Annotated in this window: 82 protein-coding genes, 5 tRNA genes and 1 riboswitch (2 of these 88 cut by a window edge); of the genes, 39 read left to right on the top strand and 48 right to left on the bottom strand. The window is 39.6% G+C overall.

What is annotated here, in order from left to right:
• Positions 1–3136 carry the 3' portion of a hypothetical protein gene (locus ACZ5L8_RS03110; RefSeq protein ID WP_464439685.1) on the top strand. The gene continues 536 nt to the left of window position 1, outside the view, so the window shows 3136 of its 3672 coding nt (coding positions 537–3672); its start codon lies beyond the left edge, outside the window; it ends in the stop codon at positions 3134–3136.
• Here ACZ5L8_RS03110 and ACZ5L8_RS03105 read toward each other — a convergent pair.
• Complete coding sequence (locus ACZ5L8_RS03105) at positions 3133–4770, bottom strand: amidohydrolase (protein WP_464439683.1); 1638 nt, start codon at positions 4768–4770, stop codon at positions 3133–3135. The genes ACZ5L8_RS03110 and ACZ5L8_RS03105 overlap by 4 nt on opposite strands.
• A 220-nt stretch (positions 4771–4990) precedes the next feature.
• Here ACZ5L8_RS03105 and ACZ5L8_RS03100 point away from each other — a divergent pair, with 220 nt between their 5' ends.
• Positions 4991–5383 carry a DUF3140 domain-containing protein gene (locus tag ACZ5L8_RS03100; RefSeq protein ID WP_464439682.1) on the top strand — a complete coding sequence of 131 codons (393 nt, stop codon included), beginning with the start codon at positions 4991–4993 and terminating at the stop codon, positions 5381–5383.
• Positions 5384–5418: 35 nt separating this feature from the next.
• On the opposite strand, the gene ACZ5L8_RS03095 is transcribed toward ACZ5L8_RS03100, so the two are convergent.
• Complete coding sequence (locus tag ACZ5L8_RS03095) at positions 5419–6735, bottom strand: ABC1 kinase family protein (RefSeq protein WP_464439681.1); 1317 nt, start codon at positions 6733–6735, stop codon at positions 5419–5421.
• Positions 6735–7403, bottom strand: coding sequence for a TetR/AcrR family transcriptional regulator (locus ACZ5L8_RS03090; protein ID WP_464439680.1), 669 nt, complete (start codon positions 7401–7403; stop codon positions 6735–6737). The genes ACZ5L8_RS03095 and ACZ5L8_RS03090 overlap by 1 nt, the downstream gene beginning before the upstream one ends.
• A 205-nt stretch (positions 7404–7608) precedes the next feature.
• Here ACZ5L8_RS03090 and htpG point away from each other — a divergent pair, with 205 nt between their 5' ends.
• The 3 genes from htpG to ACZ5L8_RS03075 all read left to right on the top strand — a co-directional run bounded on the left by htpG (position 7609) and on the right by ACZ5L8_RS03075 (position 11450).
• On the top strand, positions 7609–9495 hold the full coding sequence (gene htpG, locus ACZ5L8_RS03085) for a molecular chaperone HtpG (protein ID WP_464439679.1): 1887 nt from the start codon (positions 7609–7611) through the stop codon (positions 9493–9495).
• Between the two features lie 130 nt (positions 9496–9625).
• The gene (locus ACZ5L8_RS03080) at positions 9626–10627 is read left to right on the top strand and encodes a zinc-dependent alcohol dehydrogenase family protein (RefSeq protein WP_464439677.1); all 1002 of its coding nucleotides are present in this window, start codon (positions 9626–9628) and stop codon (positions 10625–10627) included.
• Positions 10628–10637: 10 nt separating this feature from the next.
• A complete protein-coding gene (locus ACZ5L8_RS03075; protein WP_464439676.1) occupies positions 10638–11450 on the top strand; it encodes a hypothetical protein in 813 nt (270 codons plus the stop codon).
• Here ACZ5L8_RS03075 and ACZ5L8_RS03070 read toward each other — a convergent pair.
• Together ACZ5L8_RS03070 and ACZ5L8_RS03065 are read right to left on the bottom strand one after the other, a co-directional pair.
• On the bottom strand, positions 11440–11865 hold the full coding sequence (locus ACZ5L8_RS03070) for a hypothetical protein (protein WP_464439675.1): 426 nt from the start codon (positions 11863–11865) through the stop codon (positions 11440–11442). The two genes, ACZ5L8_RS03075 and ACZ5L8_RS03070, sit on opposite strands and share 11 nt — an antisense overlap.
• Positions 11862–12437 (bottom strand): RNA polymerase sigma factor, encoded by a 576-nt coding sequence (locus tag ACZ5L8_RS03065; RefSeq protein WP_464439674.1) that lies wholly within the window; start codon positions 12435–12437, stop codon positions 11862–11864. The genes ACZ5L8_RS03070 and ACZ5L8_RS03065 overlap by 4 nt, the downstream gene beginning before the upstream one ends.
• 157 nt (positions 12438–12594) lie before the next feature.
• Between ACZ5L8_RS03065 and ACZ5L8_RS03060 the strand changes: the two genes are divergently transcribed.
• Together ACZ5L8_RS03060 and ACZ5L8_RS03055 are read left to right on the top strand one after the other, a co-directional pair.
• A complete protein-coding gene (locus ACZ5L8_RS03060) occupies positions 12595–12942 on the top strand; it encodes a DUF6249 domain-containing protein (protein ID WP_464439673.1) in 348 nt (115 codons plus the stop codon).
• Between the two features lie 75 nt (positions 12943–13017).
• Complete coding sequence (locus ACZ5L8_RS03055; protein ID WP_464439671.1) at positions 13018–13377, top strand: DoxX family protein; 360 nt, start codon at positions 13018–13020, stop codon at positions 13375–13377.
• A 55-nt stretch (positions 13378–13432) separates the two neighbouring features.
• Here ACZ5L8_RS03055 and ACZ5L8_RS03050 read toward each other — a convergent pair whose 3' ends face one another.
• On the bottom strand, positions 13433–14008 hold the full coding sequence (locus ACZ5L8_RS03050) for a hypothetical protein (protein ID WP_464439670.1): 576 nt from the start codon (positions 14006–14008) through the stop codon (positions 13433–13435).
• 233 nt (positions 14009–14241) lie between these two features.
• Here ACZ5L8_RS03050 and ACZ5L8_RS03045 point away from each other — a divergent pair, with 233 nt between their 5' ends.
• The 3 genes from ACZ5L8_RS03045 to ACZ5L8_RS03035 all read left to right on the top strand — a co-directional run bounded on the left by ACZ5L8_RS03045 (position 14242) and on the right by ACZ5L8_RS03035 (position 16784).
• Positions 14242–15120, top strand: coding sequence for an AraC family transcriptional regulator (locus tag ACZ5L8_RS03045; RefSeq protein ID WP_464439669.1), 879 nt, complete (start codon positions 14242–14244; stop codon positions 15118–15120).
• On the top strand, positions 15121–15738 hold the full coding sequence (locus tag ACZ5L8_RS03040; RefSeq protein WP_464439668.1) for an alpha-ketoglutarate-dependent dioxygenase AlkB family protein: 618 nt from the start codon (positions 15121–15123) through the stop codon (positions 15736–15738).
• A gap of 170 nt (positions 15739–15908) precedes the next feature.
• On the top strand, positions 15909–16784 hold the full coding sequence (locus tag ACZ5L8_RS03035) for a helix-turn-helix domain-containing protein (RefSeq protein WP_464439666.1): 876 nt from the start codon (positions 15909–15911) through the stop codon (positions 16782–16784).
• Between the two features lie 8 nt (positions 16785–16792).
• Here ACZ5L8_RS03035 and ACZ5L8_RS03030 read toward each other — a convergent pair whose 3' ends face one another.
• Positions 16793–17557, bottom strand: coding sequence for a S1/P1 nuclease (locus ACZ5L8_RS03030; RefSeq protein WP_464439664.1), 765 nt, complete (start codon positions 17555–17557; stop codon positions 16793–16795).
• An 83-nt stretch (positions 17558–17640) separates the two neighbouring features.
• Here ACZ5L8_RS03030 and ACZ5L8_RS03025 point away from each other — a divergent pair, with 83 nt between their 5' ends.
• The 4 genes from ACZ5L8_RS03025 to ACZ5L8_RS03010 are packed head-to-tail and all read left to right on the top strand — an operon-like array spanning position 17641 to position 21163.
• The gene (locus tag ACZ5L8_RS03025; RefSeq protein WP_464439662.1) at positions 17641–18126 is read left to right on the top strand and encodes a hypothetical protein; all 486 of its coding nucleotides are present in this window, start codon (positions 17641–17643) and stop codon (positions 18124–18126) included.
• Between the two features lie 3 nt (positions 18127–18129).
• Positions 18130–19062: an alpha/beta hydrolase gene (locus ACZ5L8_RS03020; protein ID WP_464439660.1), complete on the top strand. Its 933-nt coding sequence runs from the start codon at positions 18130–18132 to the stop codon at positions 19060–19062.
• Positions 19063–19099: 37 nt separating this feature from the next.
• The gene (locus ACZ5L8_RS03015; protein ID WP_464439658.1) at positions 19100–20365 is read left to right on the top strand and encodes a DUF819 family protein; all 1266 of its coding nucleotides are present in this window, start codon (positions 19100–19102) and stop codon (positions 20363–20365) included.
• Between the two features lie 51 nt (positions 20366–20416).
• On the top strand, positions 20417–21163 hold the full coding sequence (locus tag ACZ5L8_RS03010) for a DUF4369 domain-containing protein (RefSeq protein ID WP_464439657.1): 747 nt from the start codon (positions 20417–20419) through the stop codon (positions 21161–21163).
• A gap of 73 nt (positions 21164–21236) precedes the next feature.
• Here ACZ5L8_RS03010 and ACZ5L8_RS03005 read toward each other — a convergent pair whose 3' ends face one another.
• The 7 genes from ACZ5L8_RS03005 to ACZ5L8_RS02975 form a co-directional block, all read right to left on the bottom strand.
• A complete protein-coding gene (locus tag ACZ5L8_RS03005) occupies positions 21237–22196 on the bottom strand; it encodes a type I phosphomannose isomerase catalytic subunit (protein WP_464439655.1) in 960 nt (319 codons plus the stop codon).
• 19 nt (positions 22197–22215) lie between these two features.
• Positions 22216–22626: a 6-pyruvoyl trahydropterin synthase family protein gene (locus ACZ5L8_RS03000; RefSeq protein ID WP_464439654.1), complete on the bottom strand. Its 411-nt coding sequence runs from the start codon at positions 22624–22626 to the stop codon at positions 22216–22218.
• Positions 22623–23141: an isopentenyl-diphosphate Delta-isomerase gene (gene idi, locus ACZ5L8_RS02995; RefSeq protein WP_464439652.1), complete on the bottom strand. Its 519-nt coding sequence runs from the start codon at positions 23139–23141 to the stop codon at positions 22623–22625. Before idi ends, ACZ5L8_RS03000 begins: the two co-directional genes overlap by 4 nt.
• Before the next feature lie 110 nt (positions 23142–23251).
• Positions 23252–25168 carry an OmpA family protein gene (locus ACZ5L8_RS02990; protein WP_464439651.1) on the bottom strand — a complete coding sequence of 639 codons (1917 nt, stop codon included), beginning with the start codon at positions 25166–25168 and terminating at the stop codon, positions 23252–23254.
• 18 nt (positions 25169–25186) lie between these two features.
• Positions 25187–26131 (bottom strand): PorP/SprF family type IX secretion system membrane protein, encoded by a 945-nt coding sequence (locus tag ACZ5L8_RS02985; protein WP_464439649.1) that lies wholly within the window; start codon positions 26129–26131, stop codon positions 25187–25189.
• Positions 26132–26172: 41 nt separating this feature from the next.
• Positions 26173–47586, bottom strand: a complete 21414-nt coding sequence (locus tag ACZ5L8_RS02980) for a DUF7507 domain-containing protein (protein ID WP_464439647.1) — start codon at positions 47584–47586, stop codon at positions 26173–26175.
• A 43-nt stretch (positions 47587–47629) separates the two neighbouring features.
• Positions 47630–48151, bottom strand: coding sequence for an Fn3-like domain-containing protein (locus tag ACZ5L8_RS02975; RefSeq protein WP_464439645.1), 522 nt, complete (start codon positions 48149–48151; stop codon positions 47630–47632).
• A gap of 392 nt (positions 48152–48543) precedes the next feature.
• Between ACZ5L8_RS02975 and ACZ5L8_RS02970 the strand changes: the two genes are divergently transcribed.
• Positions 48544–50133, top strand: coding sequence for a peptide chain release factor 3 (locus ACZ5L8_RS02970; RefSeq protein WP_464439643.1), 1590 nt, complete (start codon positions 48544–48546; stop codon positions 50131–50133).
• Positions 50134–50350: 217 nt separating this feature from the next.
• On the opposite strand, the gene ACZ5L8_RS02965 is transcribed toward ACZ5L8_RS02970, so the two are convergent.
• The 24 genes from ACZ5L8_RS02965 to ACZ5L8_RS02850 all read right to left on the bottom strand — a co-directional run bounded on the left by ACZ5L8_RS02965 (position 50351) and on the right by ACZ5L8_RS02850 (position 72304).
• A complete protein-coding gene (locus ACZ5L8_RS02965) occupies positions 50351–50665 on the bottom strand; it encodes a DUF3467 domain-containing protein (protein WP_462598934.1) in 315 nt (104 codons plus the stop codon).
• A gap of 50 nt (positions 50666–50715) precedes the next feature.
• Positions 50716–55017 carry a DNA-directed RNA polymerase subunit beta' gene (gene rpoC / locus ACZ5L8_RS02960; RefSeq protein ID WP_464439641.1) on the bottom strand — a complete coding sequence of 1434 codons (4302 nt, stop codon included), beginning with the start codon at positions 55015–55017 and terminating at the stop codon, positions 50716–50718.
• Positions 55018–55090: 73 nt separating this feature from the next.
• Entirely contained in the window at positions 55091–58903 is a 3813-nt protein-coding gene (rpoB, locus tag ACZ5L8_RS02955) for a DNA-directed RNA polymerase subunit beta (protein WP_464439640.1), read from the bottom strand.
• 197 nt (positions 58904–59100) lie between these two features.
• Complete coding sequence (gene rplL, locus ACZ5L8_RS02950) at positions 59101–59475, bottom strand: 50S ribosomal protein L7/L12 (RefSeq protein ID WP_462598937.1); 375 nt, start codon at positions 59473–59475, stop codon at positions 59101–59103.
• Between the two features lie 56 nt (positions 59476–59531).
• A complete protein-coding gene (rplJ, locus tag ACZ5L8_RS02945; protein ID WP_464439638.1) occupies positions 59532–60053 on the bottom strand; it encodes a 50S ribosomal protein L10 in 522 nt (173 codons plus the stop codon).
• Between the two features lie 12 nt (positions 60054–60065).
• On the bottom strand, positions 60066–60764 hold the full coding sequence (gene rplA / locus ACZ5L8_RS02940) for a 50S ribosomal protein L1 (protein ID WP_464439637.1): 699 nt from the start codon (positions 60762–60764) through the stop codon (positions 60066–60068).
• Between the two features lie 18 nt (positions 60765–60782).
• Positions 60783–61220: a 50S ribosomal protein L11 gene (rplK, locus tag ACZ5L8_RS02935; RefSeq protein ID WP_462598940.1), complete on the bottom strand. Its 438-nt coding sequence runs from the start codon at positions 61218–61220 to the stop codon at positions 60783–60785.
• Positions 61221–61292: 72 nt separating this feature from the next.
• Positions 61293–61847: a transcription termination/antitermination protein NusG gene (gene nusG / locus ACZ5L8_RS02930; protein WP_462598941.1), complete on the bottom strand. Its 555-nt coding sequence runs from the start codon at positions 61845–61847 to the stop codon at positions 61293–61295.
• 9 nt (positions 61848–61856) lie between these two features.
• Positions 61857–62054, bottom strand: coding sequence for a preprotein translocase subunit SecE (gene secE, locus ACZ5L8_RS02925; protein WP_462598942.1), 198 nt, complete (start codon positions 62052–62054; stop codon positions 61857–61859).
• A gap of 82 nt (positions 62055–62136) precedes the next feature.
• Positions 62137–62209: transfer RNA gene (locus tag ACZ5L8_RS02920), tRNA-Trp, on the bottom strand.
• Between the two features lie 96 nt (positions 62210–62305).
• Entirely contained in the window at positions 62306–63493 is a 1188-nt protein-coding gene (tuf, locus tag ACZ5L8_RS02915; RefSeq protein ID WP_464439636.1) for an elongation factor Tu, read from the bottom strand.
• A gap of 136 nt (positions 63494–63629) precedes the next feature.
• Positions 63630–63701 (bottom strand) — tRNA-Thr (locus ACZ5L8_RS02910).
• Positions 63702–63780: 79 nt separating this feature from the next.
• Positions 63781–63853: transfer RNA gene (locus ACZ5L8_RS02905), tRNA-Gly, on the bottom strand.
• Positions 63854–63931: 78 nt separating this feature from the next.
• Positions 63932–64014: transfer RNA gene (locus ACZ5L8_RS02900), tRNA-Tyr, on the bottom strand.
• A 74-nt stretch (positions 64015–64088) separates the two neighbouring features.
• Positions 64089–64162, bottom strand: a tRNA-Thr gene (locus ACZ5L8_RS02895).
• Between the two features lie 109 nt (positions 64163–64271).
• Positions 64272–64568 carry an HPF/RaiA family ribosome-associated protein gene (locus tag ACZ5L8_RS02890; RefSeq protein WP_462598944.1) on the bottom strand — a complete coding sequence of 99 codons (297 nt, stop codon included), beginning with the start codon at positions 64566–64568 and terminating at the stop codon, positions 64272–64274.
• Between the two features lie 25 nt (positions 64569–64593).
• On the bottom strand, positions 64594–65487 hold the full coding sequence (locus ACZ5L8_RS02885) for a tyrosine-type recombinase/integrase (protein ID WP_464439633.1): 894 nt from the start codon (positions 65485–65487) through the stop codon (positions 64594–64596).
• Between the two features lie 123 nt (positions 65488–65610).
• Entirely contained in the window at positions 65611–65805 is a 195-nt protein-coding gene (rpsU, locus tag ACZ5L8_RS02880) for a 30S ribosomal protein S21 (protein ID WP_462598946.1), read from the bottom strand.
• A gap of 97 nt (positions 65806–65902) precedes the next feature.
• Positions 65903–67075, bottom strand: a complete 1173-nt coding sequence (locus tag ACZ5L8_RS02875) for an acyl-CoA dehydrogenase family protein (protein WP_464439632.1) — start codon at positions 67073–67075, stop codon at positions 65903–65905.
• Positions 67076–67130: 55 nt separating this feature from the next.
• The gene (locus ACZ5L8_RS02870) at positions 67131–67970 is read right to left on the bottom strand and encodes a ComEA family DNA-binding protein (protein WP_464439630.1); all 840 of its coding nucleotides are present in this window, start codon (positions 67968–67970) and stop codon (positions 67131–67133) included.
• Positions 67971–68008: 38 nt separating this feature from the next.
• Positions 68009–69634: an alanine/glycine:cation symporter family protein gene (locus ACZ5L8_RS02865; protein WP_464439629.1), complete on the bottom strand. Its 1626-nt coding sequence runs from the start codon at positions 69632–69634 to the stop codon at positions 68009–68011.
• A 127-nt stretch (positions 69635–69761) separates the two neighbouring features.
• Positions 69762–70769 (bottom strand): potassium channel family protein, encoded by a 1008-nt coding sequence (locus ACZ5L8_RS02860; RefSeq protein WP_462598950.1) that lies wholly within the window; start codon positions 70767–70769, stop codon positions 69762–69764.
• A 2-nt stretch (positions 70770–70771) separates the two neighbouring features.
• The gene (locus ACZ5L8_RS02855) at positions 70772–70990 is read right to left on the bottom strand and encodes a PspC domain-containing protein (RefSeq protein WP_462600445.1); all 219 of its coding nucleotides are present in this window, start codon (positions 70988–70990) and stop codon (positions 70772–70774) included.
• Positions 70991–71017: 27 nt separating this feature from the next.
• Positions 71018–72304: a DUF2851 family protein gene (locus tag ACZ5L8_RS02850; RefSeq protein ID WP_464439627.1), complete on the bottom strand. Its 1287-nt coding sequence runs from the start codon at positions 72302–72304 to the stop codon at positions 71018–71020.
• An 82-nt stretch (positions 72305–72386) separates the two neighbouring features.
• On the opposite strand from ACZ5L8_RS02850, the gene ACZ5L8_RS02845 reads away from it, so the two are divergent.
• Entirely contained in the window at positions 72387–72902 is a 516-nt protein-coding gene (locus tag ACZ5L8_RS02845) for a hypothetical protein (protein WP_464439625.1), read from the top strand.
• 87 nt (positions 72903–72989) lie between these two features.
• Here ACZ5L8_RS02845 and ACZ5L8_RS02840 read toward each other — a convergent pair whose 3' ends face one another.
• Positions 72990–73970: a PLP-dependent cysteine synthase family protein gene (locus tag ACZ5L8_RS02840; protein ID WP_464439624.1), complete on the bottom strand. Its 981-nt coding sequence runs from the start codon at positions 73968–73970 to the stop codon at positions 72990–72992.
• A 118-nt stretch (positions 73971–74088) separates the two neighbouring features.
• The gene (locus tag ACZ5L8_RS02835; protein ID WP_464440909.1) at positions 74089–75321 is read right to left on the bottom strand and encodes an ABC transporter permease; all 1233 of its coding nucleotides are present in this window, start codon (positions 75319–75321) and stop codon (positions 74089–74091) included.
• Between the two features lie 7 nt (positions 75322–75328).
• Here ACZ5L8_RS02835 and ACZ5L8_RS02830 point away from each other — a divergent pair, with 7 nt between their 5' ends.
• From ACZ5L8_RS02830 to ACZ5L8_RS02775, 12 genes are all read left to right on the top strand, one after another.
• Complete coding sequence (locus ACZ5L8_RS02830) at positions 75329–76609, top strand: exo-beta-N-acetylmuramidase NamZ family protein (RefSeq protein WP_464439623.1); 1281 nt, start codon at positions 75329–75331, stop codon at positions 76607–76609.
• Positions 76602–76913 carry a hypothetical protein gene (locus tag ACZ5L8_RS02825; RefSeq protein WP_464439622.1) on the top strand — a complete coding sequence of 104 codons (312 nt, stop codon included), beginning with the start codon at positions 76602–76604 and terminating at the stop codon, positions 76911–76913. Before ACZ5L8_RS02830 ends, ACZ5L8_RS02825 begins: the two co-directional genes overlap by 8 nt.
• Before the next feature lie 175 nt (positions 76914–77088).
• The gene (locus ACZ5L8_RS02820; protein WP_464439621.1) at positions 77089–77670 is read left to right on the top strand and encodes a hypothetical protein; all 582 of its coding nucleotides are present in this window, start codon (positions 77089–77091) and stop codon (positions 77668–77670) included.
• A 161-nt stretch (positions 77671–77831) separates the two neighbouring features.
• Positions 77832–78572 carry a 23S rRNA pseudouridine(2604) synthase RluF gene (gene rluF / locus ACZ5L8_RS02815; RefSeq protein WP_464440907.1) on the top strand — a complete coding sequence of 247 codons (741 nt, stop codon included), beginning with the start codon at positions 77832–77834 and terminating at the stop codon, positions 78570–78572.
• A gap of 150 nt (positions 78573–78722) precedes the next feature.
• Positions 78723–79739, top strand: coding sequence for a hypothetical protein (locus ACZ5L8_RS02810; protein WP_464439620.1), 1017 nt, complete (start codon positions 78723–78725; stop codon positions 79737–79739).
• A gap of 132 nt (positions 79740–79871) precedes the next feature.
• Complete coding sequence (locus ACZ5L8_RS02805; RefSeq protein WP_464439619.1) at positions 79872–82088, top strand: TonB-dependent receptor; 2217 nt, start codon at positions 79872–79874, stop codon at positions 82086–82088.
• An 86-nt stretch (positions 82089–82174) separates the two neighbouring features.
• The gene (locus ACZ5L8_RS02800) at positions 82175–82540 is read left to right on the top strand and encodes a hypothetical protein (RefSeq protein WP_464439618.1); all 366 of its coding nucleotides are present in this window, start codon (positions 82175–82177) and stop codon (positions 82538–82540) included.
• A 22-nt stretch (positions 82541–82562) separates the two neighbouring features.
• Positions 82563–83003, top strand: coding sequence for a hypothetical protein (locus tag ACZ5L8_RS02795; protein WP_464439615.1), 441 nt, complete (start codon positions 82563–82565; stop codon positions 83001–83003).
• A 9-nt stretch (positions 83004–83012) separates the two neighbouring features.
• Complete coding sequence (locus ACZ5L8_RS02790; RefSeq protein WP_464439612.1) at positions 83013–83384, top strand: hypothetical protein; 372 nt, start codon at positions 83013–83015, stop codon at positions 83382–83384.
• Positions 83385–83464: 80 nt separating this feature from the next.
• On the top strand, positions 83465–84268 hold the full coding sequence (locus ACZ5L8_RS02785) for an MbnP family protein (RefSeq protein ID WP_464439610.1): 804 nt from the start codon (positions 83465–83467) through the stop codon (positions 84266–84268).
• Positions 84269–84319: 51 nt separating this feature from the next.
• Positions 84320–85360 carry a cytochrome-c peroxidase gene (locus tag ACZ5L8_RS02780; RefSeq protein WP_464439608.1) on the top strand — a complete coding sequence of 347 codons (1041 nt, stop codon included), beginning with the start codon at positions 84320–84322 and terminating at the stop codon, positions 85358–85360.
• Positions 85335–86345: a transporter gene (locus tag ACZ5L8_RS02775; RefSeq protein ID WP_464439606.1), complete on the top strand. Its 1011-nt coding sequence runs from the start codon at positions 85335–85337 to the stop codon at positions 86343–86345. Before ACZ5L8_RS02780 ends, ACZ5L8_RS02775 begins: the two co-directional genes overlap by 26 nt.
• An 85-nt stretch (positions 86346–86430) precedes the next feature.
• Here ACZ5L8_RS02775 and ACZ5L8_RS02770 read toward each other — a convergent pair whose 3' ends face one another.
• From ACZ5L8_RS02770 to ACZ5L8_RS02760, 3 genes are all read right to left on the bottom strand, one after another.
• Positions 86431–91638 (bottom strand): RICIN domain-containing protein, encoded by a 5208-nt coding sequence (locus tag ACZ5L8_RS02770; RefSeq protein ID WP_464439604.1) that lies wholly within the window; start codon positions 91636–91638, stop codon positions 86431–86433.
• A gap of 650 nt (positions 91639–92288) precedes the next feature.
• Positions 92289–93731: an alpha/beta hydrolase family protein gene (locus ACZ5L8_RS02765; protein WP_464439603.1), complete on the bottom strand. Its 1443-nt coding sequence runs from the start codon at positions 93729–93731 to the stop codon at positions 92289–92291.
• Between the two features lie 155 nt (positions 93732–93886).
• Positions 93887–94648, bottom strand: coding sequence for a LytR/AlgR family response regulator transcription factor (locus ACZ5L8_RS02760; RefSeq protein WP_464439601.1), 762 nt, complete (start codon positions 94646–94648; stop codon positions 93887–93889).
• A gap of 83 nt (positions 94649–94731) precedes the next feature.
• Between ACZ5L8_RS02760 and ACZ5L8_RS02755 the strand changes: the two genes are divergently transcribed.
• Positions 94732–95133: a MotA/TolQ/ExbB proton channel family protein gene (locus ACZ5L8_RS02755; RefSeq protein WP_464439599.1), complete on the top strand. Its 402-nt coding sequence runs from the start codon at positions 94732–94734 to the stop codon at positions 95131–95133.
• 240 nt (positions 95134–95373) lie between these two features.
• On the opposite strand, the gene ACZ5L8_RS02750 is transcribed toward ACZ5L8_RS02755, so the two are convergent.
• The 5 genes from ACZ5L8_RS02750 to ACZ5L8_RS02730 form a co-directional block, all read right to left on the bottom strand.
• A complete protein-coding gene (locus tag ACZ5L8_RS02750; protein ID WP_464439598.1) occupies positions 95374–95886 on the bottom strand; it encodes a YqjF family protein in 513 nt (170 codons plus the stop codon).
• A 99-nt stretch (positions 95887–95985) separates the two neighbouring features.
• Entirely contained in the window at positions 95986–97359 is a 1374-nt protein-coding gene (locus ACZ5L8_RS02745) for a sulfatase family protein (protein ID WP_464439596.1), read from the bottom strand.
• A 266-nt stretch (positions 97360–97625) separates the two neighbouring features.
• Positions 97626–99932: a 5-methyltetrahydropteroyltriglutamate--homocysteine S-methyltransferase gene (metE, locus tag ACZ5L8_RS02740; protein WP_464439595.1), complete on the bottom strand. Its 2307-nt coding sequence runs from the start codon at positions 99930–99932 to the stop codon at positions 97626–97628.
• Positions 99933–100114: 182 nt separating this feature from the next.
• Positions 100115–100305: riboswitch (cobalamin riboswitch) on the bottom strand.
• A gap of 451 nt (positions 100306–100756) precedes the next feature.
• The gene (locus tag ACZ5L8_RS02735; RefSeq protein ID WP_464439594.1) at positions 100757–102655 is read right to left on the bottom strand and encodes a glycoside hydrolase family 172 protein; all 1899 of its coding nucleotides are present in this window, start codon (positions 102653–102655) and stop codon (positions 100757–100759) included.
• A 707-nt stretch (positions 102656–103362) separates the two neighbouring features.
• Positions 103363–104931 (bottom strand): sulfatase family protein, encoded by a 1569-nt coding sequence (locus tag ACZ5L8_RS02730; RefSeq protein ID WP_464439593.1) that lies wholly within the window; start codon positions 104929–104931, stop codon positions 103363–103365.
• 713 nt (positions 104932–105644) lie between these two features.
• Between ACZ5L8_RS02730 and ACZ5L8_RS02725 the strand changes: the two genes are divergently transcribed.
• From ACZ5L8_RS02725 to ACZ5L8_RS02680, 10 genes are all read left to right on the top strand, one after another.
• Positions 105645–106574, top strand: a complete 930-nt coding sequence (locus ACZ5L8_RS02725) for a hypothetical protein (RefSeq protein WP_464439592.1) — start codon at positions 105645–105647, stop codon at positions 106572–106574.
• 1205 nt (positions 106575–107779) lie between these two features.
• Positions 107780–108952 (top strand): ImmA/IrrE family metallo-endopeptidase, encoded by a 1173-nt coding sequence (locus ACZ5L8_RS02720; protein ID WP_464439591.1) that lies wholly within the window; start codon positions 107780–107782, stop codon positions 108950–108952.
• Positions 108952–109461 (top strand): DUF4411 family protein, encoded by a 510-nt coding sequence (locus ACZ5L8_RS02715; protein WP_464439590.1) that lies wholly within the window; start codon positions 108952–108954, stop codon positions 109459–109461. The genes ACZ5L8_RS02720 and ACZ5L8_RS02715 overlap by 1 nt, the downstream gene beginning before the upstream one ends.
• Positions 109462–109610: 149 nt before the next feature.
• Positions 109611–110042, top strand: a complete 432-nt coding sequence (locus ACZ5L8_RS02710) for a hypothetical protein (RefSeq protein WP_464439588.1) — start codon at positions 109611–109613, stop codon at positions 110040–110042.
• A gap of 139 nt (positions 110043–110181) precedes the next feature.
• Positions 110182–110556: a hypothetical protein gene (locus tag ACZ5L8_RS02705; protein WP_464439586.1), complete on the top strand. Its 375-nt coding sequence runs from the start codon at positions 110182–110184 to the stop codon at positions 110554–110556.
• A gap of 219 nt (positions 110557–110775) precedes the next feature.
• Entirely contained in the window at positions 110776–111405 is a 630-nt protein-coding gene (locus ACZ5L8_RS02700; RefSeq protein WP_464439584.1) for an FEKKY domain-containing protein, read from the top strand.
• Positions 111406–111826: 421 nt separating this feature from the next.
• A complete protein-coding gene (locus tag ACZ5L8_RS02695) occupies positions 111827–112261 on the top strand; it encodes a hypothetical protein (protein WP_464439583.1) in 435 nt (144 codons plus the stop codon).
• Between the two features lie 284 nt (positions 112262–112545).
• On the top strand, positions 112546–113841 hold the full coding sequence (locus ACZ5L8_RS02690) for a hypothetical protein (RefSeq protein WP_464439581.1): 1296 nt from the start codon (positions 112546–112548) through the stop codon (positions 113839–113841).
• Positions 113842–113944: 103 nt separating this feature from the next.
• Positions 113945–115182, top strand: a protein-coding gene (locus tag ACZ5L8_RS02685; protein ID WP_464438539.1) for an IS3 family transposase whose coding sequence is annotated in 2 segments (ribosomal slippage) — positions 113945–114287 and positions 114287–115182 — 1239 coding nt in all. Because the reading frame shifts where the segments join, the coding sequence is not laid out codon by codon here.
• Between the two features lie 128 nt (positions 115183–115310).
• On the top strand, positions 115311–115343 hold the 5' end (the start) of the coding sequence (locus tag ACZ5L8_RS02680; protein WP_464439579.1) for a hypothetical protein. 549 nt of this gene lie beyond the right edge of the window; 33 of the gene's 582 nt are visible here — the first part of the coding sequence; it begins with the start codon at positions 115311–115313; the stop codon falls past the right edge of the window.

Below are 115343 nucleotides of genomic sequence, written 5' to 3'. Positions count from 1 at the left end.
TCTTGAGGATTGGAACAAAAAGAAAAAACTGAACGATAAATGCCAGATCAAAACCAGAGAGCAGTTTTTGTTCAGGCTTAAAGATGCGGTGCGCAAGGCTCGTCACAAGAATATTTTACTTCTAATGCATCACCCGTTATACTCAAACGGAATTTACGGCGGCGAGATCGCTGGCGATGCGATCTACAAACCTTCGGCGCAGAATCTTTATCTGCCTGGCCCCGGATTTTTATATTCTTTCATTAGATCACAAGGCGGTATTTCTAAACAAGATCAGTTCAACCCACGGATGAATGCCCTGATGCAAGAAATTAAAAGCATCACAGATCAAGCGCCGCGTGTATTTGTACTTTCGGCACATGAGCAATCTTTGCAGTATATAGAGCATGATGGCTTGCGCCAAATTATCTCTGGTACAGCCGGTGATACTGAAGCTGCAAGATTAGGTAAGGATGGTTTTTTCCTTTCGGGGAAACCAGGTTTTGTAGAACTACGTCTCTTTGATGATGAATCTTCTGAAGTGATCTATCACCTTCTAGAAAACGGAAAACTAAAAACCGCATACAAACATCAAAGCTTTAAAAAACCTGAAGCGTACAATATAGATAGTCTGCCGGTTGCTTTTAAAGCTAAATACAAATCGTCTGTTTATCCACCAGAAGACGTGAAAGTGAAAAAATCTTACGAGAAACTCTGGGGGAAACATTATCGTTATTTATACGGTCTTGAAGTAGAAGCTCCGGCGGTAATTCTAGATACGCTTTATGGCGGACTCAAAGTGGAACGTGCCGGTGGCGGTCATCAAACGCAATCTTTAAGATTAGTTGATAAAAATGACAAAGAGTATAATATGCGTGCCATCGCAAAAGATCCTTATGCGCTGCTGCATTCTGCCGGTTATGACGATCTAGATGCTAAGAAATACTTTAGCGCAACGCTACCAGAAGAACTTATTGAAGATTTTTATACCGCTGCAAATCCGTATGGTGCTTTTGCAATACCAAGATTAGCCGGTGCCACAGGTCTTAATCACACGCACCCTAAATTATTCTCTATCCCGAAGCAAAAGGCATTAGGAGATTTTAATGAGCTGCACGGCGACAGATTATACATGATCGTTGAGAAACCAGACTCAGACTTCAATGATACTCATATGTTCGGGTTTAATGAAGATGTAGAAAGTACAGCAGATCTCTTTGAAAAAATAAGAGAAGATGAAGAGAATTACGTTGACGAACCTAGTTACATACGAGCGAGGATATTTGATATGCTTGTGGGCGATTGGGATCGTCATGAAGATCAATGGCGATGGGCCGAGCTAGAGAATGAAGATGAAGAAGGAGACAACACCATTTTTGTTGCCATTCCACGGGATCGCGATCAGGTTTTTGCAAACTTTGACGGTAAATTTCTTGAGACCGCTCAGAAGATGATAGGCAGCACAAGACAGTTTGGTAAATACGGCCCGGATATAGAATATATTGAAGGTTTCAGTAAAAGTGCCATTAACCTGGATCGCGCACTATTACAGAAGTCGACTAAAGAAGAATGGCTTGCACAGGTAGACTCTATTCAAAAGAATATAACTCCAGAGGTTGTGCGTAAGGCTTTCGCCGAAATGCCTAAAGAAACACAGGATGAAGTATGGAGCAAGATCCAAGAAGATTTGCTTTCGCGAAAGCAAAACCTAAAAGATATCGTAAAAAGATATTATGACCATTTTATAAAGTTTCAAACGCTTACAGGAACTGATAAAGATGACGCTTTCACCATTGAAAGATTACCTGGCGGTGACACGAGAATCACAGCAAAACGCATCAAAGATGATGATGAAGATAAGGTGATATTTGATCGTACTTTTCACGGAAGTGAAACCGAGGAAATATGGATCTATGGTCTGGATGATGACGATACATTTACCGCAACTGGCGATGGTGACGCAAAGATCAAGATCATAATTTCTGGTGGTTTAGGCGATGACAAATATGATATTAAGAACGGTGATGGCTTGACCATTTATGATCAGAAGTCTGGTGAGAATGAGATCGTAGAGCGCGGCGGCGCTAGGTTTAGAATGAACGATGTGTATGAAAATCACATTTATGACACAGAGCGCGAACCAGATGTGACTAAAGAATTTGAGATCGATCTATCCTATAATCCTGATCTGGGATTTATTCCACGATTGCTTGTTGGGAAGAAAAAAATGGGATATGAGCGCAATCCGTTTACAAGTTTATATACGGTTGAGGCAAAATATCACTCGCTTACTCGCGCCGTTGATCTTAATGCAGAATTGCATTTTGCGCACGTGATCCCAAACTGGAATCTCAAATTTTCTGGACGCTTGACCAGCAATAATTACACTGAGAATTTCTTTGGTTTTGGTAACGAAACGCAAGAACTCAACGATTTTAATGCAAACAGAATTTTAATGCAACGCTACAATGCGGGCGCCAGCATTTATCATCATGGTGATTATGGCAGCAGTTTTGAAGCCGGAGTTTTGTATCAAGGCGTTGAAGCAGAGAATTCGCCAGCGCTTGATTTTCCTGCAGAGAACACAGTGGCTCGTTATGGTGTGGCGCATGCAAAATACTGGTATCATAGCGTAGACGACGAGCTTTACCCTACCCGCGGGATGCATTTTAGCGCAAGAGGTTTTTATGCAGATAATTTGGCTTTAAGCCAAAATACCTTAGGCGCAGACCAGCGGCTTACCTTCTGGAATGCGATAGATAATCATAGGGATCTTGTGATCAAAACATCTGCGGAAGCGCAATTGCGTTTTGGAGACGATATTCCATTTTTTCAAGCGGCAAGATTGGGCAGTGACAACGGCCTTAGAGGATACAGAATGTATCGCTTTACTGGGCAGAATTCTCTTGTGGGAAATGTAGACCTCAGCTATAAATTTAAGCCATTAAAAACCCGAATATTCCCATTGAGAATTTCGGGTTATGTGGGTTATGATGTGGGACGCGTATGGCTTAAAAACGATACCTCATCTATGTGGCACAATAGCTATGGTGGTGGTGTGAACTTTGGTATGAGCGGCATCTTCAACTCTGGCGTTAATTACTTTACCAGCGATGAAGGCGGCCGACTCACATTTAGGTTTCAAGTAGGTTTTTAACCTTTTACTTTTTTACCACCTAAGTACACTTTATCAACTTCTAGCGAAGGCACTTGATCAAGATTTATCGTCATGATATCTTTATCCATCATAATGAAGTCGGCAAACTTGCCGGCTTCTATGCTACCTTTTTCATTTTCTTCAAAGTTTGAATAGGCAGCCCAGATAGTCATACCCCTCAAGGCTTCTTCCCTACTCAAAGCACCACTTTTTTGAAATCCTTCTTCTGGAGTTCCTTCTAGATCTTTTCGCGCTACAGCGGCATAAAATGTAAAAAATGGATTGATCGCCTCAACAGGAAAATCTGTTCCTAATGCGATAACACCGGCTTGATCTAGCAGTTTCTTGTAATCATAAGCGCCGTGCATACGCTCTTCTCCTAATCTTTCTTCGGCCCAATACATATCGCTTGTGGCATGCGTAGGCTGTACAGATGGCAAAATATTATCATTAAAAAACTTAAAATCTTCTGGAGAGATCACTTGCGCATGCTCTACCTTCCAGCGACGATCTGATTTACCGCTCAGCGCTTCTTTATACGTGGAAAGCACAACATGATTTGCACTATCGCCAATGGCGTGCGTATTCATCTGAAAATCTGTTGCGGCTAATTTCTTCGCTAAAGACTTAATGCTATCTACAGGCGTAACCATCGCACCAAAGTGATTCTCACGATCAGAATATGGTTTTCTAAGAGCTGCTCCTCTACTTCCTAAAGCGCCGTCGCCATACACTTTAACTGATCGAACGTCGAGTTTTCCAGTTTTGTAAACTCCGTTTTTAATGTAATGATCTACGTCTGCAGCTGTGTTACTGATCATCGCATAAATACGCATGTCTAGCGCATCAGCTTTTTGTAAACTATCAATCAGCTCAATGGTTTCTCGGCTTATTCCCGCATCATTTACTGTGGTTAAACCAAATTCAAAACAAGCGTGCTGCGCATCCATAAGCGCTTTTACTTGTTGTTTTTTATCCATTTCTGGAAGAATGTCTAGCACAGGTTGCATTGCATTATCAATTAGAACGCCGGTGATCTTGCCGTCTTTTTTTACAACCTCGCCGCCTTCTATTGACGTGCTGTTGTTCACTTTTGCAAGATCTAGCGCATATTGATTTGCCAAGATCGCATGACCGTCAATTCGCTGAAGTACAACAGGAACATTTTTAAACAGTTCGTCAAGTCTGTCTTTTGTAGGGAATTCTTTTGTTTCCCAATCGTTCTGATCCCAACCGCGACCGTAAATAAAATTACTAGGATTGCGCGCCTGAAACTGCATCACACGCTCCTGAACTTCTTCATAACTGCGTGTTCCTTGCAAATTCACGCTTTGCATCGTGATACCCATTCTATAAAAATGACAATGCGCATCGATCAATCCTGGTAAAATAGTTTTACCGCTGGCGTCGATCACGCTATCTGCATCATATTTATCGCGGATCTCTTTATTAGTTCCTACGGCAACGAATTTCCCGTCTTTTATGGCAAAAGCAGTCGCATTAGAGAATGTGCTGTCTACCGTGTAGATCTTACCGTTTACAAGCATTAGATCTACTAATTCTTGTTTTACTGGTTCTTTTTTGCAAGCATACAATGAGAGTACGGCCGCAAGAGATAACACTATTTTTTTCATGGTTAGTTTTATTTTTTTGCAAAAATAGGCGCAGACAGACGAGAAATCATCCTTTTTAAGCTGCTTTTATGAATTGTTATCGTGTGTGAGTCGCTTTCGCGAAAGCGATAAAAACCAGATTACCAGCGTTATTAATTTCTTGATAAACTTTACCTAAACTTAATATAATGGTAGTTGTGTATTTCTGAATCTCTTTTAGATTTACATCAAAAATTGACCTTTGATTGCAAAAGACCGCGTATATAAGGAATTGCACCAAGCGATAAATATGTCTCCCACAGAGTTGGGCGCATGGTTGCGCACGGATATTGCGCCTATTGCTGTGGCAAATTATAAGGATTCACCAAGTCTTGAACAAAGCAAAAAAATGCTGCGTTTGCTGATGAAACCTCTTGCTGACGTGAATAGCGCAGATTGCCAGTTTTTGCAGATCATGTTACAACGCTTGCGTTATCTTAAGCGCAGTCGCAATCGCGAACCTAATCAAAAGCTAGACTGGGAAAATAGTTTGAGAAACTTGGGCTATGACATCAGGAAAGAAGGCGGCCAGAACTCTAGCCATTTTTTTGACTCTAGGTCTACAAAAAATGAAAGGCGCAACTCAAGATTTTGAGCACGCCTTTCAAAACAACCTAACCAATAATCGTCTCAGACTACGTCTGAATATTTTTTAAAGTTATTGACCTCAACTTTTGCACCTATATCGTGCATTAGATTATAAAGGCCAAAGAACGTTCTATTTATATACAAGAAGTGTTTACTACCTCTGTTACCATTCATTTTTCTTAACTGTGTGTCTTTGCTATACTTATCGCTTAAAGCAGCGATCTCATCAAAGAAGCGCTTATCGCCAAAGTTGAACTCTTCATGATGAAATGGTTTTGTAAAAGTACTCAACATCTCATGAAATAATTCTGAAAAAAACTTTAATTCTTCAGGAGAATCTTCATCTTTTAAGATCTCGAGCTCAAACATCTTTTCCATAAAAACATCAGGATCATTAATGTTCTCTGGTTTAGCGAGTTCAAAATATGGGTCGTAAAATTCTTGCGGAACTTTCTTAATACATCCAAAATCTATTGCAATTAAATTACCTTCTTTATCTACAAGAAAATTTCCTGGATGTGGATCTGCATGCACTTGTTTTAAAACATGCATTTGATACATGTAGAAATCCCAAAGCGTCTGCCCTACTCTATCTGCAACATTGTGATCTGTATTCTCTTTTACAAACTCACTAAGGTGAACACCATCCATCCAGTCCATCGTGATAATGCGCTCACTAGAAAGTTCTGGATAATATTTAGGGAATCTTAAATTTGGTATCACGCTACACGCTTTTGTAATAGCGATACTTTGCTCTACTTCTAGATTATAATTTGTTTCTTCTAGAAGTTTAGCTTCAACTTCTTTAAAGTATTTTTCTTTGTCCTTTCCACGTAAGTTAAACATACGCGTTGCGATGGGTTTCACTAAAGCAAGATCACTGCTAATGCTATCTGCCACACCAGGATATTGGATTTTCACGGCTAATTTTTTGCCATCTTTATAAGCTCTGTGCACTTGGCCAATGCTCGCAGCATTTATGCTCTCTGGCTCAAACTCATCATAAATATCTTCTGGGTTTTTACCCAAATATTTTTTAAAAGTCTTTTTAACTAGCGGCCCAGAAAGCGGTGGAACTGAAAATTGTGATAAACTGAATTTCTCAACATATTGCTTAGGCATGATGTGTTTTTCCATGCTGAGCATTTGTGCCACTTTAAGCGCGCTACCTTTAAGACTTTTTAGACTGTCGTAAATATCCTCGGCGTTGTCTTCGTTTAACTCATCGCGAGTAAGATCACGGTCAAATACTTTTTTACCGTAATACTTGGCATAATTCCCGCCTATCTTCACACCGGTTTTTACCAGTTCGCTAGCCCGCTGAATCTTATTTGTTGGTATGTGATCTATCGTTTTCACTACAGTCTTTCTTTAAATAAGAACTTCCCAAAATCTAACACGCTCTCTAGCGGAGTAGTATCAAACACATCAAAGATCACATTAACAGATTTCTCTATCGCAACATCTGTTTTCTCAAATTTTGGACTGTTATCTTCCATCCAATATTTTAATAAGAATAACATTTGCACCCATGCACCTTCACTAAAGATTGAAACAGGATTTTTAGCTACTTTGTATGACTTTTCTTCATTAGAAGTCTCGATCAATGTTGAAGCGAATTCACGCATTTTTGTGCGCAGAGGTTTTAACTGTTTTAAATTCTTCAAACTGTTTTTATCCTCTTGCAGTGTAAAAAGCACATAGCTTCTATTTGCTGTCAACATTTCAAAAAAGGTGTAGAAAAAAGACAACATTTTTTCGCGATTAGCATATTGCTCATACTGCTTATCTTTTTCAAGAACCTTGTGCGTATGCGCAAAAAGATTGATCCAGATTTGCTCTCGTATCCCTTCAAATGATCCAAAATGCTCGTAAAATTCATTTTCCTGCAAATCGTATTTTTTACAAAAAGCATACACAGTTGCAGGTCGCTCACCATGCTCTAGCACATGATCCATATAAAGGTTGATGATAAGCTCATCTGTCACTTTTACTTTTGACTTTGTTGCTGTTTTTGTCTTTGCCATAGCTATTTACAGTTTTAGTAAAATTACTTCTGTTTAACTTATTCTAAAAACTATTAAACAAAATTTTGAGTTAAAGTTCTTTCAGAATAAATGAAATTCATGCCAGTTTGTCACTCAGTTTTAGATGGTATTTATTTTGATTGGCTTACGCCAAAAGAACGAAGTATAATTTCGCCGCAAGGCACATAAAATTTAATACAACAACATGTCTACAGGAAAGATTAATGTTTCAGTTGAGAATATTTTTCCGCTGATCAAAAAGTTTCTTTACAGTGATCACGAAATATTCTTAAGAGAGTTGATCTCTAATGCAACTGATGCAACGCTTAAATTAAAGCACCTTACTAACATTGGTGAAGCATCAGTAGAATATGGTAATCCCGTGATCGAGGTTAAGATCAACAAAGAGAATAATACGCTTCACGTGATCGATCAAGGTCTAGGTATGACCGCTGATGAAGTACAGAAATACATCAACGAAGTTGCATTTTCTGGCGCTGAAGAGTTTTTAGATAAATACAAGGATTCTGCTAAAGATAGCGGTATCATTGGGCATTTTGGTCTTGGTTTCTATTCTGCATTTATGGTTGCAGATAAAGTAGAGATCATCACAAAATCATTTAAAGATGAGCCTGCCGCACATTGGGTTTGCGATGGTTCTCCAGAGTTTGAACTTACTGAGGCAGACAAGCAAGATCGCGGTACAGAGATCATCTTACACATCAGCAATGATGAGAAAGAATTTCTTGAAGAAGGACGCATTAGCGAACTACTTGTTAAGTACAACAAGTTTATGCCAGTGCCTATAAAATTTGGTACTAAAGAAGAAGAATTGCCACTTCCTGAGGATGCTGCCGAAGATGCTAAGCCAGAGACTACAACCGTTGATAATATCATCAACAATCCCACACCGGCATGGACAAAGCAACCTACAGAACTTGAGGAAAAAGATTATAACGAGTTTTACCGCGAACTGTATCCTATGCAGTTTGAAGAGCCGTTATTCCACATTCACCTTAATGTAGATTATCCTTTTAACCTTACGGGTATTCTTTATTTCCCTAAGCTAAGCCAGGATATCGCGATGCAAAAAGACAAGATCCAGCTGTATCAAAACCAGGTTTTTGTAACTGATAACGTTGAGGGTATCGTTCCTGAGTTCTTAACCATGCTTCGTGGAGTGATAGACTCTCCAGACATTCCGCTTAACGTAAGTAGAAGTTACTTGCAAGCAGATGGCGCTGTGAAGAAAATAAGCAGCTACATCACGCGTAAGGTTGCAGATAAGCTTAAATCGCTATTTAATGATGATCGTGCAGACTTTGAACAAAAGTGGAATGACATCAAAGTTGTGATCGAGTACGGTATGCTTACTGAAGATAAATTCTTTGAGAAAGCTGACAAATTCGCATTGTATCCTACCGTTGATGGACAGTTCTTCACCTACGACGAATTAGTTGAGAAGATCAAAGAAAATCAAACCGACAAAGACAATAAACTCATCGTGCTTTATGCTTCTAATCAAGAAGCGCAGCATCAGTATATCGAGGCGGCTAAAGCCAAAGGTTATGAAGTGTTGTTACTAGATTCTCCGATTATTTCTCACTTGATCCAGAAATTAGAGTCAAGCAAAGAGAACATTAGCTTTGTACGCGTAGATTCTGACAACGTGGATAATCTTATCAATAAAGATGAAGAGCAGATCTCAAAACTTTCAGATGAAGAAAAAGAGAGCTTAAAAACCACGCTTGAAGAGACAATAAGCGATAGCAACTACACGGTGAAACTTGAAGCGATGGATAGCAACGCTGCTCCATTTATGATCACACAACCAGAGTTTATGCGTCGTATGAAAGAGATGCAACAATCTGGCGGTGGCGGTATGTTTGGTATGGGTAACATGCCAGATATGTACAACATTGTTGTGAATGTAAACCACGAACTCGTAAACGAGATCCTCAACACGAAGACTAAGAAAAAACAAGAAAGATTGATCAATCAATCGCTAGATCTTGCAAAACTTTCTCAAGGACTTCTTAAGGGTGAAGCGCTTACAAACTTTGTAAAACGCTCTTACGAGATGATAAAGTAGTTTTGGCTTAAAGCCAAAAAAATAAAACCAGAAGGATCGCTACACAGCGGTCCTTTTTTTATTGTAAAAACTTTGTTAGTACGCTAGGTCGTCCATCTTGTAATGGGTATTTTTAAAGAAAAAGAAAGCCATGTCTACACATAAAACCAGAGTTGTACGTTTTCATGAAACGGGTTCCGCAGAAGTATTGAAACTTGAAGAAATAGAGTTGCCATTACCTCAACGTGGCGAAGTATTGATCAATGTAAAAGCCATAGGGTTAAACCGTGCCGAAGTTGCCTTTAGAAACGGTAATTACCTAGAAAGACCAGAACTTCCATCAGGTATAGGTTATGAATGTAGCGGAACAATAGAAGCGCTAGGCGAAGATGTAGAAGGTTTTAAAATTGGCGATAAGGTAAGTACCATCCCGGCGTTTAGCATGAAGAGTTATGGCGTTTATGGCGAGCATGCTCTTGTACCTGTGCAAGCGGTAAGTCATTTTCCAGATCGCTTGTCTTATGAAGAAGCTACAAGCATCTGGATGCAATATCTCACGTCATATGGCGCGCTGGTAGATTATGGCAAGATGAACGAAAATTCTACCGTGATCATTACTGCAGCAAGTAGTAGTGTGGGCCACGCATCTATTGAAATTGCAAAAGCCCTTGGCGCAACAGCGATCGCAACAACACGAACACAAGAAAAAAAACAGCATCTGCTAGACGCTGGCGCTGATCATGTGATCGTTACAGATGATGAAGACATTCAAGAACGGGTAAAGCAGATTACAAATGGCAAAGGTGCTGACCTAGCTTTTGATCCCGTTGCGGGAAGCATAGTAAAAGATCTTGCTGGCTCGCTGGCCAAAGGTGGAAAACTCATCATCTACGGCAAACTTTCTCCTGAAGAAACGCCTTTTCCTCTATTCAACCTTCTTAAAAACGGATTGACTTTTAAAGGATACACACTATTTGAACTTACCATGGATCCTCACCGACTTAAAGAAGCGAGAGATTGGATTTATAGCGCTTTGGCGAATGCCAAATTAAATCCCACAATCGACACCACCTTCCCGCTTGAAAACATCGTGGAAGCCCACAAATACATGGAAAGTAACCAGCAAAAAGGAAAGATCGTAGTTACCGTTTAAAACAATCCACATGAGAAAATACATTTTTAGCTTACTGATACTCGCGATCTTGACCAGCTGTAAAAACGATACGAAGAATCAAGATATGATGCCGGTTGAACCTAATGGTGGCATTGGCGATGGCGCACCATCTATAGAAAATGCGATCGTAGCTGGTATTGAGAAAGCACATCACAAGCAAGATTTCACAGATCATGAGATGGTTTCTTTTGATCTCAAGCTCGATTTTGGAGGCAAGACCAGATTTAACGGCAAAGTATCCATGTTGACAAACAGCGGTAAAATAAAGGTTGAAAAACAAGATGGAACTATCTTGCTTTATAACGGTGATAAAATGTTTTCAACGCAGGCTGACAATCTTACAAATGATCGTTTTGACCTGTTTACATGGCCCTATTTTTTCGCTTTTCCATACAAGCTAAGTGATCCGGGAGCTGTTTTCGCTTTAAGCGAAAAAGACTCACTCATGAGTAAATCCTACGAAACATTCACGCTAAAATTTGAGGATGGTACTGGCGATTCTCCTGATGATTGGTATGTGGGATATGTGAATAACGATCAGCTTGTGAGAGCTACGGCTTATATCGTGACTTTTAATAAAACGCAGGAAAAAGCAGAAGAAGCTCCGCATGCCATTGTATATTCTGGGTACAAAGATGTTGACGAAATCCCAATCGCGCACCACTGGGAATTCTACAATTGGAGCAAAGAAAACGGTGTAACTGGCGCTCCCATTGGGATGGCATCGCTAGATAATGTAACCTTTTCTGAAGCTGAAGATGACTTTTTCCAAACGCCAGAAGGCGCTACTGTTATAGATTAAATTTCTTATTAAATAGGTGTTTGATGAAGATAAGATCTACAGCAAGTAAAATTGTTGCGGTGATCATGATCGGTGCGATCCATTGCGGCAGGTCAGGTAATTCTGGGAAGTTGATCGAGTCTAATTTGGTTATAAACTCATCAGTGATATTTGAGAGAACATCTCTTTTTCCCATACCCGTGTAGTGGTAAACTATTGCAAAAATCCCGGCAAAAACCGTGATAAATATCGCCCACCAACCGCTTTTAGAAATTAGCGGTTTATATTGAAAATACGAGCTATCAACCTCACGAGTTTCAAGCGCTTCTACTTGTAGCATTACCTTGCTGGAAAAATCTAGTGCGGGTTTTTCATGCGCTAGATCCTGCAAAAACTTGTCGCTAAGTCGCTCTAATTCTTTTTCATCTTTGTTCATGACACTGATTTTTTTTCGTGAAACAATTCTGCGCTAAGCAAACTGAATAATTTCTTTCTTGCTCTGTATAATTTTACTTTGACATTGCTTGGTGACATCTCTGTAATTTCGGCAATTTCATTGACACTGCGTTCCTCAAAATAAAAAACGGTGATCAAAAACGCTTCGTCTTCAGGCAGTTTATCTAAGCATTTTTGCAAATGTGCCGTTCGCTCTTTTTTGTGCAAAAGGTCTAAAGCATGCTCGGTTTGCGCTAACTCAAATCCTGAGATTTGCTCTATATCTTCTGTGTATTTTTTTCTTTTGGCTGCAGCCAAAAAATCTAAACAACGATTATACGTCACGCGATACAACCAGGTTGAGAATTTTGATTCCTTCCTGAAGCTGGATAACTTTTGATACGCTTTGACAAATACATCTTGCGCTAACTCTTCTGCCTCTTCCCTATTCTTAACCATACGAAGGCACAACGTGTAAACATATTGCTCATACTTGCGCACCAATACTGCAAAATCCTGCGTATTGCCTGCAAGCACACGGGCGATGATGTCATGGTCGTCCTGATGGTTCATATTAGCTAAGACCGGGATAAGAAATTTTGGTTACAAAATTGGTTGACTTTTTTCTGAAAAATGAGAAAATGCAAAATTTTTAAAAAAAGTTGTAACCAGATCTTGAAACCTGCCGTCATAAGAGCAAAACACAAAATCAATTAAAAAATAGAACTTTATGGAAGCAATGATCGTTTTTATCTGTTTATTCCTTGTCATCTTTGGGATTTGTTACCTGCACTTTAGCACACGTAACAAAGAACGCCTCGCGCTTATTGAGAAGGGAGCAGATGCAAGTATTTTTGGGCATAAGCCTAATCGCGAAGCGCCACCTGTATGGAAGGTGATCATCCTTAATCTAGGATTACTTTCTGCCGGCGTTGGTTTAGGAATGTTATTAGGATTCTTTATTTCTACAGCCTTTACTCCTAGAGACAATGGTATTATAATCGGTTCTTCTATATTTATTATGGCGGGATTATCGCTTGTAGTGGGCTTCTTCCTCACAAAGAAATTGATCAAATAGTTAGTAAATTGATCTTAGTAGTTAAAACACCTGTAGAAATGCAGGTGTTTTTTTATTTTTAAAAGAAAAGACCTTATGCAATTTCCCTGGCATCTTTATTTAATGGGCGGCATGTATGTGATTGCCGGCATTATTCATTTTATTAAACCAAAGGCATATATGAGAATCATGCCTCGTTATTTGCCAGCGCATAAAACATTAGTTTACCTCAGCGGCTTAGCTGAGATTATTTTGGGAGTTGCAGTTTGCATACCAGAGACTAAAAATATCGCCATTTACTTGATCATATTAATGCTAGCAGTATTTATGCTTGTGCATTTTTATATGCTATCTAGTAAAAAAGCCGGACTTAATTTACCCAAGTGGCTTTTATGGAGCCGCGTTTTCTTGCAGTTCTTCTTGATATATTGGGCATACTTCTATTTACCTTACTAAACAAAAAAAAGCTCCTGCATTGCAGAAGCTTTTTAAAGTCTAAATTATGGGGTAATTATAGTTCTATCTCGTGAGTAAAGATCTCATTGTTGATAGCAACTGTGATGATGTAATTTCCAGTTGGCGCTTCTGCAAAATTGAAAGAAGCTTTAACAATAAGGTCTCTAGAAGTTGTAGATCCTACAAGAATACCATCTTGATTGTAAACGCTGATGCTAGCTTTAGTAGTTTCAGGGTTAGTTACAGATAGCATTACCATTTTATCTTCTACTTTATAGCTTGGTTTAAAAACAACATTGTTTTTAGGATCAGAGATCATCTCAATACCATTAATTCCTTTTTTAATAGTAGCATAAGAGATTGAGCTTGTATTTTCAAGAGCAACTAAGTACTCACCATCAGGAAGGTTGTTAATATTAAAAGAACGCTTATAGTATCCTGCTGGTTCTACAGTTTCATTAAAAAGAACATTACCTTCGTTGTCAATAAGTTTTAACTTAGAAGTGTTTATGATGTTCTTGTAAGAAACAGTTACGATTTCATTTTCTGCAGAAATGCTTAAATTAAGAAGATCAGAAGCATTTGCAGTAAGACCTAAAAAAAGAAGGGCAATGATGAATAAATTTTTCATAGTAGTTTGTATTACGGGGTTTATAAATGACTAAATGGATTTAGTTATTTAAATCCTGGTTCAAAAGTATGGCAGTAAAGCGTTGCAAAATAGTCCACCCTGAACAAGAATATGTACTATTTTAACCCTAGAGTATAGTTTAAACTGATCGATGTGAAAAAAATATATATCAAGGTTAATATAGCATCAGTAATAAAAATTGATAAAATTTAACTTTACTTAAAACCCGTCTCATGTCAAAACCTTTAAAACCAGCTCTTGAAAAAATTGAACCTGGCTTCGGAAGTTCTTTTTTATTTAGAACCTACGATCAGTTTAATGAGAACAATAGTCAGAATTTTTGGCATTATCACCCAGAATTAGAGCTTGTATATGTAAAAGGAGGAACGGGTAAAAGGCAAATAGGCAGTCATTTATCATACTACCGCAATGGCGACCTTATTTTAATTGGTAGTAATTTACCTCACTGCGGTTTTACAGATACGCTTAATAACTACGAGAGCGAGACGGTAATACAGATGCATCCAGACTTTTTAGGTCAGCAGTTTTTTGACATTCCAGAGATGCGCAGTATTAAGGCTTTATTTGAACGTGCAAAGATGGGCATCGTTTTTCATGGGGAAGCAAAGCGTATGGTGGGCGAACTTATAGACACATTAAAAGACAGTAACAGCTTTAAACGTCTTATGAGTCTCCTTAATATATTAAAGCTTCTAGAAGAAACAGATGATTATACCGTGCTTAACGCACAAGGTTTTATTCTTGAAACAGAACTACAAGACAATAATAGGATCAATATTATCTTCAACTTTGTAAAAGAAGAATTTAAAAGACAGATCACTTTAGAAGAGATCGCACAGAAGGTAAGCATGACCGTACCAGCATTTTGCCGTTACTTTAAGAAGATCACAAATAAGACTTTTACACAATTCGTTAACGAATATAGATTAGTACACGCTGCAAAACTTCTTCACGAGCGACAAATAAGTATTACAGAAGTTTGTTTTGAAAGTGGCTTCAACAACTTCAGTCATTTTAATAAGCAGTTTAAAAAGTTTACCGGGAAGACACCTTCTACTTATCGCAACGAACTTAAATATGTAGTTTCATAAATGGATCTCTTTGGTGAGTCACATAATGATCTGCAAGACCAGCTAGATGCCTTACCGCATTGCAAAATTCAATACATACCAGATTTTTATTCTTTGGCTGCAGCCAAAAAACTCTACGAAGAATTACTCCATAAAATAGAATGGCAACAGGACGATGTCAAAGTTTTTGGCAAGATCTATCCACAACCTCGATTAACAGCACTTTTTTCCGATAATGGTAAGACCTACTCTTATTCTGGAATTACGATGCATTCTAAGCCATTTTTACCCCCTATAAATGACATCAAAAAACGCATAAAAACTAACTATCCAGAATATAACTTTAACTCCTGTTTATCAAATCTTTACAGAAATGGAGACGATAGTAACGGTTGGCATGCAGATGACGAGCCAGAATTAGGTCAAAATCCGGTAATTGCGTCTGTAAGTTTTGGGGAAATCCGTAAATTTAGAATACGTCTAAAGAAGGATCACAAAATTAAGATCGATATCCCTTTAAAATCAGGTAGTTTACTTCTCATGTCAGGAACCACGCAGCATTACTGGCAACACTGCATCCCAAAAACCAAGAAAAAAGTAGATTCTAGAATTAACTTAACATTTAGGTTTATCGTTTAACGTACGCTAAAATTATGTTAATTTTTTTTAACAAATTAATTCCTACAAATTTTTATGGTATGGAATGGTTTTTTTTTATTAATTTGTTACATACTAGTATTTTCTAGCAAACTGAGAAAGAAATATTTATCAATCAAAATATACCTTTCGTCGACCAACAACTTTACTTCATGGATACTTTTAACATTGCAGATGTCCTTAAAATCTCCAGGAAAGAATATCGGGAGTCTCCTTCAGTAGAAATGACTGAAGAAGCAAATAAGAATGCTTACCTCCAGATAATCTTTATTGAGAACGGACAAGGAGTTTATAGAACTCAAGGCACAACATTTGGCTACAGACCACAAAACGTATTTCTCGTACCGCCTAACACGGCTTATGAGATTTCCGTTAATGAACCTTCAACAATTTGTGTTATTTCTTTCTTAGACAAATTGTTTTCTACTAGGCTTAACTTCCCAGATAGAGAGTACTGGCTGCGTCATATTGAATTCATTCTGCAAAAAATGGATCTTAAGCCAGGACATTTCATCGAGAATGAAAGAGATAGAGAGTTTATATGGAAATTGTATGGCTTGATACTTAAAGAGCGTGAGGCTAAGCGTGAGTTCTATATGCAGGTAGTCTCTAATATGGTAAGTACCATTTTAAGTATTATCTCAAGAAATCTTTATGTAATAAGAGAAGTTCCACAGGTCGAAAAGACTAAGAAAGAACCTATCGAAGAAATCGTGGAGTACATACATAAGCATGTATACGAGCCACATCGCATGAAGATCTCATCACTTGCTAGCAAGTTTAATATGACTAATAGCACGATGAGCAACTACTTTAAGAAACATACAGGTAAATCACTGCATCACTTTATATTGCTTTATAAACTAGATATTATAAAGCATCGTCTTAGAACAACAGATTTTACTGTATCGCAGATCTCGTCACAACTAGGCTTTACTGATGAAAGCCACATGACAAGGATCTTTAAAAAATATGAAGAAACCACTCCTCGTCAATACAAGGAACAATTGCAAGAAGTGGCGAATTAACTTTACTATTATTCAAAAATTGAATTGAGGATATAGGCTAGCCTGTATCCTCCTTTTTTTATCTGCTGCTCAATGATAGGAGTAAATTCATTAAAGTAATCGTCAGACAACTTCTGCCCTACTTTAACTGAAGGATAAACTACATTATTCGCTAAATCTTGAGATTCTTTAACCCAATCAAGAACATCGCCTTTAGCATATTTCTTGTACAGCTTTTTGTTTTTAACCGGCCCAAAAGCTTTATAATCTCCATCAACATCTTCTAGGATCTTTGTATCCCAAAGCGAATGTAGGTTTGTACCTTTTCCTCTGTATTGCACTTGTATAGAGTTTCCTCCTTTATTCTCAGCAACACCGCAATGTAATGGTTGATGCAGATCACCTATAAAATGAATCAAAAGTTTAAGGTAAAACGCTTTGTCTTCAACACTTGAAGATTTATCTGTAAGCACCTCTTTACATTTGGCTATAGCCACAACAAGATCACCGCTTTCACTCTTCTTAGAATCTACATAATCCTCGCCCGGCTCCATGTTCACATAATGCCACGGACTGAATTTTCTATATTGAGGGTCTCTCTTGATCTCATCTGCGTAACTAGCGACATCAGCAAGGTCTACATCTCCTAGAATTTGTTCGATTTTTTCTTTCGCTTCAAGCGAAAGGTTCTCTTCTGCGATGTATGCAACGGCCGCATGGCCTTTTCTACCCCAATCTAAGGCATGCATGTTCATTGCTGCCAAAACGAACAAAAAGAAAAAAGTATTTTTCATATATCAATTTTCTGCAAACCTAGCGTTAATATCCTATATCTCGTAAGTAGTTTCAGTTATCTTTGAGTAAATTATTTGTGTACATGCAGCAATTCAAAGAAACCCAGCGTTTTGACCAGTGGTGGTTACGAATTTTATTTTTGGTAATTCTTATTGTAGCGCTCAGCCCCTTATTTTCAGAGGATATCTGGCCAGATAATCAAGTAGAGATTATCTCTGTGATCATAAGTGTAGTGCTTATTATCGCTATATTTTTGATCATTTACCTGCTTTTTAAACTCACGGTGATCATCGATAAAACCGGAGTTCAATATAAATTCTTCCCATTTCATATTAAATACAGAACGCTATCGTGGGATAAGATTAGCGCGATAGAAATTGTGACTTATAACCCAATTAAAGACTTTGGCGGTTGGGGTTACAGATTGACACTAAGAAAGAAGAAAGCGCTAAGTGTAAAAGGTAAAGTTGGCATTCAAATTGTATTACAGGATGGGAACACTTTGCTTCTAGGAACACAACGTCCTAGAAAAGCAGAAGAGATCATAAATCAATTTAAAAACGCTTAAGACTTGAAAGTTACATTCGCTTTTCTTTTTACTTTATTCATCGCAAGTATTGGTTTTTCACAAGAGTGCGAAAGCAATATTTTACGAATTTCTCCGCTTGTTGAGGGCACTTTATTAACTCCTTCTACAAATTCATTTAACGATCCTATTGCGATAATCATTCCCGGTTCTGGACCTACAGACAGAGATGGAAATCAGCCTACGCTTAACAACAATTCATTAAAGTTACTTGCGCAAGGTTTATGTAAAGAAGGTGTTTCAACCTTCAGGTATGACAAGCGTTTGCTGGCGCAGATACGAAGTAAAAACTTTGACGAAAACAAAGTACATTTTGATCAATTTGTAGACGATGCTAAGGAAGTCGCAAGATTTTTGGCGAAATCCGGATACACAAACATCTCATTTGTGGGACACAGCCAAGGCGCGCTGGTAGCTCAATTAGCCGCTACGCAAGACTCGATCGTTAAAAAAGTGGTTTTACTCGCAGGAGCAGGAAAACCTATTGACGAGGTCGTGGTTGATCAAATCAATAACACAGCTCCGGGCCTTACTGAGAATGCAAAAAATGCATTTAAAGAAATAAGAGAGAACGGCTCCACCACAAATTATAATCCGTTTTTAGCTTCTATTTTTAGACCGTCAGTTCAACCGTTTATGAACAGCTGGATGCAATATGACCCATCAGCGGTCATCGCAGAGATGAAAATGCCTATCTTGATCATAACCGGCTCAAAAGATCTACAAGTAAGCAAAGCTGAGGGTGATAGCCTTGCGGCAAAAAATACCAGTGCGCAACGTCTGCACATCGAGAATATGAATCATGTGCTTAAAGAAATTACCGGTGACGATCTTGAAAATTCTAAATCTTATCAAGAAACATATAGACCAGTGATTCCACAGCTTATTGATAGTGTTGCTGTGTTTTTAAAAGAATAAGACATTTTACTATTTTGCAGTTTCTAACACCTTTTTCATGAAAGAACTGCCCCTGATCGCTAATGACGCTGTTGTTTTTGGTCTTTTAATGCTTTGTCTTGCGATCGTATTCTACACGCAGAAAATTGAAACACCTTTTTTCAAGACCTTTTATAAGATCGTTCCGGGGATTCTTTTGTGTTATTTACTGCCGTCATTGCTCAGCACGGCAAAAATAATAGACCCAGAAATCTCTAATTTATATTTTGTAGCAAGTAGATATCTCTTACCAGCTTCGCTTGTTTTAATGACATTGAGCATTGACCTTAAAGCCATTTATAATCTAGGTCCTAAAGCGCTTATTCTATTTTTTACAGGAACTGTGGGAATTATAATAGGTGGACCTATAGCGATCTTAATAGTCTCTGCGATCTCGCCAGAAACTGTGGGTGGCGCTGGTCCTGATGCCATATGGCGCGGATTATCAACTCTTGCCGGCAGCTGGATAGGCGGTGGTGCGAATCAAGCGGCAATGCTAGAGATTTTTGAATACAATCCTGAGAAATACGGCGGGATGGTTTTTGTAGATATTGTGGTAGCTAATCTATGGATGGCGATCGTAATTCTAGGAATAGGCAAAACCGAAGCTATCGATAAATTTTTAAAAGCAGACTCTTCTGCTATCACTGCCTTAAAAGAAAGAGTTATCGCTTTTGAGAATAGTGTAAAAAGAAATCCCACTTTGCCAGATTATATTATTATGCTAGGAGTCGCCTTTGGAGCTGTAGGTTTTGCTCATTTTGGCGCCGATGGTATTTCTAATTTTTTGATCGCCAACTTTGAGGTTTTCAGTGATAAGAGTTCGTCGCTTGCTTCATTTACATCCACTTTTTTCTGGATGATCTCACTTTCAACTATAATAGGTATTATTCTCTCTTTCACTCCGGTGAAAAAATATGAAGGCGCTGGCGCTAGTAAAATAGGAAGTATTTTTATTTACATTTTGGTGGCAACCATAGGCATGAAAATGGATCTTACCATGATCGCAGATAATCCTGGTCTTCTCGCAATAGGCTTGATCTGGATGTTTATCCATGCGGTTTTAATGATAGGTGTTGCAAAATTACTTAAAGCTCCTTATTTCTTTTTAGCGGTAGGAAGTCAAGCAAATGTGGGCGGCGCAGCATCTGCTCCTGTGGTAGCAGCGGCCTTCCACCCGTCATTGACCACTGTGGGCGTGTTACTTGCCGTTTTAGGCTACGCTGTGGGAACCTGGGGAGCATACCTCTGCACGGTGTTGATGGAAATGGCTTCAATGCACTAGTATATCTTTTAAAAAATGTACATATTTGCAGCCCTTAATCCTAGCAAAATAATGTTTAAAAAATCCCTTTTCAGTCTTCTAGTTGTAGTATTGCTTGCTTCATGTACAGGTAATCACGATTTCACTTTGAGTGGAAAAGTAAATGGTCTTAAAAAAGGAACCATCTACCTACAAAAAGTTGAAGACACCTTACTTATCAATCTAGACAGTCTTGTTGTAGACGGCGATCCTACGTTTGAATTTCACACAGATCTTAAAGAACCGCAGATCTTGTATCTGTATCTTGAGAAGGTAGATCAATCAGAATATGATGATCGTATCATGTTTTTTGCAGAACCGGGAGAAATGACACTTAATACTTCTTTGAAGAATTTTGAAAGTCAGGCAGCGATCACAGGATCGGTTAATCAAAACAAACTTGATGAGTATAAAACGATGCTTAACAAGTTTAATAGCCGCAACCTTGAGTTGATCCAGAAAAGCTTTGACGCTCGCAAAAATGAAGTTGAAGACAGCATTATGTTCTACGACAATCAGCTAGAGCGTTTAATGGTGCGCAAATACCTTTATACAGTAAATTTTGCTTTACAGAACAAAGAACTAGAAGTAGCGCCTTATCTAGCCGTTTCTGAAATTTATGATGCTAACGTGAAGTATCTAGATACTATATATTCTTCGCTTTCGCGAAAAGCACAAAAATCTATGTACGGTGAGAACCTTAAAGAACTTATAGAGCAATCTAAGAAAGAGCAAGCTCCCAAGGTTGTTGAAAAAACTGTAGATACGATCTCAAAATAATTGAGAAATAAAATATCGAAAACAAAAAAGGCTGTCGTTAGACAGCCTTTTTTATTACCGATCTCTTTGTGATCTACAGGTGAACCTCAAGCAAAGTACAATCTTCTGCTTCGATATTCACTTCTCCACAAGTTGCAGGGATCAATAGTGTCTGTCCTACTTTAAGCATTTTTGTCTCACCTTCAAAGGTGTATTTCATCTCACCAGCTACAGCGATCAAGATCGTGAAACTTATTGATCTGTTTACACGGTAAGTATCATTTACAAGATGTAACCAATCTGTTTTAAAATAGGTGTGATGTTTAAGAACCTGTGTTGCGTTCTCAACTTTATCATAATCTAATTTAAAATCTTGTGTTGGCTCAAAATCAAGAACATCAAGAGATTCTTCTATATGAAGTTCGCGTAAATTACCATCTGCATCTGGGCGGTTGTAATCATAAACTCGATAGGTAACATCAGAGGTCTGCTGAATTTCAGCAAGCAGCACTCCTCCACCTATTGCGTGAATTCTTCCGGCGTTGATAAAAAATGAATCTCCTGGCGTTACTACGTGCTCATCCATTGCTTCTTCTACGGTAAGCGTCTCAATGTTTTTGGCGAAAGCCTCCTTAGAAGATTGCTCTTTAAAACCTACAGTAAGTTTTGCTCCTGGATCTGCCTGCATGATGTACCACATCTCTGTTTTACCCGTGCCGGTAGGCGAAGTCTCATCTGTAGGATGCACTTGTATCGAAAGATCTTTTGCAGCGTCAATAAACTTGATTAACAAAGGAAAACGATCCCCGAAACGCTCGTGCACAGATGTACCTAGCAATGCATTAGGATCAAGATTGATCACCTCTTGAAGTGTTTTTCCTTTAAGCTCGCCTTGATCTACGATGCTCTGACCTTCGTCTAGATCTGCGATTTCCCAACTCTCTCCTACGGGAGCTTTTGGATCATTGCCTTTGTCAAAAAGCGATTTTAGTTTTGTTCCACCCCAGATCTTCTCTTTAAGAACCGGTTGAAAGGTTAATGGATATAGTTTCATTTTTAGTTTTTAGTTTTTGTTATTCCCCGCGGTAGGTTACCATATTGCGAGGTGTTTCGTATAAGGTGATCTCCAGATCAAACACTGGATCAATTTTACTCTTTAGTTTTTTGTAGATCACAACACTTATATTTTCTGCTGTGGGATTGAGTTCTTTAAACTCCGGCACATCAAGATTAAGGTTCTTGTGATCAAAAGCGTCTTCTACTTCTGTCTTAATGAGATTTTTGAGTTGATTAATATCATAAACAAATCCCGTAACAGGATCGATCTCACCAGTGACAGCCACGATCATTTCATAATTATGCCCATGGTAATTAGGATAGCTGCATTTACCGAAAACATCAAAGTTCTTATTATCATCCCAGTCTTTATTAAAAAGCCTGTGAGCGGCGTTAAAATGCGCTTTACGCTTTACTGTAGCTCTCATATATTGATGTGATTGTAAAACTTATCAAAGATGATCTTAAACCAAGCTGTATATTCCTGTGGGTTGTTTGCGATATCACTTTTAAGTTCATCGAGTTCTACCCATTTGTATGCAGCTACTTCTTCTGGATTAATATTAGGCTCATCATTAAAATCTCCTAAAAGAATATGATCGTATTCGTGTTCTGTAAGACCATTGTCAAATGGTGCTTTGTAAATAAATGAAATAGAATCTTTAAGCGGAGTCGTAAAGCCCATTTCTTCCATTAAACGGCGTTCTCCTGCTTGTACATTTGTTTCACCTTCACGTTGATGACTGCAGCAAGTATTTGTCCACAATCCTGGAGAATGATACTTATCTAAAGCGCGCTGCTGAATGAGAAGTTCTTTTTTATCATTAAAAACAAAAACCGAAAAAGCTCTATGGAGTAATGCTTTTTCATGTGCTTCCATTTTTGGCATGAGCCCTATTTGCTCATCTTTTTCATTTACTAGAATTACCAATTCTTCTGGCATGTGCTAATTTTTGTCTAAAAGTACAAAATTGCAACATAGGCAAAAAAGAAAAGCCTTCCAGAAGGAAGGCTTTATAGGCGAAGCGTATCTATTTTATTTCTTTTTAAAACTTAATCTTCCATAACGATAAACTCGCTTCTCCTGTTCAACTGATGTTGGGCCGCTGAACAGTCTACACCGTTACTACATTCGTTAACAAGTTGCGTTTCTCCATATCCTCTACCTGTAACTCTATCAGGAGAAATTCCTCCTTTTTCAATAATATACTTAATGGTAGAGTCATTACGTCTTTGTGATAAAGCCAAGTTATAGCTATCACTACCACGACTATCTGTGTGAGAACGTACATCTATCTTAAGCGTAGGATATTCTTTAAGTACTTCAATAACCTTAGCAAGTTCTACAGCTGCATCTGGTCTTATGTATGATTTATCAAAATCAAATAATATAGGGTTAAGCAGTTTACCTATGTCAAATCCTGGTGGGATTTCGGTAACACTAGGTTCTAATTCGATAGTAACATTTAATTCTGTTGACGTATCAGGAACCATGAAGTGTTTCTCTGCAGTATTGTATCCTTCCATTTCCGCTCTTGCGAAATAATCTGCGCCGCAATCTGGATCGTCAAACACATATAATGCATCTGGGGCCACAGCTTCTCCTGATTCTACTAGATCATTATTAATATCACGAATTCCTACAGTTGCTCCTGGCAATGGTTCTTTACTTACTTTATCTATAACAGTAATATTAACGATAGACTCGCATCCTGTTTTAATAAAGCTATAAATATCATCATCCAGCGGATCGTTTGATCTGTTTGTCGCAAAGAAACCAGTATTATCTTCTTCATTAATGATAAAGCTGAAGTCATCTTTCTCACTGTTAATAGGCTCACCCACGTTATACATCGTGTTAGTTTGAGCATCTATAACATACACATCAAGACCACCTAATCCAGGACGACCGTCTGTTGAGAAATAGATATTTCCATTTGCCGAAACATAAGGGAAGTTCTCTCTTCCAGGAGTATTTACCTTAGAACCTAAGTTTTGAGGAATTCCAAAAGAGCCATCATCATTAATCGCAACTTTCCAAAGGTCAGACTGCCCTAAACTTCCTGGCATATCAGATGCAAAATACATGGTTTTACCATCTGGCGATAATGCAGGATGCGCTACCGTATAATCATCGCTGTCAAAAGAAACTTCTTCTGCTTCGCTCCATTTACCGTCTGCATCTTTCTTGCTCTGATAGATCTTAAGCTTGTTTGTACCAGATTTAGATTCCTTATACTGCTCTTTTGTATAGTTATTACGTGTAAAATACAAAGTACTACCATCTGCAGATAAAACAGCAGAACTCTCGTGATACGGTGTATTTATCTTTCCTTGTAATTTTTGCGGGTTAGACGCTTTACCATCATTTAGATCTGCGGTGTAGAAATCTAAAAATGGTTGCTCATTCCATTTGTGTACACGAGTTGTATAAGTTCCCGTATCTCTTGTAGAAGCAAATAACAGTTTCTCACCATAATAAGCAGGAGAAAAATCTGAATAGCCTTTAGAATTAATACTAGCTTTTTCAACTGTATACGTCCCACGCATATAGCCCTTTCTAGCTTCAGCTACAACGGTACTATCATAAACTTCTCCATCTGCAACACGCTCATTGTATTGAGTAAGATACTTTTTTGAAAGATCATAATTCTCTTCCGCTCTAAGCGCTTGAGCATATCTAAACAATTGATCTGGTGTAGTCTCTGAAGGGAATTTTTCTACAAGCTTTGCGTACCATTGTGCTGCTTCTGCATAATCTGCATTAAAGTAGAATGCATCACCTAGTTTACCAAAAAGATCTGCAGACTCGTAACCTTCATTTGCAACTTTAAGATATAATTGCTGCGAATCTACAAAGGCATATTGTTGAAACTTCTTGTTAGCCTTTTGCATATCTCTTTCTTGCGCTTCCGCGGAAAAGAATGCTAGGGATAACAGTAATAGGGAAAGGGATAAAACTTTATTCATAAAATGAAAATTTAGGGGCTAGAAGAATCTAGGAGTCAACATCCTGTCATATTCTTTAAATAATTCAAACCTCATGAAAACCTCATAAGTACCATTATTATACGTGGCATTACCAAGGTCTGTAGTTTCTCTGTCATAGGCAAAACCTATTAACAGTCCGTCAGAAACCTGAAAAGCTGCAAGACCACTTAAGGCAGCACTCCATCTATATGAAGCTCCTAAGGTTAGCTTGTCATAAAACATAAAGTTAGCATTTACATCTACTTGTAATGGAGCTCCCGCTACCATTTTTACCATAGTAGATGGCTTAAACTTAAGATTTCTATTAAGATCAAAAACGTATCCAGCTAAACCATAATAATGAATTCTCTCTTCTGAAACAAAACTTTCAGCACTTTGCGTACCACTTCTATCAAAATGATCTGTGGTTAAAATATGTGGCGCTGAAATTCCTCCATAAAAATGAGAACCGTGATAGAAAATACCTACACCTACATTTGGCGAAAGCTTATTATCTATATTTTGAATATAAGGATCACCTGGATTAAATGGGTTTGTTCTACTAAAGTCTACATCTAATAAGTTAAGTGTTCCTTTAAGACCAAAGCTCAATCTACCTTCTAAACTAGTCTCTAAAGTATAGCTAAAGTCTGCGTTGAAGTATGTCTCTCTCGCAGGGCCTAGCGCATCATTAACGATACTAAAACCAAGACCAACTTTACTAAGACCTATTGGGCTATGTACGGTTATGTTTTGAGTTCTAGGAGCACCTTCAAGACCTACCCATTGACTTCTATGTAAGCCAATGATAGATGTTACCCCCCTGTTACCAGCATAAGCTGGGTTAATCACAAGGGGATTATACATATACTGTGTATACTGAGGGTCTTGTTGTGCCATACCATCGTATGCGAGCAGGCCAAGAATCAAAGTCAGGAATATGGTTGCTATTTTATTTTTCATTGTATGACGACCATTTATATGCTTATTCATCATTTTCACTTTTAATTAATGTATAAGAATCCTGATAATTCTCTTACTTCACCAGCACTTCTCTCATAACTTACAAGATAGTAATAAGTACCTGTTGGTAATTTTTCACCTCTTCTTACAGTTGCTCTACCGTCTGAGAATCCTCTAAAGACATTGTCACCAGTAGGATCGTAAGATTTAGTACTGTAAACTTCTACACCCCATCTGTTGAATATTTTAACTACGTTATTAGGGAAGTTCTCGATATTCTCTATCATGAAGATGTCGTTTAGACCATCACCGTTAGGCGTCATGATGTTGTGGATTATGATATCCTCGATATTTGCAACACCTTGTAATTCTACTACAGTTACATCATCTGGCTCATCATCATTCTCTACATCTGCATCTGTAGGATCATTAGGGTCATCTGAAAGATCATCAAATATATCTCCAGCTTCATTAACACCACTTACAAGTGCTTGGTTTGTAACCTTAGCATTGATAAGATCATCTTCTGTGATATAATACGTCGCAGTAAATGTTGTGCTATCAGATTCACCTGGAGCTAGATCAATTGGCCCACCCATAACGGCAACTAAAGGATCTTCTATCACTATATCATAAAGGTTTACTTCACCAATGTTAGTTACAGTAAAGGTATAAGAAATAGACTCTCCTTCTTCTGGTAATCCATCGCCATCTTCATCATTCCAAACACCAGACTTAAGTAAAGTCAATTCTGCATAACCAGTAACATCTGTTACCGTTGGATCATTAGTAGGATCGCCATCACCATCATCATCCACTGTTTCCTCTCCGTTATCTGATACATCAGTTACATCTTCACCTGCAGGATCCTGACCAGTTGCTAATGCCGTGTTGATCACAAAGCCTGCATTGATATCATCCTGAGTAACTACATAAGTCGCAGTTGCTACACCAGATTCGCCTGGTAATAACGTTCCTGGCTCAATTGCTAGATCAGTAACTCCTAGAACATCATCATCTACAGTGATATTAGAAACTGTCACGTTACCAGTATTTGTTACAACAAAGTTATACGTAATTGTTTCACCTGGTTGCGCGTATCCATCAGCGCTTTCGTCATTAAATATAGATGTCTTGATCAAACTGATAGTTCCTTTAATAGGAAGTTCGGTTACAGTTTCGTCATCCTCTAGATCACTATTATCGTCTGAAGTATCCGTTACGTCTTCTCCTTGTGGATCTTGACCGGTAGCTAATGCTTGGTTAGTTACAAAACCTGCATCCAGATCCTCCTGAGTGATCACATATTCTGCTGTTGCAGTACCAACCTCTCCTGGAGCTAAGCTCGCTGGAGTGATCGCTAATCCTGATACGCCGATTCGTGCATCATCGATCACAGTTCCAGTAATGGTTACATTTCCTGTGTTTGTCACTGTAAAGGTATACGTGATCGTTTCGCCAGGTTGTGCTAATCCATCTCCATTTGTATCTCCAAATACACCTGTCTTAACTAGACCAATTACTCCTTCGTTTGGAAGATCGGTTACCGTGTCATCGTCTTCTAGGTTACTGTTATCATCTGAAGTATCAGTTACATCTTCTCCTTCTGGATCTTGACCCGTAGCTAACGCTTGGTTAGATACGAAGCCTGCGTCGATGTCAGCCTGAGTGATTACATATTCTGCAGTTGCGGTACCAACCTCTCCCGGAGCCAAGCTCGCTGGAGTGATCGCTAGATCTGCTACACCGATTCTTGCATCATCGATCACAGTTCCAGTAATGGTTACATTACCTGTGTTTGTCACTGTAAAGGTATATGTGATCGTTTCACCAGGTTGTGCTAATCCATCTCCGTTTGCATCTCCAAATACGCCTGTCTTAACTAGACCAATAACTCCTTCGTTTGGAAGATCGGTTACTGTGTCGTCATCTTCTAGGTTACTGTTATCATCTGAAGTATCTGTTACATCTTCTCCTTCTGGATCTTGACCAGTTGCTAATGCCTGGTTGGATACGAAGCCTGCGTCGATATCAGCCTGAGTGATTACATATTCTGCTGTTGCAGTTCCTATCTCTCCCGGAGCTAAGCTCGCTGGAGTGATCGCTAGATCTGCTACACCGATTCTTGCATCATCAATTACAGTTCCAGTAATGGTAACATTACCTGTGTTGGTCACTGTAAAGGTATACGTGATCGTTTCTCCAGGTTGTGCTAGTCCATCTCCGTTTGCATCTCCAAATACGCCTGTCTTAACTAGACCAATAACTCCTTCGTTTGGAAGATCGGTTACTGTGTCGTCATCTTCTAGGTTACTGTTATCATCTGAAGTATCCGTTACATCTTCTCCTTCTGGATCTTGACCTGTAGCCAACGCTTGGTTGGATACGAAGCCTGCGTCGATATCAGCCTGAGTGATCACATATTCTGCACTTGCAGTTCCTACCTCTCCCGGAGCTAGGCTCGCTGGAGTGATCGCTAATCCTGATACGCCGATTCGTGCATCATCGATCACAGTTCCAGTAATGGTTACATTTCCTGTGTTTGTCACTGTAAAGGTATACGTGATCGTTTCGCCAGGTTGTGCTAATCCATCTCCATTTGTATCTCCAAATACACCTGTCTTAACTAGACCAATTACTCCTTCGTTTGGAAGATCGGTTACCGTGTCATCGTCTTCTAGGTTACTGTTATCATCTGAAGTATCAGTTACATCTTCTCCTTCTGGATCTTGACCGGTAGCTAATGCTTGGTTAGTTACAAAACCTGCATCCAGATCCTCCTGAGTGATCACATATTCTGCTGTTGCAGTACCAACCTCTCCTGGAGCTAAGCTCGCTGGAGTGATCGCTAATCCTGATACGCCGATTCGTGCATCATCGATCACAGTTCCAGTAATGGTTACATTTCCTGTGTTTGTCACTGTAAAGGTATACGTGATCGTTTCGCCAGGTTGTGCTAATCCATCTCCATTTGTATCTCCAAATACACCTGTCTTAACTAGACCAATTACTCCTTCGTTTGGAAGATCGGTTACCGTGTCATCGTCTTCTAGGTTACTGTTATCATCTGAAGTATCAGTTACATCTTCTCCTTCTGGATCTTGACCCGTAGCTAACGCTTGGTTAGATACGAAGCCTGCGTCGATGTCAGCCTGAGTGATTACATATTCTGCAGTTGCGGTACCAACCTCTCCCGGAGCCAAGCTCGCTGGAGTGATCGCTAGATCTGCTACACCGATTCTTGCATCATCGATCACAGTTCCAGTAATGGTTACATTACCTGTGTTTGTCACTGTAAAGGTATATGTGATCGTTTCACCAGGTTGTGCTAATCCATCTCCGTTTGCATCTCCAAATACGCCTGTCTTAACTAGACCAATAACTCCTTCGTTTGGAAGATCGGTTACTGTGTCGTCATCTTCTAGGTTACTGTTATCATCTGAAGTATCTGTTACATCTTCTCCTTCTGGATCTTGACCAGTTGCTAATGCCTGGTTGGATACGAAGCCTGCGTCGATATCAGCCTGAGTGATTACATATTCTGCTGTTGCAGTTCCTATCTCTCCCGGAGCTAAGCTCGCTGGAGTGATCGCTAGATCTGCTACACCGATTCTTGCATCATCAATTACAGTTCCAGTAATGGTAACATTACCTGTGTTGGTCACTGTAAAGGTATACGTGATCGTTTCTCCAGGTTGTGCTAGTCCATCTCCGTTTGCATCTCCAAATACGCCTGTCTTAACTAGACCAATAACTCCTTCGTTTGGAAGATCGGTTACTGTGTCGTCATCTTCTAGGTTACTGTTATCATCTGAAGTATCCGTTACATCTTCTCCTTCTGGATCTTGACCTGTAGCCAACGCTTGGTTGGATACGAAGCCTGCGTCGATATCAGCCTGAGTGATCACATATTCTGCACTTGCAGTTCCTACCTCTCCCGGAGCTAGGCTCGCTGGAGTGATCGCTAATCCTGATACGCCGATTCGTGCATCATCGATCACAGTTCCAGTGATCGTTACGTTTCCGGTGTTCGTTACAGAGAATGAGTATGTGATCGTTTCACCTACCTGTGCATATCCGTCTGCATTGGTATCGTTGAACGTTCCTTCTTTGATAAGACCGATCGCACCGTCTTTTGGAAGGTCTGTCGTAGTATCATCATCTTCTAGTACGCTATTGTCATCCGAAGTATCCGTTACATCCTTACCTTCTGGATCTTGACCTGTTGCCAACGCTTGGTTCGTTACAAAACCTGCGTCGATATCAGCCTGAGTGATTACATATTCTGCTGTTGCAGTTCCTATCTCTCCCGGAGCTAAGCTCGCTGGAGTGATCGCTAGATCTGCTACACCGATTCTTGCATCATCAATTACAGTTCCAGTAATGGTAACATTACCTGTGTTGGTCACTGTAAAGGTATACGTGATCGTTTCTCCAGGTTGTGCTAGTCCATCTCCGTTTGCATCTCCAAATACGCCTGTCTTAACTAGACCAATAACTCCTTCGTTTGGAAGATCGGTTACTGTGTCGTCATCTTCTAGGTTACTGTTATCATCTGAAGTATCCGTTACATCTTCTCCTTCTGGATCTTGACCTGTAGCCAACGCTTGGTTCGTTACAAAACCTGCGTCGATATCCGCTTGCGTTAGAATGTATTCCGCGGAAGCGGTACCAACCTCTCCTGGAGCTAGGCTCGCTGGAGTGATCGCTAATCCTGATACGCCGATTCGTGCATCGTCAATTACTGTTCCGGTGATCGTTACGTTTCCGGTGTTGGTTACAGAGAATGAGTATGTGATCGTTTCACCTACCTGCGCATATCCGTCTGCATTGGTATCGTTGAACGTTCCTTCTTTGATAAGACCGATCGCTCCGTCTTTTGGAAGGTCTGTCGTAGTATAATCATCTTCTAGTACGCTATTGTCATCTGAAGTATCCGTTACATCCTTACCTTCTGGATCTTGACCAGTTGCTAACGCTTGGTTCGTTACAAAACCTGCGTCAATATCCGCTTGGGTTAGAATGTATTCTGCACTTGCAGTTCCTACCTCTCCCGGAGCTAGGCTCGCTGGAGTGATCGCTAATCCTGATACGCCGATTCTTGCATCATCGATCACAGTTCCGGTGATCGTTACGTTTCCAGTATTCGTTACACTGAAGTTATACGTAATGGTCTCGCCTACCTGTGCATATCCGTCTGCATTGGTATCGTTGAACGTTCCTTCTTTGATAAGACCGATCGCACCGTCTTTTGGAAGGTCTGTCGTAGTATCATCATCTTCTAGTACGCTATTGTCATCCGAAGTATCGGTTACATCCTTGCCTTCTGGATCTTGACCCGTTGCTAATGCTTGGTTGGTTACAAAACCTGCATCAATATCCGCTTGCGTTAGAATGTATTCCGCGGAAGCGGTACCAACCTCTCCTGGAGCTAGGCTCGCTGGAGTGATCGCTAATCCTGATACGCCGATTCGTGCATCATCGATTACAGTTCCAGTGATCGTTACGTTACCGGTGTTGGTTACAGAGAATGAGTATGTGATCGTCTCACCTACCTGTGCATATCCGTCTGCATTGGTATCATTGAACGTTCCTTCTTTGATAAGACCGATCGCTCCGTCTTTTGGAAGGTCTGTCGTCGTATCATCATCTTCTAGTACGCTATTGTCATCCGAAGTATCCGTTACATCCTTGCCTTCTGGATCTTGACCCGTTGCTAATGCTTGGTTGGTTACAAAACCTGCGTCGATATCTGCTTGCGTTAGAATGTATTCCGCGGAAGCGGTACCAACCTCTCCTGGAGCTAGGCTCGCTGGAGTGATCGCTAATCCTAATACGCCGATTCGTGCATCGTCGATTACAGTTCCGGTGATCGTTACGTTACCGGTGTTGGTTACAGAGAATGAGTATGTGATCGTCTCTCCTACCTGTGCATATCCGTCTGCATTGGTATCATTGAACGTTCCTTCTTTGATAAGACCGATAGCTCCGTCTTTTGGAAGGTCTGTCGTAGTATCATCATCTTCTAGTACGCTATTGTCATCCGAAGTATCCGTTACATCCTTGCCTTCTGGATCTTGACCTGTTGCTAACGCTTGGTTCGTTACAAAACCTGCGTCGATATCTGCTTGCGTTAGAATGTATTCCGCGGAAGCGGTACCAACCTCTCCTGGAGCTAGGCTCGCTGGAGTGATCGCTAATCCTGATACGCCGATTCTTGCATCATCGATCACAGTTCCAGTGATCGTTACGTTTCCGGTGTTCGTTACAGAGAATGAGTATGTGATCGTTTCACCTACCTGTGCATATCCGTCTGCATTGGTATCGTTGAACGTTCCTTCTTTGATAAGACCGATCGCACCGTCTTTTGGAAGGTCTGTCGTAGTATAATCATCTTCTAGTACGCTATTGTCATCTGAAGTATCCGTTACATCCTTACCTTCTGGATCTTGACCAGTTGCTAACGCTTGGTTCGTTACAAAACCTGCGTCAATATCCGCTTGGGTTAGAATGTATTCTGCACTTGCAGTTCCTACCTCTCCCGGAGCTAGGCTCGCTGGAGTGATCGCTAATCCTGATACGCCGATTCTTGCATCATCGATCACAGTTCCGGTGATCGTTACGTTTCCAGTATTCGTTACACTGAAGTTATACGTAATGGTCTCGCCTACCTGTGCATATCCGTCTGCATTGGTATCGTTGAACGTTCCTTCTTTGATAAGACCGATCGCACCGTCTTTTGGAAGGTCTGTCGTAGTATCATCATCTTCTAGTACGCTATTGTCATCCGAAGTATCGGTTACATCCTTGCCTTCTGGATCTTGACCCGTTGCTAATGCTTGGTTGGTTACAAAACCTGCATCAATATCCGCTTGCGTTAGAATGTATTCCGCGGAAGCGGTACCAACCTCTCCTGGAGCTAGGCTCGCTGGAGTGATCGCTAATCCTGATACGCCGATTCGTGCATCATCGATTACAGTTCCAGTGATCGTTACGTTACCGGTGTTGGTTACAGAGAATGAGTATGTGATCGTCTCACCTACCTGTGCATATCCGTCTGCATTGGTATCATTGAACGTTCCTTCTTTGATAAGACCGATCGCTCCGTCTTTTGGAAGGTCTGTCGTCGTATCATCATCTTCTAGTACGCTATTGTCATCCGAAGTATCCGTTACATCCTTGCCTTCTGGATCTTGACCCGTTGCTAATGCTTGGTTGGTTACAAAACCTGCGTCGATATCTGCTTGCGTTAGAATGTATTCCGCGGAAGCGGTACCAACCTCTCCTGGAGCTAGGCTCGCTGGAGTGATCGCTAATCCTAATACGCCGATTCGTGCATCGTCGATTACAGTTCCGGTGATCGTTACGTTACCGGTGTTGGTTACAGAGAATGAGTATGTGATCGTCTCTCCTACCTGTGCATATCCGTCTGCATTGGTATCATTGAACGTTCCTTCTTTGATAAGACCGATAGCTCCGTCTTTTGGAAGGTCTGTCGTAGTATCATCATCTTCTAGTACGCTATTGTCATCCGAAGTATCCGTTACATCCTTGCCTTCTGGATCTTGACCTGTTGCTAACGCTTGGTTCGTTACAAAACCTGCGTCGATATCTGCTTGCGTTAGAATGTATTCCGCGGAAGCGGTACCAACCTCTCCTGGAGCTAGGCTCGCTGGAGTGATCGCTAATCCTGATACGCCGATTCTTGCATCATCGATCACAGTTCCAGTGATCGTTACGTTTCCGGTGTTCGTTACAGAGAATGAGTATGTGATCGTTTCACCTACCTGTGCATATCCGTCTGCATTGGTATCGTTGAACGTTCCTTCTTTGATAAGACCGATCGCACCGTCTTTTGGAAGGTCTGTCGTAGTATCATCATCTTCTAGTACGCTATTGTCATCCGAAGTATCCGTTACATCCTTACCTTCTGGATCTTGACCTGTTGCCAACGCTTGGTTCGTTACAAAACCTGCGTCAATATCCGCTTGCGTTAGAATGTATTCCGCGGAAGCGGTACCAACCTCTCCTGGAGCTAGGCTCGCTGGAGTGATCGCTAATCCTGATACGCCGATTCGTGCATCGTCGATCACAGTTCCGGTGATCGTTACGTTTCCAGTATTCGTTACACTGAAGTTATACGTAATGGTCTCTCCTACCTGTGCATATCCGTCTGCATTGGTATCGTTGAACGTTCCTTCTTTGATAAGACCGATCGCACCGTCTTTTGGAAGGTCTGTCGTAGTATCATCATCTTCTAGTACGCTATTGTCATCCGAAGTATCGGTTACATCCTTGCCTTCTGGATCTTGACCCGTTGCTAATGCTTGGTTGGTTACAAAACCTGCATCAATATCCGCTTGCGTTAGAATGTATTCCGCGGAAGCGGTACCAACCTCTCCTGGAGCTAGGCTCGCTGGAGTGATCGCTAATCCTGATACGCCGATTCTTGCATCGTCAATTACAGTTCCGGTGATCGTTACGTTTCCAGTATTCGTTACACTGAAATTATACGTAATGGTCTCGCCTACCTGTGCATATCCGTCTGCATTGGTATCGTTGAACGTTCCTTCTTTGATAAGACCGATCGCTCCGTCTTTTGGAAGGTCTGTCGTCGTATCATCATCTTCTAGTACGCTATTGTCATCTGAAGTATCTGTTACATCTTTCCCTTCTGGATCTTGACCTGTTGCTAACGCTTGGTTCGTTACAAAGCCTGCATCAATATCTGCTTGGGTTAGAATGTATTCTGCACTTGCAGTTCCTACCTCTCCCGGAGCTAGGCTCGCTGGAGTGATCGCTAATCCTGATACGCCGATTCGTGCATCATCGATCACAGTTCCGGTGATCGTTACGTTTCCAGTATTCGTTACACTGAAGTTATACGTAATGGTCTCGCCTACCTGTGCATATCCGTCTGCATTGGTATCGTTGAACGTTCCTTCTTTGATAAGACCGATCGCACCGTCTTTTGGAAGGTCTGTCGTAGTATCATCATCTTCTAGTACGCTATTGTCATCTGAAGTATCTGTTACATCTTTCCCTTCTGGATCTTGACCTGTTGCTAACGCTTGGTTCGTTACAAAGCCTGCATCAATATCTGCTTGGGTTAGAATGTATTCTGCACTTGCAGTTCCTACCTCTCCTGGAGCTAGGCTCGCTGGAGTGATCGCTAATCCTGATACGCCGATTCGTGCATCGTCAATTACAGTTCCGGTGATCGTTACGTTTCCAGTATTCGTTACACTGAAGTTATACGTAATGGTCTCGCCTACCTGCGCATATCCGTCTGCATTGGTATCATTGAACGTTCCTTCTTTGATAAGACCGATAGCTCCGTCTTTTGGAAGGTCTGTAGTCGTATCATCATCTTCTAGTACGCTATTGTCATCTGAAGTATCCGTTACATCCTTACCTTCTGGATCTTGACCAGTTGCTAACGCTTGGTTCGTTACAAAACCTGCGTCAATATCCGCTTGCGTTAGAATGTATTCCGCGGAAGCGGTACCAACCTCTCCTGGAGCTAGGCTCGCTGGAGTGATCGCTAATCCTGATACGCCGATTCGTGCATCGTCGATCACAGTTCCGGTGATCGTTACGTTTCCAGTATTCGTTACACTGAAGTTATACGTAATGGTCTCTCCTACCTGTGCATATCCGTCTGCATTGGTATCGTTGAACGTTCCTTCTTTGATAAGACCGATCGCACCGTCTTTTGGAAGGTCTGTCGTAGTATAATCATCTTCTAGTACGCTATTGTCATCCGAAGTATCGGTTACATCCTTGCCTTCTGGATCTTGACCCGTTGCTAATGCTTGGTTGGTTACAAAACCTGCATCAATATCCGCTTGCGTTAGAATGTATTCCGCGGAAGCGGTACCAACCTCTCCTGGAGCTAGGCTCGCTGGAGTGATCGCTAATCCTGATACGCCGATTCGTGCATCGTCAATTACAGTTCCGGTGATCGTTACGTTTCCAGTATTCGTTACACTGAAATTATACGTAATGGTCTCGCCTACCTGTGCATATCCGTCTGCATTGGTATCGTTGAACGTTCCTTCTTTGATAAGACCGATCGCTCCGTCTTTTGGAAGGTCTGTCGTCGTATCATCATCTTCTAGTACGCTATTGTCATCTGAAGTATCTGTTACATCTTTCCCTTCTGGATCTTGACCTGTTGCTAACGCTTGGTTCGTTACAAAGCCTGCATCAATATCTGCTTGGGTTAGAATGTATTCTGCACTTGCAGTTCCTACCTCTCCCGGAGCTAGGCTCGCTGGAGTGATCGCTAATCCTGATACGCCGATTCGTGCATCATCGATCACAGTTCCGGTGATCGTTACGTTTCCAGTATTCGTTACACTGAAGTTATACGTAATGGTCTCGCCTACCTGTGCATATCCGTCTGCATTGGTATCGTTGAACGTTCCTTCTTTGATAAGACCGATCGCACCGTCTTTTGGAAGGTCTGTCGTAGTATCATCATCTTCTAGTACGCTATTGTCATCTGAAGTATCTGTTACATCTTTCCCTTCTGGATCTTGACCTGTTGCTAACGCTTGGTTCGTTACAAAGCCTGCATCAATATCTGCTTGGGTTAGAATGTATTCTGCACTTGCAGTTCCTACCTCTCCTGGAGCTAGGCTCGCTGGAGTGATCGCTAATCCTGATACGCCGATTCGTGCATCGTCAATTACAGTTCCGGTGATCGTTACGTTTCCAGTATTCGTTACACTGAAGTTATACGTAATGGTCTCGCCTACCTGCGCATATCCGTCTGCATTGGTATCATTGAACGTTCCTTCTTTGATAAGACCGATAGCTCCGTCTTTTGGAAGGTCTGTAGTCGTATCATCATCTTCTAGTACGCTATTGTCATCTGAAGTATCCGTTACATCCTTACCTTCTGGATCTTGACCAGTTGCTAACGCTTGGTTCGTTACAAAACCTGCGTCAATATCCGCTTGCGTTAGAATGTATTCTGCTGTTGCAGTACCAACCTCTCCTGGAGCTAGGCTCGCTGGAGTGATCGCTAATCCTGATACGCCGATTCGTGCATCGTCAATTACAGTTCCGGTGATCGTTACGTTACCGGTGTTGGTTACAGAGAATGAGTATGTGATCGTCTCTCCTACCTGTGCATATCCGTCTGCATTGGTATCATTGAACGTTCCTTCTTTGATAAGACCGATAGCTCCGTCTTTTGGAAGGTCTGTAGTCGTATCATCATCTTCTAGTACGCTATTGTCATCTGAAGTATCCGTTACATCCTTACCTTCTGGATCTTGACCTGTTGCTAACGCTTGGTTCGTTACAAAGCCTGCATCAATATCTGCTTGGGTTAGAATGTATTCTGCACTTGCAGTTCCTACCTCTCCCGGAGCTAGGCTCGCTGGAGTGATCGCTAATCCTGATACGCCGATTCTTGCATCATCGATCACAGTTCCGGTGATCGTTACGTTTCCAGTATTCGTTACACTGAAGTTATACGTAATGGTCTCGCCTACCTGTGCATATCCGTCTGCATTGGTATCGTTGAACGTTCCTTCTTTGATAAGACCGATCGCACCGTCTTTTGGAAGGTCTGTCGTAGTATCATCATCTTCTAGTACGCTATTGTCATCCGAAGTATCGGTTACATCCTTGCCTTCTGGATCTTGACCCGTTGCTAATGCTTGGTTGGTTACAAAACCTGCATCAATATCCGCTTGCGTTAGAATGTATTCCGCGGAAGCGGTACCAACCTCTCCTGGAGCTAGGCTCGCTGGAGTGATCGCTAATCCTGATACGCCGATTCGTGCATCATCGATTACAGTTCCAGTGATCGTTACGTTACCGGTGTTGGTTACAGAGAATGAGTATGTGATCGTCTCACCTACCTGTGCATATCCGTCTGCATTGGTATCATTGAACGTTCCTTCTTTGATAAGACCGATCGCTCCGTCTTTTGGAAGGTCTGTCGTCGTATCATCATCTTCTAGTACGCTATTGTCATCCGAAGTATCCGTTACATCCTTGCCTTCTGGATCTTGACCCGTTGCTAACGCTTGGTTCGTTACAAAGCCTGCATCAATATCTGCTTGGGTTAGAATGTATTCTGCACTTGCAGTTCCTACCTCTCCCGGAGCTAGGCTCGCTGGAGTGATCGCTAATCCTGATACGCCGATTCTTGCATCATCGATCACAGTTCCGGTGATCGTTACGTTTCCAGTATTCGTTACACTGAAGTTATACGTAATGGTCTCGCCTACCTGTGCATATCCGTCTGCATTGGTATCGTTGAACGTTCCTTCTTTGATAAGACCGATCGCACCGTCTTTTGGAAGGTCTGTCGTAGTATCATCATCTTCTAGTACGCTATTGTCATCCGAAGTATCGGTTACATCCTTGCCTTCTGGATCTTGACCCGTTGCTAATGCTTGGTTGGTTACAAAACCTGCATCAATATCCGCTTGCGTTAGAATGTATTCCGCGGAAGCGGTACCAACCTCTCCCGGAGCTAGGCTCGCTGGAGTGATCGCTAATCCTGATACGCCGATTCTTGCATCATCGATCACAGTTCCGGTGATCGTTACGTTTCCAGTATTCGTTACACTGAAGTTATACGTAATGGTCTCGCCTACCTGTGCATATCCGTCTGCATTGGTATCGTTGAACGTTCCTTCTTTGATAAGACCGATCGCACCGTCTTTTGGAAGGTCTGTCGTAGTATCATCATCTTCTAGTACGCTATTGTCATCCGAAGTATCGGTTACATCCTTGCCTTCTGGATCTTGACCCGTTGCTAATGCTTGGTTGGTTACAAAACCTGCATCAATATCCGCTTGCGTTAGAATGTATTCCGCGGAAGCGGTACCAACCTCTCCTGGAGCTAGGCTCGCTGGAGTGATCGCTAATCCTGATACGCCGATTCGTGCATCATCGATTACAGTTCCAGTGATCGTTACGTTACCGGTGTTGGTTACAGAGAATGAGTATGTGATCGTCTCACCTACCTGTGCATATCCGTCTGCATTGGTATCATTGAACGTTCCTTCTTTGATAAGACCGATCGCTCCGTCTTTTGGAAGGTCTGTCGTCGTATCATCATCTTCTAGTACGCTATTGTCATCCGAAGTATCCGTTACATCCTTGCCTTCTGGATCTTGACCCGTTGCTAACGCTTGGTTCGTTACAAAACCTGCGTCAATATCCGCTTGCGTTAGAATGTATTCTGCTGTTGCAGTACCAACCTCTCCTGGAGCTAGGCTCGCTGGAGTGATCGCTAATCCTGATACGCCGATTCGTGCATCGTCAATTACAGTTCCGGTGATCGTTACGTTACCTGTGTTGGTTACAGAGAATGAGTATGTGATCGTCTCACCTACCTGTGCATATCCGTCTGCATTGGTATCGTTGAACGTTCCTTCTTTGATAAGACCAATTGCCCCATCTTTTGGAAGGTCTGTCGTAGTATCATCATCTTCTAGTACGCTATTGTCATCTGAAGTATCCGTTACATCTTTACCTTCTGGATCTTGACCTGTTGCTAAGGCTTGGTTCGTTACAAAACCTGCGTCAATATCCGCTTGCGTTAGAATGTATTCCGCGGAAGCGGTACCAACCTCTCCTGGAGCTAGGCTCGCTGGAGTGATCGCTAATCCTGATACGCCGATTCGTGCATCGTCAATTACTGTTCCGGTGATCGTTACGTTTCCGGTGTTGGTTACAGAGAATGAGTATGTGATCGTTTCACCTACCTGCGCATATCCGTCTGCATTGGTATCGTTGAACGTTCCTTCTTTGATAAGACCGATCGCTCCGTCTTTTGGAAGGTCTGTAGTCGTATCATCATCTTCTAGTACGCTATTGTCATCTGAAGTATCCGTTACATCTTTACCTTCTGGATCTTGACCTGTTGCTAACGCTTGGTTCGTTACAAAACCTGCGTCAATATCCGCTTGGGTTAGAATGTATTCTGCACTTGCAGTTCCAACCTCTCCTGGAGCTAGGCTCGCTGGAGTGATCGCTAATCCTGATACGCCAATTCGTGCATCGTCAATTACAGTTCCAGTGATAACAACACTTCCAGTGTTTGTCACTGAGAAAGAATAAGTTATTGTTTCCCCTGCTTGTGCATACCCATCAGAATTAACATCATTAAATAATCCCGTCTTGATTAGCCCAATTGCCCCATCTTCATCGATGATCGTTCCAATACCACTTGCATTAGTATTTGATGTAGAACCTGATTCTACTACTCCATTCAAGATAAATTCCTCTGTTGGCTCTGGAATATCATCATTTGCAGTAGGAACTATAAATTTAATTACAGTCTCACCAGGATTAAAGGTTACAACTTCATTTTTCGCCTCGTAATCTTCAGTCATAACAGCTGAATCATCTTGAGTTGAAACACGAACTGTAATAACTTCATAACTAGGGTTACTTAGACTCACTGTAAACTCAACATTTTCACCTTCATTAACCGTCTCTCCTACGATCGTTAAAGCTGGGCCACTACCGTCATTATCTGTAATAATTCCGGTGCCACTCGCTGTGTCTTTTGATACAGTGCCTGATACTACTGTTCCATTTAACGTGAAGTTTTCTGGTACTTCGTAAATAGTATCATCCTCTGTTTTGATAAGGATCTTTTTCTCGGTTTCGCCTGGAGCGAAAATGATATCCCCACCTGTGTAGCCTGCATAATCTTCTGGATCTAAAGCAGTACCTTCTGCAGTGTTTAGTTCAACAGTGATCGCTTCGTAACTTGGATTACTTAAGCTTACTGTGAATTCTACGAATTCTCCTTCTACTACGGTTTGTCCAACAATAGCTAATTCTGGGCCGCTACCATCATTATCTGTAATAATTCCGGTGCCGCTCGCTGTGTCTTTTGATACAGTGCCTGATACTACTGTTCCATTCAATGTGAAGTTTTCTGGTACTTCATAAATAGCATCATCTTTGGTCTGGATCTGGATCTTTTTCTCTGTTTCGCCTGGAGCGAAAATGATATCACCACCAGTGTAGCCTGCGTAATCTTCTGGATCTAGAGCGGTACCTTCTGCAGTGTTTAGTTCAACAGTGATCGCTTCGTAACTTGGATTACTTAAGCTTACTGTGAATTCTACGAATTCTCCTTCTTCTACAGTTTGTCCTACGATCTTTAATTCTGGGCCACTACCATCATTATCTGTAATAATTCCGGTGCCGCTCGCTGTGTCTTTTGATACAGTGCCTGATACTACTGTTCCATTTAATGTGAAGTTTTCTGGTACTTCATAAATAGCATCATCTTTTGTTTTGATAAGGATCTTTTTCTCGGTTTCGCCTGGAGCGAAAGTGATATCCCCACCTGTGTAGCCTTCGTAATCTTCTGGATCTAAAGCAGTACCTTCTGCGGTGTTCAATGAAACAGTGATCGCTTCATAACTTGGATTGCTTAAGCTTACTGTGAATTCTACTATTTGTCCTTCTTCTACAGTTTGTCCTACGATCTTTAATTCTGGGCCACTACCATCATTATCTGTAATAATTCCGGTGCCACTCGCTGTGTCTTTTGATACAGTGCCTGATACTACTGTTCCATTTAATGTGAAGTTTTCTGGTACTTCATAAATAGCATCATCTTCTGTCTGGATCTGGATCTTTTTCTCGGTTTCGCCTGGAGCGAAAGTGATATCCCCACCTGTGTAGCCTGCATAATCTTCTGGATCTAAAGCAGTACCTTCTGCAGTGTTTAGTTCAACAGTGATCGCTTCGTAACTTGGATTGCTCAAGCTTACTGTGAATTCTACGAATTCTCCTTCTACTACGGTTTGTCCAACAATAGCTAATTCTGGGCCGCTACCATCATTATCTGTAATAATTCCGGTGCCGCTCGCTGTGTCTTTTGATACAGTGCCTGATACTACTGTTCCATTTAACGTGAAGTTTTCTGGTACTTCATAAATAGCATCATCTTCTGTCTGGATCTGGATCTTTTTCTCTGTTTCGCCTGGAGCGAAAATGATATCACCACCAGTGTACCCTTCGTAATCTTCTGGATCTAAAGCAGTACCTTCTGCAGTGTTTAGTTTAACAGTGATCGCTTCATAACTTGGATTGCTCAAGCTTACTGTGAATTCTACTATTTGTCCTTCTTCTACAGTTTGTCCTACAATAGCTAATTCTGGGCCGCTACCATCATTATCTGTAATAATTCCGGTGCCGCTCGCTGTGTCTTTTGATACAGTGCCTGATACTACTGTTCCATTTAATGTGAAGTTTTCTGGTACTTCATAAATAGCATCATCTTTTGTTTTGATAAGGATCTTTTTCTCGGTTTCGCCTGGAGCGAAAGTGATATCCCCACCTGTGTAGCCTTCGTAATCTTCTGGATCTAAAGCAGTACCTTCTGCGGTGTTCAATGAAACAGTGATCGCTTCATAACTTGGATTGCTTAAGCTTACTGTGAATTCTACTATTTGTCCTTCTTCTACAGTTTGTCCTACGATCTTTAATTCTGGGCCACTACCATCATTATCTGTAATAATTCCGGTGCCGCTCGCTGTGTCTTTTGATACAGTGCCTGATACTACTGTTCCATTTAATGTGAAGTTTTCTGGTACTTCATAAATAGCATCATCTTTGGTCTGGATCTGGATCTTTTTCTCTGTTTCGCCTGGAGCGAAAATGATATCACCACCAGTGTAGCCTGCGTAATCTTCTGGATCTAAAGCAGTACCTTCTGCAGTGTTTAGTTTAACAGTGATCGCTTCATAACTTGGATTGCTCAAGCTTACTGTGAATTCTACTATTTGTCCTTCTTCTACAGTTTGTCCAACAATAGCTAATTCTGGGCCACTACCGTCATTATCTGTAATAATTCCGGTGCCGCTCGCTGTGTCTTTTGATACAGTGCCTGATACTACTGTTCCATTCAATGTGAAGTTTTCTGGTACTTCGTAAATAGTATCATCCTCTGTTTTGATAAGGATCTTTTTCTCGGTTTCGCCTGGAGCGAAAATGATATCCCCACCTGTGTACCCTTCGTAATCTTCTGGATCTAAAGCGGTACCTTCTGCTGTGTTTAGTTCAACAGTGATCGCTTCGTAACTTGGATTGCTCAAGCTTACTGTGAATTCTACTATTTGTCCTTCTTCTACAGTCTGTCCTACGATAGCTAATTCTGGGCCACTACCATCATTATCTGTAATAATTCCGGTGCCACTCGCTGTGTCTTTTGATACAGTGCCTGATACTACTGTTCCATTTAACGTGAAGTTTTCTGGTACTTCGTAAATAGTATCATCCTCTGTTTTGATAAGGATCTTTTTCTCGGTTTCGCCTGGAGCGAAAGTGATATCACCACCTGTGTAGCCTTCGTAATCTTCTGGATCTAAAGCAGTACCTTCTGCAGTGTTCAATGAAACAGTGATCGCTTCGTAACTTGGATTGCTTAAGCTTACTGTGAATTCTACTATTTGTCCTTCTTCTACAGTTTGTCCTACGATAGCTAATTCTGGGCCGCTACCATCATTGTCTGTAATAATTCCGGTGCCGCTCGCTGTGTCTTTTGATACAGTGCCTGATACTACTGTTCCATTCAATGTGAAGTTTTCTGGCACTTCATAAATAGTATCATCTTCTGTCTGGATCTGGATCTTTTTCTCGGTTTCGCCTGGAGCGAAAGTGATATCACCACCTGTGTAGCCTTCGTAATCTTCTGGATCTAAAGCAGTACCTTCTGCAGTGTTCAATGAAACAGTGATCGCTTCGTAACTTGGATTGCTCAAGCTTACTGTGAATTCTACTATTTGTCCTTCTTCTACAGTTTGTCCTACGATAGCTAATTCTGGGCCGCTACCATCATTGTCGGTGATAATTCCGGTGCCACTCGCTGTGTCTTTTGATACAGTGCCTGACACTACTGTTCCATTTAATGTGAAGTTTTCTGGTACTTCATAAATAGCATCATCTTTGGTCTGGATCTGGATCTTTTTCTCGGTTTCGCCTGGAGCGAAAGTGATATCACCACCTGTGTAGCCTTCGTAATCTTCTGGATCTAAAGCAGTACCTTCTGCAGTGTTCAATGAAACAGTGATCGCTTCATAACTTGGATTGCTCAAGCTTACTGTGAATTCTACTATTTGTCCTTCTTCTACAGTTTGTCCTACGATAGCTAATTCTGGGCCTGCTCCTTGATCATCTAAAATAGTACCAGTACCCGTTGCATTTACATTTGCAATATTGTCTGTAGTAATAGTTCCATTAAGTGTAAAATTCTCAGAACCTTCAGTATAAATATCCTCTAGTGTAGTAACAGTTACAAATGCACTTGTGCTTCCTTGAGGAATAGTGATTGTCTGAGTTAGGCTATTATAATCATCACCTGCAATAGCAGTTCCATTTGCAGTTGTAAGAACGATCTCAGTATCTCTCCAACTTACCTCTGACAATTTAACTTCAAAAACAGCATTTTCACCTTCATAAACTTCTACACTACTAATAGTATAAGAAGGAGGAATTCCATCAACAAAATTATTAGAACATGATGATCTTAAGTTTACAACTCTAGTAATAAGGTTATCATAAAGATCACCTTCAACATCGCTAACAGATTTATACCCTGAAGGATCAGCCTCAGAAATATTGTATGTAACATCTACAAACGCAGATGGTATTGCAGTAACATAACGATAGTTACCATTTGCATCTGTTTGAAGTGTAGATGATGAACCGTCACTTCCACTTATTGAAATTGACACACCCGCAAGACCATTACCTTCATCATCACTTACGTTACCACAAATTACAGGAGCAGTAATTATATGAGAATCAGGATCATTATAATTTGCGTTTGCAAAAGTCAATGAATAGTAACGATCATTATTTCCTTGATCTTTACCTATAATATATCTTAAGGAAGATTTTCCTTCCCAGTAATTACTATATGTATATCTAGGGTCTGTAGAAATATCTCCGTTAGGTGCAGTGGATGCATTTACAGCAGTACCACGAATAGAAGAAGATTTCTGCTGAATATTAATAAGCGTATTTGCAGATTGATAATATGCATCTGGCAAACTCAACTCAGCATATTCACGAGTTGAAACACTATCACCATCAATATCATAAGGAGTTCCAAAGAAAGAAATAATTTCTTCATCACCATAAGTACCTCCACCAGTAACAAATGTTATTTCAAACTCAACACTTTGATCTCCATTATTTGTACTGTTAATCTGAGGTTGGAATGCATTTTCAATTCCTTGACCAGTCACATCTATATTAAGAAGAGAAGCGCCATTGTTAAAACTTACAATTTTAACCAAAGCATCAATAGGCGCAGGACTGTCTGCAAAAACATTAGAGAAACGATAAATCGCACCAACATTAAGATTGCTTCCAGAAATTAAAGTTGGATTCTTAAATTGAGGCTGCTCATAAAGAGGAGCACAATCGCAACCTCTTTCGCCAGGAGGCACAACAAAAACATCTGAAACTGTTACAGCTAGAGTAGCTTCACTAACATCACCGTTACCATCAGTAATTTTGTATTTTATATAATCTACACCTGTGAAAGTTGGATTAGGAATATATAGAATTGTATCGTCAGTAGGAGTCGCAGTGCCATTATCTTGAACTACGGCGTTTCCATTAGAAGCATTTTGAGAAATTACAATAGGACTGTTTGACGCTCCGTCATTTCCAAAATTATCATTTGCAATTACATCTACGTTGATCGCAGTATTCTTACTTACAGTCGCATCATCATTACTAGCCACAGGTAAGTGGTTAACATAAGAAACAGTAACCTTAGTTGTGATCACACAACCATTCTTATCTGTAGCAGTTACAGTATATTCACCAGAATCAAGGTTAGCAAGATCAGCACCTGAGTATGCACCACCATTCCAAGAATATGTATAAGGGCCAACACCTCCAGAAGCAGTAGCTTTTGCAGTTCCATCAGTTGCATCAAATCGTGATTCATCTGTGGCTGTCGCCGAAATAGCTAAAGGTGCAGGAATATTTACAGTTTTAGATTGAGTAGGAATAGAACACGTTCCATTATTACCATAAGTTCCATTATAAGTTACTTCAGCTCTAAAATCACCACCAGCAGTATAGTTAAATTGAAATTCTCCTGATTTGTTGTTTGAAGTTCCTACTTGATTACCATTATAGAAAAACTTCCAAGAATAGTTATTAGTTAGTGGATTACCATTATTATTAATAGCAACATCATAAGTCACTTTATTCTCACAAGTTACCCATGCTAGACTAGGAGTGATCTCTGGCTTACAAGGCACATTTACATTACGCGTGTTACTCTCTAGAGTTCTATCTTGATTAACACATCTTGCATCTTTATAGTGCAACTCATATTGAGCCATTGCTTTGTTTGCACCACAAAAAGCCTCACTAGCAGGAGTTAGAGCATAAGTTAGCTTTATTGTTTCTTTACTTAAAGTTGCAACATTCCAGTTTATTTTAGAACCAGAAACAGCAACACTACCTTTTGAAACATTTAAACTTCCAGGAACTATTTGAAATCCAGAAGCAACATTATCAACTACGAAGTAATTGTCACTACGCTGTGTCGCTGCAACAGTTAGTTTTCCAAAAATCTGATTATAAACTTGAGAAATACCAGTAGCATCCTCTTCTATAAAAAGACCATCAGGATTAATAGCTCTTAAAGTATGCTCAGCAACATTACGCTCTCCTTGAGAAGCTATATCACCAAAAACACCAATATTAAAAAGACTTATTTTATTACCATTAATATCTTTAGCAGCCATCCCAGCATTGATCGCAGCTACTTGACAAGCATTACCATTAGTTGTTGGGTTAGTTTCACATCGATTTGCGTTAGAGCCACTTCCTCTTACAGTAGGCACACCATCTGTCATTAGCACAATGCTATGTGCCGTCTCACAGCTAAAGTTTCCCTGACTTTGTAAGATACCACGTGCACGAGCATAACCCTGCTCAATATTGGTATATTGATACGCTGTTATTGCATTGATAGCATTTATAACATTCTGCTTCTGAGAACTATCTACAAGATTAATATCTGTACGCGCATCATTAGAGTAGCTTACAATAGCAACTTTATTTCTTCCTGTTGGGTTATTTGCAGGATTGAATAAATTATCTACAAAATCTTTCGCACCTTGTTTAACATAATCTAAAGCACTAGGAACTTGACCGCTCCAAACCATACTTAAAGATCTGTCTATAACTAGCACAACCTCCACAGGTTGAGTAGGTGGAACACCCGTAACCTCAAGAGACACATCAAATTGATTGCATTGCGAATCACTAGCAACAACAACCTTCTTAGCAGTAACTTCTTTATTACTCTGCGCAAAAGTAGTTTGAGTAGCAAAAAGCATCAAGACTCCAGCTAAAAGAGTTATAACTCCCTTAGCGGAAAAACGATTAACCAGCATATTATAAAATTGTAGAAATAGTTTCATAAATTGGGATTTAAGTGTAACCGGTAAAAAATAAATACTTCGGTTAATCTAAAATTTGTGGAGGATAATACATTTGAAGTAGCTGGTTTGCTGCTACTTCACAACCTTTGGCTGTAGCCAAAACCTCCATACAGCTCCAGCGATCTTCTGTGGTTCCAGATGGAACAGACACCTTCACTGTAACTTTAGCATATTGTCCTGCTTGAAGTTCAATAGTCTCAATAGCGCCACCATTTTCATTTAGAAAATCAAGCTTCAAAGTTACATTTTCGGCTTTTGCGGTTTCGCTTGTGTTATGAGGGTCGCAGGACTCTTTTAATGCTTTCGCCGAAAGGCTATAAACAGTAGTCTTAGACCCAGTATTTTTAAGAGTAAGAAAATAAGTAGCTCCAAATTTCTTTGTAACAGTTTCGACAGTGATACCGTTATCTACGCTAAGTTCAGCAGTGCAGTCTTGAGCAGAAGCTAAGGTAGAGATTGTAAAAAGAGTAAATACAACCAAAGCCTTCATGATAGACTTAATGGCATTGGTAATTAGTTTTTGAGTTGAGTATTCTTTCATCATAAAAATTATATGACATTATCTTTTAAATAGTTAAGAAGACGTATTTATAAGATATACTCTACATAAAGAAGGCCCTCTAAAACCATAATTATACAGCATTACATTTATAGAATGGTCAGTTCTACTGAAGTAATGAATTATAAATATTGTTCAAGTTGGGCATGACAAATATACTCATGATGAAGCATTGCAAGGCACTTATAAACAAGCTTTTAGCCCATATGCGCTAAAGCGTCGGCAAAATACACATTTTTAACTAGTAATTACTCAATTCCTACATAAAACGATTAATTTCATCTTAAATCTTAGGACAAATCCTACGTGTAATTACGCGTAAAAGAAGAAACTCTATTACAGAGATTTAAAATATATTTGCACCCACAAATTTTCGCATGAGTTTATCTAAAGAAATACAAAAGAGAAGGACCTTTGGTATCATCTCTCACCCAGATGCTGGTAAAACAACATTAACTGAAAAGCTACTTCTCTTTGGAGGAGCGATTCAGGAAGCCGGAGCGGTTAAATCAAACAAGATCAAAAAAGGCGCTACTAGTGACTTTATGGAGATTGAACGCCAGCGTGGTATCTCTGTTGCTACATCTGTATTAGCCTTTGAATATAAAGACATTAAGATCAATATTCTTGATACTCCTGGACACAAAGATTTTGCTGAAGATACCTTTAGAACTCTTACTGCTGTAGATAGTGTAATTGTTGTAATTGACGTTGCAAAAGGTGTTGAGGAACAGACCGAAAAGCTTGTTGAAGTTTGCCGTATGCGCAAGATACCTATGATCGTTTTTATCAATAAATTAGATAGAGAAGGTAAAGATGCCTTTGAACTTCTTGATGAGATCGAGCAAAAATTAGGACTTAGCGTTACACCACTTAGTTTCCCTATTGGGATGGGATATGACTTTAAAGGTATTTACAATATCTGGGAAAAAAATGTAAATCTTTTCAGTGGCGATAGCAAGAAAAACATAGAGGAAACCATTGAGATTCAAGATCTTTCTAGTCCAGAATTAGATAAACTTATTGGTGGCGCTTCCGCGAAAAACCTTCGCGATGAATTGGAGCTCGTTCAAGGTGTTTATCCTGATTTTGACAGACAAGATTACCTTACAGCAGAGCAACATCCGGTATTTTTTGGATCAGCTCTTAATAACTTCGGGGTTAGAGAATTACTAGACTGTTTTATCAGCATTGCTCCTCCTCCACGCCCTAAAGAAAGTGCCGAAAGATTAGTAAAACCTGAGGAAAATGAGTTTAGCGGATTTGTATTCAAGATACACGCAAATATGGATCCTAAACACCGTGACAGACTAGCATTTGTGAAAATTGTGAGCGGTAAGTTTGAAAGAAACAAACCGTATTTACACGTTAGACACGGCAAGAATTTAAAATTTAGTAGTCCTAATGCGTTTTTCGCTGAGCGAAAAGAAATTGTAGATGTATCATACCCAGGAGATATCGTAGGATTGCACGATACAGGAAACTTCAAAATTGGTGATACACTAACCTCAGGTGAAGAACTTAATTATAAAGGAATTCCTTCCTTCTCACCAGAGCACTTTAGATACATTAACAATGCTGATCCTATGAAATCTAAGCAATTAGAGAAGGGAATTGATCAGCTTATGGATGAAGGAGTTGCGCAATTATTTACACTTGAGCTTAACGGAAGAAAAGTTATAGGAACCGTAGGAGCGCTTCAATATGAAGTTATTCAATATAGATTAGAACATGAATATGGCGCAAAATGTACATACGAACCATTAAATGTACATAAGGCCTGTTGGGTTGAACCCAAAGATCCTAAGAGTGAAGAATTCAAGGAGTTTTTACGCGTGAAGCAAAAATACATGGCAAAAGATAAAAAAGGTCAACTTGTATTTCTAGCGGATTCTATGTTCACTCTTCAAATGACAGAACAAAAGTTCCCGAATGTAAAATTGCACTCTGTTTCTGAATTTAAATAGAAATAAGACGATTTAAGAGCATATAAGAAAAGCCAACACATAAAGTGTTGGCTTTTTTATTTAATGCGCTAAAAGCTTATCTTAAAAGGCCGTAAAAATTAAAATAATAATATATTATTATAGCATTGTAATTTTAAATAATATTTTTCTATACCGCTAAAATCTAAATATTAGACAATAAAAAACCTCTGATTTCTCAGAGGTTTCTTTATAATTTTTAGGCCTGACCCGTTGGTCCAAAATTTAATGGAATGGGCTGTTTCTCGTAATCTTTGATTTCGCCATGAGCGCTCTCAAATCTCTTGATATTTTCCTGCAACGCTTTTGCAAGTCGTTTTGCATGTTGTGGAGTAAGAATGATTCTTGACTTCACTTTACTTTTTGGCGTACCAGGCATAATATTTATAAAATCAACCACAAATTCAGAAACCGAATGATTAATGATCGCAAGGTTGCTATACTCTCCTTGTGCCATATTTTCATCAAGTTCTATATTGATCTGCCCTTGTTTACTTTTATTGTCTTCGGCCATATTTATTGTATAAAAAATCACCCATCAAAATTTGATGGGTGATATATATTCTAGTTAAAATTAACTTCTTCCCTTGCGGCATTGAGCTCTTCAAGTTCTGCCTTGCTACCCACGATAATATTATCGTAGCGACGAAGACCAGTACCTGCCGGAATTCTATGACCAACAATTACATTCTCTTTAAGACCTTCTAGATCATCGATTTTACCGCTTACAGCAGCTTCGTTAAGAACTTTAGTAGTTTCCTGGAACGACGCAGCAGAGATAAATGACTTAGTCTGTAGTGATGCTCTAGTGATACCTTGAAGTATAGGAGTTGCAGTTGCAGGAACAGCTTCTCTTGCAGTTACAAGATTCTTATCCTCTCTTCTCAAGATAGAATTCTCATCACGTAAGTCACGTGCCGAGATGATCTGTCCTGGTTTAAGAGTTTCGCTATCACCAGCATCTTCTACTACCTTCATTCCGAAGATCTCATCGTTTTCTTCAATGAAATCATCTTTATGTACAAGTTGGTTTTCTAGGAAGATAGTATCTCCAGAATCCTGAATTTGTACTTTACGCATCATTTGACGCACAACTACTTCAAAGTGCTTATCGTTGATCTTCACCCCTTGTAGACGGTAAACTTCCTGTACTTCATTTACAAGATATTGCTGTACCGCTGATGGACCTTTGATAGAAAGGATATCGTTAGGAGTGATAGAACCATCAGATAATGGCATACCCGCTCTTACGAAGTCATTTTCTTGAACAAGGATCTGGTTAGAAAGCTTAACAAGATATTTCTTAACCTCACCTAGTTTAGACTCTACAATGATCTCACGGTTACCACGCTTGATCTTACCGAATGAAACAACACCATCGATCTCACTTACTACAGCTGGGTTTGATGGGTTACGTGCTTCAAACAATTCTGTTACACGTGGAAGACCACCAGTAATATCACCCGCCTTAGCAGACTTACGAGGTATCTTAACAAGGATCTTACCAATCTTGATCTTCTCTTCATCATCTACCATAAGGTGAGCACCTACAGGTAAGTTGTAAGAACGTATTACATCACCTTTACTTCCCACAATGTGAAGTGTTGGGATCATACGTTTGTTACGAGATTCTGAGATAACCTTTTCTTGGAATCCTGTTTGCTCATCAGTTTCAACCTGATAAGTAACACCTTGCTCAACATTTTCGTACTTGATCTTACCAGCAAATTCTGATATGATCACACCATTAAATGGATCCCACTGACATACAACATCACCTTTAGAAACTTTAGCTCCTTCTTTCATGAATAAAGTAGAACCGTAAGGAATGTTGTTTGTACTTAGAAGAATACCTGTTTTAGCATCTACGATCTTAGCTTCAGATGTTCTTGAAATTACGATCTGTGCCTTGTTACCTTCGTTATCTTCACCTTCTACAGTTTTAAGATCTTCAAATTCAAGAACACCATCAAACTTAGAGATTACTTTATTTTCTTCAGAGATGTTACCCGCAACACCACCTACGTGGAACGTACGTAGCGTAAGCTGAGTACCTGGTTCTCCAATTGACTGTGCAGCAACTACACCAACAGCTTCACCGGCTTGAACCATCTTATTTGTAGCAAGGTTACGACCGTAACACTTAGCACAAATACCTTTCTTAGCCTCACATGTAAGTGGAGAACGTACTTCTACAGTCTCAATAGGCGCCTTAGCGATAGTATCTGCGATCTCTTCAGTAATTTCAGCACCAGCTTCAGCAAGCACTTCACCATTTAATGGGTTAATTACATCATTAAGAGAAATTCTACCGATGATTCTTGCACTAAGAGTTTCAACGATCTCTTCGTTCTTCTTAAGAGCAGCAACTTCAACACCTCTTAATGTACCACAGTCAACGCTATTTACAATAACATCCTGAGAAACATCTACAAGACGACGAGTTAAGTAACCCGCATCTGCAGTTTTAAGAGCCGTATCCGCTAGACCTTTACGTGCACCGTGAGTAGAGATAAAGTATTCAAGAATTGAAAGACCTTCTTTAAAGTTAGAAAGAATCGGGTTTTCAATAATTGCTCCACCACCATCGTTAGATTTCTTTGGTTTAGCCATAAGGCCACGCATACCTGTTAACTGACGGATCTGTTCTTTAGATCCCCTCGCACCAGAGTCAAGCATCATGAATACTGAGTTAAACCCTTGTTGATCTTCACGAATTCTCTTCATTGCAAGCTCAGTAAGCATTGCGTTAGTAGAAGTCCATACATCAATCACCTGGTTGTAACGCTCAGTGTTTGTAATAAGACCCATGTTGTAGCTAGACATAATACCGTCTACCTGACCATTTGCTTCTTCAATAAGTGTATGCTTTTCTTCTGGGATAATAATATCTCCTAAAGAGAAAGAAAGACCACCTTGGAATGCAAATTTGTAACCTAAGCCTTTAATATCATCTAAGAACTCTGCAGTTCTTGGAACGTTTGTAAGTTTTAAGATTCTAGCAATTACATCACGAAGTGACTTTTTAGTCAATACCTCGTTGATATAACCTGCTTCTTCTGGAACAGCTTCGTTAAATAACACACGACCTACTGTAGTTTCAACGATCTGATAAACTAATTCACCATTCTCATTAAAGTCTTTAGTACGGATCTTAACACCAGCATTGATGTCTACAATCTTTTGATTGTGTGCGATCACAACTTCCTCTGCACTGTAGAAAGTGATACCCTCACCTTTTACTTTGTGCGATTCGCTAGACTTACGCTCTTTGGTCATATAGTAAAGACCAAGTACCATATCCTGAGAAGGTACAGTAATAGGAGCACCGTTAGCCGGGTTAAGAATGTTATGAGATGCAAGCATCAATAACTGAGCTTCCAAAATAGCTTCAGGTCCTAGTGGAAGGTGAACCGCCATCTGGTCACCATCAAAGTCTGCGTTAAATGCAGTACACACTAATGGGTGAAGCTGTATCGCCTTACCTTCTATAAGTTTTGGCTGGAAAGCCTGAATACCTAGACGGTGAAGCGTAGGAGCACGGTTTAGAAGTACTGGATGTCCTTTAAGAACGTTCTCCAAGATATCCCAAACTACAGGCTCTTTTTTGTCTATTATCTTTTTAGCAGACTTTACTGTTTTCACAATACCTCTTTCGATCAATTTTCTGATCACAAAAGGCTTGTAAAGCTCAGCTGCCATATCCTTAGGGAGACCACACTCATATAGCTTCAACTCAGGTCCAACAACGATTACCGAACGTGCAGAATAATCAACACGCTTACCAAGAAGGTTTTGACGGAAACGTCCTTGCTTACCTTTAAGTGAGTCAGAAAGTGACTTTAATGGTCTGTTAGAATCTGTTTTAACCGCTGAAGATTTACGAGTGTTATCAAACAATGAATCTACAGCTTCTTGAAGCATACGCTTCTCATTACGCAAGATTACCTCTGGAGCTTTGATTTCCATCAAACGCTTCAAACGGTTGTTACGAATGATCACACGACGGTACAAATCATTAAGATCTGAAGTCGCAAAACGACCACCATCTAGTGGTACAAGTGGACGTAATTCTGGCGGAATTACAGGAACCACCTTCATGATCATCCATTCTGGTAAATTCTCACGGTTTTTGTTAGCATCACGAAGTGCTTCTACAACTTGAAGACGCTTAAGCGCTTCAGTTTTACGTTGCTTAGAAGTTTCGTTATTTGCTTTATGGCGCAAGTCATAAGAAAGTTCGTTAAGATTAATTCTTCTTAACAACTCAATTAAACACTCTGCACCCATCTTAGCGATAAACTTGTTAGGATCGCTATCTTCCAGATACATATTTTCTTGTGGAAGCGTCTCTAGAATATCAAGATACTCTTCCTCTGTAAGGAAATCCATTTTTTGCAATGCATCACCTTCAGCGTTTTTAGCAGCACCTGGCTGTATAACCACATACCTTTCATAGTAAATGATCATATCCAGCTTCTTAGAAGGAAGACCTAGAAGATATCCTATCTTGTTAGGTAAACTTCTAAAATACCAGATGTGTGCTACAGGAACCACGAGGTTAATGTGGCCCACACGGTCGCGACGCACTTTCTTTTCAGTCACCTCTACACCACAACGGTCGCAAACAATACCCTTATAGCGGATACGCTTATACTTACCACAAGCACACTCATAATCCTTTACAGGACCAAAGATACGCTCACAGAAAAGACCATCACGCTCAGGCTTGTGCGTACGATAGTTGATCGTTTCAGGTTTTAAAACCTCACCACGTGACTCAGCCAAGATCGACTCTGGTGATGCTAACCCTATAGAGATCTTATTAAATCTCTTAACCTCAGTTTTATTTATATTTCTAGCCATAATAACTTATGTCGAAAATTATTTTTGTTATTGGATCAGAATTGTTTTCGCTTTAAGCGAAATAAACTGCTCCTTAATCTTCTAGGCGGATATCCAGACCTAGACCCTTAAGTTCATGCATCAATACGTTGAAAGATTCTGGAAGACCAGGCTCTGGCATTGGCTCTCCTTTTACAATACTTTCGTAAGTTTTAGCACGACCTATCACATCATCAGACTTAACTGTTAAGATCTCACGTAGTGTACTTGATGCTCCATAAGCTTCAAGTGCCCATACCTCCATCTCACCAAAACGCTGACCACCAAATTGTGCTTTACCACCTAGCGGTTGCTGCGTGATCAATGAGTAAGGACCTATAGAACGTGCGTGCATCTTATCATCAACCATGTGACCTAGCTTAAGCATGTAAATCACACCTACAGTTGCAGCTTGATCAAAACGCTCACCAGTACCACCATCATAAAGATGCGTGTGACCGAAACGTGGGATACCAGCTTTGTCTGTCAATTCATTGATTTGATCTAATGAAGCACCATCAAAAATAGGAGTCGCATACTTCTGACCTAGCTTTTGACCAGCCCATCCTAGTACAGTTTCATAAATCTGACCGATGTTCATACGAGAAGGTACACCTAGTGGGTTCAATACGATATCCACTGGAGTTCCATCTTCTAAGAATGGCATATCTTCCTGACGAACGATACGCGCTACGATACCTTTGTTACCGTGACGTCCCGCCATCTTATCACCTACTTTAAGTTTACGCTTTTTAGCAACATAAACCTTAGCAAGTTTGATAACACCTGCAGGAAGTTCATCTCCTACAGAGATAGTAAACTTCTCACGACGTAAGTTACCTTGAAGATCATTTTCTTTAATACGGTAGTTGTGTAATAGATCTGCAATTAAAATATTAGTTGCATCATCTGTTGTCCAAGTACCAGCAGTTAAATGCGTGTAATCTTCTACAGCGTTAAGCATCTTAAGTGTGAATTTCTTACCTTTTGGCAGGATCTCTTCACCTAGATCATTCTTAACACCTTGAGCGGTTTTACCGTTTACGAGTTGGAATAACTTGTCAACTAGCTTGTCTTTAAGCTCATCAAATTTCACATCATATTCTGCTTCAAGCTGTGCGATATCTTCTTTATCTTTTGCACGCTTGCGCTTATCTTTTATCGCTCTTGCGAAAAGTTTTTTGTCAATTACAACACCGCGTAGTGAAGGAGAAGCTTTTAAAGAAGCATCTTTTACATCACCAGCTTTGTCACCAAAGATCGCACGAAGTAATTTTTCTTCTGGTGTAGGATCTGATTCACCTTTAGGGGTGATTTTACCAATAAGGATATCACCAGGTTTAACTTCTGCACCAATACGGATCATACCAAATTCATCAAGGTCTTTAGTAGCCTCTTCTGAAACGTTTGGTATATCGTTTGTTAATTCTTCATTACCTAGCTTAGTATCTCTTACATCTAGAGAATACTCATCTACGTGAATAGAAGTAAAGATATCATCTCTTACAACTTTTTCTGAGATCACGATCGCATCCTCAAAGTTGTAACCTTTCCATGGCATGAAGGCCACTTTCATGTTACGACCTAGAGCAAGCTCTCCAGCCTCTGTTGCATATCCTTGACATAGAACCTGACCTTTCTTAACTCTGTCACCTTTTCTAACGATAGGTTTAAGGTTAATTGAAGTACCTTGGTTTGTCTTACGGAATTTGATAAGTTGATACGTTTTGCTATCTCCATCAAAGCTTACCATACGCTCATCGTCAGTACGGTCATACTTGATAGTGATCTCGTTTGCATCTACATATTCTACTTCACCATCTCCTTCTGCATTGATAAGTACACGTGAATCAGACGCAACCTGACGCTCAAGACCTGTTCCTACGATAGGAGAATCAACTCTAAGCAATGGTACTGCCTGACGCATCATGTTTGATCCCATCAAAGCACGGTTAGCATCATCATGCTCCAAGAAAGGAATAAGTGATGCCGAGATAGATGCGATTTGGTTAGGCGATACATCCGCATAGTGAACCTGATCTGGCTCTACTACCGGGAAGTCACCTTCCATACGAGCAATTACTTTCTCATCTTCAATTTTACCAGCATCATCCATTTCGTTGTTTGCTTGCGCAATCAACATTCCTTCTTCTTCCTCTGCACTTAGATACTGTGGTGTAGTTGAAAGATCAACTTTACCATCTTCAACCTTACGGTAAGGAGTCTCTATGAAGCCCATGTTATTTACTTTGGCGTATACAGCCAAAGAAGAAATAAGACCAATGTTTGGACCTTCAGGAGTTTCAATAGGACAAAGACGACCGTAGTGTGTATAGTGTACGTCACGAACCTCAAAACCTGCACGCTCTCGAGAAAGACCACCAGGCCCTAGTGCAGATAAACGACGCTTATGCGTGATCTCTGCAAGTGGGTTAGTTTGGTCCATAAACTGAGAAAGCTGGTTTGTACCAAAGAATGAATTGATAACTGAAGATAATGTCTTCGCATTGATCAAATCAATAGGAGTAAATACCTCGTTATCTCTAACATTCATTCTCTCACGGATGGTACGTGCCATACGAGCTAAACCAACACCAAACTGAGTAGACAACTGCTCACCTACTGTACGTACACGACGGTTAGAAAGGTGATCAATATCATCGATCTCAGCCTTAGAGTTGATCAACTCGATAAGATATTTTACAATGGTAATGATATCAAGTTTGGTAAGCACTTGCTCTTCCATACCGATCTCAAGACCTAATTTCTTGTTCATTCTATAACGACCAACTTCACCTAAGTTGTAACGCTGATCACTAAAGAATAATTTGTCAATAATACCACGTGCAGTTTCCTCATCTGGCGGCTCTGCATTACGTAATTGACGATATATATGCTCTACTGCCTCTTTTTCAGAGTTAGTAGGATCTTTTTGTAGTGTGTTGTGGATGATCGCATAATCAGCTTGCAAGTTATCCTCTTTATGAATAAGGATAGTTTTCGCGCCAGCGTCAAGGATCTCATCTACGTGCTCTTTCTCTAAGATAGTATCACGATCAAGAACGATCTCGTTACGCTCGATAGATACAACTTCACCTGTATCTTCATCCACGAAGTCCTCATGCCATGTGTTCAGTACACGTGCAGCAAGTTTTCTTCCTAAATATTTTTTAAGTCCGGTTTTTGAAACTTTAACCTCTTCTGCAAGGTCAAAGATCTCTAAGATATCTTTATCTCTCTCAAACCCGATCGCACGGAAAAGTGTAGTAACCGGTAACTTTTTCTTTCTGTCGATGTAAGCATACATCACGCTATTGATATCAGTAGCAAATTCAATCCAAGAACCTTTAAAAGGAATTACTCTTGCAGAATATAGCTTAGTACCATTTGCATGAAAAGACTGACCGAAGAATACACCTGGAGATCTGTGTAACTGTGATACAACTACACGCTCTGCACCGTTGATAACAAAAGTACCACTAGGAGTCATGTAAGGAATTGTACCTAAATAAACGTCCTGTACAATAGTCTCGAAGTCTTCATGCTCTTCATCTGTACAGTAAAGTTTAAGTCGCGCTTTTAATGGTACGCTATATGTAAGACCTCTCTCAATACACTCTTGGATAGAGTAACGTGGAGGATCTACGAAGTAATCTAGAAATTCTAGAACAAAGTTGTTACGGGTATCCGTGATGGGGAAGTTTTCTAGGAAGGTGTTATATAAACCCTCGTTCCCTCTTTCTTCAGACTTGGTCTCTAATTGAAAGAAATCCTGGAAGGACTTGATCTGGATATCCAAGAAATCTGGATAGTCAGGTCTATTCTTTATAGAAGAGAAATTCAGTCTTTCAGCTTGTTTTACTTGCATCTTCAACGAACGGAATTTGATTATTTGTTTTTAAAAGTCCAACACCTTAATGTTGGAAAGGGATCGGTTGTCTCGATCGACAATCTTAACTTGGTGTCGCAACTAAGATTTAACGTAAATCTTATATACGACAAATGGTTTAGGTCAATCTGAGCAATTCAGAAAGACCTAAACCTTTGTATTTATTGAGTTAGAGCTTACTTAAGCTCAACCTCTGCACCAGCTTCTTCTAGTTGAGCTTTGATCGCTTCAGCCTCATCTTTAGCAACACCTTCTTTGATTGGAGATGGAGCGTTATCTACAAGGTCTTTAGCATCCTTAAGACCTGCACCAGTTAATTCTTTTACAAGCTTAACTACAGCTAGTTTAGAACCACCAGCAGCTTTAAGGATTACATCAAATTCAGTTTGCTCTTCAGCAGCTTCACCACCAGCAGCAGCGCCACCAGCAACAGCAACTGCAGCAGCAGCTGGCTCGATGCCATACTCTTCTTTAAGGATATCAGCTAACTCATTAACTTCTTTTACAGTTAGGTTAACCAATTGTTCTGCGAATTCTTTAAGATCTGCCATTTTCTATCGTTTTAAAAAAATTGTTTTGTTATATAAAAATTTGAGTGCGTACTATTTTAACCTTCTTTCTCAGAAAGGGTTTTAAGGATTCCCGCAAGTTTACCTCCACCAGACTTAAGACCGCTAATAACGTTCTTAGCAGGAGATTGAAGAAGACTAATAACGTCTCCAATAAGCTCTTCACGAGATTTGATGTTAGCTAGAGCTTCTAGCTGATCATCTCCTACGTAAATTGCTTCTTCAATGAAAGCTCCCTTAAGAAGTGGTTTATCAGACTTCTTACGGAACTCCTGGATAACTTTTGCAGGCGCATTCCCTACCTCAGAAAGCATGATTGAAGTATTACCTTTAAGAGTTGTAGGTAATTCACCAAAATCCTTTTCTGAGCTTTCCATTGCTTTTGCAAGCAATGTATTTTTAACCACAGACAGTTGTATACCAGCTTTGAAGCATGCTCTACGCAACCTTGAAGTTGCATCTGCATTCAATCCTGAGATATCTGCCAAATAAATATTAGTAGTATCGGCTAACTGTGCAGTTAAATTTTCGATTACTTGTGCTTTTTCTTCTCTTGTCATGATATCGTCTATTTACTGCTCAGCGAAACGTTTTGAATCTACCTCTACACTAGGGCTCATTGTGCTTGACATATAAATACTTTTAATGTAAACACCTTTTGCCGCTTGAGGCTTCAATTTCACCAATGTGGTTATTAGTTCTTTCGCGTTAGCTGCAATTTTATCAGCTTCGAAAGATGCTTTACCTATAGCTGCGTGTACAATCCCGGTTTTATCAACTTTAAAGTCAATTTTACCAGCTTTAACATCACTTACCGCTTTTGCGATATCCATAGTAACAGTACCAGTCTTAGGGTTTGGCATTAAGCCACGAGGACCTAATACTCTACCTAGAGGACCTAATTTACCCATTACGCTAGGCATTGTGATGATAACATCTACATCAGTCCATCCACCTTTGATCTTATCAAGATACTCATCAAGACCTACGAAATCTGCACCAGCTTCTTTAGCCTCAGCTTCTTTATCTGGAGTCACAAGAGCAAGAACTTTTACATCCTTACCTGTACCGTGAGGTAGAGTTACTACACCACGAACCATTTGGTTAGCTTTACGTGGATCCACATTTAATCTAACCGCTAGATCTACTGAAGGGTCAAAGTTAACGCTAGAGATTTCTTTGATCAAAGAGGAAGCTTCAGCTAGAGTATAAGCTTTACCAGCCTCTACTTTACCGTTTGCTTCTTTTTGCTTTTTTGTCAATCTTGCCATTTCAAATGCTTTTTTCAATTAAAAAGGAGCTTGTCCTTTTACGGTTATACCCATTGATCTTGCAGTACCAGCAACCATTTTCATAGCGCTCTCTACGGTAAATGCATTAAGATCTGGCATTTTGTCTTCAGCAATATTCCTGATCTGATCCCAGCTAACACTTGCAACCTTCTTACGGTTAGGCTCACCTGAACCTCCTTTAATTTTGGCTGCTTCCATCAACTGAACTGCCGCTGGAGGAGTTTTAACAACAAAGTCAAACGACTTATCTCCATAAACGGTGATAACAACAGGAAGTACCTTACCAGCTTTATCTTGAGTTCTAGCATTAAATTGCTTACAGAACTCCATGATGTTTACACCGGCAGCACCTAAAGCTGGACCTACAGGTGGAGATGGGTTTGCGGCCCCTCCCCTAACTTGCAACTTTACAACCTTACTTACTTCTTTTGCCATTTTTAAAAATTTAGTTTGATATGCTCTTAAGTGGAAGCAGAAGAACGATATCTAATCTATAAAGCGTAACATTTATACTTTCTCAACTTGCATGTAGCTAAGCTCAAGAGGCGTCTTTCTTCCAAAAATCTTAACCATCACCTCAAGCTTGCGCTTTTCTTCGTTGATCTTCTCCACAGTTCCATTAAAACCATTGAAAGGACCATCTATAACTTTAATAGTTTCACCTAACACAAAAGGTATAGCTACATTATCAGTCTTAACTGCAAGCTCATCAACCTTTCCTAACATACGGTTAACTTCAGACTTTCTAAGCGGTACAGGATCCCCTCCTTTTACCTCACCAAGAAAACCTATAACTCCATTAATAGACTTAATAATGTGAGCTACTTCACCCCCTAGGTTAGCATTCACCATTATATATCCAGGAAAATAAACTCTTTCCTTATTTACTTTTTTACCATTACGTATTTGCACGACCTTTTCTGTAGGAACTAAGACCTGATCAACATAGTCTTCAAGATTAAATCTAGCAACCTCTTGCTCAATATAACCTTTAACTTTGTTCTCCTGCCCACTAACAGCTCTTACAACATACCAGTGCTTTTTGGTTTCAGTTTTTGCCATAACTATACCTTAAGCTCCCATTAGATCAAAATACCCTTCAATAAGACGGCCAAATACCATATCTACACCCCACACAGCAAGTGCGAAAAGAATAGAGAATACAGCAACCACCACAGTCAACCTTTGCGCTTCATTCAGCGGTGTCCAGGTAACGTGATTTTTAAGCTCGTTATAAGACTCTTGCAGGTAATTAATCAATCCAGCCATACTTATTAATATTTTCAGATATTCTGGGTCAAGCCCAAATTTTCTAAGATTTTATACTTTTTGCCGCAAGGCAAATACTCTGCACGGGTTGAGAGGCTCGAACTCCCGACACCTGGTTTTGGAGACCAGTGCTCTACCAACTGAGCTAAACCCGTAAATTAAATCGACCACACATTACATCTGGTCGATTATACAAGTCAAGGCGACCGCCGCAGCGAACGCCTTAACTCGGTATCTTTATAAAACTGTGATTAGTCTAGGATTTCAGTAACCTGACCTGCACCTACTGTTCTACCACCTTCACGGATAGCGAAACGTAAACCTAAGTTAAGCGCGATAGGCTGAATCAAATCTACAGTAATAGTAAGGTTATCACCTGGCATTACCATCTCTACACCATCAGGAAGTGCGATGTTACCAGTCACGTCAGTTGTACGTACGTAGAACTGTGGACGGTAGTTGTTATGGAATGGAGTGTGACGACCACCTTCTTCTTTCTTAAGGATATAAACCTCAGCTTTGAATTTTTTGTGAGGAGTTACAGATCCTGGCTTAGTAATTACCATACCACGAGAGATCTGAGCCTTATCAATACCACGTAGAAGGATACCTACGTTATCACCAGCTTCACCGCGATCAAGGATCTTACGAAACATCTCAACACCAGTAATAGTAGAAGTAAGTTTCTCAGCACCCATACCGATGATCTCAACAGGATCTCCAGTATTTGCAACACCAGTTTCAATACGACCAGTTGCTACAGTACCACGACCAGTAATAGAGAATACATCTTCGATTGGCATAAGGAATGGCTTATCAACCTCACGAGTTGGCTCTTCGATCCAGTTATCAACAGCTTCCATAAGCTCCATAACTTTATCAACCCATTTTTGCTCACCGTTAAGCGCACCTAGAGCAGAACCTTGTACAACAGGACCATTATCACCATCATACTCGTAGAAGCTAAGAAGATCGCGTACTTCCATCTCAACTAACTCAAGAAGCTCTTCATCATCAACCATATCCACTTTATTCATGAATACAACGATACGAGGAATACCTACCTGACGACCAAGAAGGATGTGCTCACGAGTTTGTGGCATAGGACCATCAGTCGCAGCAACAACAAGGATAGCACCGTCCATCTGAGCAGCACCAGTTACCATGTTCTTTACGTAATCCGCGTGACCTGGACAGTCAACGTGTGCGTAGTGACGGTTAGCTGTTTGATACTCTACGTGAGAAGTGTTAATTGTAATACCTCTTTCTTTTTCTTCAGGAGCGTTGTCAATAGAGTCAAAGCTACGAAGCTCAGAAAGACCTGCGTTTGCAAGTACAGTAGTAATTGCAGCAGTCAAAGTGGTTTTACCGTGATCTACGTGTCCAATAGTACCAATATTTAAGTGGGGTTTGGAACGATCAAAAGTTTCCTTTGCCATGATTTAAATGATTTTAATCTTAGTTATATATTAGTGTTCAATTTTAAAGCCGGATGGAGTAGCACGAGTTTCTGGATACACCAAAAACGAGCGTTATACACACCCGTTATTAAAACAACTTTATTCAAAGTTTTTGAGCCAACGACGGGATTTGAACCCGTGGCCTCTTCCTTACCAAGGAAACGCTCTACCCCTGAGCTACGTCGGCGTAAAGAATTCTTCATTTCCTAAAAAGGAAAAAGGAATTGCACTCGTTATTTTCAGGATTTACACCCTGAAAAAATCAGAGCGGAAGACCGGGTTCGAACCGGCGACATTCAGCTTGGAAGGCTGACGCTCTACCAACTGAGCTACTTCCGCATTTTATTCTTATTTTTAGGCGTGCAAAATTAAAAATTCAACACAAACAACCAAACAAGAATTACAATAAAAAATTTGTGGGGAGAGCAGGATTCGAACCTGCGAAGTCTAATGACAACAGAGTTACAGTCTGTCCTCGTTGGCCGCTTGAGTATCTCCCCGAATTGGTAATTTTCAATATTTCAAAAAACGCTTCGACTGTGCGCCGCGCAAGCTTTTTCAAGCTTTAAAAAAGAGCCGATGGAGGGACTCGAACCCACGACCTGCTGATTACAAATCAGCTGCTCTAGCCAGCTGAGCTACATCGGCTTTTTATGCTTTCTTTTTCATAAAAAAGCCCGTCTTTTTCAAACGGACTGCAAATGTAGAACAAATTTGGTTCTGACAAAACTTTCGCGAAGATTTTTTTTAAAAAAATTTACGCGCTAATTTTTCGCTTTCTCTTAAGTAGCAATCTCTCAAGCGAATGCGCACAACAGTCTGCTCCCTCTTCAAAAGTCTTTGCTTGCTTTTTTACCATAAATTCATCTCCAGGAACACTCACTAGTATCTCCACAAGCTTATTTTCTTTAGACTTTGTTTTTTGAACTTTCATGTAAACATCAGCATAAACTATCTTGTCATAATACTGTTCTAGCTTGTCTAGCTTCTTTTGAACAAAATTAATTAGTTTCTGATCAGCGATGAAGTTGGGTGTTTGCACATTTACTTTCATAACTACATGTATTAAGGGTTAGTATTCACTGTTTCTTACCGCGAGGATGGGCAGCTTTGTGTACCTGGCTTAAACCCGCTATCGTATTATGTGTGTAAACCTGAGTAGCAGCAAGACTAGAATGCCCAAGCAGTTCTTTAACAGCATTTAAATCTGCCCCATTGTTAAGCAAGTGCGTCGCAAATGTATGTCTTAGCATATGCGGGCTCTTCTTAACCTTATGAGACACCCTACTAAAATAATCATTAATCTTTCGGTAAACAAGCGAATCATTCATTTTAGCACCGCGATCAGACAACAAAATCGCTTTAGTAGATGTTTCTCCCCACTCTTTTTTGCGCTCTTCTAGGTAAACCTGCATTGTCTTTCTCAAAAATGGCAATAGAGGCACTAAACGTTCTTTATTTCGTTTTCCTAAAACCCGAATAGTTTGATTAGAAAAATCAACATCATTAACCTCAAGATTGATCAGCTCGCTACGACGCATTCCTGTACCATAAAAAAGCTCGATCATTAATTTATCTCTTAGGCTATAAAAATCTGTTGCGTTATCAAAATCTCGCAACACCTCCTCTACTTCGTCCTGAGAAAAAGGAGCGTCTACTCGTTTCTTAATTTTAAATGATTTGTGCTGTTGTAGTGGCGAAATTTCTACCTCTTCAATCTTTAGGAGAAATTTGTAGTATGATTTAAGTGAAGACACTTTTCTATTTATACTGCGATTGCTAAGATCTTTTTCAGCCAGATCCACGATCCAGCTTCTGATCATTGAATAATTCACCTCGGCAGGTTTTAATGTGCCATGCGTAGCTTCCGCGAAAGCGAAAAAAGCATTTATATCATCACCATACGCCTTTACCGTATGCGCACTGTAACGCTTCTCAAGCTGCAGATACTCTATAAATTTATCAAGTAGCATAGATACAATATAAAAAAATCCGCTGTAAGGATACCCTACAGCGGATTTAATATTATGTTGAAAGAGGATTAGTCTCTCGTTAAAAATCCCAATGATCTCGCTTAAAGCGAAATGAACGGATTCTTATATATTCTCTTGATCGCGAAGCGACTGAATATAAGCAGCTTTTTGAACTTCTCTTCTGCGTTGCACAGAAGGTTTTGTGAACTGCTGACGATCACGAAGCTTACGCATCGTACCTGTACGATCAAACTTACGCTTGAAACGCTTTAGCGCTCTATCTATATTCTCTCCGTCCTTTACTGGTATTATTAACATAGTGCTACCTCCTTTCTTTTGTGATTTTTAAGGTCGCAAAGATAGTCCTTTTTATCAGAACGCAAACCTTAACTAAATTTATTTTTAAAATCTTTTATTATTTGTCTGTTGCTGGTTTATAGGTCTTATTATCTATAACCATTTTTGCGATGATCTCTTTAAGTATTTCAGATGTACCACCGCCTATAGGTCCTAGCCTACTATCTCTAAACAGTCTTGCTAATGGATAATCTTCCATATACCCATAACCGCCTAATAATTGCAGCGCATCATAAATAACCTCGTCTGCCATTTTTGTACTCATAAGCTTTGAGATACTCGCTTCCTTAACTACATAATCGCCTTTATCCATATTATAAGCGATGTTATAATTAAAGGTTTTGCACATCTCTACCTTGCTCACCATCTCTACCACTTTATGACGTAGCGCTTGGAATTCGTTAAGCTTTTTACCAAATGCTTCGCGCTCCTTCATATAGCCTAAGATATAATCTACCGCATATTCTGCACGCGCATGCGCATTAACACCCATAATAAGTCGCTCAAGGGCGAAATGTTGCATGATAAAACTAAAGCCTTGCCCTTCTGAACCTAGAAGATTCTCTGCAGGAACTTTTACATCTGTAAATGCGATCTCACCGGTATCTGAAGCTCTCCAGCCTAGTTTATTCAACTTTGTGGCTGCTACACCAGCTTCTTTACTATCTACTACAAAAAGGCTTATCCCTTTATTTCCTTTTTCTGGATCTGTTTTAGCAGCGACAACCATATAATCGCTGTACACTCCATTTGTGATAAAGGTTTTAGAACCATTAAGAATGTAATGATCACCGTTCTTAACCGCCGTACTTCTCATCGCCGCTACGTCACTTCCGCCGAAAGGCTCAGTAATACAAAGACAACCTATTTTTTCTCCAGCGATACTTGGCGCGAGGTACGTATTTTTTATATACTCATCACCTTCTGCGTTAAGATGCGTCATCGCAAGATAAGCGTGTGCCCACATTGCAGCCGCAAAACCACCAGAGCGCACTTTTTGCAACTCTTCTAAAAATATAATGGTATAAAAAATATCGAGATCAAGCCCACCATAGCTTTCTGGATAAGCGAGGCCAAAGAAGCCCATATCTCCAAATTTCTTCCAAATTGAGCGATCTATCTTCCCAGCTTCCTCCCATGCATCTATGTGCGGAGCAACTTCTTTGTTTAAAAAATCGCGTAGGCTTTCTCTAAAGAGATTGTGCTCTTCTGAAAAAAACATCTTATTCATTGACAAATTTTAGGGTTTAAAAAATACTTTGGTTGGTAAGTTTCAAAGTAAAGGATCACCTTTGATCGGTCAACAAATATAGTTTAATTCGATCAAAAGTAAACGGAGTGATTCCTTGTATTTTTTTGAGTTGGGCGATAGAATCTATCCCTTCATGTAAGTTGCGATAATCTACAATATCGCGTGCAAGACGATAATTCATAAACGGCAAAACCGAAAGATCTGAAGCGCTTGCCGTATTCACATTAAGCTTTTTTACCTCTGGTTTTGTCTTTACTGTAAACCCATCGCGAATCGCCCGTACGACTTCTGCCGGCAAACCGTCAACATCATATAATTGAAAATCCTCAGCAAATCCGTTATAGCGCTCTCTGTATTGTATTATGGCTTGCGCCAAATCTTGTGTGACACCATCTACGGTTTTAAGATCTTCAGCTGTTGCTGCGTTTAGGTCTTTCTTCTGAGCTACAGTTTTCTTTGACCATTCCTTTTTTGAGGAAGGTTTAGGGTTAGTTACCCAATCTGGAAATTTAAAATAAGGAGAAATCGCAGCCAGTAAAGAATCAGACACTCCAGTTACTTCTTGAAAATCTGCTGCAGAGTTTATCCATTTATCGCTTTCGCGGAAAGCATGCAACTTATCGATCTCTTCCACCTTCATGCCTAAAGTGTAGCCGCGATAGTCTGTAATGTAATTGGGATTAAAAGGATAAATAGTGTCTTTAACTTCAGCTAACTTTAATTGTTTGAGGCTGTCTATTTTTCGCCGTAAGGCAAGCTCCTCAACATCTGAAGCGACAGAATAACTAGCACTATTCTGAAAGTAAAGTGCTACAATACCAATAATGATAAGTAGCGTTAAAAATAAAATCCCGCTTCGTTGGCGTTTATCCATTTCGAAGCGGGATTTTGATATTTTCATTTTAAGCTGTTTTACACCTCTTTGGTAAGGTCTTCAGCACCTTCTTCAATTGCTTCGTGCTTTACCTTGATCGCTTTGAGGTATTTATTAAGTTCTTTTCTAACGTTAGGCGTTAATAAAATAACACCTATAATGTTAGGAACTACCATCGCAAAGATCATTGCATCAGAGAAGTTGATCACAGATCCTAAACTAATAGAAGCTCCAACTATCACGAAAATTAAGAATAAAAACTTATAAACCAAGTCAGTAAGTTTCCCTTTACCAAAAAGGTACTTCCAACCTTGCATACCATAGTAAGACCAAGAGATCATTGTAGAGAATGCAAACAAGATAACCGCAATAGTAAGTACGATAGAGAATCCTGGGATAACAGTTTCAAAAGCTGTTGCAGTAAGCTCTACACCTTCTGTGATTTCTTGACCATAAGTAAGGAATGGCGCATCAAAGTTTGTAATGATAATTACAAGCGCTGTCATTGTACAGATAACTACTGTATCAACAAATGGCTCAAGCAATGCTACAATACCTTCTGAAGCTGGATACTTTGTACGCACAGCAGAGTGAGCAATTGCCGCAGATCCTACACCTGCCTCGTTAGAGAATGCTCCACGACGAATACCTTGGATCATTACACCTACAAGACCACCAGCAATACCTAAGCCTGAAAATGCACCTTCAAAGATCAACCCGAAAGCATCATCAATACTATGCCAGTGTACAGCAAGAATTACAAGTGCTGCAAGAACATAGATACCAGCCATAAAAGGAACGATCTTTTCTGTAACAGAAGCGATACGCTTAATACCCCCAATGATCACGATAGCAACCAAAGCAGACATTACAAAACCGAAATACATACCAGCGTTAGGACCTAAGTCAAAAAGTTGAGTGAACTGTGCCGCCGCTTGGTTAGCTTGGAACATGTTACCACCTCCAAAAGATCCACCGATCACGAAGATCGCGAATACTACAGCTAATACTTTACCAAGACCAGCCATATTCTTCTCGCCAAGACCTTTTTTAAGGTAGTACATAGGACCACCGTAAACAGTTCCGTCAGGACCTACATCACGATATTTTACACCCAGTGTACACTCAGCAAACTTAGATGCCATACCTAGAAGACCAGCAACGATCATCCAGAATGTAGCACCAGGACCACCTATAGAAAGTGCCACAGCAACACCAGCGATGTTACCTAGACCTACAGTTGCAGATAATGCAGCAGTTAATGCCTGGAAGTGAGAAACCTCACCATCTGCACCTTCATCTTTAATAGTTTCAAATACATCTCCTCCTGGAGTTTGATCTCCATAAAGTGTATCTACGCCATGTTTTTCAATATCTTCATATTTACCTTGAACAACTTTGATCGCAGTCCAGAAACCAGTGAAGTTTATTAATTTGAAGTAAATGGTAAAAAATAATGCTCCGCCTACAAGAACGAGAAGCACCCATGGAATTTGTAGCGTATCGCTGAAAGGAATTTCTGCAAAGATACCTTGCACGAACCAGTCAGTATAGTCTTTAAAGGTTTGATCTATTTTCTCCGAAACGCTAAGGCCATCTGCCTCTTGCGCAAAAGTTAGTAATGGCAAGCATAAGGCAAAAAGCGATAGAAGTTTTTTCTTCATGTTCAATTTGTAGATTTGTTAAATAATTCAAATTAGGAAGTGGGCAATTTCCTAAAAAATTAGGCTTTATCAAAGGTTATGGCGTTAAAATGTAAAGCAAACGTTAAATCTGGTGTTGAAAATGATATCAAATTGAAAATTCCCTGTGCAATTGTTCAATCTGCTCAGGACGGCCTATTACTATAAGTTTACTTCTTTCTTCAATTACCAGACTTGCCTCAGGATTAATGATATAGTTACCATCTGGAGCTTTATATCCTATGATAGAACAGCCCGTACGGTTGCGTAAATCTATATCTCGTATGGTTCTATCTTTTTTGTCTGGACAAACGTCATGATAAGTGATCTCTTTGACGTTCACACTACCCGCTGTAGAAACTGATAAATTATCTAGAAACTCCACAAGATCAGGAGTTACCACAAGACTTGCCATCTGATCTCCACCTATCTTATCTGGCAAAATAACATTGTCTGCACCAGCAAATTTTAGCTTCTCATAGGTAGTTTCGGCGGAAGCCCTACTAATGATCTTCATTTTTTTATTCAATTGCCTTGCAGATAACACTACGAAAAGGTTATCACTATCATTAGGTAACGCGCTAATTAGCGTTGAAGCACGCTCAACTCCGGCTTGAAAAAGCGTTTCATCCTCATTTGCATTACCAGTTACGAAAAGATATTCGTCACTTTCAAACTTCTCAACCAGCTGTTCATCCTTCTCAATAACCACAAAATTCTTGTTGTACGTTTTAAGCTTTTGAACCGCTTGCTTCCCATTGCGACCATAACCCACAACGATCACATGGTCCTTAAGTTGATCTATTTTTCGTTGCACCTGTTTTTTCTTTAATAATTGATAATTGCTTCTGCTAAGCACATATTCTGTAACTATAGAAATTGCGTAACCCAATGCAAAAACACTGGTAAGAATAAGAATGATAGTAAAGATCTTTGCAGCATCATTAAGCGGTTCTACTTCGCCAAAACCCACCGTGCTTATGGTAATTATGGTCATATAGACGGCGTCTGTCCAATTATAACCGGCAAAGATCTTAAAGCCCAAAATCCCCATGGTTAACATAGAGACCACAAGAATCAAGGCGATATATATTTTTGACCTAAATAATTTAAGCATCCTTATAGATCAAAGACAGATGAACGTTTTGTGTAAACCAGATCCTTTAACTTAAGCCAGAAGGCCAGCGTCAAATAAATCGCAAAACCTAGCCCAAATGTGGCAAACGAAATGTAAATAAAAAACAACCTTACATTTTTTGCTCTAATTCCCATTCTGTCTGCCAGTCGCGAAGAAACATAAAAGCCGTTGCGTTCAAAATAATGGCGTAGTCTTATCATCATTCCCATAGCTGCAAATTAGCAAAATTAAAGTTTAGGATTATCGCTTATTAAATAATTGCCCACCCGGCATTGCAAACACCTGTTTTTATCGCAATATTCCTTTTTCAATTGTAAGATCGCTTGTGAGGATAATGCGTTTTTATCCAACGTTCTTAACTTCATAAAACCATTCACAATGCTGTTTTTTTCAATAGGCAACGAACTCAGCAAATCAATTAAAGCTTCTTCATTGTATTCGTTTTGCTTTCGCCAAAAGGCAAACTTCAATGGCACGATCGTATTAATGATAAGCAGATCTATAAATGCGGTAGATAGCTTTTTGCGTTTTAAAGGATGTGATTTTGCAAAAGTGTAATGCGTTTGCCAGTAATCAGAGGTCTCAACTTGTAATATCTCGTATATTTTTTCTTTGGCTTTCGCCGAAATCAACTGAGAAAACAACCCTTCGCGCGATTCATAAAGCTGCGCCAATTGAGACAGTCTCACCGTAGGAAAGTTCTGCGGTCGCAGTTTAAAGAACTGAACTGGCTGAGTTATTTTTTGGCTTAAGCCAAATTTACTCACGAGATATTCATATTCCATTTTCATCCTAAGCACCGCAGCATCTTCGGTAGTTTCTGGCAAAAGATCACAAGTCCCGAGAAGAAGATTTTCAAGTTTTCCTTTATCTGTACTGCATTTTCTAACCACAGCAAACGGAAGAATTTCGGCCATATTTATAAAGGAAGCCGCATTGATCTTTGTGCCAAAATTTCGCGCAAGCATTTTAAAAAGTACAGCTTCCCAATCGTTTGCAGATGCTTCAAGAAGTGTTTCAATTTCGCGTACTTTTCGCTCTAAGCGCACAAAAAACAATCGCTCAATCCAAGGAATAATAACTGTTTCTGGCACTTCAGCAAAATCTTTCTCGCAGTTAACAAACTGTTTTTTGCTAGTATTAAAGAGTTTAAAATACCGCTGCAAGACTTCGCCAGACACAAAATCGCTGAGCTTCACGGTGGGAATCGCGCAATTTGCCTTGTCATAAACCTCAACATCGTGTTCCCAAACCACATGCAAGATCACGTTATCATACGCAGCATCATTTTCATGACCGTGCGCATACCAATCTGAAGATTTTAAATGAATTTCTACATTGCCCGCCCAGCGCTGCTGGCCTATTCTTAACTGCGCGTTAAAGAAATCTGGACCCGCAAGCAGGTTATGTTGACCAGGATTAAGCACCTCAATCTGCTGATGATCTGTGGTCTTAAGCTGCAAGAAATCATACTTCTTGAACTTCCAGAGATAATGAAGAAAATCTTCTTTCATAACATAAATCTAAGACAAATTTGGGATTACCTTAATAGCTGATGGTTAATACCTTTATTACTTTTAAAATAAAATTAAAGCTATGAAAACTAACAGAATATTAGCCGTTGCATTTGCAGCAGCCGTTGCCGTTTCTTGCGGAAACAGAGAAACCCAAAAAGACGAAGAGGTTAATGAAATAGGTATGGAGTCACAATCTACCACGCCAGAAGACATGTATCAAACCTCAGGAAGTGAGGATGACGTGATGAGCGTTGAGGATCAAAAAGAGATCGCTGATGCTAAGAAAATAATCAATGATTTCTACATGAATCCGGGATCGCGTGATGCTTTTGATACAATGGCGGCCAATAGCAACCGTGGCGATTATGCTGATTTCACAAAGAAAAACAGCAATTATGAAAGCATGAAAGTAACCTTTACAGACGATCCTATCGTACAAGGTGAAGAAGTTACTTTGCCCATAAGAGTTGTGGGACTTACTAAAAATGGAAACAGCGAGACCTATAGCGGTAAAGCTGTTTTAAAAAGAGGTAGCGAAGAAAACGCAAGCTACCAGATCACAGAACTAGACCTTGATCAAGAAACAGATCTGTAAATCGACGATCATTATAAAAAAGAAAGCCGTTGCATTTGCGACGGCTTTTTTATTTGTTTTTTACGCTTTCGCGAAAAGGAATCTTACTTACTCCAAGAAACCTTTTTCTTTCATCCACTCATCATTGAATATCTTGCCTACGTATCTACTACCATGATCATGAAATAGAACAACCACGACATCATCAGGTTTGAAATGTTCTTTTAATTGCAACAATCCTTTTATCGCTGCACCAGCGCTATTACCAAGAAACATTCCCTCTTCTTGCGCTAATTTTCTTGTATAGATCGCGGCGTCTTTATCTGTCACTTTCGTGAAACCATCAATAATATCAAAGTTTACATTCTTAGGTAGAATATCTTCACCGATACCTTCAGTGACGTACGGGTAAATTTCGTTTTCATCAAACTCACCAGTTTCATGATACTTTTTAAACACCGAGCCATACGTATCTACACCCCAAATCTTGATATCTGAATTTTGTTCTTTTAAGTATTTCCCTACTCCGCTGATGGTTCCTCCGGTTCCTACGCCCACAACAAAATGTGTGACTTTACCATCCGTTTGTTCCCAGATCTCTGGGCCGGTGGATTCATAATGTGCTTGTGTGTTTCCTAGGTTGTCATATTGATTCACGTACCAAGCATTGGGTCGTTCTGCCGCTATACGTTTTGCAACGCTGTAATAACTCTCTGGATCATCTGGAGCGACTTCTGTGGGACAAACAATGACTTCTGCTCCCATTGCTTTAAGCACATCCATTTTTTCTTTGCTTTGCTTATCACTCAAGGTGCAAACTAGTTTGTAACCTTTTAAAACCGCTGCAAGGGCTAGACCCATTCCGGTATTTCCTGAAGTTCCTTCTACTATCGTTCCGCCGGGTTTGAGTTTTCCTGAGGCTTCTGCTTCTTGTATCATCTTAAGCGCCATGCGATCTTTTACAGAATTCCCAGGATTAAAGGTTTCATACTTTGCCAAGACTAAACAAGGTAATTCTTCAACTAACTTATTCATCTTTATAAGTGGTGTATTCCCTATTGTTCCCAGAATATTTTCAGCGTATTTCATGCAGTGATTTTCTCAAATATAATATTTTGAGTACAGTCTGCTTATGGGTTTAAGAAGGGTTTAGGATTGTGGTTTTGATCAGAAAATATGTCGGTGTCCTTTTCGCGAAAGCGAAAAACTACTCAAACTTAATAGTCTTAACCGGCGAGATCCTTGTGATGATATACGAAGGGATCAACAACATCGCCGCACACAGTAAAAAGGTGCCTACGTTAAGGATCAAAATATAATCCCAACTGATGTAAACGGGCGCTTCTGTAACATAATACGTCTCTGGGTTAAGTGAAATTATGCCTGTATATTTCTGAATAAGCAGTAAACCAACGCCGATGATATTACCCCAAAAAAGGCCAACAAGCACAAGATAAAGCGCGTTGTACATAAAGATCTTACGCACGCTCCAGTTGTTACTTCCCAGCGCTTTGAGCACGCCTACCATACGGGTGCGCTCTAAGATAAGTACGAGCAAAGCTACGATCATATTAATACCCGCGACGATGATCATCACCACGATGATCAAGGCGATATTAAAATCAAAAAGCGATAACCACTCAAAAATGGAATAGTATTTCTGCGCAATGGTCATACTGTTTAACGTAGAACCTGTGCTTTGATAGACTTTATTCCCAATGGCTTCGAGGTTATCAAAATCGTCTACAAAAACCTCAAAGGCGCCCACTTGATTTTCATCCCAGCGATTAAGGTTTTGCACCTGCTTGAGGTCTGTAAAAATGAAGCTCTGATCAAATTCTTGAAAACCACTTTCAAAAATACCTACGATATCAAAGCCACGACTTCTAAAGCTGCCATCTTCTTTTAAGAAATACACAACGATCTTATCGCCATTCTTAAAACCTAGCCGATTCGCGATATAACCACTCATCAAGATCTCACGGCTTATACCATCTGCTCCATACTCTGGCAGGCGGCCGGCAACAAGAAATTCTTGCATGTAATCCCAGTGGTAATCCTGCCCTACACCTTTTAAAATAATACCTTCAAAGTCGGTCGCGGTGCGTATCACACCCGCTTTTGTCGCTGTGGCTTGCACATGAGTAACCTCAGGCACTTCTTTAAAATCTGGATAGAACGGCTGGTTAATATCTACCGGATTAAGCGTTACGTCGCTTTGATTGCCATCAAAATTAGAAATGATAATATCGCCGTTAAAGGCAGAGACCTTTTCGCGTATTTTCTGCTGAAGGCCCACACCTGTTGCGATGGTGATCATCATCATGACCAAGCCAAGAATAATTGCTATGATCGCGATTTTAATTATAGGTGCCGAAGCAGTACTTTTATGCTTACCGGCGCGGATGATGCGTTGGGCTATGAAATACTCTAAATTCAATCCAGCTATGGCGTTTAATTTGCCCAAAATTACCCTTTTATTAGGAATCACCGCAATGATTTCGTGTGCAAACGGAGTAAAAGATGATAGACAAAAGATAAAAGACAATAGACCTGATTCTATAAAAACGGAAAATACTCTTGCTCAAAGTCAAAAGTCGTCAATCGTAAATCAAGAAATCATTCTAGGTGCCAACCGAACGGAAGATTACATCCCTTTATTGCAAGGCAAACGCATCGGGATCGTGGGCAACCCTAGTTCGCTGATCTTAAAAGCAGACGGAGAGACATACACCCATCTTGTAGATTCGTTGCTTTCGCGAAAGCTAAACATCGTGAAGGTCTTGTCTCCAGAGCATGGTTTTCGTGGTACTGCAGATGCTGGCGAAAAAGTAAAAGATGGCAAAGACCCAAAAACCGGATTGCCTATCGTCTCATTGTATGGTAACAACCGCAAGCCCAAAGCTGAGCAAATAAAAGATCTAGACGTGCTTGTTTTTGACATTCAGGATGTGGGTGTGCGTTTTTACACCTATGTTGCGACCATGCATTATGTGATGCAGGCTGCCGCCGAAAATGATATTGAAGTGCTCGTCCTAGATCGCCCCAACCCTAACGGAAGTTACGTAGACGGCCCTGTGATGGAAGCTGCACATACCAGCTTTTTAGGAATGCATGCCGGCGTGCCTTTAGTTCATGGGATGACCGTGGGCGAATACGCAAAAATGATAAACGGCGAAGGCTGGTTAGGCGATGGCCTTACGGCAAAATTAACCGTGATACCAATGAAAAATTACAATCACGATCTAACGTATTCTTTACCTGTGAGACCGTCTCCCAATTTACCGAATGATCAAAGCATTAACCTCTACCCTAGTTTGGGATTGCTTGAAGGCACAAACTTAAATGGAGGTCGCGGTACAGAGATGCAATTTCAGATTTTAGGTTCGCCATATTTACCAGCAGAGCAATATACCTTTAGTTATACGCCTAAGCCTAACTTTGGCAGTAAAAGTCCAAAGCATAATGGTGAATTGTGTCACGGTATAGATTTGCGCGATGTACCACAAATGCACGAAGTAAACTTAAGTTGGATCATTGATGCATACAATGCTCATTCTAAAAAAGAAGATTTTTTCCTCACCAGCGGCTTTACAAAACATGCAGGTACTGAAACTTTGCAAAAGCAAATTGTGAGCGGCATGAGCATGGATGAAATAAGAGAAACTTGGCAAGCCGGATTGGATGCGTTTAAAAAGATTCGTGCAGAGTATTTAATGTATGAGTAATCGTAGAAATATAATAGGTGCAGTATTTGTCTTTCTACTGTATGTGGCATTTTTCTACTTTAGAAATATGTTTAACAGCATAGAGCTTCCAGATCCTATGTCTGACGGTCAAGCCGGAATAGGCATCGCCGTGGTAGGTTTACTTTATATGGGTGTGGCTTTATTAGCTTTGCTTACAGGAGTTATATTTTTGTCCGTTAGCATCTTTAGAAAAAAACGAAGCACTACTCTTTTTCACATGCTTACTTTTCTAGTCTTTGTTTTACCACTGTGGTACTATTTTGAATTTATAGTGCTTGATTAAAAGGTTGTGATCCTGCCTGCCACTTTTCATACACTCCTCATACACTATCCATACTTTATCCATACACCATCCATACACTATCTACGCTATAACCACGCTATAACCATACTTGGCACATTCTTTGTTTGAGTTTTTAAGACCAATGATCATTTACTAATCTTAAAACAAATCAATTATGAATTTAAAATTACTTATTGCACTGCCGTTTTTAATATTCTCTACCTTATGTTTTTCTCAAGAAGAAGTTAGAAATATTGAAGAGAATAAACTTAATAGTTACACCTGGACAAAAGAGATCACGATAGAAAAAGTAAAGAAATTTGAGCGTAGTGAGATCATTCAGATCTATCAAGACTCTACTTTGCAAACAGTCGTTTCACATTATAAACATGGTAAATATGGCGAATTACAGCTTGACAAAGAAACGATCATTAAGGATAAAGATTTTTGGTTAAAGGTTGAGAAATACCATTTAAAGAATCTCGCTGATGAAGAAAATATCTCCTACAAATTCAAATCCTATGAAAATATTGAGTCTGGAAATAATGAAGCGACTTTAGTCTACAATAAACCAGAATTTTTAGGTGATACAGAAGATTACTATTTTACTATCAACGATGGTAAGATGACAAATCATTTTAAGTATTCAAATCCTGACTTCTTAATTAAAATATTTCCAGAGATTGACGAACTTCAAAGTATTGTCTCAACACTAGATCTTGTGCGTAAGGAAACTGGTTTTTGGAGCGAGGATTAGATCTTTTAATAGTACCTTTCGCAAAAGCCAAAATAAATCACATCTATTATCTAGATCAATCCTAGGAATCCCATTTTGGCGAAAGCCAAAACACAATATCTTTCTTAAATTTGCTTCTGCAAAAGCGGCATGAATAAAACCGCTTGCCAGTAGAGGATCTTATGGAAGAAAAGAATTTAGTTCGCATCAACAAATATTTTAGCGAGATAGGTTACTGCTCACGCCGTGCGGCAGATAAACTTATTGAGCAAAACCGTGTGACCATTAACGGTAAACCGGCCGAAATGGGAAGCAAAGTTTCGGCAGATGATGTGATTAAATTAGACGGGAAGGTAATTGCTGGCAAAGACACTGCTCCTGTGTATATCTGCCTTAACAAGCCCCGTGGCATTGTTTGTACTACAGACACGCGCCGTGAGAAAGACAATATTATAGACTTTATCAATTTTGGCGAACGTATATTTCCCATCGGTAGATTAGATAAAGACAGTCAGGGATTAATTCTCTTGACTAACGATGGTGATATTGTAAACAAGATCCTGCGTGCGCGCAACAATCACGAGAAAGAATATCTGGTTACGCTTAAGCGCCCTATTGAAAAAGGTTTTATCAAAAAGATGAGCAATGGCGTACCGATCTTAGGCACCATCACGCGCAAATGTCATGTAGAACAGATCGACAAAATGCGTTTTAAGATCATACTTACACAAGGTCTTAACAGGCAAATTCGACGTATGTGCGAATATCTGGGCAACGAGGTAGACCGCCTTGAGCGCTTGCGCATCATGAACATTAAGCTTGACACTCCGCTAGGAAAATGGCGCCACCTTACAAGCAAAGAACTCAGCGATCTTAATGCTTTGCTGCAAGATTCGGCAAAGACTAATGAGGGTATAGTATAGCGATCGTATTGATCGAGGCTGTTTTTATTTGGCTTAAAGCCAAAAGAACAGCATCCCACCGCATACGTATGTGTTAAAATAACATATTTAACACTTTAGTGAAATGGCTAAATTAGCAGCATAAACCCTAGCTAATTATATCCTTATCGCATGCGCTTACAAACTACGCTTTTATTTCTTTCACTATTCTCTTTATTAAGTTTAAACACCACCGCACAAGATCAAGAAACTGACCGTGAGAAAGATGATCTTAAAGGTCCTGTTATGGTGCTTACTCAAAGCTCATATAAAGCTAAAAAAGAAGGCGATAGAGTGATAAAGGGAAGTAGGTATTTACAACCCTGGGAATCTGACAAGCAATATGTTTATGATAAGGAAGGCCGTAAAATAGAGTCATATGATCTAGGCTTAACAGGTGTAAAGAATAAATACACGAATAAATATGCAGGCGATAAACTTATTGAAGCTGCTTCATATAGAGGTGAAGATCAGCTTGAACACACCTTTGTGTATACCTATAATGATGAAGGAAATTCAATGACCTATCAAAGAATTGATGCTAACGGAGAAAAAGGATTTAAAAGATACTCTATTTATGATTCAGAGGATAAGCTCTTAGAGCTTGGCTCTTTTGAATCAAACGGCGACCTATATTCAAGAAACATTAGAGAATATGACGATAATGGCAATTGCATCTCAAACGATCGCTACAGTGGTCCTCTTGAAGAGTTAGTAAGCACCACAACATTTACCTACGACAATAAAAACCAACTCACAAAAAAGGTAACCCTTAATCCAGACGGCAGTATTAAAGAGCAAGTTTTCTACAGGTATAATGAAGAAGGTAAATTGCAGGACGAAGCAACCTTTGATGGTAATAAAAATCTAAAAGGCGGGGATTCTTATAAATACGATACTAAAGGCAATGTAACTGGCCATATTGATGTAAAACCCATTAAAGAAAATAGCGTTCGCCTAGACAAAACCTATGATCCTAATGGTAATGTTACTTCTTCAAAAACTAGACTTTTAAGCGGCCAGAAAATAGGCAAAGACCACAGGTATACATACACCTACGATGCATACGGCAATTGGATCACAAGGATCACCTTTGAAGATGAAGCACCTACCCGTTTCATAGAGCGAGACATTAAGTATTATGAGTAGGTTTATGATGTTTTTCTTTTGGCTTTAAGCCAAAAAATCTCAGCCTCAAAGGCTTAGCAATTCCTGCTTTATTAGGGGGTTTTTCTTGATGGTTTGGGCTAATTTTGAACCTACATTCATCATCAATCACACATGAAAAAATTTCTTCTGCTTAGCATTTTTATGCTAACACTTTCTGGTTTTGCTCAAAATATCACAGGCGTTATCACAGATGAAAAAGGCAAACCTATTGCCGAAGCTAATATTATAAGTAAAGCAACTGGCAATCATACACACACAGATGATCAAGGTAACTTTATCTTTGAAGATATTGATACAGGAGATAGGCTACAAATCTCACATTTAGGTTTTGTAACTCGTACTATTGAGATAGAAAACAATACTGATGATCTTACTATCATTCTATATTCTAAATCACTTGATCTAGACGAAATCGTCATAGAAAAGAATATTAACGCACTGCATATCATTACTGATATTGATCTGCAAACTACGCCTGTAAATTCTTCTCAAGATGTTTTGAGAACCGTTCCTGGTCTGTTTATAGGTCAGCATGCAGGTGGCGGTAAAGCCGAACAAATTTTCTTACGTGGTTTTGATATAGATCATGGTACAGATATTAATATTTCGGTAGATGGCTTGCCGGTAAATATGGTCTCTCATGCTCATGGTCAAGGATATGCAGATCTGCATTTTGTAATACCAGAAACTATTGATGCTATAGATTTTGGCAAAGGACCTTATTATCAAAACAAAGGAAATTTTACTACAGCAGGATATGTAGATTTTCAAACTAAAGACAGACTAGAAAATAGCGTTATCAAAGTAGAGGCTGGACAATTTAATACGCAGCGATTAATGGGAATGTTCAATGTTCTTAATACAGCAAAACACAGCGCTTACATCGCCTCAGAATATCTCGCAACAGATGGACCTTTTGATAGTCCGCAAAACTTTAACCGCATCAACGTTTTTGGTAAATACACAGGTTACATAAATAATACAGATCGTCTAGGGTTTACCATATCTCATTTTACTAGCGATTGGGACGCAAGCGGACAAATTCCGCAACGCGCTGTAGATAGTGGCTTGATAGGTCGTTTTGGTGCTATTGATGATACTGAAGGCGGCGAGACTAGCAGAACAAATCTCATAGTGAATTATGATAAATTCATCGATGAGAATTCTTCTATTAAGAACACGGTTTTTATGAGTAAGTATGACTTTGAACTGTATTCTAATTTCACTTTCTTTCTTGATGATCCCATCAATGGTGACCAGATCAAACAAAAGGAAAGTAGAACTATCTATGGTGTTAATTCTGAGTATAGAAGAAACTTCAATATAGGGGATGCAGATGGTATTTTAAACGCTGGGCTAAGCCTTCGCAATGATCAAAGTGAAGATAACGAGTTAAGCCACACTTTAAACAGAACTGAAATACTGGAGCGCATCGCTTATGGTGAAGTGAATGAAACCAATATGGCTGCCTATGTAGGTGCAGATTTAAATCTTGGTAAATGGACGTTTAATCCATCCTTGCGATTAGATTATTTCAATTTTCAATACAATGATCAATTGCAACCATTGTATCAAACACAAACAGAGACAGAAGCAATTGTAAGCCCTAAATTAAACATCATTTATCATCAAAATGATGATCTGCAATTTTATCTAAAAACCGGTAAAGGCTTTCACTCTAATGACACACGCGTGGTTGTTGCTCAAAATGGCAAACAGATCTTACCCGCAGCTTATGGTTTTGACGCAGGTTACATCTGGAAACCTTCTTCAAAACTGCTTGTAAATATGGCATATTGGTATTTGTATTTACAGCAAGAATTTGTGTATGTAGGTGATGCAGGCATTGTAGAACCAAGTGGTAAAACACGCAGACAAGGTGTGGATGTAAGTTTACGCTACCAGCCATTATCCTGGCTATTTTATAATATTGATGCAAATTACACGCACGGCAGAGCGATTGAAGAAGCCGCCGGCGAAGATTTTATTCCGCTTGCGCCAGATTTTACTATCACCTCTGGACTTAGCGTAGTACACCCATCTGGGATTTATGGCGGTGCACATTTACGATTTATGGATGACCGTCCCGCAAACGAAGATAACAGCATCGTCGCAGAAGGTTACACCGTTGTTGATCTTAACGCCGGTTACAAGTGGAATAATCTCAATTTCGGTATACAGATCCAGAACCTTTTTGACACGGCATGGAACGAAACTCAATTCGCCACCGAGTCACGTTTGCAAAACGAATCGCAGTCTGTTGAAGAAATTCACTTCACGCCAGGAACTCCGTTTTTTGCTAAGGCAAGCATTGAGTATAGCTTTTAATATTTCGCTGCAGCGAAAAGAAAAATACTATATTATTTACATCAATATTTTTCTTGCTCTCCACGCTGTGGTTTAATTTTGCGATCGTGAAAAATCTTCTGATCATAATTGCTTTGACAGTAATCCTAAGACCAGCGCTGCCTGTTGTGGATTATATCATTAATTATGATTACATCAGTGAAGTACTTTGTGTCAATAAAGACAGACCAGAGCTTGAGTGTAACGGTAAGTGTTATTTGATGCAATCTTTGGCAAAAGCCGCTGAAAAAGAAAACGATCAGAAAAAAGACAACTCGGTTAAAAAAGTCGAGATTCCCACGCTATTTAATGAAACTATCGATGCGCCTAAACTTCAGGTTGCTGTTGATAGTCATTCAGATAATTTTCCTGATGGTGCAGATCAATACAAGCACCTAGACAGTTCAAATTTCTTTCATCCGCCTATCGCTTAGGTGACTTAAAAACAATCAGACAATGAAAATTTTTAAAAATTACCAGGTATTGGTTTTGGGCTTGACCCTGGCATTTACCTCTTGTGCGAGTAATGATGAAAAGATCGAGGAGTATAACACACTCTTTGGGCAGATCATGCAAGTACACGACGAGGTGATGCCTAAGATGATGGATATTTCTTCATTAAAGGGAGAGCTACAAAACCGTGCAGAAAGCGATACAACGGCGACTGCTTCTTACAATGAGGCGATCTCTAAACTAGATGAGGCTGACGCGCATATGGAAACTTGGATGATGGAGTTTGCGGACGAATTTGTCTCTACTAAATCCAAAGTTCAATCCATGAGCGAAGAAGAACTTAACGCAGTTATCGCTGGTCTTAAAGCTGAGCTTGACGAAGTGAACGAAGTTAAAAGCAGCATTAACACGAGTATCGACAACGCAAAATCCCTGGTGCAATAAAGCACTTTAATGCGAATTATTTGGCAGGCTATCGCCTTGCTGATCCTTCTTAACCCTGTATTTCCTGTGGTGGAGTACGTGCTAAACTATGAATACATTAGCACAGAACTCTGCGAAAACAAGGACAAGCCAGAGCTTGAGTGTAATGGTAAATGTTACCTCATGCAATCGCTCGCAAAACAGGCAAGCAAGGAAAATGACGGCAATAAAAAAGGTTCCCGTTTACAACTAGACGAGCGCACATTGCTTTATTTTAAAGACTATGTGACCTCCTGGACGCCTTTTACGCAAGAACAAAATTGGGCTAAAACAGCAGATGTGTATGCTGCTGAGTACACCTATCTGTTTGCCCGCAAGCAATACAGACCACCCATTGTGTAAGCATATTTTTTTATACAGATATGGCTTTCGCCAAAAGCGCTAAGCCCGAATAAACTATGCTTAATTTTTAATAAAACACAATGATCACTAAATATTTAAAACCCCTTTTACTAGTTGCCCTATTAAACCTTTCTGCTTGTTCATCTAGCGATGATGATATGAGCGAGATCTCTGGATCAAACGATCTAACCCTTGAATTTGATAATGGCGTTGCCGGCGATGATCTTCTTCTAAGCTCAAGCACGTATACAAACTCTAATGGCGAGACTTTAACCATCGATAGGTTTAATTATATCGTGAGCAATTTTGTTCTCGTGGATGATATGGGTAATGAATATACCTACCCTAAAGACGAGAGCTTTTTTGTGATAAGCGAGGAGAATAACAAAACTCAAGTTGTACTTAAAGATATCCCTGCCGGGAAATATACTCAGATCAAATTTGGTGTAGGTGTAGATCAAGAAAAGTATCTGCAAGGCGCCGAAGGTCAAGGAGATTTTCTTACAGAAGCCGAAGAAAATGAAATGATGTGGTCCTGGCAAGCGGGTTACAAGTTCTTGAATTTTGAAGGTTCTTTCACTTCTGCAACAGTAACCGAATCTACTGATTTTAAGATCCACATGGGAAGCCACGGCACTGCGTTAGACAACTATAGAAGTGTGAGTGTAAATCTTCCTAGTGAGGCGCTTGTGAGTGATGCTCTTAGCCCGGTGGTACATTTTGCAGTAGATGCAAATAAAGTACTAGACGGCAGTACAAAGATCAAACTATCAGAAGCTGCTGTAGTAATGGTTGACGAAGTTAAAAGTCCGCAGATCGCTGTAAACGCAACACAGATGTTTACCGTAGATCACGTGCACAATGGCGAAAATGTGGATCACTAAAAATAAGCTTGCCGCAATACGCTAGTCCTATTGCGGCAACTATTTAATCTTATGAAAAGATTACTATACACATTAGCCATTTTCTCCATATTTTCTTGTTCAAAAGATGATGGAGAATACATTGAACTCAATAAGGATCTGGAGGTGAATATCCCTGCGAACTTCCCTCCTATTGCTTATGATCTTAGTGCAAATCCTCCTACTGAGAAAGGCTTTGAACTTGGTAAAAACCTATTTTATGACGGTAATTTATCAGCAAACGGATTTATAAGCTGTGGGTTTTGTCACGAGCAGCGATTTGCCTTTACACATCATGGTCATCAATTTAGTCATGGCATTGATGATAAAGAAGGAATTCGAAATGCACCGGCGATACAGAATATGGCTTTTCTTAAAGAATTTGCTTGGGATGGTGCTACGGCACATTTAGACCTTTTTCCCATTATTCCCATTACAAATGAAGTCGAAATGGGCGAGACCATGAGCAGCGTGCTTAACAAATTAAAAGACGACAGTGATTACCAGCACCTTTTCGCGGAAGCGTTTGAGAACGGCGAAGTGAATAATGAGAATTTCTTAAAAGCATTATCGCAGTTTATGGTGATGATGATCTCTGCAGACTCCAAATACGACAAGCATGTGCGCAGTGAAGCCGGTGGAAATTTCACTGAAATAGAATCGCAGGGCTTGGATGTTTTTGAGAACAAATGCGCCAGTTGTCATGCAACTGATCTGTTTACTGATAACAAATTTCGCAATAACGGACTTCCTCCTAACCCTAACATCAACGATCTGGGACGTGCAGAAGTTAGCGGTAGCGCGGCAGATAACTACAAATTCAAAGTTCCCAGCTTGCGTAATGTGGCTGTTACCGCACCGTATATGCACGATGGGCGCTTTGGGAGTTTAGAGAGCGTGCTTAATTTTTATAGCCATGGCGTGCAGGATAGCGAGACGCTAGATCCACAACTTAAACAAAATAATTCTTTAGGGATTGAACTTAGCGAGGAAGATAAAACTGCTTTGATCGCATTTCTCAATACGCTTACAGATGATAACTTTTTAAATGATGAACGATTTGCAGAATATTAAAAAAACGGGAGTCTCATTATTGATCGTATTGATCTCCTTTTCGCTTAAAGCGAAAACTACACCGCTAGATTCTATACCGTCTCCCAGTGCATCCTTGCTTGCATTGTATGATATGTATGAAGAATGCGACGTGTGCGGATGCGGCAGCAGCGGCGGCGGAATGGGCTACGGCACAATTGGCGATTCAAACTTTATAGGTGTGCGGTACATCAATCAGCAATACCGTTCTCGCGACGGAATTTATAATAACAGCCCGTGGATCGATGAGCATTTTAACACAATGCAATTATGGAGTCAAGTGCCGCTGGGCGAACGTTTTTCAGTGAATGCGATCGTGCCTATACATTTTCATAGCAGAGCGTTAGTTGACGGTAGCGATCAAGAAATAAGCGGTCTGGGTGATGTGAATATTTTAGCATCCTACAACTTGATACAAACAAAAGACACCCCTTTTGTCCCTGATGAAAATGCAATTAAACACAGTCTTTCTATAGGCGCTGGACTCAAATTACCTACCGGTAGTTATAACCGTGAGAATAATACCGGCAGCGTAAATCCCAGTTTTCAATTAGGTACAGGAAGTTGGGATATTTTACTGGCAAGTAATTATTCTGTGGGTTACAAACAATTTGGAATGGGCGTGCTAGCGAATTATGTGATCAAAACTGAGAATAACGAGCAGTATCAATTTGGCAATCAGTTTAATTATGGTGTGAATTTCTTCAGGAGATTTGAGAATATGCGCATGCACTCTTACATACCGGTGATAGGTCTTGCTGGTGAGGTTTTTGGTGAAAACCAAAGCTATGGCATCGCTGTACAAGACACTAAGGGCAATGTGCTTTTTGGCAGGCTGGGCTTTGAAGCAGACCTGGGTATTTTTAACACGGGGATCAATGTGATGCTACCGCTCGCACAAAATCTTAATGACGGCAATGTAGAAGCTAAGAGTAGAATTGGTGTGCATTTTAATTATAAAATATGATCTGGCTTTCGCCAAAATGCTGATGTAAAACAAAGAAGCCTTACATTTTTGTGATGTAAGGCTTCTTCTATTTATGAGCTAGTAATTAATTCACAATAAGCTTGGTTGAAAAAACACCACGATCTGTGATCGCTTTCACAACATAAACTCCTTGAGAGAGTGAAGTTGTATCCATTTTTACTTTTGTTTTATTCTTAAAACTTGCCTGTTGTACAAGTTTACCATGAACATCAAAAATTGACACATCAAGATTACTGCTGTACTTAGTTAACTCTAATTGAAAATCGCTGCTAGAAGGATTGGGATACAATTTTATTCCTGTTCTTATATTGACATCATCAATAGAGGCAGTAGCTTCTTTAAAAATTATGATCGCTTCTTCTTTTACATCTCTCTTATTTAAATGAATGTAGATCACATCATCATCAAGCCACCAACCCTGACCTGTGTTTGCTTCAATAAGATTTAATGCTTCTCCATTTAGTAAAAGCTCATCTGCAATAATATTACGCACTTCAATAGTATAAGCTCGCTCTGTAACTGCACCCGTGAAATTACCTTGTTGTGATCCTATCTTTAACTCTTTGGAGTCATCGCTATAAGAAAGCTGAGTAATTGCATATTGACCATTTTTATACCCTAAGTTCTTACCCTCGTCTTCATATAATTCAAAGCTTCCATTAGCTCCGGTATAGACTTTAAGGTTAAGCGTATCCATGGCTTTTTGTCCTATAAAGTCTGAGTACGGTTTTAAAGGAATAATTCCTCCTGCTTTTACAAATGCTGCCATAGAAGTGTAATCTGCTGAGATCGTTTTGACCGTAGGTCCAGTTATCACCTCATCAGTAAAATAGTTTGTCCATTTCCCTTCTGGGAACCATACTTCTGTACTAGCAACCTCACCGGCCGATGTTATGGGCGATACCAAAATATTATCCCCAAACAAATATTGCTTGTCATATGTATATGCTTCTTCAGCCTCTGGGAAGTAAAAATACATACCTCTCACTATTGGCATACCACCAGAAGATGCTTCTCGAGCCAATGAATATGTATATGAAACAAGCGAATGTCGCAAACGGATCAACTCCTTCGCTTCTTCTTCAACATTAGGATACTGCCATGGTAAGCGATAACTATCATCATGATCATCAGAGTGTAGTCTAAAAATAGGTTGAAACGTCCCGAACTGTAACCATCTAATATATTTATCATCAGGCAACGTGCGGCCTTTAAAACTACCCATGTCGTGAGAGACATATGGAATTCCCAGATTCGCTTCTTTAATGGTAAAAGTAGCCGCAAATTCAAGCAATGACCAGTCATCAAAGGTATCACCTGTAAAATGTAAAGTATATCGGTGGTCTGACCAAGCCATGTCTGGCGGACCTACCTCGCCATACCCTTTATAGCCATCACCAATACGTGCAAATGAAAATGGTCGCATTCCCCTTTCCTCTCTATCCTTTGCATACAAATGACTTTGCCAGGTTTCAGTAGATAATCCCTTTACAGCCATAGATACATATTCATCTACCCAATCTGGCCACCAGAAATCTACACCTTGTTCATTAAAAGGTTTATGCAAATCCAGATAAGCTTGCGCATGATTCTTTTGACTGTAGTCAAAATGATAACGACCATCATTATTGTCATCTACCAATCCTCCTGCTGTCGCATTCGCCTGAGCAAACTTGGGATCATCCTGCTGAATGGTTGCGTGTACATTAAGCGCTATAGCGAGACCTTGATCTTGCGTCCAATCTAAAAACTCTTTAGGATCAGGAAATAGATCACTATTCCAGTTCCAGCCATTCCATTGATGTGGTGATTTCCAGTCTGTATCAATCACCAGCACATCTAAGGGAATCTCTTCTGCTCTAAACTTTGGCACCAGAGTTTCTTTATAATACGTGCTTGTGTACGGCTCATACTTAGAATACCAAACTCCGAAAGCCCACTGTGGCAGTAATGGCGGTGTGCCAGTGATCTTATAAAAGTCTTGCAGAGCTGTTTGATAATTTGAGCCATACCCAAAGAAGTAAGCATCCTGATAACCACCGTCGTGTTGCGGTCTACTAGAAACCCAACCGTCAGCCTCTCGCAAGGCAGTTTTACTATCATCTAGTAAATACCAGCCATCTCTACTCATCAAGCCGTCCCACAAGGGCACTTCTCCAGATTTAAGATCCAGAGACCTTAAACCACCTCCCAAATTAGCAGAACTACGTTTCTGGATATCTGCTATAGATTCTCCAGCTCCCGTCACAGCAAGCCAATCAATATTTACATTGTAAGTATCCCCGGCATCGCATGATAATTTTATAGTATGTGGACCAGTTGATAAGGACATTGTTTTTTCAAAAACATCCCAAACACCCCAGTTATCTGTTTTAGGTAAAGAAATTTGAGTTCTCACACCGTCAACATAAAGACTTATCGTTCTCGTCACATGTTGTGCATCTCCCCCTTCACCATTAGCATATTTAATTGAGATCGTATAATCTCTTGAGGCCTGCGTATTATCAAAATGATATGTCATCGCAGCACCTTCATTATTCAGTCCGCCCACAAAGCCAGAACCCGTATGACCCGCGTGATCTGAATAAACAGAAGCAGAACCTTCTAATATCGCCTCTTCAGCTTCATATATTGCATTGAAGTCAGGTATGGGATTGATAGAAATCCAGTCTACATTTACATTGTACGTATCGCCTGCATCACCAATAAGTTTGATCTTGTGTGCGCCTTTATCTAGAGATATAGTATGCTGATACACCTGCCAATCTCCCCAGTTTAAAGTTTGAGGCAAAGTAAGTTGTGTCTTTTCACCATCAATATATAGACTCATCGTTCGTGGCATATGTTGACCATCACCTCCTGTGCCATTAGCATATTGAATAGCAAGTGTATAATTACCCGCAGCGATATTCTCATTTAAGTTCCACTCCATGCCTGCTCCTTCTTGCGCCAGTCCTGCAACAAATCCAGAACCGGTATAACCCGCATGATTTGAGTCTGTACTAGCGCTTCCCAGTAACATCATATCTTCAGCCTCTTTTTTATGACTTGTAAATACTGAAGGCCATGGTTTTACTTCTGCATCATTACCACTACCTTTCAATTTTACAGTAAGATTGTTTTCATCAAAGGGACCTGAGTTCTGCTTATACTTGAGAATAAGTTCATCGGTTTCAATAATGCGCCAGCCTTCATTTATTGTAGTTGTATATGCTGGTACATCCAGATCAAGGTTTGTGATAGTGAAGCTATTTTTCTCCTCAAAAACACCATCACCAGCATATTCCATACGTATTAAAGTAGGTGTAAGCACATTAAATCTAGCTTTCCCATCTTTTACTACACTAACCTGCTCTTCTGTTACAGCCTCAAAATTCCATAATTGGCAATCTGCGCCCCAATAAGGATATTGCCCTATCTGTGCACCCGCGTCTGCAGAGCAGCCTCCTACATCTAGAGACATTTCATTGGCTTTCGCCAAAATCTTAAATCCACCATTTATTCCCGTAGGAATGATTCTGAACTTTTGACAATCGTTATTCCCTGCGTCCCATAACTGTAATCTTTCTGCTGGTGTGGCACTACAGCTAGGCACATCCAGCGCTTTATCGCTAGAAACAGATATAATTGTATAAAAACCTTCGCCATCAGACTTGACTTGCCACTGCTGACAATCATCACCAGACAAGGTATTTTGAATAATGCCAGTGCCATTGGATGCATTACAACTAGTGGGCTGCAAAGCAAGACCACTCTTTTTTGAAGAAATCACATAAATTCCCTCCTCGATCTGGTAATCATCTACACGGGTTAAAGACCACTTTTGATTATCCTGATTTGTATATGAATGTTGCACCAGATTATCACCAGGAGACATTCCTCCTACGATCTGCATCAGTTTACCGCTATTTCTTGAGGCAATAGTATAAATACCTTCGCCTGACTCAGTTATTTCCCATTGTTGACAGTTGGCTCCATTGGGTTTATACACACCAATATTTGCGTTTTCATCGCCTGAGCAGTTATTTACGTCTAGCACCATTCCGCTTTCGTAAGATGAAATGGTGTAATACCCTTCTTCATTAGCATGTAAAATCCAACGCTGACAGCGATTATCAGTATCTGTCCATACTTTTACATTAGTACCTATATCAAGATTGCAGTTATCCAGGTCAAGGGCTAGGTTATCATTGCTTTTAATTCTGATCTCATAAATACCATTGGGTAACGGCGTTGTTGTGGCAGGAGCTATTTCGCCGGAAGGCACAACCTGCTGCTCACCCTGACGTATAGGTTGCCCAAATACAGGTAAATTATCAGCAGACCAATACAGGCGCTGCGCACGTATAGAGCGTTTATCATTACACCCGCCCTCTTGAACAGAAACAGCATGATACGCAAACCAATCTTCTGTACCGTCAGGAGATTTAAAGAAACAATGATGACCAGGACCATAAACTCCTATTTCTCCATTGCCCTGAAAAACCGGAGCATTATGTTTTGTCCATGATTCTGGCTTTAGTGGGTCTTCGCTGTCGTCCATATACAGTATTCCCAGACGATAATTAGGCGTCCAGCAACCGAAGGTAGAATAGGCTATAAATATTCTATTACCGTGTTTTATAACTTCTGGACCTTCATTTACCTGATCGCCTTCCCAAGAGGCTGTGGGTTCACTAAGTAAAACTCTTTCGGTAGCTAAAGTCCATGGGTTAGACATCCTAGCGATATAAATATTTTGTGGTTTGTGTGGTATATCATCATGTACATCACTGCCTGAATAAACATAATAGAGTTCGTTATTATGTTCAAAAACTGTGGCATCAATAGCCCATACATCATTTGCAGGATCAAATATCCTGTGATTAGTCCAAGTACCTGTATAGGGATCTTCAGATGTATTTTCTATGACATACATCCTTTGTTGATCTGTACCATTTATGGTTGTTGGATCTGCAGTATAATAAATATACCACTTACCGTCAATCCTGAAGATCTCTGACGCCCAGTAGTCTCCCGGAGGTCCGCCATCTGCGGGACCGTAAAAAATATGTGCTTTGGCAGTTCTTAGCCCTTCTAAGGTTTTTGCGCGTCTAGCGCCTACGGCTGCCCCATATGTTCCTGTTAGATAATAATAGCCATCCTGATATGTGAGAAATGGGTCTGGACTATCGCTTATAACAGAAGTAAATTGTTGTGCTTCACTATTTTGAAATAATAAAAACAAAAATAAAGTAACAATTCCTACAGAATAAGAATATTGCTTTCTCATGTAAGTTTAAATTTTTGAATAGATTGTTTTTTCGTTTTAAAGATTAGTAAATAGTGAGTAGTGGTTTTCCTGAGGTGTGGATACTCTACGGAAAATGCTCCTGAATTAACAGCGTGCGTGAATACGCAAATGGCGTGTGCATAGACATAAGTGTTTTGTTATTTAATATGTTGCAGCAAAAGCTGATTTGTTGATAAAGCAGCATAATATTGATGTAAACCTATCTTGCTATAACATCTACATATGCTAATAAATGATCATTATCCAGATCAGTGAAAACACTAAAATCTATAAGAAACAATCAAAGCATTGTTTACTTATCTGTAATGAACATTCTTATGAAAAGTACATACTGTAAAATCTTACAGCACATAATAGGCATATGTAACAGTTAAAGGATAACCCTACTGTTTTACATCCCGAAACCAGCTAGTGTAGTGAGTAGTAGTGCTGGTAAACAGAATACTGCTTAGGCTTCGAATATAGAAAATAATGCTGAGCTTTTCAGCATTAATTAAACTTTTTAAAAAAGAGAAGCACATCACTATATGCAAAGTCAACATGCATTTCTTTTTTTTGGCTGCAGCCAAAAGAATACATTAAAGGCTCCTCTGTAATACAATATAAACACGGAAGAACCTCTCTCAAAACTATTCTTTCTCGTATATAGTAAGATTCAGCAATTCGTACTTTTCATCTAGCGCTTTGACGTCTATATCTTTATTCTTAAGATGTTTATCAAAAAAAGAAGTTACTAGTTTACTGGTGATCTCTATTCCCATTTCAGGATCGATATCTCCTGCTTCACTCAAGGATTGAAAGGGAATCATAAAGGGAATATCCATGAAATTACTGTGCAAGGTTTTTAAAACTCGGGCTTCATAAAAAACCGATTGGCTTTTATTGATGTATGCATGCGCGTTGAGATCTTCTTTGCTTGCCGGCCAATCTGCTGAGATATATAAAAACGGATCTGTGAACGATGTATCTACTATTTTCCCCCATTGCACACCGTCAATATTTGCGCCGGCTTTTAATCTATTATCTGTAAGTAAAGCCTCTCCCGCAGCGCCACCACCACGAGAATGACCAAAAACTCCCGTATTTGAAAGATCTAGTCGGTCTTTAAAAAATCCATTAGTATTCCATTGCGCGAGATGGTCTGTGACGTCATAAATATCCTGCGCCCAGCCTTCTACCATATCTTTCACAAAATAGGTTTCAAGACCTTCTTTCACCACGGGATGACGCGCCTCAAAAGAGGAACCGTCGTGAAATGATTCGATCACCTTTTTCATATCTTCCCAAGTTCCTGCTTCAATTTTTTGTGCATACTCATAATCAAAATACACTTCTTCCCCATCAGGAAAGGTTGTTCCTGTACTTTCATACGTGTGATTTAGAGCGAAGACCACATATCCATGACTCACAATTTCTGATATCAACGCATAGTAATTGTTTGCCTTTGAGTTATAACCGTGAGAGAAAATGAGTACCGGGAATTGTTTTTTGGCTATAGCCAAATCTCTAAAAACATGAGTTTCTATCTTATCTAGATAATTAAAAGTCGCATCTGGGAGTCCGTATTTTTGAGCAAAACCATGTCTCCCACCTTGATCGATGTATGGGTCTTTTATACCTTCCTTTTCTTCTGAAGGATACCACGCTTTGATCATGAGTTTTCTCTTATCATCAGGATTTGTGGTTATCACCTCATCGCGATCTAGTTCTAAAAAAATATCTGTAGTACTCACAGTATATTTACCGCTTGGCTCAGGCAGATCAAACACCGGAAAGATCGAAGGAAATACAAATCCAAGCACTCCTAAAACAAGTAACCCAATCCCTTTAAAGATCATCCCGACAATTGAAGATCGCTTGTCTGACGTTTTAATAGCTGTGATGATCGCGAATATCCAAAGTAGATATGCAGGCATCATTTGCCATCTACACCCCTCTATAAAAAGATGAGCTAGAAGTATTAAAATAAGAATGGATAGCACGTATTTTTTCTTGATCTGAACATTAAAAAAGACACGTGAAATGAGATAGAAGAATGTAGAAAATAGCAGTGTGATCTCTAGAAATTGCATGACTGTTGTTTTTTTGATTTTTACAGTAACAATGTTAGCGCGACACCCTATATATTGCAATGTAGTATCCATACAGAAACCTGCATTCTACCGCAAAAACTATTCATTTACAGAATTATAGAAGTGTAATCTCTGAGGATTGAAGAAGATTGTTATTATTTACCCGAATCCAGAAGGTCGAGGGCTTTTTGCTTATATGTGCGACTTATAGGCAGCGTTGTGTCGTTGATTTCAACAGTTGTAGAAGTATACGAAATCACCTTATCTGCATTCACCAGAAATGAACGATGTATGCGTATAAATTGATCTGGAAGTTTCTCTGCCAGACTAGTGATTTTCTCTCGTGTTAGTAGTTCGTCATTTTCCATAAAAACCTTTACCTGATCATTAAGACTTTCAATATAGATCAGCGTATCTAAAGGGATCAAATGATTTTTACGATCAGCGCGTATGAGAAGTGTTTGTTGTTCGTTTCGCTCGAGATCAGATCTTAAGGTTTCTACATGTTTCTCTGTCTGCTGAAGATGGATGATCATATTGATAAACCCTGTGATAAAAACAATAAGATACAGGGTCATACCTAGTTTAAAGATCGAGATCCCCTCAAGATCCACGAGTGCTGTATTTGTTTCTGCGATGATCACAAAAGAGAATAAAGCGACCAGCATTTCCAGATAAAGCGACAGCACGATCATATACAAGAAATACAATGCAAAACGCTTATAATCTTTAGTCAATAAATATCTAGGAACAAGAAACAGATTAAAGAAGTAACTACTTACCATTACAACAGGAAGCAGTAAAATAGCAAAGAAAAAAGCCAGCAGATGACTTTGCCAACTAAAGCCAAAAACGATCGTAAGAAAGAGCAATATCAATACCCAATAGCTCGTATGTAGCAGTAATCGTTTACTCATTGTGCTTATTCACTAAGATCTCGCTTATATTTGAATCTAATAAACAAACCATAAAGGTACTTTCTTGATATAAAGCAAAGCAAATGATCGAAATGTTTTTTAGAGGCGGCGTTATTTTTATGGGTGCACTTACAGTATTATTGCTACTTGTGATCATTCTCACGATCATTAATGCAATCGCTGTTTACTCAAACAAATTAACCGACTTCAACGAAGCAACAAAGAAAATCAAACGTATACGATCTGTGGGTTTGCTGGCTCTTGTCATTGGAGTGCTAGGTCAACTCATAGGGCTTTTCTCTGCTTTTAAAGCAGTAAAGATCGGTGAGGTAGAGGCATCTCCCAGTATCATGCAAGAAGGCTTTAAAATATCAGCGATCACCACTGTATATGGATCGCTTATCTTTTTGCTATCGCTTTTCTTTTGGTTCGTTTTAAAGCAAAAGGTTCGATCAAATACCGTACTTTCTACAGATAAGACTTAATGTATTTTTTGTTTTTTGGCTGTAGCCAAAAGAAATAGTACAGTTAGTTTATTGTCTTTTTTGTCTCAACGGTAATTGTAGATCCCTCTGCTAGCATCACAGAGTGTGGTTGCATTGTGTTTAAAAATGAAAACTGCTCACCGTATATCAGTCCAAAATCGGTATTGATCTTATACTCTTTTATTGGGTATGCAAGCCAGCTAGGATGAGTAACCTCATACTCATTTGTTTTCGTTTCGTTTACAGCTGCATAGCCCAATAGTGCTCTGTTATAAATTCGGTCTCACTGTCTTTTTCTATTTGCTGTGCTTGTAGCTCTGCTTCTAAACAAAAGGAATTTTCTTTTCCATTTTTGGTCCAGTAATATTCTACAGTACGCGAAGCATCATTTTCTTCCCAAATATGACGCATAGGCATGGTTTCATAATTCTCTTTATAGACGGAGTTCGCAACAAATGTTATTGCCCATTTAGGAACTATTTCTTTGATAAAAACAACTCCACGTTTCCACACGCCGTTTTCTAAACGTCTTACATAAAACCGTAAATTAACCTCCTCAAAATTTACATGATACGGCACTTTTACTCCTAGTAAACGAGTGTTTTTAAACATAAATCCAACTAGGCTCACATAGCATTTTCCTTCCCATAAATCTAATTCTGTTCCATGTGGTACGTACTTGTGCAGGACGGCTTCATCTATTACATAATTAGCCAAAGCTAGTTTGCGCCATTCGGCTTTAAGAAAACTCATAATTAGAACGTATTACTATAAAAATAAGCCTTTTTAAAGAAGCTATAAAAGAACGATCAAGGAAATATAAAATCTTTTGGCTGCAGCCAAAAAACTAATCTATTTATAATCCTTCCCTTCTCTACTTTGGTTTACAGAGGTTAGCCAGTTGGCAAGCTCGGCTTTCATTTTACTTGCTAATGCTGGTTCTTTGGTAAGGATATTATTTTCTTCTGAAGGATCATTAAGAAGATCATATAGTTCGAAGTTCTGCCCCTTCATATCCCGGATCAATTTGTATTGATTAGTTACCCATGAAATCTTGGGATTACAGATAAAACCGATGGCTTCATTGCGCTTTTCTGCTTTGCCGTTGATAGCATCCAGCAAGCTTATTCCATCTAAAGGACGATCGTCTGGATAATCGATATCTAGAATATCAATCAGTGTAGGCAGATAATCGCTCGTAACCATTGGGAAAGCTGTGCGTTTACCTGCTTCCCAAGTGCCAGGCCAGATCGCAAATGCAGGCACACGAACGCCACCTTCATGCAGACTTCTCTTTTTGCCTTTATAAATACCCGCACTTCCAGGAGTTTTGATTTCGGGACCATTGTCACTACAGAAAAAGATAATGGTCTCTTCTGTGATGTCAAGCTTTTTTAGGGTTTCCCAAAGTCTACCTATTTGCTCATCCATTGCGGTAATTGAACCATAATACAATTGCTCTTCTAGACTTAGGTCTTTATACATATCGCGATGCTCTTTATCTGTTACCACAGGTAAATGCGGCGTGTGCAACCAAACTGTTGTAAAGAATGATCGCTCTTGCTTCGTTGCTTTTTCTATAAAAGGCAATACTCTATCCATGATAACTCTAGAGTTATCGCCTTCTAGATTATCTACAGCTTTGATGTTTTCTCCCGTCCAATATGCGGTGCCGTAGCTCTGCACAGCTGACTTTCCTTCTACAGCACGCCACCCAAAATGCTTACTCTCATCTTCTTTAAAATTCACCGGATTTACCATGGGATCGTATGTAGGCACTTTAGATTCGGTGCAAAAGAACTCATCATACCCATGTTCTGACGGGATGGTGTACTCATCTATAAATTTTGCTTTACCTCCTCTATTTGCATCTGGCTCTGTAGTGGTTAAAGTACCCAAATGCCATTTACCAAAATGCCCAGTAGCATATCCTTCTTTCTTTAAAAGCTCTGGTATGGTGATCTCTCCTTGACGCAAGTGACCGCTATTTGCATAAGGCACATCTGTGCGCAACGGATTTCGTCCTGTTATAAAACTGGCGCGCGTAGGCGAACAAACCGCAGATGCCGAATAGAACCTGTCAAAGATCACTCCCCTACCAGCCATTGCATCCAGATGCGGAGTCTTAACAACATTATTCCCATTAAACCCCACATCAAACCATCCTTGATCATCTGTCATGATAAGGATAATGTTAGGTTGTTTATCCTTTGCTTTTTGAGCCATTAGGGTGTTCCCCAACAACACAAAACTTAAAAACAAAAACAGGCCGGACAGTCGGTAAGAATTCATGAGATGCGATTTAAAATAGAAATGCAATATATCCCTACTCTGCGGAATTCATTGTAAATCCTGTAGCCAATCATGGTAAAATTGAACACCCTCAAAAAAAAAAATATAATCTTTAATGCAGAAAATCAAAAGTTTACAAAACATAAGTTTGTACACTAAAAAGAAACCCCTCAATTTCTTGAAGGGTCCCACGATTATAGTTAAACGGTTGCTTCTACCGCGCGCATCTCACGCGCTGCGTTCACCATGGCTATCAGCGCCAGGCGTGTCTCTTCCCAGTGGCGGGTCTTGAGTCCGCAATCTGGGTTTACCCATAGTTGGGATGGTGATATTACCTTTTTGGCTTTCGCCAAAAGTTCTACCATTTCCACCATAGACGGCACCCGTGGGGAATGAATATCATACACCCCAGGACCTATCTCATTGGGATAATTAAATTCCGCGAAAGCGTCAAGCAACTCCATTTGCGAGCGTGAGCATTCTATGGTGATCACATCGGCATCCATAGCTGCGATATGCTGTATGATGTCGTTAAACTCAGAATAGCACATATGGGTATGGATCTGTGTGGCATCGTTAACGCCACTTGCCGAGATCCTAAAGGCGCGCACCGCCCATTGCAAATAGTTTTGCCAGTCTTCTTGACGCAAGGGCAATCCTTCACGTATTGCCGGCTCATCTATCTGGATGACCTTGATCCCGGCTTGCTCTAGGTCTACAACCTCATCCCTGATGGCTAGCGCTATCTGCGTGCAGGTTTCCATACGAGGTTGATCATCCCTTACAAAAGACCATTGCAGTATTGTTACCGGCCCTGTCAACATCCCTTTTACCGGTATGTAGGTAAGGTTCTGTGCATATTGCGTCCAGCTTACGGTCATTGCTTGCGGCCGTGATACATCGCCATAAATGATAGGTGGTTTCACACAACGGCTACCGTAACTCTGCACCCACCCGAATTTGGTGAACACAAAACCCTTCAGCTGTTCGCCGAAGTATTCTACCATATCATTGCGTTCAAACTCGCCATGCACCAATACATCCAGACCTATTTCTTCTTGCCAGCGTATCGCTTTACGGGTTTCTTCTTTAAGCAAGGCATCATACTCCTCTGCGGTTAAATTACCTTTTTTAAACTGTGAACGCCATCTGCGCACCTCAGCGGTTTGTGGAAAGGAACCTATCGTAGTCGTGGGATATTCTGGGAGATTCAGATTTGCATGTTGCAATGCTTGTCTGTGTTCAAAGGTGCTCTGTCGTTTATCATCAGCTTCGGTGATGTTTGCTACGCGTTCTTTTACAGCCGTGTCATGAATCAATGCAGCGCTTTTTCTACTGGCAATGGCTTGTGTATTGGCTACTAGTTTTTGCTGTGCCCCATTATCCTGCGGATTAACAACCAATGTTCTTAACCTGGCTATCTCGTCCACTTTCTGTTTGGCGAAAGCCAACCATTGTTTTATCTCCGCATTCAGCGATGTCTCGCTACCCAGGTCACACGGCGTATGCAGTAGCGAACAAGAAGGTGCTAGCATCACTCGGTCTGCGCCCAACTTGTCAATGGCTCTTTCAATAGTTTGTAACGATTTCTCGAAATCGTTCTTCCAGATGTTGCGACCGTCTACTAATCCCAGAGATAGTGACAAGCGTTCTGGCACAGCGTTAAGTACAGTATCAAACTGCTCTGGGCTACGAACCAAATCCACATGCAATGCACAAACCGGCAATGCCGTTGCCAATGCGGTGTTATCACGCAATCCTTCAAAATAGGTAGCGACCAAGGTTTTAAGTTTTGGGTGTTTTTGTTTTATTTCCGCGTAAGCGAGATGATAGGCCTCCTGCTCCTGCGGCGATAGGTTAAGCGCAAGGAACGGCTCGTCAAACTGAATCCACTCTGCCCCTTCTGCGGTTAGCTGCTCCAGTATTTCGTGATAAACGGGTAAAAGTTTTTTAAGCAGCTCGATACGGTGAAAACCGCTCTCCTTCTCCTTACCCAGCAAAAGATAGGTTACCGGGCCCAGCAATACGGGTTTTGTGAGTATGCCTTTTTTTTTGGCCTCCTTAAATTCTTCTATCACCTTGGTAGAGAACAACGAGAACTGCTGGTCTTTACTGAATTCAGGTACGATGTAGTGATAATTGGTATCAAACCACTTGGTCATTTCCATCGCTTTGATGTCCAGACCGTCTTGTTGATACCCACGCGCCATGGCAAAATAGAGGTCGTTCTCTGTATTGCCTTGCTTAAGGATAACCTCATGATAACGTGATGGGATGGCGTTTACGGTAAGCGACATATCAAGCACCTGGTCGTAATACGAGAAATCGTTAGACGGAATCAGGTCAATACCGGCTTGCTGCTGCAGTTTCCAATTGGCCACACGGATGTCATGCCCCGTTTTCCAAAGTTCATCAAATGAAATCTTACCTGCCCAGTAGTTTTCGCAGGCGCGTTTCAATTCTCTCTGGCTACCTATACGCGGATAGCCCAGAATGTGTGTTTGCATTTTCTTTTAACTTTAAAATGATACAATTAGTTAAAAGTTCCTGGCATGATTCTCTGCCATGCAAACGCGATATGTAAAAAGAAGATGTAGCGCAGGGTTGTAGTGTACAGACATAACTATCCTTATGCCGTACTTAATAAAACTGCACCAAACCTGACTTTTTGCTTCAGACCGCGAAAGCAAAGCCATAGCGGAAAAAGGCAGGTCTCCTGACTTATAACAGACTTTATCGACCTTCCCATAGGCTTGTGGCCTACAGTGGTACGCAAGGATAAAATCTAATCATGTTACTTACAGTTGCGCGACAGCTCTGGATTTGCACCAGATTCCCTATTAATGCACGTTATGTGTAACCCTTTCCGATAGATGAAAATATGTAAAGAACTAAGCGGTAAATGTAGGCATTGTCTTTTTGGTATGCTTTCTTTTTTATCGCTAGTTGCGTTTTAAGTATTAAGTAGTGAGTACAAAGTAGTGAGAAATTAGAAATACGAAAGTAGAAATTAGAAAGCTTGAGGGACGAATAATGAAATACGAAAGTAGAAATTAGAATGCTTGAAAGAAGAGGGATGAAATACGATGGATGTATGACTTAGGACTAATCCAATCTTTGTACTTAATACTCTGCACTAACAACTAGCAACACTACTGGTTATTGAGCGGAGCCGAAATAACACTTTGTTACAAATTAAACTTTGTACTCTATACTTAATACTCTGTACTAATCCAATTTCTAATTTCGTTTTTCTACTTTTCTATCAACAAACAACTCTACTGGCTATCGCCCAGAGCCGAAATAAAACCCTTTTCACTGATCTCAGTGCCTACTGTTTATCCAAAATCAGTCTGTTAATACGTATTTGATTTTTGCGCTCTTCACCAGGCATAAAGCGTATAGTGAGTGTCTGGCTAAAGTTATTTATTTCCAGATCACAGAGGTATAGTTTCTGCTCATCTACTGTGGTATCTGAATAAAAGTCCACCACATCGCCCACCTGCTTTTGACGTTGCCAAAGTTCTACTTTAGTTCCTCTAGGGCTTTTACCAATGTCTGCATAAAGTTTGTACATCCCATTAGGTATTTCGCTAAGCTCTATACGCATCTGCCCATCTCTTGAAGTAAATGTAGTGTGATCTACAAGCACATTACCAGCAAAGCTATACTTCATCAACTGTGGATATAACATATATGTCTCTGGTATATGCACAACACTCATCTTATTAGTAGGCTGAGTTTGTGTTGATACTATATTCTTATTTGCATAATACAGCGCCACAGAAGTATAGTCTACAGGCATGTTATTATCTTCAGGGCCATGCTCAATAGTATGTTGTATGTCATTTGTGAACGGCATCTTATCAGCTATAAAAAGTCGATATCCACCTGTTCTTGCATAGGGTAAAGAATAATCAAGCGCTCCATAGAGTGGTAAACTGATGCCTCTATCCCATCTATCTAATAATGCATACCAACCACCATTAAAGTAATCTTCACTACCTGTACCATGCACACGCATTTCACCATCTATGATAGTGACATCATCTCCTTCAAAAAAAAGAGTCATCCCGGGATTAAGCCCCTGTGCTTGTAATATTGTACCCACATAATGTCCTCTTCCATTCCCTTCTAATAACACATGTGGCTCTCCCAGAGCGGGATTACTATTCTTATTCCAATATGCATAAAGCTTACCCTCTTTTTTACTTTTGCGTTTATCTGCAGACCAATATATATCGGCAACTATAGGAATATTCTTTTCTCCTGCCCCTAGTTTTCTATAGATCAATTCTACACGCGCTTTATTATCATAAGGCATCGGGTATTTAAAGTAATTCACGTTATCCTTAGTCCCCATAAGTACACTTTGCATAGAGGTCTTGCCAAAGGCATACCCATAAAAATCTGCAATTGGCATATATATGGCTGCCGTAGTTTCGTCATCATAAGTGATTTTAATATCTACCTGCTTTTGTAAACCTTCATAAAGATCAGCGTGAGATAATTGAAATCCCATGATCCTACCACCCTCATAAAAATCTGCAAGTGTTATACTTTGGCCTGGAGCCAAAACCTTTTCTACATGAATCTTTTTATCTGCTTTAATTATCAGTGGCTTATCCCAAGTTTCTACTAATGTCTTAAGTTGATCTTTAATAGTATTAACATCTGAAACATTAAAGTTTTCAACCTCCTGATCATCAGGATAAATAGTATGTTGTATTTGATAAAACTCTAGCTTCTTACCTCTAAGAATGATCTTACATCCATTGTTAAATGGTATAGGAAAATATGAATAATATCCGCCTACCTCATTACCGCAAAGCGGAGCTTCAAATGGAAATACTTTACCGCTAAACAGATCTAAAAAACGAATTGAGTATTGAGGTTTCTGGCTTTCGCCAAAATAAAAATCAAGCGTATCTGTAGTGGGTGTTGGTGTCCAGATCCTATTGATCACACCCTTTCCCTTTGCTTCAAAGATCACCAGACTACTATCTTCAGTTTTTCGTATAAAGGAGTATTTACCACTAAAACCGTCATTATTACCACCCGTTGTGTCATAGGATGACACCTGCAGTAACTTAGTATCATCCACATATTGCGGAAGCTTATCAAATGTACTTAGCTTCTCTAGCTCTGTACTAATATTGATACTCTTACTCTGAGCAAACAGCGCCGTACCCCCTGTGAGTAAAATGGCGAATAAAATAATTGTTCTCAAAACCGATAGATTATTCATAATTATCTAAAGGTAGTTAATTTACCCTAAGCTTTGTTTTATGCTTTTTACCTATTGCAAACAGCCTGATTGGTAAGACTTAGCAATAACCTATACTTTGTACTCTATACTTAATACTCTGTACTAACATCTACTGGTTATTGAGCGGAGTCGAAATAACATGTTGTTATAAATAATCTTTTCTTTTTAAACTTTCTTCTTTTTTCCATTGATGAAAAAAGAAACAAAAAAATCTAGGCTTGTTTTTTATTCCTTGAATTGTGACGGAAACTTTTTATCATTCACGATGGAAACCGTTGCACTAGTCCATCGCTCCTCTGCCCAACGCTAAAAGTCTCCTACAATTACTACGGAATAAAAAAAGGCCGGTAAACTAAGAACCAAAAAGAAAAATTGACTTAAGACTAATTAAGTTCATTGAGCGGAGCCGAAATAACACCTCTTTGTCCTTTGTACTCTGTACTCTGTACTTAATACTCTGTACTAATCCAATTTCGTTTTTCTACTTTCTATTTTCCGTTTATCGAGCAGAACCGAAATATCACTTTGTTACAGATTAAACTTTGTACTAATCCAATTTCTAATTTCTTTTTCCTACTTTCTACTTTCCCAGTTTTCACCCAGAGCCGAAATAAACCACTTTGTACTTTGTACTTAATACTTTGTACTCAGTACTAACATCTAACATCTTATTTCAACTCAAGCTGCTCCACGTCGCTGTTCAGGCCGCCGCGGATGGTTTTAAAAGCCTCTATCATTTCCTGTAGTTTTTCTGTGTTGGCTTGCGCCAAATTATTTTGCTGTCCCTCATCTTCTTTAAGATTATACAAAAGGAACTCATCGCTGTTGCCCAACTCGATATTTACCTGTTTTTCCACTGCAGGACCTTGATACGGTGGAATCATTACCCAATCGCCTTTGCGCAATGCCGTGCGGCCACTTGCTTCTAGTATAAGTTCTGCCCTACCGTCATCGGTCTTGCCCATGATAAGGCCTAGCATGTTCTTACTGTCAGCGCCTGCTTCTTCTTGTCCCACCAAAGCACTGATGGAAGCAAACAAATCCATCTGCGAAATAAGCGCATCGCTCTCCCTAGGCTGTATCTTTCCTTCCCAATACACGGCAAACGGCACACGCGTACCCGCTTCAAACAGACTGTACTTTCCGCCGCGCAAGGGTCCCCAAGGTGTATGGTTTCCTAGTTTTTCTACTGCTTCATCATTGTAGCCATCGTTAAGCACCGGGCCGTTGTCGCTTGAAAAAACAATGAGGGTGTTCTCCAGCAGCCCTTCCGCTTTAAGCGTACTAATAAGCTGCCCCACAGCCCAATCTGCCTCTAGGATTACGTCTCCCCTGGCTCCCATTCCGCTTTTGCCCACAAATTCAGGTGATGGGGTGCGCGGTACGTGGGGTTGTTGTAAGGCGTAATACAAGAAGAACGGTTCGTTTTTATGTGCTTTTACATAGTCTTGCGCATGGGTGAGAAAGTTTTTGGCCATGGTCTCATCCTTCCATTTGGCGCTCTCGCCACCTTTCATAAATCCTATACGCGGTATGCCATTTACAATACTGTTATTATGCCCGTGGTGGTAGGTAAGCTTCAACAGTTCGGGGTTGTTTTTGCCGGTAGGCTCACCCTCAAAATTCTCAGTATAACTTATCTGTATGGGGTCGTTAGGGTCCAGGTTCTCTACCCTGCCATCCTTGATATACACCGTGGGCACGCGGTCTTGCGTCGCCGCCATGATATAACTGTAATCAAACCCCACCTGATTGGGCCCCGGACTGATCTCTTTATTAAAATCTACATTACCATTGCCCAGCCCCAGGTGCCATTTACCCACGACCCCAGTGGCATAGCCTGCCTTTTTAAGCATTTTGGGCACGGTAGCCTGTGCGGTATCAATGAGCAAGGGCGCGGTGCCAGGCAATATCTTAGCATCATCATTACGCCATGGATACTCGCCCGTCAACAGCGCATAGCGGCTGGGCGAACACGTCGCCGAAGTGGCATAACCGTTAACGAACTTCACGCCGCCGTTTACCAGACTATCGATGTTCGGCGTTTGTATTTCGGTGGCGCCATACGAACTCAAATCACCATACCCTAAATCATCAGCATAGATAAAGATGATGTTAGGCTTGGTCTCCTCTGTCACAGGCTCTGTTGCTTTTTGTTCTTTTGGGTTGTCCTTGCATGCACTCATACAAAGTGCGCTCAGGGCGAAAAGGAATACAATAAGATATCTGGATTGCATTGGGTAGATGTTTTAAACGAAGTTACAAGATAAGTAGTTAGAATGGTGAAATGTGAAAGTAGAAATTGAGAAGGGTGCGGGAAGTGGGAAGCGGGAAGAAAGTTAGAACGACGAGGGACGAAGGACGAGCGACGAGCGACGAATAATGAAATACGAAAGTGTAAATTGAGAAGGATGCTGGAAGTGGGAAGCTAGAAGGAAGTTTGAGAGAAGAGCGACGGACGACGTAAGACTTAGGACTAATCTAGTCTTTATACTTTGTACTTTGTACTATATACTTAATACTAACTTTTCAACTTTCCACTTTATCGGTTATTGAGCGGAGTCGAAATAACACGTTGTTATAAATATTCAAATAACCTATTCTTATTAAGCTTTCTTCTTTTTTCCATTGATGAAAAAAGAAACAAAAAAATCTAGGCTTGTTTTTTATTCCTTGAATTGTGACGGAAACTTTTTATCATTCACGATGGAAACCGTTGCACTAGTCCATCGCTCCTCTGCCCAACGCTAAAAGTCTCCTACAATTACTACGGAATAAAAAAAGGCCGGTAAACCAAGAACCAAAAAGAAAGATTGACTTAAGACTTTAGACTTATGACTCTTTGTACTTTGTACTCTGTACTTAATACTCTAAACTAACACCTATCAAATAAAAATTAGGCCACGTACCATAGGAAGTTTAGTTTTGAGCCCCACTAAAAACACCCTAGATGAGCAGAACATTGAGAATATTAAAAAAGGCAACAGTATATACAGTATCCATCGTCTTACTTCTCGCTGTTTTGGGATACGTTTATCTCTACGTATTGCCTAAAGGACCTGAGATTACAGCGACAAGTACGATTAAAGAGGGAGTGGACTCTTTTGTGATGTACGCCTATAAGGATAGTGAGAGGAAATCTATTAAGGTCTGGACCTATAAACCTGAACATTGGCAAGACCAAGACAACATCGTTTTTGTAATGCATGGCGGTGGGCGCAATGCAGATGACTATTTAAACGCATGGGTTGATTTATCTAACGAAAATAACCTGCTGATCATAGCTCCAGAATTTGAGAATAAGTTCTCAAAATATACAACTAACGATTATCAGGAAGGCAACCTCTTTACCTTCTTTGGAACTAAAAACCCAGAAAGTGAACACGCATATACCGTTATTGAAAACATATTTGATCACATCAAGACTGTAAATAATATCACCAACGAGCAGTACGATATTTTTGGGCATTCCGCTGGCGGACAATTTGTACATAGAATGGTCATGTTAAAGCCCGATGCGAGAATAAGAACCGCTATCGCTGCAAATTCTGGATTCTATAGTTTCCCAGACAGCAACCTTGAATATCCGTATGGCATCAAAAACACCTCTGCAGATTTACAGCAAGCCTATAAAAAAAGATTGATCATCCTTTTAGGCGAATTAGATAATGATCCTCGCTTAGGCACTTTTAGAACAACAGCCTTAGCTATGGAACAAGGAGACCATAGATTAGCACGTGGATCCAACTATTATCAAGCAAACCAAGATCTCACCCATCAAAAAAAGTGGCCCTTTAACTGGCAAATAGATACCATAAAAAACGTAGGACACGACTATAAAAAGATGTCCCAAAACGCCATACAATGGCTTAAAGAATAAAGCGTATCGAGCAAAGTCGAGATAAAACCACTTTACAATTAATACGCTCTAAGAACATAGCGACGAGCGACGAGCGATGAATAATGAAATACGAAAGTAGAAATTGAGAAGGGGTGCGGGAAGCGGGAAGAAAGTTTGAACGACGAACGACGTAAAACTTAGTGCTCTTTGTACTTTGTACTCTTTACTTAATACTAACTTTTCCACCTTCCACTTTCCCGGTTATTGAGCGGAGCCGAAATAACATGTTGTTATAAATATTCAAATAATCTATTCTTTTTAAACTTTCTTCTTTTTTCCATTGATGAAAAAAGAAACAAAAAAATCTAGGCTTGTTTTTTATTCCTTGAATTGTGACGGAAACTTTTTATCATTCACGATAGAAACCGTTTCACTAGTCCATCGCTCCTCTGCCCAACGCTAAAAGTCTCCTACAATTACTACGGAATAAAAAAAGGCCGGTAAACTAAGAATCAAAAAGAAAGATTAACTTAAGACTTAGGTCTCTTTGTACTTTGTACTTTGTACTCTGTACTAATCAAATTTCTAATTTCGTTTTTCTACTTTCTATTTTCCCGGTTATCGAGCGGAGTCAAGATAACACCTCTTTGTACTCAATACTCAGTACTCAATACTCAGTACTCAATACTAACATCTAATTTCTAACATCTAATTTCTAACATCCAACACCCAACTCATACACCTCAAGGTTGTGCTAACAAACAGCCACTTACATTTTTATGGTTGTCACCAAAAACCTTTTCAGACGTTTAAAACCCACTCTAAAACAACCTACTGAGTGCCAACAACTTAAATTTACATTTAAAAGAACTTAACTCGATGTTTACTAGCGTTTTGGAAATACCTTGTTAGGGTTTACTTCGACATTTCTTCTAGAATCCTTCGAGAATTGCCCGTATTTACTGGGGTTTACCGAAGGATACTCGAAGGAAACTTGGAGCATTCTCGTAAAACAACCGAAGAAAACAGGAGATTATGAGGAGGGATTAGGGAGAAGAAAACTGAGAAAAAACAGGTTAGCATACAGTAAATCAATACCTTTAAGCACACAAACTCCAATTAAAAACTGAAGATATCTGAGAATTAGAAGGGATAAATAATTATTTTAGTTGGGATATTACAAGTTAGCCACAAGCTGAAAAAATAACGTTCTAAATTAAAATTTTACCTTTGTAGAAAAACTAATGGCTGATAAAGCATTTATAACATCCGAGATTTTAAAGTGGGCAAGAGAATCTGCTAATATCTCTGTGGAAAATGCTGCCAAAAAGGTTTCTGTATCGCCTGATAGATATCTGACTTGGGAGTTTGGAAATGATTTTCCAACAATTCGACAAGCTCAAATCTTGGCAAAAAGTTTTAGAAGACCATTTTCACTTTTCTTTTTACCAGAAATACCAAAAGATTTTCAACCATTACAAGATTATCGAAGAGATGAAGCGCAGAAATTAGATACAGCATCATTATTTATAATTCGTGATGTTCAAGAAAAACAGAATTGGATAAGTGAATTATACGAAGAAATTGGCGAAGACAAACTTCCTTTCGTTGGCAAATATTCTATCAATGATAATCCAGAAATTGTTGCTAGAGATATATTAGACACCTTAAAAATTAGTCCAAGTAATTATCGAAAAACACCAATAAACGAATGGATTGATAAAACAGAAATTGCAGGAATATTTATATCTCGTGCCAGCTATTTGCATTCTCATTTAGTACTAGATAGAGACTTAATTCAAGGTTTTGCGATTGCTGACAAATACGCACCTTTTGTATTTATTAATTCAAAAAATTGGAATGCACCACAACTCTTTACATTAGTCCACGAATTAGCACATATTTGGATAGCTAAATCGGGTATCTCTAATGAAATTGATATTGATTTTACGGATAAACCTAAGTCAAAATTTCATCCAGTAGAATTGTTTTGTAACCAAGTTGCAGCCAATGCACTAATGCCGACGGAATTAATTAGCCAATTGGGAGCAGATACATTCGGTTCAAACGATTTAATTTTCAAACAAGCAAAAGAACTAGGCATAAGTTCTTTTGCGCTATTAGTTCGCGCTTTAAACTTAAATTTAATTTCCCATTCAAAATATAAAATTCTAAAACAAGACGCTCAAGATGAATTTGAGAAATTTTTGGAAAGAGAAAAGATAAAAAAGGAAAAACAAAGAGAAAGAAAAGGTGGTCCAGATGCTTACCTTCTACGCTTAAATAAAAACAGCAAACTATTCACAAGAATTGTAATGGATTCTTTTAATAACGGTTCGTTGTCACCATCAATTGCAAGTAATCTCCTTGACACGCAGATTAATAAATTCCAAAAATTTGAAAAACTGCTAGCCTGATGTTCGAAAATGAAAAAGTAGTTTACTGTATTGATGCCAATATTCTTATTCAAGCTTGGCAAAAATATTATTCCCCAGAAATTTGTCCTTCTTATTGGGAGGTTTTAAACGATTTGGGTAAAAAAGGCGTGATTTTTATTCCCGAATTGGTTTATGAAGAAATAGAGAAAGGTGAGGACAATTTATTTGAATGGTTAAAAAACAGTAATATTCCGATTAGAAAAATTGACGGAGAAGTAACCCACTGTCTGAAAGAAATATATGCATCTAATCAAAGTCATAAATATTTAGTTTCAAGTAACGGAATTCACTCAAAAGCTGACCCTTGGGTAATTGCCCACGCTATTAAAGAAAATGCAATTGTCGTAACAAAGGAAACGAAAGACTATTTTAAGAAACAAACCAAAATTAAAATCCCTCACGTTTGCGATAATATGAATGTTAAGTGGATTGACGATTTTGAATTTATAAAAGATTTAAACATAAAATTCACTTGTAAATCGGAATAAAGCAAGTGGCTAACAAACTATAACAACAATTACGGCTTTGTGTCGTTAGGACACATCCGCACAATCATAAGGGGTTGGTAATTTTAGCCATCTTAGTTTTCAAACAATCCGCAACTTATTTTTATACAAGACCGTTGGTATTGATTTAAATGAACCTCAAACTAAATATATTAACCCTTCTTATTTGTGGATTTTACGGATTCGCACAAAATAATGATGAATTGGATTCTAACTATGACAGCTTGGAATCTAAAGTCTATCTGAAAACAGAAATTCAAGAAAAACCTAAACGAATACTATTCTTTAAAACTCGACTTAAAAAGGTAAAAACTATTGACAGAATCTTGGACGCGGACTCAAATATTGTGCTGGAGAGAATTACCAAATCAATTGGACATGGAGACGTTTGGGAAATTAAGTCTTTTAACCGACTAAAAATTGAGAATAATAAAATAATTGAATACCAATTAACCAATAACCCTGATTACGGCAAAGCTATTTTTTACAACAAATGCGGACTGAAAATTGCAGAGAAAAAATTAGACTCGAATCTTGTAATGGAAAAATTTATGTTGGAATAAAAAACTACTGCCAACACCGTGTCCTATGAAAAGCCCTATTCTAGTACTTAAACGAAAATCATTAACTTTTAATACTTAACTGAGGGTTATAAGACCGCCGGCGCTAATTTTAATGACTCATATAGATAAACATAAATTCTTGAAGCACTTTGCTCGCACAGAATTGGGAACGAAAAAGAAAGTTTTATTAAAAAACGGAACTTCAATAACCATAAAATACAAATCGGAATTTAAATACTTGGTAAAATATTTACCTGGAAACTATACGGATTATTACGCCCCAAACTTCATCTTTAAAACGGAGAAAAATCTAAAAATAATACCGATTCCAAATTTTCGTGCTTTCCTTTTTTTTCCAATTGCTTTAGCTTATTTGTCATTTTATGAAAAAATCAAAATAGAAGATGTTTGGAATTTAACAATTATCATAATTCTATTTGTGATTTTACTCCAAACTATACTTCTTTATCCGAGTATTCGGAATATCAGAAAAAAAGTGAATGAGAGAGAATAAAATACTGTTGCAAAACCATTATAGTTCACTGCTGCAGTAATTCTCACAGTTTATTTGGGCAGCTTTACTATCTTTAGGTCTTACGAAATAGTGATTATTATCAAGACTGGTGGACGTTTCGTTTATCAAAAACATAGTCAAGACCGTTGTACGGAAAAATATAAGCGGAAATTGTAACTATCTGATATTGTAATCGTATTTAAATAAATAGATCAGAATATGAAAAGACTAATACTTCTATTATTTTTAGTTGCAAGCATATCTATGCAAGCCAAAACAAATGAAATCATTGCAAAGGTCGTTTTTGAGAACAAAACAGATCAAAACCTAATTTCTGGAAGATTCTTTGTAGCAGATTTAAATAAAAGCATTGAAGTCAATTCAGAAAATGATTTTGAAATCACACTCCCAGAAAAAGGAAAATATCAATTTAGTTTTTATTCAGAGGGTTTTGATAGCTACACCTATTATCCAGCAAAGATCACTGCTAAGGAGAATGTGATAACTATAAGATTACAAGAAAAAGGGAAAGAATTTAATTATTCAAGCAAACGCTTAAAGTATTTAGAAGAAAGATCAGAATTATTACCCAAGAACTTCGAGATCAAAAAATCAGAGGAATACGGAATGAATTTCGTAATTCACAGTTTAAATCCAGAACCTATTAATGCTCATAATTTTCAAGAAAAATATGGCATTGGTATCGTGTTTAAAAATTGTCTTATCGATCCGCTGGCGTATAAAAAAGCTGTAGAGCATAATAAATACATAGTTCAGTATTTGAAAGAAAAGTTTGAAGGAAATACATGGGCAAATGATCTTCCTGTAAAACCATTCGGTGTGAAATAAAATTCTTCATAACACCGCTTCACCGTTATCAAGAATAAAAGTTAAATATACTTTGAGAATCATTCTAGAAGCTTTTATCCCTTTTATTTTTTGGCTGCAGCCAAAAGGTAAAAGAGATTAGATCAAGAACAATAGTGATGAACTAGAAAAACTGATCACTGAAGAGTTTATAAAGAGAAAAACTGTTTAGCCAAACACAGCAATGGCAATCACAGTATTCTTATGAATCAGAAGGTCGTGAAGATATGAGTAAAATGATACAGATGCTTGATACTAAAGAGTATCTAAAAGGGATATCTTATAGAAAGTCAAATAAATAGTAAGTGTCATTTAAAATTATATTCTATATTTAACTCAAAAAGTTATCTTAATTCTCCCCTTATGAGATAGCAAAAAAATTGCAACCTTAATTCCAATAATTATGAAAAAGTATTTGTTACCAGTTATGATATTGCTATTCCTTTCTTGTTCTAATAATGACGAAAGCGCAGATGAAAACGCTGTTGATTGTAGCCTTGTAGACTGCATGGGCGGAGATTCTATAACTATGGCATTTTTGAAAAATGGGGACAACGTTCTTGAGAACGATCCTGATACCGAGTTTTCTATAACACAAAATAACCAGCGCGTAACACAAAGTATAAATACTATTGAGAATAGTGTTATTGTAGCGCTATCCCAAGACGATCCGCTTACGGTTAACATAGATAATAAAGTCTTTAATATTCAACTTTCTTCTACTTTTATTGAGGGTGAATGCTGCAGTGGTATAATGATAAATAGCATTGCTATAGATGGCAGCACAGTTTGCAATGACGGTGAGTGTGATAATATTATAGAGATCAATTTAGATTAAAAAGAGCTAAAAAATAGTAAAATGTAAACCACCGCCCGCCGGTGGTTTTTTTATGTCGAATTCATACACTCCTCATACACTATCCATACTTCATCCATACACCATCCACGCTATAACTATCTAGTTGACCTTTTGCAAAATAGCTTTTAAGACAATTAATTATTTTCTGCTATTTAACCCCGGCTTTGCTGTCCAAGCCATATCTCTTATTTTCGCCGACTGGATTTTGTGGCACGGTATTTTCAACCTGCTTTTTAGATTCAAAAAACTACAAAACCAATTGTATGCTTAAACATTTACACCTCAGCATTATTCTTTGTACGGCACTTTTTTTCGCTTCATGCGAAAAGGACGAAGACATCCCACAAACCGATTTTTCTATAGACACTACCGCAGGATTTGATCTAGAAAGCACTTATGCTAACGGATGGATCAAAAACGCATCTTATCATCTAGGCGATGGTAACGTCACTAAGAGTTTTAGTTATTATGAAAATGGTTTTATAAAAGAAGCTAAGATCTACAATTCTTATCCTGCTTATCATCTCATGATGGAGGTAAGCCGCAGCGAAGACAACAAACCGCAATGGTCCAAATATTACAACGACAACGGCGACCTATGGCTTGAAACCCGTTATGAAAACGGGCAACCTAAAGAAAAGATCATTACAACAGAAGAAGGCACAACCACATACACCTATGCTGATGGAGCGATCTCTATGGCTGAGTTTGTTGCAGCAACTGGCGATCATAAAAGCACAACGCACTACAATGCAGCTACAGAAACACGACAGGTAACCATTGTGAAAAACGGAGAGACGATTCTTGATGAAACCTATCCTTTTATGGAAAAACTGGGTGCTGGTATCAATAACTATACGCATGCGCTGTTAGGTAATCCTTTTGATGCGGTTAAAACTTCGTTTTATAATCTTAATCAAGCATCATTTTTTGGTACAAGTTGGGAGCGTAACGTAGATCCTATTTTAGGTTATCTGATGTATCCCTATCGTTTGTTTGACAAGTCGTACATCCCTACATCTACCTTTGCGTATGAATTTGCGGTGAGTACAGACCTGTACCAGTCGGTTATTGAGCAATATCCTGTAACGGAGGACGAAGTACTTGTGGCCGGAAGTAAAAAGGTAGATGGTTATTATCAAATGCAAGATTCTTGGGAAATACGCGATTCTCTTAGAACGGTTTATGACGCCGACCCTGCATTGTATAAGCAGAAATATGGCAATGAGTATTTACATAAAATAGGTCACGGCAAGCTCTTTTTTGTAATCGGTGCGATCAGAAATATGCCCACAGATCTAGGCGCTCAACAAACCATAAAAACACTTGCCAGAAAAAAGCTTAACGATATTACAAACGGCACAAACGAGTTTACCAGTGAAGATCAGCAAACCTTAGATAAAGTTTGGTTTGAGGTGAAGTTGTTCTCTACTCTTAAGGAACATCAGCAAGGTATCGTGCTTCATAACAATGCAGAATATGCAGATGCGCTTAAAAAGATAAACGATGCCGAGTCCACAGTTATTCAACTTGAGTATCGTGATGTAGAGGCCTTATAAAAACACATCATTTATAGCATACAAAGCCGCCTTATTGAGGTGGCTTTTTTTATTTAATGATCTGTCCCGTCCTGAAATAAGTTGACACAAATTCGACTTATTTATGAAAGACTCAGAAGGAGCTGAGCAGAAACGGACTCAGCGTGATTACAATTTAGGCTTTAAATTAGCGGTTGTATCTCAGGTAGAAAAGGGCGAAATGACTTATAAGCAAGCCCAAAAAGCGTACGGTATTCAAGGAAGGAGTACTGTTTTGGTTTGGTTGCGCAAACACGGTACCTTAGACTGGAGTAAACCAAAGACAAGACTTAGCTGTAATACAATGAAAGAAACACCTGCTCAAAAGATCAAGAGGCTTGAAAAAGAGCTGTCAGATGAGAAGCTTAAGAATAAGATTCTCAACACGATGATCGATATCTCAGATCAGCAATACGGAACTTCTATTCGAAAAAAGTATTTGCCCAATCAATCCAACGAATCCGGCAAGAACACCGACTAAGCCTGTCACGTTGTTGCAGATTGTTTGGGATAAGCAGACAGGCTGTCTATCAAGCAGAAATGCGAGAAAGGACAAGAGCTGATGAACTTGCCTTGATCAAACCGCTGATTTTAAGGGTGCGCCAGCAAATGCCAAGACTAGGTACTCGTAAACTGTATTATTTACTCAACGTTGAGTTTGAAAAGATGAGAGTTAAAATAGGCAGGGACGCCTTATTTGATTATCTCAGGTCAGAATCAATGCTTATAAAACCAAGAAAGAATTACACAAGGACAACAGACTCTCGGCATTGGCTAAAAAAACACCCTAACCTAATGAAAGATGTTACACCCGTAAGACCAGAGCAATACTTTGTAAGCGATATTACTTACATCAAGAGTAGAGAAAGGACACATTATCTTTCCTTGGTGACAGACGCTTTTAGCAGAAAAATAATGGGCTATCATCTAAGTGATGACATGAGTGCAGAAAATGTAGTTAAAGCAATGAAAATGGCTAATAAGAGTAGAACCACATCAAGCGAGGTAATACACCATTCTGACAGAGGCTTGCAGTATTGTTCTTCGTTGTATCAAACTCAATTGAAGCGATCAAATGCGATACCTTCAATGACAGATGGATATGACTGTTATCAAAATGCATTAGCAGAACGAATTAACGGGATATTGAAGGGAGAGTTCTTGATAAACAAATGCAATACAAGCAAAGAACTTAGCCTGCTAGTTCAGCAGTCTATTAAAACTTATAATAATCAAAGACCACATCTAAGCCTTAACTACAAAACACCTAATTTTATACACAACAAAAAATCCCTTGAAGCTAGCTTCAAGGGATTGATTTAAATTATTAAAAACTGTCAACCTATTTTAGGACGACTCAATCTGTGCATCTATACCACTAAACTGTAACACTTTACAAAAGCAAGCATCTTTAAAGCATACTCAATCAAGGGTTTACCTAAAAACGCAGCATGGCATACAGGATCTTATTTATTCTAGGCATT

This window comes from Leeuwenhoekiella obamensis, assembly GCF_055391795.1.
Note: the sequence above shows the minus strand (reverse complement) of the source record. Positions and strands in the feature narration are given on the sequence as shown.

What these genes read in the sequence shown, in the direction of transcription:
- ACZ5L8_RS03105 (WP_464439683.1), bottom strand. Translation starts at nt 4,770, where the DNA reads ATGAAAAAAATAGTGTTATCTCTTGCGGCCGTACTCTCATTGTATGCT.
- ACZ5L8_RS03090 (WP_464439680.1), bottom strand. Translation starts at nt 7,403, where the DNA reads ATGGCAAAGACAAAAACAGCAACAAAGTCAAAAGTAAAAGTGACAGAT.
- htpG (WP_464439679.1), top strand. Translation starts at nt 7,609, where the DNA reads ATGTCTACAGGAAAGATTAATGTTTCAGTTGAGAATATTTTTCCGCTG.
- ACZ5L8_RS03080 (WP_464439677.1), top strand. Translation starts at nt 9,626, where the DNA reads ATGTCTACACATAAAACCAGAGTTGTACGTTTTCATGAAACGGGTTCC.
- ACZ5L8_RS03075 (WP_464439676.1), top strand. Translation starts at nt 10,638, where the DNA reads ATGAGAAAATACATTTTTAGCTTACTGATACTCGCGATCTTGACCAGC.
- ACZ5L8_RS03070 (WP_464439675.1), bottom strand. Translation starts at nt 11,865, where the DNA reads ATGAACAAAGATGAAAAAGAATTAGAGCGACTTAGCGACAAGTTTTTG.
- ACZ5L8_RS03065 (WP_464439674.1), bottom strand. Translation starts at nt 12,437, where the DNA reads ATGAACCATCAGGACGACCATGACATCATCGCCCGTGTGCTTGCAGGC.
- ACZ5L8_RS03060 (WP_464439673.1), top strand. Translation starts at nt 12,595, where the DNA reads ATGGAAGCAATGATCGTTTTTATCTGTTTATTCCTTGTCATCTTTGGG.
- ACZ5L8_RS03055 (WP_464439671.1), top strand. Translation starts at nt 13,018, where the DNA reads ATGCAATTTCCCTGGCATCTTTATTTAATGGGCGGCATGTATGTGATT.
- ACZ5L8_RS03050 (WP_464439670.1), bottom strand. Translation starts at nt 14,008, where the DNA reads ATGAAAAATTTATTCATCATTGCCCTTCTTTTTTTAGGTCTTACTGCA.
- ACZ5L8_RS03045 (WP_464439669.1), top strand. Translation starts at nt 14,242, where the DNA reads ATGTCAAAACCTTTAAAACCAGCTCTTGAAAAAATTGAACCTGGCTTC.
- ACZ5L8_RS03040 (WP_464439668.1), top strand. Translation starts at nt 15,121, where the DNA reads ATGGATCTCTTTGGTGAGTCACATAATGATCTGCAAGACCAGCTAGAT.
- ACZ5L8_RS03035 (WP_464439666.1), top strand. Translation starts at nt 15,909, where the DNA reads ATGGATACTTTTAACATTGCAGATGTCCTTAAAATCTCCAGGAAAGAA.
- ACZ5L8_RS03030 (WP_464439664.1), bottom strand. Translation starts at nt 17,557, where the DNA reads ATGAAAAATACTTTTTTCTTTTTGTTCGTTTTGGCAGCAATGAACATG.
- ACZ5L8_RS03025 (WP_464439662.1), top strand. Translation starts at nt 17,641, where the DNA reads ATGCAGCAATTCAAAGAAACCCAGCGTTTTGACCAGTGGTGGTTACGA.
- ACZ5L8_RS03015 (WP_464439658.1), top strand. Translation starts at nt 19,100, where the DNA reads ATGAAAGAACTGCCCCTGATCGCTAATGACGCTGTTGTTTTTGGTCTT.
- ACZ5L8_RS03010 (WP_464439657.1), top strand. Translation starts at nt 20,417, where the DNA reads ATGTTTAAAAAATCCCTTTTCAGTCTTCTAGTTGTAGTATTGCTTGCT.
- ACZ5L8_RS03005 (WP_464439655.1), bottom strand. Translation starts at nt 22,196, where the DNA reads ATGAAACTATATCCATTAACCTTTCAACCGGTTCTTAAAGAGAAGATC.
- ACZ5L8_RS03000 (WP_464439654.1), bottom strand. Translation starts at nt 22,626, where the DNA reads ATGAGAGCTACAGTAAAGCGTAAAGCGCATTTTAACGCCGCTCACAGG.
- idi (WP_464439652.1), bottom strand. Translation starts at nt 23,141, where the DNA reads ATGCCAGAAGAATTGGTAATTCTAGTAAATGAAAAAGATGAGCAAATA.
- ACZ5L8_RS02990 (WP_464439651.1), bottom strand. Translation starts at nt 25,168, where the DNA reads ATGAATAAAGTTTTATCCCTTTCCCTATTACTGTTATCCCTAGCATTC.
- ACZ5L8_RS02985 (WP_464439649.1), bottom strand. Translation starts at nt 26,131, where the DNA reads ATGAAAAATAAAATAGCAACCATATTCCTGACTTTGATTCTTGGCCTG.
- ACZ5L8_RS02980 (WP_464439647.1), bottom strand. Translation starts at nt 47,586, where the DNA reads ATGAAACTATTTCTACAATTTTATAATATGCTGGTTAATCGTTTTTCC.
- ACZ5L8_RS02975 (WP_464439645.1), bottom strand. Translation starts at nt 48,151, where the DNA reads ATGATGAAAGAATACTCAACTCAAAAACTAATTACCAATGCCATTAAG.
- ACZ5L8_RS02970 (WP_464439643.1), top strand. Translation starts at nt 48,544, where the DNA reads ATGAGTTTATCTAAAGAAATACAAAAGAGAAGGACCTTTGGTATCATC.
- ACZ5L8_RS02965 (WP_462598934.1), bottom strand. Translation starts at nt 50,665, where the DNA reads ATGGCCGAAGACAATAAAAGTAAACAAGGGCAGATCAATATAGAACTT.
- rpoC (WP_464439641.1), bottom strand. Translation starts at nt 55,017, where the DNA reads ATGGCTAGAAATATAAATAAAACTGAGGTTAAGAGATTTAATAAGATC.
- rpoB (WP_464439640.1), bottom strand. Translation starts at nt 58,903, where the DNA reads ATGCAAGTAAAACAAGCTGAAAGACTGAATTTCTCTTCTATAAAGAAT.
- rplL (WP_462598937.1), bottom strand. Translation starts at nt 59,475, where the DNA reads ATGGCAGATCTTAAAGAATTCGCAGAACAATTGGTTAACCTAACTGTA.
- rplJ (WP_464439638.1), bottom strand. Translation starts at nt 60,053, where the DNA reads ATGACAAGAGAAGAAAAAGCACAAGTAATCGAAAATTTAACTGCACAG.
- rplA (WP_464439637.1), bottom strand. Translation starts at nt 60,764, where the DNA reads ATGGCAAGATTGACAAAAAAGCAAAAAGAAGCAAACGGTAAAGTAGAG.
- rplK (WP_462598940.1), bottom strand. Translation starts at nt 61,220, where the DNA reads ATGGCAAAAGAAGTAAGTAAGGTTGTAAAGTTGCAAGTTAGGGGAGGG.
- nusG (WP_462598941.1), bottom strand. Translation starts at nt 61,847, where the DNA reads ATGGCAAAAACTGAAACCAAAAAGCACTGGTATGTTGTAAGAGCTGTT.
- secE (WP_462598942.1), bottom strand. Translation starts at nt 62,054, where the DNA reads ATGGCTGGATTGATTAATTACCTGCAAGAGTCTTATAACGAGCTTAAA.
- tuf (WP_464439636.1), bottom strand. Translation starts at nt 63,493, where the DNA reads ATGGCAAAGGAAACTTTTGATCGTTCCAAACCCCACTTAAATATTGGT.
- ACZ5L8_RS02890 (WP_462598944.1), bottom strand. Translation starts at nt 64,568, where the DNA reads ATGAAAGTAAATGTGCAAACACCCAACTTCATCGCTGATCAGAAACTA.
- ACZ5L8_RS02885 (WP_464439633.1), bottom strand. Translation starts at nt 65,487, where the DNA reads ATGCTACTTGATAAATTTATAGAGTATCTGCAGCTTGAGAAGCGTTAC.
- rpsU (WP_462598946.1), bottom strand. Translation starts at nt 65,805, where the DNA reads ATGTTAATAATACCAGTAAAGGACGGAGAGAATATAGATAGAGCGCTA.
- ACZ5L8_RS02875 (WP_464439632.1), bottom strand. Translation starts at nt 67,075, where the DNA reads ATGAATAAGATGTTTTTTTCAGAAGAGCACAATCTCTTTAGAGAAAGC.
- ACZ5L8_RS02870 (WP_464439630.1), bottom strand. Translation starts at nt 67,970, where the DNA reads ATGGATAAACGCCAACGAAGCGGGATTTTATTTTTAACGCTACTTATC.
- ACZ5L8_RS02865 (WP_464439629.1), bottom strand. Translation starts at nt 69,634, where the DNA reads ATGAAGAAAAAACTTCTATCGCTTTTTGCCTTATGCTTGCCATTACTA.
- ACZ5L8_RS02860 (WP_462598950.1), bottom strand. Translation starts at nt 70,769, where the DNA reads ATGCTTAAATTATTTAGGTCAAAAATATATATCGCCTTGATTCTTGTG.
- ACZ5L8_RS02855 (WP_462600445.1), bottom strand. Translation starts at nt 70,990, where the DNA reads ATGATAAGACTACGCCATTATTTTGAACGCAACGGCTTTTATGTTTCT.
- ACZ5L8_RS02850 (WP_464439627.1), bottom strand. Translation starts at nt 72,304, where the DNA reads ATGAAAGAAGATTTTCTTCATTATCTCTGGAAGTTCAAGAAGTATGAT.
- ACZ5L8_RS02845 (WP_464439625.1), top strand. Translation starts at nt 72,387, where the DNA reads ATGAAAACTAACAGAATATTAGCCGTTGCATTTGCAGCAGCCGTTGCC.
- ACZ5L8_RS02840 (WP_464439624.1), bottom strand. Translation starts at nt 73,970, where the DNA reads ATGAAATACGCTGAAAATATTCTGGGAACAATAGGGAATACACCACTT.
- ACZ5L8_RS02830 (WP_464439623.1), top strand. Translation starts at nt 75,329, where the DNA reads ATGGCGTTTAATTTGCCCAAAATTACCCTTTTATTAGGAATCACCGCA.
- ACZ5L8_RS02825 (WP_464439622.1), top strand. Translation starts at nt 76,602, where the DNA reads ATGAGTAATCGTAGAAATATAATAGGTGCAGTATTTGTCTTTCTACTG.
- ACZ5L8_RS02820 (WP_464439621.1), top strand. Translation starts at nt 77,089, where the DNA reads ATGAATTTAAAATTACTTATTGCACTGCCGTTTTTAATATTCTCTACC.
- rluF (WP_464440907.1), top strand. Translation starts at nt 77,832, where the DNA reads ATGGAAGAAAAGAATTTAGTTCGCATCAACAAATATTTTAGCGAGATA.
- ACZ5L8_RS02810 (WP_464439620.1), top strand. Translation starts at nt 78,723, where the DNA reads ATGCGCTTACAAACTACGCTTTTATTTCTTTCACTATTCTCTTTATTA.
- ACZ5L8_RS02805 (WP_464439619.1), top strand. Translation starts at nt 79,872, where the DNA reads ATGAAAAAATTTCTTCTGCTTAGCATTTTTATGCTAACACTTTCTGGT.
- ACZ5L8_RS02795 (WP_464439615.1), top strand. Translation starts at nt 82,563, where the DNA reads ATGAAAATTTTTAAAAATTACCAGGTATTGGTTTTGGGCTTGACCCTG.
- ACZ5L8_RS02790 (WP_464439612.1), top strand. Translation starts at nt 83,013, where the DNA reads ATGCGAATTATTTGGCAGGCTATCGCCTTGCTGATCCTTCTTAACCCT.
- ACZ5L8_RS02785 (WP_464439610.1), top strand. Translation starts at nt 83,465, where the DNA reads ATGATCACTAAATATTTAAAACCCCTTTTACTAGTTGCCCTATTAAAC.
- ACZ5L8_RS02780 (WP_464439608.1), top strand. Translation starts at nt 84,320, where the DNA reads ATGAAAAGATTACTATACACATTAGCCATTTTCTCCATATTTTCTTGT.
- ACZ5L8_RS02775 (WP_464439606.1), top strand. Translation starts at nt 85,335, where the DNA reads ATGATGAACGATTTGCAGAATATTAAAAAAACGGGAGTCTCATTATTG.
- ACZ5L8_RS02770 (WP_464439604.1), bottom strand. Translation starts at nt 91,638, where the DNA reads ATGAGAAAGCAATATTCTTATTCTGTAGGAATTGTTACTTTATTTTTG.
- ACZ5L8_RS02765 (WP_464439603.1), bottom strand. Translation starts at nt 93,731, where the DNA reads ATGCAATTTCTAGAGATCACACTGCTATTTTCTACATTCTTCTATCTC.
- ACZ5L8_RS02760 (WP_464439601.1), bottom strand. Translation starts at nt 94,648, where the DNA reads ATGAGTAAACGATTACTGCTACATACGAGCTATTGGGTATTGATATTG.
- ACZ5L8_RS02755 (WP_464439599.1), top strand. Translation starts at nt 94,732, where the DNA reads ATGATCGAAATGTTTTTTAGAGGCGGCGTTATTTTTATGGGTGCACTT.
- ACZ5L8_RS02750 (WP_464439598.1), bottom strand. Translation starts at nt 95,886, where the DNA reads ATGAGTTTTCTTAAAGCCGAATGGCGCAAACTAGCTTTGGCTAATTAT.
- ACZ5L8_RS02745 (WP_464439596.1), bottom strand. Translation starts at nt 97,359, where the DNA reads ATGGCTCAAAAAGCAAAGGATAAACAACCTAACATTATCCTTATCATG.
- metE (WP_464439595.1), bottom strand. Translation starts at nt 99,932, where the DNA reads ATGCAAACACACATTCTGGGCTATCCGCGTATAGGTAGCCAGAGAGAA.
- ACZ5L8_RS02730 (WP_464439593.1), bottom strand. Translation starts at nt 104,931, where the DNA reads ATGCAATCCAGATATCTTATTGTATTCCTTTTCGCCCTGAGCGCACTT.
- ACZ5L8_RS02725 (WP_464439592.1), top strand. Translation starts at nt 105,645, where the DNA reads ATGAGCAGAACATTGAGAATATTAAAAAAGGCAACAGTATATACAGTA.
- ACZ5L8_RS02720 (WP_464439591.1), top strand. Translation starts at nt 107,780, where the DNA reads ATGGCTGATAAAGCATTTATAACATCCGAGATTTTAAAGTGGGCAAGA.
- ACZ5L8_RS02715 (WP_464439590.1), top strand. Translation starts at nt 108,952, where the DNA reads ATGTTCGAAAATGAAAAAGTAGTTTACTGTATTGATGCCAATATTCTT.
- ACZ5L8_RS02710 (WP_464439588.1), top strand. Translation starts at nt 109,611, where the DNA reads ATGAACCTCAAACTAAATATATTAACCCTTCTTATTTGTGGATTTTAC.
- ACZ5L8_RS02700 (WP_464439584.1), top strand. Translation starts at nt 110,776, where the DNA reads ATGAAAAGACTAATACTTCTATTATTTTTAGTTGCAAGCATATCTATG.
- ACZ5L8_RS02695 (WP_464439583.1), top strand. Translation starts at nt 111,827, where the DNA reads ATGAAAAAGTATTTGTTACCAGTTATGATATTGCTATTCCTTTCTTGT.
- ACZ5L8_RS02690 (WP_464439581.1), top strand. Translation starts at nt 112,546, where the DNA reads ATGCTTAAACATTTACACCTCAGCATTATTCTTTGTACGGCACTTTTT.